This window comes from Nocardia sp. NPDC050175 (assembly GCF_044459885.1).
Taxonomy (GTDB): domain Bacteria; phylum Actinomycetota; class Actinomycetes; order Mycobacteriales; family Mycobacteriaceae; genus Nocardia.
The window spans coordinates 1-82,352 of sequence record NZ_JBITJI010000022.1 but is presented as its reverse complement, the minus strand read 5'-3'; the positions used below and the strand labels follow the sequence as shown (position 1 = coordinate 82,352).

Annotated in this window: 67 protein-coding genes, 3 pseudogenes and 1 riboswitch; of the genes and pseudogenes, 40 read left to right on the top strand and 30 right to left on the bottom strand. The window is 66.0% G+C overall.

The window, feature by feature from the left end; all coding sequences use genetic code 11:
- Positions 1–115: 115 nt before the first annotated feature.
- Complete coding sequence (locus tag ACIBK2_RS44095; protein WP_396976960.1) at positions 116–1,444, bottom strand: dicarboxylate/amino acid:cation symporter; 1,329 nt, start codon at positions 1,442–1,444, stop codon at positions 116–118.
- A 376-nt stretch (positions 1,445–1,820) separates the two neighbouring features.
- Between ACIBK2_RS44095 and ACIBK2_RS44090 the strand changes: the two genes are divergently transcribed.
- Together ACIBK2_RS44090 and ACIBK2_RS44085 are read left to right on the top strand one after the other, a co-directional pair.
- A complete protein-coding gene (locus ACIBK2_RS44090) occupies positions 1,821–2,732 on the top strand; it encodes a DUF1206 domain-containing protein (protein WP_396976958.1) in 912 nt (303 codons plus the stop codon).
- A 244-nt stretch (positions 2,733–2,976) separates the two neighbouring features.
- Positions 2,977–3,513 carry a hypothetical protein gene (locus ACIBK2_RS44085; RefSeq protein ID WP_396976957.1) on the top strand — a complete coding sequence of 179 codons (537 nt, stop codon included), beginning with the start codon at positions 2,977–2,979 and terminating at the stop codon, positions 3,511–3,513.
- Positions 3,514–3,590: 77 nt separating this feature from the next.
- Here ACIBK2_RS44085 and ACIBK2_RS44080 read toward each other — a convergent pair whose 3' ends face one another.
- Positions 3,591–4,424: an NAD(P)H-binding protein gene (locus ACIBK2_RS44080; RefSeq protein ID WP_396976955.1), complete on the bottom strand. Its 834-nt coding sequence runs from the start codon at positions 4,422–4,424 to the stop codon at positions 3,591–3,593.
- A 400-nt stretch (positions 4,425–4,824) separates the two neighbouring features.
- Between ACIBK2_RS44080 and ACIBK2_RS44075 the strand changes: the two genes are divergently transcribed.
- The 7 genes from ACIBK2_RS44075 to ACIBK2_RS44045 all read left to right on the top strand — a co-directional run bounded on the left by ACIBK2_RS44075 (position 4,825) and on the right by ACIBK2_RS44045 (position 10,397).
- A complete protein-coding gene (locus ACIBK2_RS44075; RefSeq protein WP_396976953.1) occupies positions 4,825–6,279 on the top strand; it encodes a M1 family metallopeptidase in 1,455 nt (484 codons plus the stop codon).
- Positions 6,280–6,364: 85 nt separating this feature from the next.
- Positions 6,365–7,288: a LysR family transcriptional regulator gene (locus ACIBK2_RS44070; protein ID WP_396976951.1), complete on the top strand. Its 924-nt coding sequence runs from the start codon at positions 6,365–6,367 to the stop codon at positions 7,286–7,288.
- A gap of 104 nt (positions 7,289–7,392) precedes the next feature.
- Entirely contained in the window at positions 7,393–8,106 is a 714-nt protein-coding gene (locus ACIBK2_RS44065) for an SDR family NAD(P)-dependent oxidoreductase (protein ID WP_396976950.1), read from the top strand.
- A 41-nt stretch (positions 8,107–8,147) separates the two neighbouring features.
- Positions 8,148–8,519 carry a YybH family protein gene (locus ACIBK2_RS44060; protein WP_396976948.1) on the top strand — a complete coding sequence of 124 codons (372 nt, stop codon included), beginning with the start codon at positions 8,148–8,150 and terminating at the stop codon, positions 8,517–8,519.
- Between the two features lie 21 nt (positions 8,520–8,540).
- Positions 8,541–8,972: a VOC family protein gene (locus tag ACIBK2_RS44055; protein WP_396976946.1), complete on the top strand. Its 432-nt coding sequence runs from the start codon at positions 8,541–8,543 to the stop codon at positions 8,970–8,972.
- A 109-nt stretch (positions 8,973–9,081) separates the two neighbouring features.
- The gene (locus ACIBK2_RS44050; RefSeq protein ID WP_396976944.1) at positions 9,082–9,393 is read left to right on the top strand and encodes a hypothetical protein; all 312 of its coding nucleotides are present in this window, start codon (positions 9,082–9,084) and stop codon (positions 9,391–9,393) included.
- A 152-nt stretch (positions 9,394–9,545) separates the two neighbouring features.
- Positions 9,546–10,397, top strand: coding sequence for a hypothetical protein (locus ACIBK2_RS44045; RefSeq protein ID WP_396976943.1), 852 nt, complete (start codon positions 9,546–9,548; stop codon positions 10,395–10,397).
- A 3-nt stretch (positions 10,398–10,400) separates the two neighbouring features.
- Here the strand turns inward: ACIBK2_RS44045 and ACIBK2_RS44040 are convergent, their stop codons facing one another.
- Positions 10,401–11,234 carry a S1/P1 nuclease gene (locus ACIBK2_RS44040; RefSeq protein ID WP_396976941.1) on the bottom strand — a complete coding sequence of 278 codons (834 nt, stop codon included), beginning with the start codon at positions 11,232–11,234 and terminating at the stop codon, positions 10,401–10,403.
- Between the two features lie 310 nt (positions 11,235–11,544).
- Here ACIBK2_RS44040 and ACIBK2_RS44035 point away from each other — a divergent pair, with 310 nt between their 5' ends.
- Complete coding sequence (locus ACIBK2_RS44035; RefSeq protein WP_396976940.1) at positions 11,545–12,432, top strand: helix-turn-helix domain-containing protein; 888 nt, start codon at positions 11,545–11,547, stop codon at positions 12,430–12,432.
- 67 nt (positions 12,433–12,499) lie between these two features.
- Here ACIBK2_RS44035 and ACIBK2_RS44030 read toward each other — a convergent pair whose 3' ends face one another.
- Positions 12,500–13,114, bottom strand: coding sequence for a TetR/AcrR family transcriptional regulator (locus ACIBK2_RS44030; RefSeq protein ID WP_396976938.1), 615 nt, complete (start codon positions 13,112–13,114; stop codon positions 12,500–12,502).
- Between the two features lie 78 nt (positions 13,115–13,192).
- On the opposite strand from ACIBK2_RS44030, the gene ACIBK2_RS44025 reads away from it, so the two are divergent.
- The 4 genes from ACIBK2_RS44025 to ACIBK2_RS44010 all read left to right on the top strand — a co-directional run bounded on the left by ACIBK2_RS44025 (position 13,193) and on the right by ACIBK2_RS44010 (position 16,772).
- Entirely contained in the window at positions 13,193–14,206 is a 1,014-nt protein-coding gene (locus ACIBK2_RS44025; protein WP_396976936.1) for a GlxA family transcriptional regulator, read from the top strand.
- Positions 14,207–14,299: 93 nt separating this feature from the next.
- Entirely contained in the window at positions 14,300–15,016 is a 717-nt protein-coding gene (locus ACIBK2_RS44020; RefSeq protein WP_396976934.1) for an alpha/beta fold hydrolase, read from the top strand.
- Positions 15,017–15,071: 55 nt separating this feature from the next.
- Positions 15,072–16,037, top strand: a complete 966-nt coding sequence (locus ACIBK2_RS44015) for an alpha/beta hydrolase (protein ID WP_396976932.1) — start codon at positions 15,072–15,074, stop codon at positions 16,035–16,037.
- Positions 16,038–16,061: 24 nt separating this feature from the next.
- Entirely contained in the window at positions 16,062–16,772 is a 711-nt protein-coding gene (locus tag ACIBK2_RS44010; protein ID WP_396976930.1) for an alpha/beta fold hydrolase, read from the top strand.
- 56 nt (positions 16,773–16,828) lie between these two features.
- Here the strand turns inward: ACIBK2_RS44010 and ACIBK2_RS44005 are convergent, their stop codons facing one another.
- The 3 genes from ACIBK2_RS44005 to ACIBK2_RS43995 form a co-directional block, all read right to left on the bottom strand.
- On the bottom strand, positions 16,829–18,667 hold the full coding sequence (locus ACIBK2_RS44005; RefSeq protein WP_396976929.1) for a Xaa-Pro dipeptidyl-peptidase: 1,839 nt from the start codon (positions 18,665–18,667) through the stop codon (positions 16,829–16,831).
- A gap of 196 nt (positions 18,668–18,863) precedes the next feature.
- Entirely contained in the window at positions 18,864–19,823 is a 960-nt protein-coding gene (locus ACIBK2_RS44000; RefSeq protein ID WP_396976927.1) for a M64 family metallopeptidase, read from the bottom strand.
- A gap of 267 nt (positions 19,824–20,090) precedes the next feature.
- Positions 20,091–20,786 carry an SDR family NAD(P)-dependent oxidoreductase gene (locus ACIBK2_RS43995; RefSeq protein ID WP_396976925.1) on the bottom strand — a complete coding sequence of 232 codons (696 nt, stop codon included), beginning with the start codon at positions 20,784–20,786 and terminating at the stop codon, positions 20,091–20,093.
- A 91-nt stretch (positions 20,787–20,877) separates the two neighbouring features.
- On the opposite strand from ACIBK2_RS43995, the gene ACIBK2_RS43990 reads away from it, so the two are divergent.
- Both ACIBK2_RS43990 and mgrA read left to right on the top strand, forming a co-directional pair.
- Positions 20,878–21,477, top strand: coding sequence for a TetR/AcrR family transcriptional regulator (locus ACIBK2_RS43990; protein ID WP_396976923.1), 600 nt, complete (start codon positions 20,878–20,880; stop codon positions 21,475–21,477).
- Between the two features lie 83 nt (positions 21,478–21,560).
- Positions 21,561–22,604: an L-glyceraldehyde 3-phosphate reductase gene (mgrA, locus tag ACIBK2_RS43985; protein WP_396976921.1), complete on the top strand. Its 1,044-nt coding sequence runs from the start codon at positions 21,561–21,563 to the stop codon at positions 22,602–22,604.
- A 4-nt stretch (positions 22,605–22,608) separates the two neighbouring features.
- Here mgrA and ACIBK2_RS43980 read toward each other — a convergent pair.
- A pseudogene (locus tag ACIBK2_RS43980) lies at positions 22,609–23,570 on the bottom strand (acyl-CoA dehydrogenase family protein).
- Between the two features lie 124 nt (positions 23,571–23,694).
- Here ACIBK2_RS43980 and ACIBK2_RS43975 point away from each other — a divergent pair.
- From ACIBK2_RS43975 to ACIBK2_RS43960, 4 genes are all read left to right on the top strand, one after another.
- A complete protein-coding gene (locus ACIBK2_RS43975) occupies positions 23,695–24,291 on the top strand; it encodes a hypothetical protein (protein WP_396977037.1) in 597 nt (198 codons plus the stop codon).
- A gap of 146 nt (positions 24,292–24,437) precedes the next feature.
- On the top strand, positions 24,438–26,009 hold the full coding sequence (locus ACIBK2_RS43970; protein WP_396976919.1) for a sugar porter family MFS transporter: 1,572 nt from the start codon (positions 24,438–24,440) through the stop codon (positions 26,007–26,009).
- 9 nt (positions 26,010–26,018) lie between these two features.
- Positions 26,019–26,447 carry an ASCH domain-containing protein gene (locus tag ACIBK2_RS43965; protein ID WP_396976917.1) on the top strand — a complete coding sequence of 143 codons (429 nt, stop codon included), beginning with the start codon at positions 26,019–26,021 and terminating at the stop codon, positions 26,445–26,447.
- A gap of 730 nt (positions 26,448–27,177) precedes the next feature.
- The gene (locus ACIBK2_RS43960; protein ID WP_396976915.1) at positions 27,178–27,489 is read left to right on the top strand and encodes a hypothetical protein; all 312 of its coding nucleotides are present in this window, start codon (positions 27,178–27,180) and stop codon (positions 27,487–27,489) included.
- Between the two features lie 44 nt (positions 27,490–27,533).
- Here the strand turns inward: ACIBK2_RS43960 and ACIBK2_RS43955 are convergent, their stop codons facing one another.
- Together ACIBK2_RS43955 and ACIBK2_RS43950 are read right to left on the bottom strand one after the other, a co-directional pair.
- Positions 27,534–28,682: a CaiB/BaiF CoA transferase family protein gene (locus ACIBK2_RS43955; RefSeq protein WP_396976913.1), complete on the bottom strand. Its 1,149-nt coding sequence runs from the start codon at positions 28,680–28,682 to the stop codon at positions 27,534–27,536.
- 42 nt (positions 28,683–28,724) lie between these two features.
- Positions 28,725–29,948, bottom strand: coding sequence for a cytochrome P450 (locus tag ACIBK2_RS43950; protein ID WP_396976912.1), 1,224 nt, complete (start codon positions 29,946–29,948; stop codon positions 28,725–28,727).
- A gap of 389 nt (positions 29,949–30,337) precedes the next feature.
- Between ACIBK2_RS43950 and ACIBK2_RS43945 the strand changes: the two genes are divergently transcribed.
- From ACIBK2_RS43945 to ACIBK2_RS43935, 3 genes and pseudogenes are all read left to right on the top strand, one after another.
- Positions 30,338–37,243, top strand: a complete 6,906-nt coding sequence (locus tag ACIBK2_RS43945) for an amino acid adenylation domain-containing protein (protein WP_396976910.1) — start codon at positions 30,338–30,340, stop codon at positions 37,241–37,243.
- A 10-nt stretch (positions 37,244–37,253) separates the two neighbouring features.
- Positions 37,254–38,165 (top strand): pyridoxal-phosphate dependent enzyme, encoded by a 912-nt coding sequence (locus ACIBK2_RS43940; RefSeq protein WP_396976909.1) that lies wholly within the window; start codon positions 37,254–37,256, stop codon positions 38,163–38,165.
- Positions 38,110–39,033, top strand: a pseudogene (locus tag ACIBK2_RS43935) (fatty acid desaturase family protein); the annotation flags it as partial. The gene ACIBK2_RS43940 and the pseudogene ACIBK2_RS43935, both read left to right, overlap by 56 nt.
- A 74-nt stretch (positions 39,034–39,107) precedes the next feature.
- On the opposite strand, the gene ACIBK2_RS43930 reads toward ACIBK2_RS43935, so the two are convergent.
- Positions 39,108–40,592 carry a cellulase family glycosylhydrolase gene (locus tag ACIBK2_RS43930; RefSeq protein WP_396976907.1) on the bottom strand — a complete coding sequence of 495 codons (1,485 nt, stop codon included), beginning with the start codon at positions 40,590–40,592 and terminating at the stop codon, positions 39,108–39,110.
- A gap of 639 nt (positions 40,593–41,231) precedes the next feature.
- Here ACIBK2_RS43930 and ACIBK2_RS43925 point away from each other — a divergent pair.
- Complete coding sequence (locus tag ACIBK2_RS43925; protein WP_396976905.1) at positions 41,232–42,218, top strand: monodechloroaminopyrrolnitrin synthase PrnB family protein; 987 nt, start codon at positions 41,232–41,234, stop codon at positions 42,216–42,218.
- 30 nt (positions 42,219–42,248) lie between these two features.
- Here ACIBK2_RS43925 and ACIBK2_RS43920 read toward each other — a convergent pair whose 3' ends face one another.
- From ACIBK2_RS43920 to ACIBK2_RS43910, 3 genes are all read right to left on the bottom strand, one after another.
- Positions 42,249–42,698, bottom strand: a complete 450-nt coding sequence (locus ACIBK2_RS43920) for a hypothetical protein (protein ID WP_396976903.1) — start codon at positions 42,696–42,698, stop codon at positions 42,249–42,251.
- 125 nt (positions 42,699–42,823) lie between these two features.
- Positions 42,824–43,450, bottom strand: a complete 627-nt coding sequence (locus ACIBK2_RS43915) for a cytochrome b/b6 domain-containing protein (protein ID WP_396976901.1) — start codon at positions 43,448–43,450, stop codon at positions 42,824–42,826.
- Positions 43,434–44,168: a molybdopterin-dependent oxidoreductase gene (locus tag ACIBK2_RS43910; RefSeq protein WP_396976899.1), complete on the bottom strand. Its 735-nt coding sequence runs from the start codon at positions 44,166–44,168 to the stop codon at positions 43,434–43,436. The genes ACIBK2_RS43915 and ACIBK2_RS43910 overlap by 17 nt, the downstream gene beginning before the upstream one ends.
- A gap of 95 nt (positions 44,169–44,263) precedes the next feature.
- Between ACIBK2_RS43910 and ACIBK2_RS43905 the strand changes: the two genes are divergently transcribed.
- From ACIBK2_RS43905 to ACIBK2_RS43895, 3 genes are all read left to right on the top strand, one after another.
- A complete protein-coding gene (locus ACIBK2_RS43905) occupies positions 44,264–44,458 on the top strand; it encodes a hypothetical protein (RefSeq protein ID WP_379281691.1) in 195 nt (64 codons plus the stop codon).
- Between the two features lie 110 nt (positions 44,459–44,568).
- A complete protein-coding gene (locus tag ACIBK2_RS43900) occupies positions 44,569–45,132 on the top strand; it encodes a TetR/AcrR family transcriptional regulator (RefSeq protein ID WP_396976898.1) in 564 nt (187 codons plus the stop codon).
- Between the two features lie 74 nt (positions 45,133–45,206).
- Positions 45,207–46,256, top strand: a complete 1,050-nt coding sequence (locus ACIBK2_RS43895; protein WP_396976896.1) for a medium chain dehydrogenase/reductase family protein — start codon at positions 45,207–45,209, stop codon at positions 46,254–46,256.
- 1,025 nt (positions 46,257–47,281) lie between these two features.
- Here ACIBK2_RS43895 and ACIBK2_RS43890 read toward each other — a convergent pair.
- From ACIBK2_RS43890 to ACIBK2_RS43845, 10 genes are all read right to left on the bottom strand, one after another.
- Positions 47,282–48,649: an L-serine ammonia-lyase gene (locus ACIBK2_RS43890; RefSeq protein ID WP_396976894.1), complete on the bottom strand. Its 1,368-nt coding sequence runs from the start codon at positions 48,647–48,649 to the stop codon at positions 47,282–47,284.
- Complete coding sequence (gene glyA, locus ACIBK2_RS43885; protein ID WP_396976892.1) at positions 48,646–49,938, bottom strand: serine hydroxymethyltransferase; 1,293 nt, start codon at positions 49,936–49,938, stop codon at positions 48,646–48,648. Before glyA ends, ACIBK2_RS43890 begins: the two co-directional genes overlap by 4 nt.
- A 40-nt stretch (positions 49,939–49,978) precedes the next feature.
- Positions 49,979–50,072: riboswitch (glycine riboswitch) on the bottom strand.
- Positions 50,073–50,282: 210 nt separating this feature from the next.
- Positions 50,283–51,068, bottom strand: coding sequence for an IclR family transcriptional regulator (locus tag ACIBK2_RS43880; RefSeq protein ID WP_396976890.1), 786 nt, complete (start codon positions 51,066–51,068; stop codon positions 50,283–50,285).
- A gap of 12 nt (positions 51,069–51,080) precedes the next feature.
- On the bottom strand, positions 51,081–52,943 hold the full coding sequence (locus tag ACIBK2_RS43875) for a putative nucleotidyltransferase substrate binding domain-containing protein (protein WP_396976888.1): 1,863 nt from the start codon (positions 52,941–52,943) through the stop codon (positions 51,081–51,083).
- Positions 52,944–52,950: 7 nt separating this feature from the next.
- Positions 52,951–54,507 (bottom strand): GMC family oxidoreductase, encoded by a 1,557-nt coding sequence (locus ACIBK2_RS43870; protein WP_396976886.1) that lies wholly within the window; start codon positions 54,505–54,507, stop codon positions 52,951–52,953.
- A complete protein-coding gene (locus ACIBK2_RS43865) occupies positions 54,500–56,029 on the bottom strand; it encodes an APC family permease (RefSeq protein ID WP_396976884.1) in 1,530 nt (509 codons plus the stop codon). Before ACIBK2_RS43865 ends, ACIBK2_RS43870 begins: the two co-directional genes overlap by 8 nt.
- A 63-nt stretch (positions 56,030–56,092) precedes the next feature.
- The gene (locus ACIBK2_RS43860; protein WP_396976882.1) at positions 56,093–57,574 is read right to left on the bottom strand and encodes an aldehyde dehydrogenase family protein; all 1,482 of its coding nucleotides are present in this window, start codon (positions 57,572–57,574) and stop codon (positions 56,093–56,095) included.
- 7 nt (positions 57,575–57,581) lie between these two features.
- Positions 57,582–58,736 (bottom strand): aromatic ring-hydroxylating dioxygenase subunit alpha, encoded by a 1,155-nt coding sequence (locus tag ACIBK2_RS43855; protein ID WP_396976880.1) that lies wholly within the window; start codon positions 58,734–58,736, stop codon positions 57,582–57,584.
- Complete coding sequence (gene solA, locus ACIBK2_RS43850; RefSeq protein ID WP_396976878.1) at positions 58,733–59,881, bottom strand: N-methyl-L-tryptophan oxidase; 1,149 nt, start codon at positions 59,879–59,881, stop codon at positions 58,733–58,735. Before solA ends, ACIBK2_RS43855 begins: the two co-directional genes overlap by 4 nt.
- Positions 59,882–59,885: 4 nt before the next feature.
- The gene (locus ACIBK2_RS43845) at positions 59,886–62,327 is read right to left on the bottom strand and encodes an FAD-dependent oxidoreductase (protein ID WP_396976876.1); all 2,442 of its coding nucleotides are present in this window, start codon (positions 62,325–62,327) and stop codon (positions 59,886–59,888) included.
- A 195-nt stretch (positions 62,328–62,522) separates the two neighbouring features.
- On the opposite strand from ACIBK2_RS43845, the gene ACIBK2_RS43840 reads away from it, so the two are divergent.
- The 3 genes from ACIBK2_RS43840 to ACIBK2_RS43830 all read left to right on the top strand — a co-directional run bounded on the left by ACIBK2_RS43840 (position 62,523) and on the right by ACIBK2_RS43830 (position 65,257).
- Positions 62,523–62,873 (top strand): bifunctional 3-phenylpropionate/cinnamic acid dioxygenase ferredoxin subunit, encoded by a 351-nt coding sequence (locus tag ACIBK2_RS43840; RefSeq protein WP_396976874.1) that lies wholly within the window; start codon positions 62,523–62,525, stop codon positions 62,871–62,873.
- Positions 62,874–63,002: 129 nt separating this feature from the next.
- Positions 63,003–64,163, top strand: a complete 1,161-nt coding sequence (locus ACIBK2_RS43835; RefSeq protein ID WP_396976872.1) for an NAD(P)/FAD-dependent oxidoreductase — start codon at positions 63,003–63,005, stop codon at positions 64,161–64,163.
- Between the two features lie 8 nt (positions 64,164–64,171).
- On the top strand, positions 64,172–65,257 hold the full coding sequence (locus tag ACIBK2_RS43830; protein ID WP_396976870.1) for an S-(hydroxymethyl)mycothiol dehydrogenase: 1,086 nt from the start codon (positions 64,172–64,174) through the stop codon (positions 65,255–65,257).
- A gap of 4 nt (positions 65,258–65,261) precedes the next feature.
- On the opposite strand, the gene ACIBK2_RS43825 is transcribed toward ACIBK2_RS43830, so the two are convergent.
- The gene (locus ACIBK2_RS43825) at positions 65,262–65,858 is read right to left on the bottom strand and encodes a TetR/AcrR family transcriptional regulator (RefSeq protein ID WP_396976868.1); all 597 of its coding nucleotides are present in this window, start codon (positions 65,856–65,858) and stop codon (positions 65,262–65,264) included.
- A 201-nt stretch (positions 65,859–66,059) separates the two neighbouring features.
- A complete protein-coding gene (locus ACIBK2_RS43820; RefSeq protein WP_396976866.1) occupies positions 66,060–66,650 on the bottom strand; it encodes a hypothetical protein in 591 nt (196 codons plus the stop codon).
- A gap of 380 nt (positions 66,651–67,030) precedes the next feature.
- Here ACIBK2_RS43820 and ACIBK2_RS43815 point away from each other — a divergent pair, with 380 nt between their 5' ends.
- From ACIBK2_RS43815 to ACIBK2_RS43805, 3 genes are read left to right on the top strand one after another with little or no spacing between them, the layout of a single operon-like run.
- Positions 67,031–69,253, top strand: a complete 2,223-nt coding sequence (locus ACIBK2_RS43815; protein ID WP_396976864.1) for an MMPL family transporter — start codon at positions 67,031–67,033, stop codon at positions 69,251–69,253.
- Positions 69,254–69,298: 45 nt separating this feature from the next.
- Positions 69,299–70,060: a polyprenyl diphosphate synthase gene (uppS, locus tag ACIBK2_RS43810; protein ID WP_396976862.1), complete on the top strand. Its 762-nt coding sequence runs from the start codon at positions 69,299–69,301 to the stop codon at positions 70,058–70,060.
- 25 nt (positions 70,061–70,085) lie between these two features.
- On the top strand, positions 70,086–71,054 hold the full coding sequence (locus tag ACIBK2_RS43805; protein WP_396976860.1) for a hypothetical protein: 969 nt from the start codon (positions 70,086–70,088) through the stop codon (positions 71,052–71,054).
- Between the two features lie 24 nt (positions 71,055–71,078).
- Here the strand turns inward: ACIBK2_RS43805 and ACIBK2_RS43800 are convergent, their stop codons facing one another.
- Positions 71,079–72,602 carry an MFS transporter gene (locus tag ACIBK2_RS43800; protein WP_396976858.1) on the bottom strand — a complete coding sequence of 508 codons (1,524 nt, stop codon included), beginning with the start codon at positions 72,600–72,602 and terminating at the stop codon, positions 71,079–71,081.
- Positions 72,603–72,677: 75 nt separating this feature from the next.
- Here ACIBK2_RS43800 and ACIBK2_RS43795 point away from each other — a divergent pair, with 75 nt between their 5' ends.
- Positions 72,678–73,571 (top strand): LysR family transcriptional regulator, encoded by an 894-nt coding sequence (locus ACIBK2_RS43795; RefSeq protein ID WP_396976856.1) that lies wholly within the window; start codon positions 72,678–72,680, stop codon positions 73,569–73,571.
- A gap of 3 nt (positions 73,572–73,574) precedes the next feature.
- Here the strand turns inward: ACIBK2_RS43795 and ACIBK2_RS43790 are convergent, their stop codons facing one another.
- Positions 73,575–74,465 (bottom strand): hypothetical protein, encoded by an 891-nt coding sequence (locus tag ACIBK2_RS43790; RefSeq protein ID WP_396976854.1) that lies wholly within the window; start codon positions 74,463–74,465, stop codon positions 73,575–73,577.
- A gap of 198 nt (positions 74,466–74,663) precedes the next feature.
- Here ACIBK2_RS43790 and ACIBK2_RS43785 point away from each other — a divergent pair, with 198 nt between their 5' ends.
- The 4 genes from ACIBK2_RS43785 to ACIBK2_RS43770 all read left to right on the top strand — a co-directional run bounded on the left by ACIBK2_RS43785 (position 74,664) and on the right by ACIBK2_RS43770 (position 79,718).
- The gene (locus tag ACIBK2_RS43785; RefSeq protein ID WP_396976852.1) at positions 74,664–75,842 is read left to right on the top strand and encodes an aminotransferase class V-fold PLP-dependent enzyme; all 1,179 of its coding nucleotides are present in this window, start codon (positions 74,664–74,666) and stop codon (positions 75,840–75,842) included.
- 142 nt (positions 75,843–75,984) lie between these two features.
- Positions 75,985–77,445 carry an FAD-dependent oxidoreductase gene (locus tag ACIBK2_RS43780; protein WP_396976850.1) on the top strand — a complete coding sequence of 487 codons (1,461 nt, stop codon included), beginning with the start codon at positions 75,985–75,987 and terminating at the stop codon, positions 77,443–77,445.
- 126 nt (positions 77,446–77,571) lie between these two features.
- On the top strand, positions 77,572–78,717 hold the full coding sequence (locus ACIBK2_RS43775) for a GGDEF domain-containing protein (protein WP_396976847.1): 1,146 nt from the start codon (positions 77,572–77,574) through the stop codon (positions 78,715–78,717).
- Between the two features lie 128 nt (positions 78,718–78,845).
- Positions 78,846–79,718, top strand: a complete 873-nt coding sequence (locus ACIBK2_RS43770; protein ID WP_396976845.1) for an alpha/beta fold hydrolase — start codon at positions 78,846–78,848, stop codon at positions 79,716–79,718.
- A gap of 58 nt (positions 79,719–79,776) precedes the next feature.
- Here ACIBK2_RS43770 and ACIBK2_RS43765 read toward each other — a convergent pair whose 3' ends face one another.
- Positions 79,777–80,592, bottom strand: a complete 816-nt coding sequence (locus ACIBK2_RS43765) for a class I SAM-dependent methyltransferase (RefSeq protein WP_396976843.1) — start codon at positions 80,590–80,592, stop codon at positions 79,777–79,779.
- Positions 80,593–80,723: 131 nt separating this feature from the next.
- On the opposite strand from ACIBK2_RS43765, the gene ACIBK2_RS43760 reads away from it, so the two are divergent.
- Complete coding sequence (locus tag ACIBK2_RS43760; RefSeq protein WP_396977035.1) at positions 80,724–81,323, top strand: class I SAM-dependent methyltransferase; 600 nt, start codon at positions 80,724–80,726, stop codon at positions 81,321–81,323.
- Here ACIBK2_RS43760 and ACIBK2_RS43755 read toward each other — a convergent pair.
- A complete protein-coding gene (locus tag ACIBK2_RS43755; protein ID WP_396977033.1) occupies positions 81,310–81,471 on the bottom strand; it encodes a helix-turn-helix domain-containing protein in 162 nt (53 codons plus the stop codon). The two genes, ACIBK2_RS43760 and ACIBK2_RS43755, sit on opposite strands and share 14 nt — an antisense overlap.
- On the opposite strand from ACIBK2_RS43755, the pseudogene ACIBK2_RS43750 reads away from it, so the two are divergent.
- Positions 81,462–81,677, top strand: a pseudogene (locus ACIBK2_RS43750) (hypothetical protein); the annotation flags it as partial. The gene ACIBK2_RS43755 and the pseudogene ACIBK2_RS43750 sit on opposite strands and share 10 nt — an antisense overlap.
- Positions 81,678–82,352: the final 675 nt, after the last annotated feature.

Genomic DNA, 82,352 nt, shown 5'->3' with positions numbered 1-82,352 from the left:
CCCGATCCTCACCCCCACCCCAGTCTCCCGCGGCCTAGGGCGTCCAGGTGTGTCGGGCTTCTGGTCGGCCGCGGGGGGGGGGGCCCCCCCCCCCCCCCCCCCCACCACTGCGTCGTCAGGCCGCCGCGGGCACCCGCTCCGGTTCTTCCACCGGCTCGGGCTCGGCTTCGGTCAAGGGGGCGGAGGGCTGGTCGAAGATCTCCTGGTCGAGGATGCCTTCCCGTTTCGCCACCAGGACCGGAACCACCATCTGCCCGGCGACGTTCGTCGCGGTGCGGATCATGTCCAGGATCGGGTCGATGGCCAGCAGGAGACCGGCCCCGGCCAGCGGCAGGCCGAGCGTGGACAGCGTCAGGGTGAGCATCACGATCGCACCGGTGAGACCGGCGGTTGCCGCGGAGCCGACCACGGAGACGAAGGCGATCAACAGGTAATCGCGAATGTCGAGGTGTGTTCCGGTGATCTGCGCGACGAAGATGGCGGCCAGCGCGGGATACACCGCCGCGCAACCGTCCATCTTGGTGGTCGCCCCGAACGGAACGGCGAACGACGCGTATTCCTTTGGCACACCGAGCCGTTCGGTGACCATCCGCTGCGTCAGCGGCATCGTGCCGATCGACGACCGGGACACGAACGCCAATTCGACTGCGGGCCAAGCTTTCGCGTAGAAGCGGATCGGGTTCACGCCGCCGACGGTACGCAGCAGGATCGGGTAGACGACAACCATGACGATGAGGCAGCCCACGTACACCGCGATAGTGAACGTCGCCAACGGCCGCAGCAGGTTCCAGCCGTAGCTGGCGATCGCCTTACCGATCAGCCCGGCAGTGCCGATCGGCGCGAGCCGGATCACCCACCACAGTGCCTTCTGCACCAGCTCCAGCACCGATTCCGCCAGTGTCAGAAAGGGTTTGGCGCGCTCACCGAGTTTCAACGCCGCCACGCCGAGCACCGCGCCGAGGAACACCAGCTGCAGCACATTGCCATTGGTGAAGGCGCCGACGACGTTGGTCGGGATGATGCCGGTGAGGAAGTCGGTCCAGCCGCCCTTCGAGTCGGGTGTCTTCGCACCGACCAGGGTCAGTTCGACGCCTCGACCGGGATTGGTGACCAGCCCGAGCACGATGCCGACCGCCACCGCGATCAGCGCGGTGCCGAGGAACCACAGCAGGGTGCGACCGGCCAGCCGGGCCGCATTGGTGACGTGCCGCAGTCCGGCGACGCTCACCAGCACCGCGGTGAACACCAGCGGCGGCACCGCGAGCTTCAGCAGCTGCACGAAAATGCCGCCGACCTGGGTCAATGTGCTGGTGAGCCAGGCGGATCCGGTGGCGCGGGCGATGAAGCCCGCGGCGATACCGACCGCGAGACCGAGCAGGATCTGGACGCCGAACGACCAGCGCGCCGGATTCAGGACACGGCTGCGCGAACTGGGTGAAGACAAGGGAACCATCCAAGACAATCAGAGGATCTGGTGAGCTGAGCGCGCGTCAGCAACACAGCTGCGCGGCCAACCGGCCGAGATCCACATGCAGCCTGGCGACCAGGTGCACGACTGTCGCGAAAAAGTTCATAACGCCCTAAACGGTAAGCGATTCGTCCGATCAATTACTCATCGGTTCGGCTCATCGCCGTATGGCCTGCGTCACAACCCCTTCCGATCAGCGCCGGTCGAGCGGTGACGGCCCTCCCCAGTTGCTCCCACTTCCCCACCCTCCCGAGTCACGACTCCGCGCGTCCCGCAGCGGATCTGGGCTCCCACAGCGCGCGTGTCAATCGCCGCGGAGTGGGCATTACGCGGGTGAGAGATGAGGAACACCATGAGCATTTTCCGAAATACGAACAGATATCGACGACGTGATCGGGTCGGCACCGTGCGGAGCGGCCGAGGACGATCCGGGTGGGGACGCCGCGCCGACGACTACCGCCGACGCCGGTCCACGAGCTCCGGCGGGCTGGAAGCGGCCGCACGATTCGGCTTCATCGCGCGCGGCATCGCCTACATCACCATCGGCATCATCGGCTTCATGCTGGCCATCGGCACCGCGGAGCACGAACCGGACGGCGGCGGCGCGCTGGCCGCGATCGCGACCAAACCCCTCGGCTACCTACTGCTGTGGATCCTGGTGTTCGGCTTCGCCGCCTTGGTCGTCTGGCGAGTCACCCAGGTCGCCAGCGCACGCCGGACAGTTTCCGGCGGGCACCGGTTCTACGCCGTGATCTCCGGAATCGTCTATGCCCTGGCCTTTTTGGGTACTTTCCGGTACGTGGTGCACGGCCGGACACCGAAGCCGAGCGACGCCATCGCCCGCGACCTGACCGGCCGCATCCTGAGCTGGGACGGCGGCCAGATCGTCGTCCTCCTGATCGGCCTCGCCATCATCGCCTTCGGCATCTGGCAGACCATGCTCGGCCTCAGCCTCGCATTCGTCGATGACCTGCGCATGGGCTGGATGACCCACGGCTCCCGCGAGGCCGTGATCTGGCTCGGCCGCATCGGCTACCTCGCCCGCGGCGCGATCGTGATCAGCATCGGACTCGCCGCCGTCTTCGCAGGCCTGAACTACGACCCCGCCGAGGCCAAGGGCATCGACGCGGTCCTGCGCGACTTCGTCACCAAGCCGTTCGGCCCCTGGCTGCTCATCCTGATCTCCGTCGGCCTCATGGCCTTCGGCGTCCTGTCCTTCCTCGAGGCCAAACACCGCCGCACATACGGCGGTGTCCCGGTCTAGATCCGGCCTCCCCCAAAGAACTCGGCGACGACCTCGGCCATGGTGCCGGGGTCGTCGTCGCGTGCCCGGATGGCCTCCCCAGTTGAGCGTTGGTGCACGTCACGCATTGGGGGGCAAGGCGTTTCGGTGTGATAACGCGAGGACTCGTATCGTGGGCTCGCCCTCGGCGGAGTGACCCTCCGCCGACGGGCGTGCTCGGCCCCTGAAACAGCGTGTGAACAGCACATTAGTAGGAGGTACGAAGATGGCACGGCGACTTCGAATTCTGACCATGATGGCCGCGGCGGCACCGCTCGCGGTGGCCCTTGCTGTCCTTCCGGCGGCACCGGCCCAGGCCGCCGACGGGGACCTGAGTTGCTCGGCGACGTTCAAGCTCACGCTCGATCCGCCGTTGCGGGCCGGGGGCGGCGCGAAGGTATCGGTGAGCGGGGATCTCAGCAACTGTGCTTCGCGGAATGGTCAGCATGCTGACCTGCGCTCCGGCAAGTTGACGGGTACCGGGTCGGCGACTGCGACTGCGGGTGGGTTCAATCCGTGCGGATTGTTGGTTACTGCGAAGGGGAACGGGACGATCGGCTGGGTGTCCGGCAGTGACAGCTCGTTCGGCTGGCGGATCGATCCCGATCCGTTCACCGGGTTGGCGTTCAGCGCGAACGTGACCGGCGGACAGTTGAAGGGTGACGCGATCACGGTGTCGGCGCGGGATGCGCAGCCCAACGCCGGTTGTCGCACCAATGGCCTGTCGACCCTGACTGTTACGGCACAGGTGACGTTCGCCTGATGACATAGCGAAGGCCAGGTCTGAAAAGCCAGACCTGGCCTTCTGTTTCGGAAAATCGGCCCGCGCACCCCGGTCGGCTACTGCCAGGCACCAGCCGCGACGGCGTCGCGCACGTAGTCGGCGAAGTCGATCGGCTCGCGGCCGAGCAAGCGGCGGACCGTCTCGGTCACGTTGGCGTTGCGTCCGTCCAGCAGGGTCGCGAAGATGTCGATCATCCCGGCCACCTCCTCGGCGGGCATGCCGAACTCCCCGGCGAGCACCGCGCCGAATTCCGCACCGCTGACCGGAATGTAGTGGACCTCGCGCCCGGTCTCCTTGGCGATCGCCTCGACCGCGTCGCCGAAGGTCAGCAGCCGGGGGCCGGTCAGTTCGTAGGTCTGGCCCGCGTGCCCGTCCTCGGTGAGTGCCAGCACCGCGACCTCGGCGAGGTCGGTGGAGTCGACGAAGGGCTCCAGCACCTGTCCCGCGGGGAAGGCGACGCCACCGGCGAGCACCATATCGGTGAAGACACCCTCGTCGAAGTTCTGGTTGAACCAAGCGGCCTGCAGCACAGTCCATTCGGCGCCGCTGTCACGCACCGCCGCCTCGGCAGCGGCGGCCTGGTCCTCGCCGCGAGCGGACAGCAGCACCAGTCGTGCAACGCCGTTGGCGACGGCCAGTTCGCTGAACGCCCGAATCGTCTCTGCGGCACGGGGATCCCCGATATCCGGGGTGTACATCACGAACGCCGACCGCACGCCGTCGAGCACGGGCGCCCAGGTGCTCCGGTCCGCCCAATCGAACGGACGTTCCGCCGAGCGGGAGCCGATCCGGACCGGGAATCCCTTGGCGGCCAACTGTTCTGCCACCCGGCGGCCCACCTTGCCGGTGCCTGCGGTGACGAGGATGGTCTGGTTTTTCGTTGTTGTCATGCTTCTTAGTCAAGCCGTCGACAGACCGCCGAACCATCGACGAAAAGCTCGGCTCCATACGTCAGCGTCTCAGACCTCGATGACCAGTTGAAAGCGCTTCCGCAACACCCCAACTAGACATTCTGCACAGAATCTCTTACCCCATTCCGCAAGGGAACTCTTCATGATCGAACTCCCCAGTTGATCTCCAGTGGAAACGGGGTACTCCACTGTGCTTCTCTGAGTATCGCAATGTCCCGGAGGAGGACGCGGACCTACACGGCACCTGCTTTGCTCGAAAACATCCACGTGTCCGACACATTGGAGTTTATTTAATATGAGACGCTTTCCCTTGTTGCATACTGCCTCGGCACGAGCTGTTCCACTACTGGTCGTCGCGGCATTGGCCTCGAATATGGGCATGGCTTCCGCAGCGCCATTGACCGGAATCGGCGACCCTAATTTCCCGAATATCGGCAGCGCCGCATACGATGTCTCCAATTACAGCATCGATCTGAAATTCGATCCGTCCTCGGGCCGACTGTCCGGCACCACCACGATCACCGCGAAAGCCAAGCAGGATCTGAAAGCCGGCACCGCGATCGGTTTCGACTTCCTCTTGCAGACGCAGTCGGTGCTGATCGACAACAAGCCCGCCAAATACACGCTGGGCAAGGACAAACTGGCGGTCACCGTCCCGGCGAACCTGACGACCGGCGCCGAGTTCACCACCGTCGTCGCCTACAACGACATCCCGTCCCGGGTGCAGAACGCGGCGGGCGCGCGCAACTGGATCGAAAACGCAGGCGGCGCAATAATTTCCAACGAGCCCTTCTCGGCCGAGTGGTGGTACCCGAGCAACGACCACCCCACCGACAAGGCGACCTACGCCGTGTCGGTGCTGGCGCCCGAGGACCGCGACGTCCTGTCCAACGGGGTCGAAACCAGTGTCACCCAGACGATTCCGGGCTGGAAGCGGCACAACTGGCTGAGCAAGTCGCCGCAGATGACCTACGCCACCTTCCTGGCGATCGGCAAATACGAACGCAGCGGCCAGAACAGCGGCACCCCGGCCAGGCCGAACCTCAACGCCTACGCGACGGACCTGGATCCGACCATCCGCGCCAACGCCAAGGCGAGCATCGAGCGGACCCCGGAGATCGTGGACTGGCTCGCCAGCACGCTCACGCCGTACCCGTACGAGGCCACCGGCGGCATCGTGGACGCCCGGATGGGCGGCTTCGCGCTGGAGACCCAGACCAGGCCCACCTACACCGACGGATTCTTCAAGCGCGGCAAGAATGATTCCGTCGTGGTGCACGAGAACGCGCACCAGTGGTTCGGCGACTCGACCTCCGTCGCCACCTGGAAGGACGGCTGGTTGAACGAAGGCTGGGCCAGCTACCTGGAATACCTGTGGTCGGAGAAGAACGACACCGGCACCGCGGCGGAAATCGCCGACTACGCCTACGCCACCTCCACCCGGATCAATTGGAATGTCGTACTGACCGATCCGGGACCGGCCGACGTGCTGCCCGCCGAGCTGTACACCAGAGGCGCACTGGCAATTCAGGCCCTGCGCAGCGCGATCAACGATGACGACGTCTTCTTCCGGCTCGTCCGCGAATGGCTCACCAAACACCAGTACGGCAACGCCAAGGTCGCCGATTTCATCGACCTGGCCAACGCCGTAACCGGCCGCAGCACCAACGCGCTGTTCAAGACCTGGCTCACCGACAAGGGCAAGCCGTCCTACAAGCCGACCGACGCGACCTTCGACGCAAACGCGAAGCGGGCTCCCCGATCGGCCACCCCGCCCCCGGCCAAGCCGAAGGTGTACGACGATCTCTACGCAGTGGTGACCGCAAAGCAGTAACCATCGGATAGCAGCCGGGCCCGTGCACACCGCGGGCCCGGCTTCTTGTGTTAGGCGCAGCCTCTGACCGACGTAGCATCGAGAGGTGGAACTACGCCAGCTGAGGTACTTCGTCGCGGTCGCCGAGGAGCTCAACTTCGGCCGGGCGGCCGCACGACTGCTGATCGCGGGTCCGTCGCTGTCCCAGCAGATCAAAGCGCTGGAGCGGGATCTGGGGGTCCGGCTGTTCGACCGTGACCGCCGGTCGGTGACGCTCACACCGGCCGGCGCGACCCTGCTGCCCGAGGTGCGTGCCCTGCTGACTCGCGCCGAGGACTTGCAGTTGAGCGCACGGCGGCTGTCCGGAGCCGAGAAGGTGCGCCTGGGATACGTCAGCTGGCTGCCACCGGATCTGACCGCGCGCACCACCGCGGTCGCGCGGATTCATCTCGACGCCTGGGTGGCGCCCTCACACACCCAGGCAGCGCGGGTCTCGGACGGCAGCCTCGATCTCGCGGTGTGCTGGGTACGGTCGAAAGACCTGGCGGGGTTGGGTTTACGCGCTCGACTGATCGGAGCCGACCGGCTGCACGCCGTCGCATCCGGCGTACAGACAGCCGCCGTGCCGGCAGCGGACACCATCGTGCTCCTCGACGACGACACCACATCCTGGTCATCCTGGAACGCCTACGCCGAGCAGCTCGCCCGCGATACCGGCGCGCGGACAGTGCGCATCAGCGACGGCGGCATCACCGGGTCCGCGTTCTTCGATCACGTCCGGCGCAGCGCGCGGCCCGTGGTGCGATCACCGAAGGATATGGCCGCACCCATTCCGGCGGATCTGGTCCAACGCGAGATCGACTCACCAGCGGTGTATTGGACGTGGTCGCTGGTGCACCGCGCGAATGAGAATCGGGCCGCCGTGCTGGCGGTGGTCGACGCCCTCTGCGACAGCGTCGGGGATCTCGGCATCCACCGTCCGGGTGTTTGGCTGCCCGACGACGACCCGCACCGCCGATCCCCGACCTGAGAGGATGCACCTACCACAGCGAAGGAATCCGGTCGTGGCGGCACCTCGCACGCGGACGCATCCTGAGTTCATCACAACCGATGCGTCCGAAAGAAAGGTTCGCGATGAACTCCTACGACCGGAAGGTCGCCGTTATCACCGGTGCATCGCAGGGCATCGGCGCGGGTCTCGTCGAGGCCTACCGCAAGCTCGGCTACAGCGTCGTCGCGACATCGCGCTCGATCAGCCAAGCAGATGAGCCGGACCTGCTCACTGTCCGTGGAGATATCGCCGAAGCCGCCACCGCCGACCGCGTCATCGGCGCCGCTCTGAAGCGGTTCGGCGGGGTCGACACCCTCGTCAACACCGCAGGCATCTTCGTCGCCAAGGCTTTCACCGATTACACCCCCACCGACTTCACCGACGTGACGGGTGTGAATCTGGCCGGGTTCTTCCACATCACGCAGCAGGCGATCGAGTCCATGCTGTCGCGGGGTGGCGGGCACATCGTGAACGTCACCTCCAGCCTGGTCGACAACGCAAACTCCAGCGTCCCTTCGGTATTGGCGTCACTGACCAAGGGCGGCCTGCAATCGGCCACCAAGTCGCTGGCCATCGAGTACGCCGGCCGGGGCATCCGCGTCAACGCTGTTTCTCCGGGCACCATCAAGACGCCCATGCACGATGAGTCGACGCACGAATTCCTGGCCGCGCTCCATCCGATGGGCCGCATGGGCGACATCCGCGACATCACCGATGCCGTCGTCTACCTGGAAAACGCCTCGTTCGTTACCGGTGAAATTCTGCACGTCGACGGCGGCATGAGCGCCGGACATTGACCCGATTCCATTACCCACCAATGCAATTCAGGAGGCGTGCCATGTCTGTGGCGCCGGAAACCGACTCGATTCTGCGCACCGTTCTCGACGAGTGGAAAGCTGCTGTCGACAATCACGACCCGGACCGAGTCGCGGCCACCTTCACCGAAGACGCCATCTTCCAAGGTTTGCACCCCTACACGGTCGGCCACGCCGGTATCGCCGCCTACTACGAATCCCAGCCCGAGGGCATGAAAGCCGACTACCGAGTCCTGGAATCCCGCCGCCAAGCCGGCAACGTGATCTACGCCTATCTCGCCGTCGTCTTCGCATTCACCGACCGCCCAGCCCTCGAAGTCAACCTCGGCGTCACCGTCGGACAGATCGCTAGCCGTTGGTACATAACCACGTACCAGGTATCCCAGCCGAATTGATCGGAAGACAAGGAGATCGACATGGTCGACATGCACCTCGAAGTCAACATCATCCCCGTGTCCGACGCCGAGCGATCCAAGCAGTTCTACCAGAGATTGGGTTGGCGGCTCGATGATGACGTGGCACCGGCGGATGGCGTTCGCCTGATCCAGTTCACACCCCCTGGCTCCGCCTGCTCGGTCACGTTCGGTGCCGGAATTACCACCACCGCGCCCGGCTCGGTCCAGGGCGGGCTGATCGTTTCCGATATCGAAGCGGCCCGTGCGGAACTCGTCCGCCGCGGCGTCGAACCGACTGAGATCTTTCACGGCGCTCCGTTCCCCAAGGAAGCACGACTCAGCGGTCCCGATCCCGAGCGTGCGAGCTACGGGTCCTTCGTCTCGTTCAACGATCCCGATGCCAATGAATGGCTGGTTCAGGAGATCACTACGCGGCTCCCTGGCCGAGACTGATACGCAACGGAGAGCAAGTAATAGCTATATCGGAGCCGGGCCCTGGATAATCAGGGTCCGGCTCTGATATGTTGTGCGGCAACGCATTCGACCAACGAGAATGAGCCACATGAGTGAGCAGCTAGCTGTCATGGGCCGTCTATGGCAGGAACACATGCGCGCGCCTTTCCCTGCGCGGCTGCACAGCGTGCAGTCGGCGGGTGTCGAGATGGCATTTCTGGACGCGGCCATCGCGGGTTGTGTGTCCGTCTGGCATGAAAACGGCGGGTCTCTCGATACCGAACGCATCGAGACACTGCGCAAGCGTCTTGCCGAGCTCGACCAGGTCCTGCCGCTGATCACCGAGGCGGAGGAACTCCGATACCTCGAACGCCTGCGCCAACTGGCCGTGCTCGCATCGGATACCGAGCGCCCCGCGTGAATTCGGTTGCCCCCTCGTGACGACACCGGGGCAGGTCGTGACCGCGGTGATGGTCCGGTGATGGCGAGATTATGTCAGCGAAGCGTGTTCGGTGGGCGCGCGTGCCACCCTGGCAAGGTCGGTTGTCGAGTGGCGAAGGAAGACCCAGCGTTGTGACCACATCAGGCGAAGTACAGCTCGAGGCGAAAGAACAGTTCCGGGAGATCATGGCTCGGCTACGCAACATAGGCGACGAGTACCTGGCCGCCGAGGCCAAACGCGTTGCCGCCGAAGCCGAAAAGATGCAGTTGACAAACGAGCTCGAAGCGGCCCTCGACGAAGCCGACCTGGAAGCCAGCGAGGACGTGCAGATGATGGCGGAGCTACAAGCCTTCACCGGCGCCTTTCGCGCCGCACGAGATCGGCATACCGGCGAGCAGCACCACCCCGACTGGACGGTCGAGATCCGGACCTTCGCCGAGGCATATCAGATGGCCGAGGCCAACGGCCTACCGGCACAGGATGTTTCACAAGCCGGTTGGCACCCCGGCGCACGCATCGGGGCGCACACCGCCGTCGCCCACTCGATCCTGCTGGCCTACAGCGACTCCGGCGGCGTCGCCATGCTCATCTTCGAGGAAGGACACCTCGATTCCTTCGCCTGCGGCGGGCTCGACAGCGACTTCACCGATCGCCCCTTCGCGGTCAAGACGGTGATCGAGTCGGGACTGTGCGGCGTGCTCGCGCCGGAGGCCGTGAAACTGGAAGTGATCAGCGAGAACGGCACCGTCTTCCCGGCAGACGTGGTGGCACACACCTTCGCGGTGACCATCGATCTGCCGAGCGAACGCAGGCTCAACCAGCTGCGCCGAGCCTACGCAGCCCCCGACGCCGAGGTGCCCTTCGTGTTCGAGAGCGACGACCGCGGCGAGAACTACGAGACGCTGGATCGCTTCAGCGCCCGGGTGTACGACCGCAACGACACCCTGCTGTATGCGGGTCCCGTTCTCCCTGACCAATTCTGAGGTCTACCCGTTGGCGGATCCGGTCGGCGCGGCGAGCACCGCGTTGAGCAGCTGCCCGAGCAACTCCCCCGCGAGCCGAAGCTGAGTCTCGGCTACCGGGAGGAACTTTCGGGTGTACTCGTCGCCGATGGTCGCCGAATCCGGGTAGACGCCGGGAGTTTCGACGATCCGGCAGCTGTCCTGCGCCCAGCGGACGGGATCGCTGTCCGGCTGCGCCGGCGGCAAGTTGGGCGCGGGCAGCGCGAGCAGTCGCTGCACCTCGTCGGCGTCGCCGGCGTGGCGGGTGTCGAGCATGCGGCTGTCCCACACCGAGTGCAGGTTGGTGTTGCGGCCCAGGTACTGGACCTTGATCTCGTTCCCGCCGCGGTCGCGCGCGTACCCGGCGTGCATCGGCTGATTGATGTCACCGACGAAGTGGACGATGAACTTCAGCGCCTGGCGGCGGTCGGCGTCCGCCCGGGACCGGTCGGCGAGGATCGCCGTCTGCCGCCGCAACGCTTCGATAACGTTCTGGCCGTCGTTGCCGTTCACCGCCGGGTCGTACACGCACCCGTTCTCGGCGATATTGACGTAATGCCACGGTGCCGAGATCTTCCCCAGGTCGGGGTCGTTGTTGCGCACCTCGTCGGCCCAGTTGGCCACGCCGGCGAGCGTGGGGTTGGGCTCACCCTGCAACAGCCGGGTGACCTCACCCCGCACCGGCGCACTCAGCCGCAGGTCGGCGATGGCACCGGTGGTGTTGTGGCCCTGCGGTCCCCACGCATTGGCGGTGGGTGGCACCGACAGCGCGATCGCGGCGAACGCACACACGCCCACCAGAACAGCTCTACCTCGCATCAAGAACAAATCCCTTCCGAATAGCTCCGCGCACCCGCCCTGCTGCACGCCATGGATCGAGTTATGTTTTCTCTCTTGCTGATTCAAGTATCGGTGACAAGTGGCATATGCCGAACAAACGCCGGGCTAAATCTTCGTGCGAGGCCGGGGACTTGTCCCGAGAAGTCGGACGAGAGCCGCATCTGCACACTCAGGTGCAAGTTCGCTTGTGGTAACGCCTACGGGGGATACCATCAGAATAGGCGCGGTGTGGTTCGTCACAGCGACGGACGCGATGCCGCCAGGGTCTTCGAGAAGCGGAGTAGAGGTCATGGTCACGGAACCGGTCCGGATCAGGGGTATCGACTCGCGGGTCGCGGAGCGCGGCCCGACAGCGCTGCGCATCGCGGTCGGTGGTCAGCTCCGCAAGCTGCGCGAGGCAAAACGCATCACGCCCGCGGCGGCGGGCGAGCACATCCGCGGCTCGCACGCCAAGATCAGCCGGCTCGAACTCGGCCGCACCGGATACAAGGACCGCGACATCCTGGATCTGCTGACCCTCTACGGCGTCACCGAGGCGGATCAGCGCGAAATGTTCCTCGACCTGGCCCGCAGGGCCAACCAGCCCGGTTGGTGGCATCGCTACAACGACCTGCTGCCACCCTGGTTCGAGACCTATCTCGGCCTCGAGGGCGCCGCGCAGACGATCAGAACATTTGAGGGCCAACTGGTTCCGGGGCTACTGCAGACCGAGGACTACACCCACGCGGTCATCGAGGTCAGCCACCAGAACGCCGAGGCAACCCGGCGGGTAGAGCTGCGCACCAAGCGCCAGGAAATTCTCGACATGCCGGACGGCCCCCGATTATGGGCTGTGCTCGACGAGGCGGTGCTGCATCGCCCGATCGGCGGCAAGAAGGTGCTGCGCGAACAAATCGAGCATCTGGTCGAGATCTCGCAGAAGACCGGCGTGACCATCCAGGTGCTCCCGTACGAGGCGGGCGGCCACGCGGCGGCAGGCAGCTCGTTCACCATGCTCCGCTTCGCCGAACGCGAACTGCCCGACATCGTCTACCTGGAACAACTGACCAGCGCGCTCTACCTGGACCGCAAGGAAGACCTCCAGCTCTACCGTGAGGTCATGGACAAGGTCGCGGTACAGGCCGAGACGCCGGAGCGGTCCCGCGACCTATTGGCCGCCGCCGCCAAGGAGCTGTAAACGCCTGACACCCTGGGCGATCCGGTCATGCCCGACGACCGGATCGCCCAGGGCTGTTCGGCCGTGATCAGCTGGCGACTCGATCGGCCCAATCCGATGGCAGCGCCCGGCTCGAGACGTCCGCGATTTCGCCCAACCGGTCCCGCCCAATTCCCAAGCGGCTCAATTGGATCAGCCCCTGCGCTACCACCACGATGTTCGCGCTGTGCGCCGACAGCGCGGCCTCGTCGACCGTGCCACCGCCGAGACGCGCTGCGGGATATAGCCGTTCGGCGACGCCCCGCTCCATGGCCGCCGTTGTCTTGGTGCCGATGCGAACCACTTCGGGCATCCGGGCACCCAGTTGCGCGATGCTGTTGATCATCAGGCAGCCACGCCGATTCGGTTGCGCGGCACAGTCATCGATGATCGCCTCGAAGAGCGTGCGCACTGCGGCCCGCGCCGATCCCGGCGCGGCGCCGACCACCTCGCGCACGAACCGCGCACGACGCTCGCAGTAGCGTTCGAATACGGCGAGGAACAACCCCTGTTTGTTGCCGTAGGCGGCGTAGACGCTGCCGTTGCCGACACCGGTTGCCCGCGAGATGTCCTCGACCGACGTGTCGTCGAAACCCTGCGACCAGAACAGCTCGGTAGCGGCGTCGAGCAGACCCGCTTCGTCGAACTGTCGTGGCCGTCCCATGGGCTCACCGTACCAATCGGTGTGCGACATCGCCCACACCGCTTGTTATGGAGGCATGCCTCCATAACAATGGTTGACATGGACCCTAACTCCACCGAGCCACCCCGCCGACGGATCGGCATGCTGGTCTTCGACGGCGTCAAGATGCTCGACTTCGTCGGCCCCGCCGAGGTTTTCGTGGAGGCGAACCAGACCGTGCCCGGCTACGAGGTGGTCCTGGTCTCGGCGGACGGCCGTGCCGTACAGACCTCGATCGGCGCCCGGATCGAGGTGGCCGCCGCGGCCGCCGATGCGGGCAGCTTCGACACCATCGTGATCCCGGGCAGCGAACTGCCGCCCTCGACATTCGTTACCCCCGCGCTGATCGCCGCCGCCAGGCACCTGTCCTGGCACACCCGCAGGCTGGCCTCGATCTGCAGCGGCGCCTTCGTCCTCGCCGAGCTCGGTCTCCTCGACGGCAGGCGCGCGACCACGCACTGGAAATGTGCCGCCGACCTCGCGCGGCGGTACCCGGCGGTCGTGGTCGAGCCGGACGCGATCTTCGTGCGCGACGCCAACCTGTACAGCTCGGCAGGCGTCGCGGCAGGCGTCGATCTCGCGCTGGCCCTGGTCGAGGAGGACTACGGCGCCGACGCCGCCCGCCGGGTAGCGCAGTTGCTCGTGGTGTACATGCAGCGCGCGGGCGGGCAATCACAGTTCTCGGCGTCGCTGAGCGGACCGGTCCCGCGCAGCCCGCTCGTGCGGAAGGTGGTCGACCTGATCTGTGCGGATCCGGCGTTCCCGCACACGGTTCAGACGCTGGCCGCGCATGCCATGGTCAGCGTCCGGCATCTGACGCGGCTCTTCCGCGCCGAGCTCGAACGCTCCCCCGCCGAATACGTCGCCTTCATCCGCTTCGGCGTCGCCAGGGATCTCCTGCACACCGGACACAGCGTCACCGAGGCCGCGATGACCGCCGGATACGGCAGCAGCGAGGCGTTGCGCCGCGCGTTCGTGGCCAGGCTCGGCATCTCACCGCGCAAGTACCAGCAGCGATTTCGTTCCACCGGATCGGTCGGCGCGTTCGAACCGATCGCGGCCGCCGTGTCCTGATCCGGGGCTTTTGCGGCCCGTGTGGAGGGGCGCCGGACCGGTCGCGCATCGGAAACTGAGTGCGGCACAACGCCATATCGAGAAAGGAGCTGCATGTCTTCCGAGACAACCATTGTTCTCGTGCACGGCGCGTTCGCCGACGCGTCCAGCTGGGGCCCGGTCACCGAGCGGCTGCTCGCCGCAGGGCATCGGGTCGTCGCACCGCCGGTGTTCAACCGGAGCCTGGCCGAGGACGCGGCGTACATCAAGTCCTTCGTCGAGCAGATCGACGGGCCGGTCCTGCTGGCAGGCCATTCCTACGGCGGCGCGGTCATCACCGTCGCCGGTGTGGCCGACAATGTCGTCGGTCTGGTCTACGTCTCGGGCTATGTCCTCGAGGTCGGCGAGAGCCTCGGCCAGTTGCAGGGCGGTTTCCCGGACTCCGAGCTGGCCGCCAACCTCGTCTACGCACCGTATCCGGTCGCCGACGGCGAGCCGGGCACCGACGTTTCGGTCGATGTCGCCGCCTTCCCTGAGGTCTTCGCGGCGGGCCTGGACACAACGCGGGCCCAGGTGCTCGCCGTCTCGCAGCGTCCGCTGTCGGCTATCGCCTTCGGCGAGGCCGCCACCGCCGCGGCCTGGCACACCAAGCCGGGTTGGGGGATCGTTTCCAGTGCGGACCGCACCATCAATCCCGAAGTCGAACGGTTCGGTTACCAGCGGGCCGCGCTGCGGTCGGTCGTCGAGATCGACGCACCGCACCTGGTGATGCAGACCCATCCTGATGAGGTCGTCACGGTTATCACCGAAGCACTCGCCGAGCTCGGTTGAACTTTCGAAAATAGAACTACCGCAGTATTTCTCCGCCCTATCGAAAGGAATGACGATGACCGGAAACCCGCACGGCGTCGCACTGGAGCCGGCCGCCCAGGAGTTCGTCGACGCGACCTCGACGCCCCCGTTCCTCTACCAGCTGGCACCGGACGAGGGCCGCAAGGCGGTCGATTCGGTACAGGACAGCCCGATCTACAAGCCCGAGATCGATGAAGAGTGGATCACCATCGAGGGCGGGCCGACCGGGTCGGTGCGCGCCAGGATCGTCAAGCCGCAGAACGTCACCGAGCCGCTGCCCGTGATCGTCTACACCCACGGTGCCGGTTGGGTTTTCGGCGACGCGCACACCCATGACCGGCTGGTCCGTGACCTCGCCGTCGGCGCGCACGCGGCCGTGGTGTTCCCCGAGTACGACCGCTCGCCGGACGTGCACTACCCGGTGGCCAACGAGCAGTCCTACCGGGTCGCCCAGTGGGTCAGCACCCAGGGCGCCGAGAAGAACCTCGACCCGTCGCGCATCGCGGTCGCGGGCGACTCGGTCGGCGGTAATATGGCCATCGCGCTCACCCTGATGGCCAAGGAACGCGGCGATGTCGCGTTCGTGCAGCAGGTGCTGTTCTATCCGGTGACCGACGCCAACTTCGACACCGAGTCCTACCACCGGTTCGCCGAGGGCTACTTCCTGGCGCGCGACGGGATGAAGTGGTTCTGGGATCAATACACCACCAGCGAAGCGGACCGCGCGCAGATCACCGCGTCGCCGCTGCGCGCCAGCATCGAGCAGCTGTCCGGCCTGCCGCCCGCGCTGGTCATCACGGCCGAGAACGACGTATTGCGCGACGAGGGTGAGGCTTTCGCGGCGAAGCTGCGGACCGCGGGCGTGCCCGTGATCCAGGCCCGCTACGGCGGCATCATCCACGACTTCGTGATGGTCAACTCGATGCACGACACCAACGCCGCCAAAGCCGCTGTCGCCCAGGCTGTCGCGGTGCTGCACGCCGCCCTGTACCCCGCGTAGTCCAACCCCGCGAAAGGAACATTCGTGAGTACCGCCCCAACCATCGTGCTGGTGCACGGCGCGTTCGCCGACTCCTCCAGCTGGAACGGTGTCGTCGAAACATTACGCGCACAAGGCTATTCGGTCGTTGCCGCGGCGAACCCGCTGCGCGGCCTTGACAGTGATGCCGCCTACATCGGCTCGGTCCTCGATGATGTCGACGGCCCGTGCGTGCTGGTCGGTCATTCCTATGGCGGTAGCGTCATCACCGTCGCCGCGGCCGGAAAACCGAACGTCAAGGCGCTGGTCTATATCGCCGCCTTCATCCCGGCCGAGGGCGAAAGCGCGCTGGAATTGACCGACAAGTTCCCCGGTTCGACCCTCGGGCCGACCACCCGTCCCGCGAGCTACCCGCTCGCGGACGGCAATACGGGCACGGAGCTCTACATCCGGCAGGACGAGTTCCCCGCACAGTTCGCAGCGGACGTCCCCACCCCCGCTGCCGAACTGATGGCCGCCACCCAGCGGCCCGTCGCGCTCGACGCCTTGCAGCAACCCGCCAAGGCGGCGGCATGGCAGACCATCCCGGTCTTCGCCTTGCTCACCACCGAGGACAAGAACATTCCGATTGCGGCACAACGGTTCATGGCCGAGCGCGCGTCCGCGCACAGCGTCGAGGTTCCCGCCTCGCACGCCGTGAGCGTCGCCATGCCCGGCGTGGTCAGCGATCTGATCGTCTTGGCCGCCGAGAAGTAGACGCCGGAAATCCGGTCACGCCCAACGGTTTCGGGCGTGACCGGATCTCGGGTCGATCAGCCGATCGCGGCGTTGAGTGCGGCCTGGCCGCCCACTACCGGGAACGTGACCTTGGTTTCGGCGAGGTTCACGCCGAAGCCCGGCCCTGGCTTGGGCCGCAGGGTGTACTCGTTGTCGCTGGACAACACCACCACGCCCAGTTTGTGTCCGCGTACCAGCACGTAGTCGTGCGGCATCATGGACACGTTGACCGCGTACTCCTTACCCGGGGTGATCGGGCTGGTCTTGCTGAGCGAGTCACGGTTCTGCGGGTCCACCCAGCCCCTGGTGACGATCCGCGAACTGCCGTCCGGGGATCGATCCACCAGCAGCGCAGTCACATTCGCCGCCGGGCGCTGGAAGGTCGCCTTCAACGCGACGTCGACCGCACCACTGATGCGCAGCGTGGTCGTGGTGGGCTTGGAGAAGTACTCCAGCCGGTTCGGTGAGCTCGGTGCGGCGACGAGGTCGGCGGCCAGTTTGGTCGCGTCGTCGTCGAGGGATTCGGTGACCTTACCCGCACCGCTGGTGGCGAGCCCGCCGATATTGCGGCCCCCGGGCTGGAACACCGCGGTCGCGCCCGCGGTGGCCGGGGCGGGCCAGTCCGCCTCGTCGACCCAGGACTTGTCCTCACGCTGGATGGTGGCCTTGGGCTCCCGATCGATGCCGTTGTTCTGGCCGAGCAGGTACTTGCTGAACCAACGGTTCACCGTGCGCAGCCACTCGTCCTTGCGCAGGCTGATCGGGTCGGTGTGGCCCGACTGGTGCAGCCAGATCTTGTGCGGCACACCGGCTTTCTTCAGCGCGTCATACCACTGCGCGACGTTCTTGGTCTTGACGTTGAAGTCGTTGAGACCGTGCACGGCCAGCACGGCGGCATGCACCTTGCTGACGTCGTTGACGTAGTTGCGCTCGTTCCAGAAGGCGGTGTAGTTACCGTCCACCCGGTCCTGATCCTGCTCCACCTTGTTGATCACCGGCGTGCAGATGTTCCGGTCGGCCCTGGTGTAAACGTACTTGGCCAGCACGTCGGTGTCCTCGCCCTGATAGGTGCCCGGCGCGACCACCGCTCCCCCGGCGCGGTAGTAGTCGTACCAGTTGCTGATCGCGGCGATCGGCACGATGGCTTCCAATCCGGGCACGCCGGTGGAGGCAACGGCATTGGGCAGGGTGCCGTTGTAGGAGACGCCCATCATGCCGACCTTGCCGCTGGCCCAGGTGGCAACGACGTTCTTGCCTTGTGCGTCACGGGCTTTCGCGCGACCGTTGAGCCAGTCGATCGGAGCCCGCGCGCCGATGGTCTCGTTGCGCCCGCCCGAGGTCGGGCAGCCGGTGGACGTGCCGGTACCGAGCGACTCGCCGTACATCACCGCGAAGCCGCGGGCGAGGAAGTAATCCTCGTACTGCCAAGTGATCTGGCCCTTGTCGAGGGTGATGCCTGCGGCCCGGAGGTCCTCGGCCACCCGAGCACGCAGCTCGCCGGGTGCCGGGGCCATCCGTGCGTCGGCGCCGTTCGGCACGTAAAGCTCAACGTCCACACCGTGATTGGTGACGTCGTTGCCGCCGGAGAAGTACGGACTCGCCTGGTACACGACCGGCAGCTTGCCGGTGGCCCCGGCCGGGCGCACGACCTGAACGTGCACCTCGTCGTCCTTGCCGTCCGCGTCGCTGTCCACCGGCGCGCGCACCCAAAGGTCTTGGCGGACAGGCGCTGCCGCGCTGAACGTCGGCTGGGCCTCGCCGCCGGAGAAGCTCGGCCCGGTCTGCGGCTCGGCCATCGCGGGTGCACCGGACAGCAACAGCGCGGCGGCCACGCCCAGCAGCGCCGAGCGCGGTAGCCACCGCAGCGTCGACATGGTCCACCTGACCGCCTGGACCACTCGGGTTCGCGGCCCCCGCCGATCGTGTCTGTGCTGATGCTGTCTGGATGCCATTGCCTTCTCCTTGTCACCGCTCATCACGAGGCACTCCCGTGCGAGACTCGAAATACCTACTGGCTCAGGGAATTACCTCGGATGCCCGACCAGAACTGGCCGGGCATCCGGTGACGGGTCAGGACTGACGCGGCGGGCTCTTCCGCTCGATCGCGGCCTTCATCGCGTCCAGCCCGATCAGGTTGAACTCACGACCCAGCGCCCGCATCAACGAGTTCTCGGTGGGCCGGTACACGCCGCGCTTGTAGTAGACAGCGCCCTCGTAGGTGCCGACCACGCCGCCGTCCGGGGACTGTTTGCCCAGGTACTGGTACCACTTGGTGCGGTTCTGCTGCATCTGCGCGCTGGTGTAGGTCGACGCGTTGGCCTCGCTCGGCTCACGACCGGTGTAGCGGTCGTTCGGGTAGTCGTACTCGTCGGCGAGACCACCCACCGAGTGCCCGAGTTCGTGCAGCACGATCTGGCCGGCCTGGGCGTTACCGCCGGACGACGTGGCAACCCCGCCGCCCGCGCCGCCGTACTTGGTGGTGTTGGCCAACGCGATCACCTGATCGGCCTCGGGCGCCAGCCGCGCGTACTGCAGCGCCTTGGTCTCGTTGACGCACAGCAGCCGTTCGGTGCCGCCGCACCAGAAAGTCATGTCCAGCGCGGTATTTCGATACGTGCCACGCGGATCGTTATCCACCCCGGACTGCTGGGAGACCACGTTGACCGCCCAGACATTGAACGAATTCTTATATGTCTTGAACGGCTCGACCTGAGTGATCTCGTTCCACCGATTGATCGCGTGCTGCTTGTAGGTGCCCAATTGACTAGAGGTGTATCCGTCACCGACGAACACGAGATCGAACCGCTGACTCGACGGCCCGGTCTGCTGGATCGTCACCACGTCGGCCTGCACCGCCGATCGCGGCGCCGGACTCGCATCGGGCACGGGCGTGACAACGCGGCTGATGGTGCCGTCCGGCGAAAAAACTTCCCGCTCTTCGGTCGGGCTCGCCGACCCGACCGCGACCGACATTCCGGCAATGATGAACGCGCCGAGCATGATTGCGAACATGCGTCGTAACAAGGGCATGGCAAGGCTCCTCGAGTGGTTCGCGAATTCGACGCGGACGGCGCATGCCGCGCTTCACGTCCGTCGAATTCCTAACCAAGGAACCACATTTGAGCGGCCATCTCGACTGAGGAGTAACTGGGGAAGGAACACTCCGCCCACTCAGATCAAGAGGCCACCGTCGGCAACGGCCGCGCACGTTTCCGCCCGCTGCGCACAGAATCGCTAGCAATTCCTTGCGCGGCTGCACAATTCATGCGCGGCATAGCCTGGGTCGCGCTCTTGTCGCTACCACGGGACGGTGTCGCCGTGCCGATCCAGGAACTGCAGGCCGGGCGCGCCCGCTTGTGCTTCGAGCACGTCGACGACGGCCGGGATGCTCTCTTTGGGGCTGAGCGGTGCGTCGGGTCCGCCGAGCTCGGTCTGGTTGTGGCCGGGGTCGATGAGCAGCTTGGTCTGCCCGTCGTCGGTGTAGCGGGTGGCGTAGCTGCGCATCAGCTGGTTGAGCGCGGCCTTGCTCGCCTTGTACAGCTCATAGCCGTCCTCGGTGTTCCGCGAGACGCTGCCCTGCTCGGAGGACATGACCGCGACGGTTCCGCCGGGCGCGACGAGTCCACGCAGCGCCTCCAGCGCACGTAGCGGGCTGAGCGCGTTGGTGATCATCACCTCGGTGAACATGTCGGTCGGGACCTCGCCGATCGGCAGGTTGCCGCGATCGATCGCGGCGTTGACGAAGAGCAGATCGAGTCGGGTGCCGGCCAGGCGTTCGCGCAGCGCGGCCAGCTGTTCGACGCTGGTCATTTCCAATGATTCGACCGTCAGCTGCCCGCTCGAAGCCTCAGCCGTCGCTTGCAACTCACCGCCGCCCTGGCGGGTTGTCGCGATGACCTGCCAGTCGCGGCGGGCGAGCTCGTCGGCGAGGACGAGCCCCAACCCGCGCGAGGCACCGATGACGAGGGCTCGGCGGTTGGTCGTTGCGGACACATTCACTCCTTGGTAGTGCGAAGATCTAATATAGACTAGACGTTGCGTCTAGAGTCAACCACACAATCCGCCGATAGGTAAGGTGTCCCGCATGCCCGCTACGAGCTCTCAGCCCCAGCGGCCGCGCTCCGGCCCACGGCGCGACGAGGCCGCCCGGCTCGCCGTGCTGCACGCCGCCGACGATCTGCTCGTCGAGCACGGCTTCGGCGGGCTGACCGTCGAGGCCATCGCCCGCCGAGCCGGCGTCGCCAAGCAGACGATCTACCGCTGGTGGCCGTCGAAGGTCGAGATCCTGCTCGACACGCTCATCGAGGACACCGGCAAGCGCCTCCCCTTCCCCACCGGCGGCCCCACTGCGGCGAGCATCAGCGGCTACCTGCGCGCCTTCGTGCGTTTTCTCACCCGCGACCCCGCGGGCAAGGTCCTGCTCGCGCTGATCGCCGAGGCGCAGCACAATCCGGCCACGGCCAAGAGCCTGCACGAGCGATATCTCGATCCACGCCGTGACCAAGAACGCGACATGCTCACGCGCGCAATCGAATCCGGCGAGATCTCGCCCAGGCTATCCGCCGACGAAGCGATCGACGCGCTGGTCGGCCCGCTCGTCTATCGCGCACTGACCGGGTCGACGATCCCCCGCGATCTGGTGGACACCCTGGTCGAGGACCTACTCAGGCCCCGCTCGACGTGAATGTCCGCGCGACGGGGTTCCGGCCTGCGCCGAACTCCGTTCAGGCAGTATGAACAGTCGGCACAGGCGACGAGGAGGTCCGCATGACATACGTTCCCGAACCGACCAGGTACGACAGCGCGATGAGCTATCGCCGGTCGGGCCGGTCCGGTCTCGATCTGCCGCTACTCTCGCTCGGCTTCTGGCACAACTTCGGCGACGATCGCCCGTATCTCGTACAGCGCGAAATCGCTTTGCGCGCCTTCGATCTCGGCATCAGTCACTTCGATCTGGCGAACAACTACGGCCCGCCGTACGGGTCGGCCGAGATCAATGCCGGACGCATCCTGCGCGAGGACCTCGCGGCGTATCGCGACGAACTCGTCATCTCCACCAAGGCAGGCTGGGACATGTGGCCCGGGCCGTACGGGCAGGGCGGTGGGTCGCGCAAGTATGTGCTCGCGTCCCTCGATCAGTCGCTGACCCGGCTCGGACTCGACTACGTCGACATCTTCTACTCGCATCGGTTCGATCCGACGACGCCGCTGGAGGAAACCGCAGCGGCACTGAATACCGCTGTCCGCCAGGGCAAAGCGCTGTACGTGGGGATTTCCTCTTACACCGCAGCGGATTCCATCACCATGGCGAAGCTGCTGCGTGAGCTCGGCACGCCACTGCTCATCCACCAGCCGTCGTACTCGATGCTCAACCGCTGGATCGAGACCGAGGGTCTGCTCGACGCCGCCACCGAGGAAGGGTTCGGCGTCATCGGGTTCACCGCGCTCGCGCAGGGCCTGCTCACCTCGAAGTACATCGACGGCATTCCGCCGGAATCGCGTGCCGCGCAAGACAAGTCGTTCCAGAAGGAACTGCTCACGCCCGAGATGATCGAGCGGTTGCGCAAGCTGAACGCGATCGCGGACAAGCGCGGCCAGACCCTGGCCCAGTTGGCCCTGGCCTGGGCGCTGCGCGACGAGCGGGTGACCTCGCTGGTGATCGGCGCGTCCACCACCGAGCAGCTCGAGCAGAACGTCGCGGCGCTCGACACACTCGACTTCAGCACCGACGAGCTCGCCGAGATCGACCGACTCCTCGACGACGCCGGCGAGGTCGATCTGTGGCGGTCGGCGCGCCAAGGCACGCTCTGACGGCTCAGATCGTCGGGTTCACCACGTCGAGGCCGAGGGCGAGTTTGCCCGCGTTCTCGTGCTGGATGTCGCGCAGATAGAGGTGCTGGGTGAGCACGGTGATGTCGCGCCAGATCCGCTGGATCGGGCTCGTCTCGTAAATCGCGCTCGCCCCGCCGATCGGAAGAGGTCGTCGACCGCGTCCCGGCAGGTCTCAGCCGCCCCTACCACCTGCTGATGCAGCTCGCACCGGTCGGCGACCGAAAGCTGGCTCATGTCCGCACCGCGCAACCGTCGGTCGACATACGTGTCGAATACCGCGCGCGTCGACTCGCGCGCGCCGCGGATCGCGGCCTGTGCCCGCCCGACGGTGCGCTGGATGACCGGATCTTCCGATGCCGGTTGGAATTTCGGCGGACCGATCCGATTCGGCAGCACAGCCCGGACCGAGATGAGTTCGGGCAGCCCACCGGCGCCGGGCATCGGTGCGCCGTCTTCGTCGAGCAGGACGGTGTTCGCCATGACCCAGCCCGCATAACCGATGCCGCTGGCGAACGGCCACCGTCCCGTCACCCGCAACCCGCCCTCGGCGGGCCGACTGCGCCCGTTCGGGCCGAAGACGAGCGACATGGGGCCGATCCCGTCGGCCAAGACCTCGGCGAGTCCGTCCGCGGGCAGTTTGGCCGCCAGGATGGCGGGCGTGGTCGCGCAGATGAACAGGCTCCACGCCGTGCTCGTGTCCGCGTAGGCGAGCGCCCGCACGATCTCGAACGCCTCGTCGAGACCGATCAGACCGCTGCCGCCGGCGCAAGCGGGCGTGAACACGCCCCACAGGCCCGCCGCCGCGATGGCGTCGACCACCTCGGCCGGGAGGTTGCGCGCATCCTCGGCTTGCCGACCGTACTGGCGGGCGATGGGTGCGAGCTCGGTGACCGCGCCGAGCGCATCGTCCAGCGTCTTGATGGCCGGTGAAATATGTTGTGGCACTGACGCTCCTCCGCATTGCACGCCCCATCGCGCCGGGCGGGTCGCAGGTAGATCCTCGCCCGCCACCGTCGAACGCGAAAGTGCTGTTTTCGCTCAGCGGACCGGGGATTCTGAATGCGTGAAGATGTACGCGGATCGGGCCACCGTCGCCGCCCGCCAATTGGTTACGGATCTGATCGTAGTGGCGTGGGTCTACACGTCGATCGTGGCCGCGCTATGGCTGCACGATCTGGTGCAGAAGCTGGCCGTTCCCGGGCAGAAACTGGAGGGTGCGGGCACCGGGATGGCCGACAGTCTCGGCGATGTCGGCCGCAAGGTCGGCCGCGTGCCGGTGGTGGGCGACGATCTGACGTCCCCGTTCAACCGGGCCGCCGGAGCCGCCCGGTCGATGGCCGATGCCGGGCGTGATCAACAGGCGATCATCAACGATCTGGCGATGGCCCTCGCGATCGGAATGCTCATCGTCCCACTGGGATTGGTGCTGTTCGTCTGGTTGCCGCTGCGGGTGCGGTGGATGCGCCGGGCTGCGGCCGCGACGCGCCTGCGTGCCGTCCCGGGCGGCCGAGAACTGCTCGCCCTGCGCGCACTCGCCAACCAACCGCTGCGCAAGTTGGACCGGATAGACACCGACGTGGTCGACGCCTGGCGGCGCGGCGACGACGATACGGTGCGCGAACTGGCCGCACTGGAATTGCGTGGCCTCGGCCTGCGCGGGAGCTGACAATTCCCGCCGAGGTGGGGACAACACATTCGGTAGAACTGCACAAAACCGAAGAACTACGCACTTCTTCAAACCGGAACGTAATTCTATTCACAAACAAGACCGCTTAGTTTGCGCAGCCTGTGCCAGCGCTATCCACTGGAACGATGCCCACCGAGAATACGACAATAGCCAGGCGGAGGAGTTTCATTCCGCGGCTGCGCCGTCGCAACCTCGATGGCTACGAGATGGTCGTCTCCGCACCCGAGAAACCGACGGACGACGAAAACCAGAGCGCCGACCGCAATGTCGTCATCGTGGCCTTGTTCGCCGCGCTGGGCGGCATGCTCTACGGCTACGACACCGGGATCATCTCCGGCGCGCTGCCCAAGATGTCGGCGCAGTGGGGCATCGACCACTCCCGCCAGGAGATCCTGACCGCCGCGATCCTCGCCGGTGCGGTGATCGGCGCGCTCATCGGCGGATCGCTGTCGAAGACATTGGGGCGCCGCAAGACCATCTTCATCATCGCCTGCGTCTTCGCCGTCGGTGTCGTGGCGTGTGCGCTCGCGGTCGACGCCTGGATGATGACGGCCTGCCGGCTCTTCCTCGGCCTCGCGGTCGGTGCCTGCTCGCAGATCGTGCCCACCTACATCGCCGAACTCGCGCCACCGCACCGCCGTGGCGCGATGGTCACCTTCTTCAACATCGCGATCGGCGTCGGCATCTTCCTCGCCAACCTGGTCAGCGTGTTCGCGGCCACCGACAACACCTTCCAGGCCAGCGAAAGCTGGCGCTGGATGATCGGCATCGCGGTGATCCCGGCGCTCGTGCTCGCCGCCGCGATGCTGCAGCTGCCCGAAACACCGCGCTGGCTCATCGACAACGGCACGGTCGGCAAGGCCAGGGTGGTGTTGCGCTGGATGCGCCCGAACCGCACGGCCGCCGTCGACGAAACGCTGAAGATCTGGGCCATCTCGCAACAGGAACAGAAGGAATCCCGCGGCGGCTGGACCAACCTGACCCAACGCTGGGCCCGCCCCGCCCTCGTCGCCGGCCTCGGCATCGCCGCCTTCACCCAGCTCTCCGGCCTGGAGATGATGATCTACTACTCGCACACCATCCTCGGCAGCGCAGCAGGTTTCAGCACCGGCCTGGTCGTCTGGTCCGGCCTCGGCATCGCCGCCGTCTACCTCATCTTCACCGCAGTAGGCGAACGCCTCGTCGACAAGGTCGGCCGCCGCCGACTAATGCTCATGCTCATCCCCGGCGCGACCTTTTTCTTATTCGGCTTCGGCCTACTCTTCATCCTCACCGCCCACCCCAACCGCTTCCTAACCCTCACCTTGATGCTCGCCTACATGGCCTGCAACGCCGCCGGCCTCCAAGCAGTCGGCTGGCTACTCGGCTCCGAGCTCTACCCCCTGAGCATCCGCGACCGCGCCACCAGCCTCCACGCAGTAGCCCTCTGGGGCTCCAACCTAATCCTCACCCTCACCGCCCTGACCACCATCGACGCCCTCGGCCTAGGCCCCGCCTTCGTGATGTACGCCGTCTTCAACCTGTTGTCCTTGGTCTTCGTCTACTTCTGCGTCCCCGAAACAAAGGGCCATTCCCTCGAAGACATCGAACAATCCCTCCGCAACGGAACTTTCATGCCCTTACGCGGAAACATCAGCAGCCAAGTCGACGTTTCCCCATCCGAGAACCCGGTCCATTCATGGCCCGCGCCCACATAGAGTCACCGAATGACGACCGACCCGACCACACTCCCGAAGGCCGAGTTCGCGTTCCCCGGCCCGATCCGCGACCAACTCGTCGCCGCAATCCTCAACGGTTCGAAAACCTCCACCACCGGCATACTCGCCGACTACGAGCACTGCGGCGACCCCCTACCGGAAGTCGGTTCCCTTGCCGCAGTGGTCGATTCAAACGACCGCCGAGTCGCAGTGATCGAAGTGACCGACGTCCGACTCACCCGACTCGCAGAAGTCGACCTCCCCCACGCCATCGACGAGGGCGAAGGTTTCACCACCCTCACCGACTGGCGAGCAGCCCACGAAACCTACTGGCACAGCCCAGAAATGCGCCATTCAATGGACGACGAAACCTTCACCGTCAACGACGAAACCATCGTCATCCTGCAACGCTTCCGCCTCATCACCGACCTACGGTGACCAGCCACCCCCGCTGTCTCGTCCCGCCCCTTAATGACGGCGCTTCAGTCCCCACAGCGGTTCAGCGCTACCGCCGCAACAGTTGTCGCGGTGTTCCGGGCACTCAGTCTGCCACCGGTCTGATGAGCCTCGACGAGATCGTCACCCTGCTCACCGCGGTTACCGCGCCTCCGTCACCCTCCCCGGCTCCGGGTAAGCGAAATAGCCGATAACATCGAAATCCAATTCGCCCTATTCTTATCGCAATGGTCTAATTACTCGGGATGTGCGGAGAATCCGATTACATACACATCGGAACCGATCGCAGATCATTCGGCGACTTGACGGCTAATACCAGGTGGGCAGCGGCTCGTAACCAAGCTGAGCGACGTCTCTCGCAGGCCTCTGACGGACGGACACGCCAGGTCGATGAGCTCCGAAGACGACCTGCAACCACCCAGAACGCCGACAGATTACGCATAACACCTGGTCGACCATGATCTGTGCGTGACCGGTCCGTGATCGGTCGTGACATGCCAGTTAACGGCACCTGAACTCGCTTTTAGAATGCGCCACAGGGCTCGTGTATTGCGTCGCCAGGTTCTACCTTGGGTCTGGGATCGACAATCTGTCGAGACCGACGAGATAGACCGAATAAGGCTGCTCGCCTCGAGCTTCCCGTCTGTCGACAGCGCGCGCGAAAGATGAATCAGCGCTGCGAATTCGACGATGCTGCCAAGAGGAGTTTGTCATGGCGCTCTACTTCACCGAGTGGTCGATCACCAGTGACGCCAGTCCGGAACGTGCCTCCCGCGTCGCCGACCGAGGCCGGGCGGTGTGGCGGTTGAGCTGGCTGCCCGATCGGGCCCTCACCCTCGAACAGGCCAGGGCCGGAATGGAACTCGACGAGCTCCTGAGCGATCCGGAGAACGTGCACGACTACATGGCCATGGCGCGGGCGGACACCTGCGCGGGCACGATCGGGATGCTGCGGGCCCACGTGGTGATCCTGTTGGCGCGGCGGATGGCGGCTCGTCTTCCGGTTGCCGTCAGCGCGAACTGAATTCCGGGGTCATCGCGGAACATCCACGGGCACTAAATGATCGTTCAGGCCTCATCCAGCCAGGCGAGGATTCGATCGGTACCCGACCCGAGTGTGGGCGGCGCGCTGGCATAGCGAACGGGGTTACGTGACAACGTGATCGGATTCGCGACCAGCGGCGGCAGACCGGTCTCCGACGGGATGCGGGGCTGCAACCCGAGCCGGTCGGCGAGCGCGAACGCGCCTGCCATGTCGTTGACGGGCCCGCAGGGAACGCCGAGCGGAGTGAGCAGCGTTTCCCACTCGGCCGCAGGCTTCGTCGTCAAGATGGCGCCGAGTTCCGCCGCCAGCACCTCGACATGCGCGACCCGTGCGGTGTTGTCGGTGAATCGCGGATCGTCGACCAGCTGCTCGGCACCGATGGCGCGGCACAGCGTGACGAACTGCCCATCGCTGCCCACCGCCACCGCCAGCGGCCGGTCCGCGGTAGGAAACACCTCATACGGCGCGATCGACGGATGCCGGTTGCCGAGCGCGGTCGGCACCACACCGGCCAACGCATAAGCCGTGCTCTGGTTCACCATGCCCGCCAGCAGACTCGACAGCAGATTCACCTCGACCAGCTGCCCTTCGCCGGTCACCTCCCGATGCCGCAGCGCCGCAAGCACTCCCACCGCCGCATGCAGTCCCGCGAGCACATCGACCACAGCGACGCCGGTCTTCGTCGGCTCCCCATCCCCCGTGATGCTCATCAACCCACCCGCTGCCTGAATCAGCAGATCGTAACCCGGCAATTCAGCACCCTTACCCGCGCCGAACGCAGACAACGAGCAGTAGATAACCCCTGGATTGAGCCCCCGAGCCTGCTCATAGGACAATCCGAACTTCGCCATCGTCCCAGGCCGGAAGTTCTCCACCACGATGTCGGCCCGCCGCACCAACTCCCGCGCGTACCGCTGCCCCTCCGCGCTCCGCAAATCCAACGCCACCGACGTCTTGTTCCGATTCACCGACTGAAAATAGGTAGCCTGCCCCGCCACGAACGGCGGCCCCCACCCCCGAGTGTCATCCCCGACACTCGCCCGCTCCACCTTGATGACCTCAGCCCCCAAATCAGCCAACAACATGGTCAAATACGGCGCAGCGAGAATCCGCCCGAAGTCCGCGACCACGATCCCGGACAGGGCACCTACCGTTCGTTTGTCGTCCGCCATACCCGACACTCCACCACGGGCGGATTCGGACGGAGTTGCCGCCTACCCGCGCAACCGGACAGGCAATGTGACGAGACCTCGAATGAGGAGGCTGGGGTGCCACTGCAAAGGCTCGGTCTGCGGGGCCAGTGACAGGTTCGGGAATCGTTGCAGGAGTGCGGTGAACGCTATTTCCGCTTCTACGCGGGCCAGCGGGGCGCCGACGCAGAAGTGGATGCCGTGGCCGAAGGCCAGGTGGCCGGAGGGGTCGCCGGTGAGGTCGAGGTTGTCTGGGTCGTGGTAGCGGGCGGGGTCGCGGTTCGCGGCGGCAAGGGCGACGTAGATGAACTCGCCAGCCGGGATTTCGGTGTCGCCGACCAGTACGGGCTCCGTGGTGTAGCGCACGGTGGCCCAGTCGACCGGGCTGCCGAAGCGGAGGAATTCCTCCACCGCGGCGGGCACGCCCGCCGGGTCCTCCCGCAGCGCACGGAACTGAGATTCGTTGCGCAGCAGCGCATACGTGCCACTGGCGATGAGATTCACGGTGGTTTCGTGTCCCGCGATCAGCAGCAGAAACGCCATCGCGATCAGTTCTTCCTCGGAGAGCTGGTCACCGTCTTCGCGCGCGTGCGTCAGACCGGACAGCAGATCATCGCCGGGCTCGCTCCGCTTCGTCTGCACCAATTCCGCCAAGTACTGCGACATCTCGGCGGTGCACCGCGTGCGCTCCTCCATCCCGCTGCCCACCCCGACCAGCACCTTCGTCCACCGCTGGAAGTCCTCCCGATCCTCGAACGGCACGCCGAGCAGTTCACAGATCACGGTGACCGGCAACGGAGTCGCGAAGGCCGCCACCAGGTCTACCTCGTCCTGCTCGGCCATCTGATCGAGCAATCCGGCGGTGATCTCTTCGATGCGCGGCCGCAGCGCCGCCACCCGGCGGGTGGTGAAGGCCTTGTTCACCATCTTGCGCAGCCGGGTGTGCTCGGGCGGATCGCTGTTGAGCATGTGGCCGCTGAGTGTCAGCGACTGCGAATCCTGTTTCAAGGTCGGATCTTTCCGACGAACCACCTCGAAGATCCCCGCCACGTTCTTGTGCATGCGCGGATCGGCGAGCACCGCCCGCCCCTCGGCATACCCGATGACCACCCACGCCGGCATGCCCTGCGAGAACTGAACCTGCAGCACCGGACCTCGCTCGCGCCACCGCCGGTAATACACCTGCGGGTCCTTGAAGAAGTCCGCGCCCGCCGTCTCGATCCGGTCCTGCGCCTCGATGTCTGCCATGCTGCCCTCCCTGCTTATCGCGACCGGGATCGACCGCGCCCACCCGTGGGCCGCCGACGGCAGGCCTCACCTCAACCACCGTACCGAAATGACCGCCCTATCCCGCTGGTCGCCAACGGATCAACCGGGCCGTCGGCGCGGTATCTTCGCGACCAGCCCGAACCCCTTTGCAGCACCATACTTTTCGCATACATCTGATGAACATCAAGCTCTGATCCATCATCGTTGAATCATCGGCGCCCTACCCGCCACCACCGAAAGTCCGGCTGGCCCGGTCATTCCGGTAATCGGGCATCATCGGAACATCATCGCGGCTTTCCGCCGTCGTCACGGCGTGTCGCCGGACCCATAACATCTGCCCCGGAGTTCGACCGAGGCGAGGAGATCCGGTGAGTGCTGCCGGTGAGGCATTCCGATCCGATGTGACAGACGGGATGTGGCAGTCCTTTGCTGGGCAGGTGAGTCGTCAGCCGGGAGCGGCGGCACTCATCGACGGCGACGGGAGTGTGACGTATGCCGAGCTCGCCGAGCTGATCGAGGACTTCGCGGAGCGCTTGCGCGCCAACGGGGTTCGGGTCGGCGATCTGGTGGGCATCCAGCTGCCGCGCGGCCGTGCGGCGATCGTCGCGATCCTGGCCGTGCTGCGGTCGGGGGCGGCGTATGTGCCGCTCGATCCGGCGTATCCGGCGGCCCGACTGGACGCGATGATCGACGACGCCCGGCCAGCAGCGCTGGTCACCGAGGACGGTGTCGTCGCGTTGGACGACGGTGTGCCGCAGCCCGATGCCGCCTATCTGATCTTCACTTCGGGAACCACCGGGCGGCCGAAAGGTGTGCTGGTTTCCCGGCGGGCGCTCGCGGCGTTCTGTGCGGCCGCCATCGATCGGTATGGGCTCGGGGTCGATGATCGGGTGCTGCAGTTCGCGTCGTTGAGTTTCGACGCCAGCATCGAGGAACTCTTTCCCGCGCTGAGTTGTGGTGCGGCAGTGGCGCTTCGGGACGAAGACATGATCAGTCGGCCCGATCTGTTCCTGGACCGCTGCGCGGCACTGGGGGTGTCGGTGCTCGACCTGCCGACGGCCTACTGGCATGAGCTGGTCACGGCGCTCGATCGAGGTGAGGCCACGCTGCCCGCGACGGTCCGGCTGACCATCATCGGCGGCGAGGCCGCGCGGCCAGATGCGGTGCGCCGCTGGCAGACCGCGGTCGGCGGTGCGACGCGACTGCTGAACACTTATGGGCCAACGGAAACCACGGTTGTCGCGACCGTCGCGGACCTCACCCGATGGGCGGGCGAGGTGGTGCCGATCGGCACTCCGCTGACCGGGGTGACCTGCCGCGTCGTCGACGCCGACGGCGATCTGGCGTCGATCGGTGAACTGCTGATCGGCGGGTCCACGATCGCCGAGGGCTATCTGAACCGGCCCGAGCTCACCGCCGAGCGATTCCGGCCGGGGCCCGACGGTATCGAGTACCGCACCGGTGACCGCGTCCGCTGGTGCGACGGGCAGCTCGAATTCCTCGGCAGGCTCGACGATCAGGTGAAGATTCGCGGCTTCCGGGTCGAGCCGGGCGATATCGAGGCGGCGCTGCGGGCGATCCCGGCGATCGATGATGCCGTGGTGCTGGTGGATCAGCGGACCGAGCGCTCGGTGTTGATCGGTCATGTCGTGACCGAGCCCGACACCGACCTGGCGGCGGTACGAGCGGCGCTGCGGGAGACCTTGCCCGCCTACCTCGTGCCCGCCGATCTCGTTCGGCACGTGCGGTTTCCGCTCACTCCGCAGGGCAAGATCGATCGTGCGGCGCTGGCATCGGCCACGGAACCCGCTCAGGCCCACAGCGTTTCGTGGTCAGGCAGCGCGGACGAGGCGAAGATCGCCGCCCTGTGGGAGTCGCTGCTCGGTGTGCCGGTCAGCGGGCCCGACGACGACTTCTTCACGCTCGGTGGTGATTCGCTCAGCGCCGTACGCCTCAGCGCCGCTCTCCGCCATGAGCACGGTGTCGATCTCACACTGCGCGAGTTGTATTCGGCATCCACCGTTGCCGCTGTCGCGGCTCGGCTGGGTCGGCACACACCCGCCGAGCCCCGGCGAATCACAGGCTTGCCGGAGAACGTGCCACTGCCGCTGAGTCCACTGCAGCGCGATTTCTGGGTGGCCGAGCAGGTGTGCGCCGGGCTGCCCGCGCACGCGCTCGGCATCCGGTATCGGTGGCACGGTCGCGTCGATGCGGACGCGTTGGCCCGTGGTCTCGTCGCGCTCGCTCGTCGTCATCCGTTGCTCAGGTCCCGCTTCGTGGACGACGGCGCGGAACCGAGCATGGTGATCGATCCGGACGCGACGATCCCGCTGATCGAATCCGCGCCGGAGACCGACGGCATCGATCTGCGACACGGTCCGATCGCGCGAGCGTTCCTGGTTCGCGGTGATGATTCGGACGAGGTCGTGCTCGTCGTGCACCACCTCGCGTTCGACGGGTGGTCGGCGGGCATCGTCGGCGATGAGCTCGCACAGCTGTATGAGGCCGCTCGCACCGGCGTCGAGAGTGAGCTGCCTGCGGCCGCGCGGCTGCCGGACCTGGCCGCCCTAGCTACCGCCGCGAAGGCCGACGCGTCGCTGACCGCGTATTGGCGCGACCGTTTCGCAAGCGCGGATCTCGACGTGGAACTGCCCGCCGATCGCCCGCGTCCGGCGGCCCGATCTTTCGCTGCGGCACGCGTTTCCACCCACATCGACCCCGAACTGCTCGATCGGCTGCGCACCTACGCGCAGAGCCGACGCGCCAGCTTGTTCATGGCGTTGCTGGCAAGTTTGCAGGCCGTGCTGTCCCGCTACACCGGCAGAACCGACATCACCGTGCTGGCACCGGTCGCCTGCCGGACCGCAAGTGGCCTGGAATCATTGGTCGGGCCGCTACTCAACATCTTGCCGATGCGCGGTGACATCTCCGGCGAGCCGTCGTTCGCCGAACTGCTCGACCGGGTCCGCGACGCGGTGCTGCTCGACCTGGATCATCAAGACCTGGCCTTGCCGAACTTGATCGACGCTCTCGCCCGGCCGGGCAGCGGGAACCGGAACCGGGTCAGTCCGGTCATGCTGACCGTGCACAACACGCCGCAGCCTGGCGACCGCACCGTTCGGTACGCGGGTGAAATCGCCCCTGCCGCAACGATGGTCGACCTGGCCGTCGGTCTAGATTTTCCGGCCGACGGTGCCGTGCTGAGCATCGATTACGCGACCGAGCTGTTCGACGCCGCACGGATCGAGGCCCTGCTCGGCCACCTGCTGACCGTACTGGCCGCAGCCGTCGCCGAGCCGGGCACGCCGGTGGCCCGGCTGCCCATCCTCACCGATGTCGAACGCCGTCGGATCGTGCACGAATGGAACGACAGCGCACTCCCCCAGCTCGACGCGACGGCACTGCATCAACTGTTCGAGCGTTGTGCCGCAACAACTCCGGATGCTCCGGCGTTGACCTTCCGTGGCGACACGATCAGCTATGCCGAGCTGAACCGGCGGGCCAACCGGCTCGCCCGGCGGCTGTGCGCCGAGGGTGTCGCGCCGCGCGAGCGGGTGGCGATCTGCCTCGATCGTGGTTTCGAGCTGTTCGTCGCGATGTGGGCGGTGCTCAAAGCCGGTGCGGCGTATGTGCCGCTCGACCCGGCGTATCCGCGGGAGCGGCTCGACTACATGCTCGCCGACTGCGGCGCGACGCTCGTCGTCGACGCCGAGTATCTGGTCGGCGAAACCCCGGACGACAGTAGCGATTTGCCGCTGCGCAACACCGCGGACGACCCCGCGTACCTCATCTACACCTCCGGATCCACCGGCAAACCCAAGGGCGTCGTGGTGAATCACGGCAACCTGGTGCACGCGGTCGGGATGTGGCGGCACGCCTACGAATTGCGCCCCGAATGGACGTATCAGCAGGCGGCCAGCTTCTCGTTCGACATGTTCGTCGGCGAGACGCTGCGCGCGCTGACGACCGGCGGCCGGCTGGTGATCGTGCCGAGGGAGACGCTGCTCGATCCCGCCGATCTGTATGCGCTGATGCGGGACGAAGTCGTGCAGTGCACCGAACTCGTGCCCGCCGTGTTGCGCACGCTGCTCACCCATGTCGAGCAGATCGGCGAGCGGCTGGATTTCGTCCGCCTGCTGATCGGCGGCGGTGAGGAGTGGCGGGTCCGGGAATACGAGTTGGCGCGGCGGCTGGTCGGACCGGACAACTCGGTGGTCAACGCGTACGGCATCACCGAGGTCAGCGTCGACAACGTGTGGTTCGCGGGAGCGGTGGATCACCTGCCCGGCAATGCCCCGTTGCCGATCGGCCGGCCGTTTCCGAACAACCAGGTCTACGTGCTGGACTCCTATCGCGAGCCGGTGCCCGCCGGCATCGTGGGCGAGCTGTACCTCGGCGGCGCGGGTGTCACACCGGGATATCACGACCGGCCCCAACTCACCGCCGAGCGATTCGTGCTCGATCCGTTCGCGGCCGAACCGGGCGCGCGGATGTATCGCACGGGTGATGCCGCGCGCTGGCGGCTCGACGGGCAGGTCGACTTTCTCGGCCGGCTCGACGGGCAGGTGAAGGTCAACGGCTACCGGGTCGAGATCGGTGAGATCGAGGCCGCGCTCGGCGCGTTGCCGGACGTGGTGGGCTGTGCGGTCACCATGCACACGCCGCAATCCGGGCTGGCCCGGTTGATCGGGTACGTCGTCACCCGCGACGGCACCGACGCCGACGAGGCCGCGATTCGCGAGGCGCTCGCGACCGAGTTGCCGACGCACATGGTGCCCGCGCGGGTGCTCACGCTCGCCGCGCTGCCGCTGACGCCGAACGCGAAACTCGATCGGCCTCGACTGCCCGCACCGCCCGACGACCTCGGATCGGTGACCGGGCCCGCACCACGGACCGCGACCGAGTTGCAGATCGCGGCGGTGTGGGGCGAGGTGCTCGGCGTTGCCGAATTCGGTATCGACGACACGTTTTTCGCGCTCGGCGGCGACTCTTTCGCCGCACTGAAGGTGATTCGACGTCTCGAGCCCGCGCCCGCACTGATCGAGCTCTATCAATATCCGACGGTCCGGCGGCTGGCCGCGTTGCTCGACGGCCGCTCCCCCGGTCGGCCCGCCGAACGCCGAATGTTGCACCGGCTCACCGATATCGACGCCACCACCGAGGGCATCACGGTGGTCGCGGTGCCATACTCCGGTGGCAGCGCCGTCGCCTATCAGCCACTCGCCGAAGCACTGCCCGCGAACTGGGCGCTGTACGCGGCAGAATTGCCCGGTCACGACCGCGCCAGGCCGGACGAGGAGTTGTTGCCCGGCACGGTAGTCGCCGAACTGATCCTGGCCGAGTTGCCCGCGATCGCCGGACCGATTCTGCTGTACGGCCACTGCCTCGGCGTCGCGCTGACCGTCGAGCTGGCCCGGCAGGCCGAGGCGGCGGGCATCGAGTTGGTCGGCGTCGCCCTCGGCGCCGGGTTCCCCACCGCACGGCTGCCCGGCCGGTTCTTCGACTGGTTCTACCGCCTGGTGCCGACCGACCGGCTCACCTCCGATCGTGAGTACCTGACCTATCTGCGTGGTCGCGGCGGGTTCGTCGACATCGAGGACGCGGAACAGCAGGCGTTCGTGCTACGCAACGTCCGCCACGACGCCCGCGATGCCGAGGAGTACTTCACCGCCGCGTACATCGACCCGCAAACCCCACTGCGGGCGCCGGTGCTCGCGGTGGTCGGTGCCAAGGACCGCGTCACCGAGCACTACACGGAACGCCATCACGAATGGCAGCACTTCACCGACGGCCCACTCGACCTCGCCGTACTACCGAGAGCCGGGCACTTCTTCGTGAAGAGCCACGCCGAGCCATTGGCCCAAGCGCTGGTCGACTTCGCCGAGCGTGACACCGAACCCGTTGCACCCGTGCCGATTCCGGCCGCAGGACCACCACCCAGCCTGTCCAAGTTCGCACTCGTCGCGCTCGGTCAGTTCATCTCCATGGTCGGCAGCGGGCTCAGTGCCCTCGTGCTCAGCATCTGGGTGTTCCAGCAGACCGGGTCGATCACCGACTTCGCCGTCGTCAACGCGATCGGACTGTTGCCTGGCATCCTGGTCAGCCCGATAGCGGGTGCCGCCGCGGACCGATGGGACCGCCGCCGGGTGATGCTGATCAGTGACGGCGCTGCCGCGGTGTCGATGAGTGTCCTTGCGGCGCTGGTCTTTACCGGCGGTCTGCAACTGTGGCAGATATTTCTGGCCGTCACGGTCACCTCGATCGCCGGGGCATTCCAGCGGCCCGCGTACCTGGCCGCCGTCGCCCAACTCGTGCCCAAGCGATATCTCGGGCACGCGAACGGCATCAGCCAACTCGGTGTCGGTGTGGGCCTGGTGTTCGCGCCGATGCTCGGGGCGGGACTGATCGGGCTGATCGGGATCGCGGGCGTAATCCTGCTCGACATGCTGACTTTCACCGTCGGCGTGCTGACCCTGCTGCTGGTCCGGTTCCCGAATCTGATGTTCCACCGCCGGGAGGAGACGTTCCGTAGCGAGATCGTCAACGGCTGGCGCTACATCACCCGGCGCCCCGGAATGCGGGCCGCACTGCGCTTTTTCGTCATCGACCACGCGTTCTACACCCTCGGCTTCGCCGTGATCACCCCGATGCTGCTGATCGAACAGTCACCGGCGGTGCTCGGAATCGCGTTGGGCGCGGGCGGATTCGGCGGCCTGGCCGGCAGCCTGGTGATGGGCCTGTGGGGCGGCACCGTGCGCCGGACCAACGGGTTGATCATCTTCATGGGCATCGGCAGCCTCGGCATGACCGTCGTCGGTTCGGGGAGCTCTCCGATCTTCGTCATCGCGGGTATGTTCCTGCTGACCTTCGGCGAATCGCTGGCCGAGGGGCACTGGATCGCCGTGGTGCAGACCAAGGTCGGCTTCGAACTGCAGGGCCGGGTGCTGTCCATCTTCATCACCGTGATGATGCTGACCATGCCGCTGGGCTACCTGCTGGTCGGCCCGATCGCGCAACGCTACGTGCGACCGCTGCTCGAACCCGGCGGCCCGCTCGCCGACACCGTCGGCCACCTCATCGGGGTCGGTCCCGGCCGCGGGCTGGCGCTGCTCGTCGTGCTCAGCGGCCTGCTGCAACTCGCCTGGGCGATGCGCGGCTGGCTCGACACCCGGCTGCGCCTGCTCGAAGACCACCTGCCCGACGCCCTGCCGCCCGCCGAGATCGACTCCCGGGACGACCTGCAACGCCTTGCCGACGCTCAACTTCTCCGCTGAAAGGCCGACCGTGCCCGCCTCACCCCTGACCACCGCGCCGACCGACGCGTATGCCACGCCACTCATCGATGCCGGTGCGCTCGTGCCAGGAACTCGGATCCTGATCAAGGACGAAACCCGTTACGCCTCAGGCAGTCACAAGGAACCGGCCGCCCGCGCGGTGGTCGCCCGCGCGCTGGCCGAGGGCTACCGCCGGGTCGTCATCGCGACGTGCGGCAACTACGGCCGGGCCATGGCCATGGCGTGTGCCGCGGCCGACCTCGCCTGCACCGTCGTGCTGCCCACCGGGTGGAGCGACGGCGGCGCGTTCATGCGAGAAGCTGGCGCCGACGTGCACCTGGTCCCCGGCACCTATGAGGACGCCGTCGACGAATCCCGGCTGCTCGCAAAGGAAGCGGGCTCGATCGACGGCAACGTCGACGGACCGTACGTGGACGCGGTGTTCGAAGGCCACGGCGTCGTCGTGCACGCACTGAACGCCGCGCTCACCGAACCGCCCGCCGCGCTGTGGATTCCGGTCGGCAACGGCACCACCATCATCGCGGTGCACCGGCAGCTGCGCGCCATCGGCTGGTCGGTGCCGATCAACGGCGTCGGTTCGGCCGCCAACAATCCGGTGGTGACCAGCTGGCCGGGTGAATATCAGATGCTGCCCGCGGACGGCGTCGTCACCACCGATCACAATCAGCCACTGGTCAATTGGCATGCGCTGCAAGGCCCCGAGGCGATGGCGGCGGTGGCCGAGACCGGCGGCGCGGTGTTCGGAGCCGACGACGCCGAACTGCTGGCCGCTCGGGATCTGCTGGCCGAGCACGGTGCCCAGCCCACGCCCTCCGGCGCGGTCGCGCTTGCCGGGCTGCTCGGTCATGCCCGAAATACCCCCCTCACCGGAACCCACGTCGTCCTGCTCAGCGGCCGCTGACCCGAGTCGAGAAGATCTCATGACCCACCCTGCTCCTGGCGTGCTGTTCGCCCGTGCCCGGACCACCGTCGCCGACGAGCGCGTCTTCCTCGCCAAACTGGCCTTGCTCGCGGTACTCACCGCGCTCGGCGTCGTGCTCGCGCTGCGGCCGGAACCGGTCGCGCTGATCGTCGGGGTGCTGCTGTTGGCGGCCATGTATACCCATGCCGTCGAGTTGCAGCATCAGGCGCTGCACCACTCCGCTTTTCGGACGGCGGGGCCGCACCGGCTGGTCGGAGTACCGCTGGGCATGCCGCTGTTCGTCGTGTACACCAACTACCGTGTGCGTCACTTGCAGCACCATCGTTATCTCGGAACGCCAAGCGACACCGAGTTCTTCGGCTTCGACACCCGTAAGCCGCTGACCGTCGGTCTGCTGCTGCGCGGCATGTTCGATTACGCGCGGCTGGTGGTCGTCGTCCGGGACGTGCTGCGCGCGGCGACCGGACGCTGGCAGTACGAACACGGTGACATCAGCGCCACGATGCGCCGCCGGGCCATCACCGAACACCTGATCCTCGGCGCGTTGATACTCGGTGCCGTAATCGTCGCTGTGGCCGGGCAGTACGAACTCGTTCTCCGACTCTGGTTGCTGCCCTTGCTGTTCGCGGTCCCGATGCACTTCTTGGTCGAACTACCCGAGCACATCCTCTGTGACCCTGACACCACCGATGTCCTCCGCAACACCCGTTCGATTCGCGGCAGCCGCCTGAGCACTTGGTTCACCAACGGCAACAACCTGCACATCGAACACCATGCCGCAATGTCGGTGCCGCTCAACCAATTACCCGCGCGCCACGACGAGGTCCGGCAACGTGCACTCCACGTCGAGCGCACTTACCTCGACTTCTACCGCACGCTGTGGCAGGCGATTCGGTCCGCCCGGGGGCCGGTCGATCCCGACTACGAACCGACCTTGGCCCCCGCCGAGCCGGGTCGGTTGATCCGCACGGTCACAGCGGCGGACCCGTTGCCTTCCACGGTGACTACCCGGGCCCCGGGAGCCGAGGTGACGGTGCCGCCGTCGACGCGGACCTCGTAGCCGTTCGGGTAGTGCAGATCGGAGACGTAGATTTCAGTCGGCGCGGAGAGGGATTTCGGCGTGTAGGTGTAGGCGAAATCGCCGGTGGCGGAATCGAAGACGAGTCGGCCCGGGGTCCCCGCGGTCGCTCGGGGGTAGGTTCGCACCAGGTCGCGGCCGATATCGCCGAGGAACGGGTCGGGTTCAGGCCCGCCCGGGCCGAAGCTGGACGCGTAGTGCCAGTACTGCCAGCCGATGAATCGCTCGTCGGCGCGCGTGAGGGTGTTGCGCAGCACGGTGGCGTCGCCATCACCGAATTCCGTTACCAGTGTGGGAATTCCGGTTCGCTTGGTGAAGGCGTCGATGTTGCCCCAGGTCTTTTCCTGCTGCACCGGGCACAGCCCGCGCAGTTGTTCGGGCAGGCCGAGGTAGATCGCGAGTTGACTAGGGATGCAGTAGTCGTGTGGGGCGAAGACGATGTCGGGTGAGGTGATCGGCGGGTTCTTGCCGAGGTTCGACGGCATGGTCTCGTTCCAGGTCACATTCGGTTCCCAGAAGACCGGGATGCCGGTGTTGCGGGCGCGCACCGCGTCGGTCAGTTTCTGCATGGCCGCTTGATATTTGGTGTCGAAGCCGGGACAACCGTTCGGGAAGCAAGTGTGGAATGCCGATCCGGGCCACGGCTCGTTCATCAGCTCGATGCCGAGCACCCCGGCGCGTCCGTTCGCCTTGGCGGCCAGGGCCGCCAGCGCCGTTCCGAGATAGTCGAGCACACCATTGCTGTTGTCCCACACCGCATCCCAGCCACGGTTCATGCTGGGCATCAGGTAGTACAGCGGGAAACCGGGATTCGGTTCCCAGGCCGCCGGTCGCGATCGCAGGGACCATTCCGGAAAGCCGTTGCCGCCCCATATCTTCGACAATCCGTCCTGATGGTTGTCGAGCAGGGTGTAGATGCCGTGTGCCGCAAGCGTATCGATCACCGTGTCGATGCGGTCGAGGTAGGCGGTGTCGACGACGCCGCGCGTCGGCATCAGTCCGTCGAAACTCACCCCGAGCCGGACGGTGTTGAAGCCGTGTCCGGCAAGCAGAGTCGCGTCCGCGTCGGTCAGTGTGAAGCCGTCGCCGGGTTCGATGTACGGCGCTTGCTTGTCGACGTTGTTGACGCCGTGCAGCAGCACCTTGCGCCCGAGCGCGTCGACGAGATAGTTCCCCTCGGCTTGAATCCGGCTGACCGAAGCCCCGGCTGGTGCGGATAGCGCCGGGCCAGGGAGTGCAACCAGCCCCGCGCACCCGATCACCGCTACCGCGGCTCCCACCGCCCATCGGCGCCCGCGCACCCGCACCCCGGCCATCGTCTTTCTCATGACACTGCGCATTGGCATCTCCGCTCGCGTGACCGACAGCAGAATTAATGGTCACACGTCCAGTTCGGCCGACCCTAGCCGCAGCAACTTCCCCAGTCGTCTGGGGACGACGCTGCGGCGAATGACCGGCAGCCGAGCTCGCACCGAAACTGCCGCACCGAGCACGGCTCCACGACCAGTTCACAAACGATGCGAATTGGTCACTGGTCCAATTCGACTGGCTCAATACATTACGTGCTGCGCCTGGAAAACCCGCGCGGTCCGCAGACCGAAATCACGGCGAACATGAGGTGAATACCGGTGATACACAGCCTATCAACGGTTTCCATCGATGAGATTTACCAAACATTTGCCCAATTCCGAATTGACAACTCATAGGATGTTTGTTTGCCTTGCAACACAATCGCTTCGGACCGCACGATGGTGACGGCATCCAGCACGACCACCTGCGAGGTATGTCGACTCGCAGAGCAAAGACAGGACCTGATGCCAGCCCTTCGAAAGCGGTCTCGACCGTCTGCACACGTCGCTCCAGGCAGTAGCGGAGTCCGCTCGATACGACTGGATGAATCGTCATGCCACCAGGTTGCGCGCCGGGATCCGCTGTCCGCCGACGCATTGTTGGCGAACTTGCCCGCCATGAATGCCGCCGCCGACGTGCGCGAACTCGCCAAGTCTTTTCGACAATTGATCTGGCGGGCCCGTGAGGTAGATCTACTGCGGGTTCCCGACCGGCTCGCGGCAATGCGCGATGCAGGCATGTTTCTCTCGTCGCTGCAGCGCCACGGCGTCGAGCCGCTCGAAGCCGTGCCCGAGGCCACCGACGCGCTGCTGGCCTGGGGGCTCTCGGTGGACATGGTGCCGCGCGATACCGTGCTGCACTACAGCGTCTGGAACCCGCCGGGCAAACGTCAGCGGATGTTCCTCGGCGACCGGCAGGAGAGCGTGCTGATCGACGCCGCGCGCGTCAGCACCCTACTGATCGACGAAATCGCGCCGACGCTCGCGGGATTGGCCGAACTGCGTCCGAGCGACACCGCGTTCGGCGAAATCTGCCACGCGGCAGCGGATCAACTGGAAACCCTGCCGGAGGTGATGAACGACGTCTACCGCAATGTCGACCCGGTCAAGTTCTACGCCGCCCGGCTGGGACCGTTCATGACCGACGTGGTCGTCGCCGACCGCCAGTTCTACGGGCCCGCACCCATGCACGTCCCCCTCTACTTGATCGACCGCCTCGTGTGGTCCTCCGACCACGCCGACGCCGACCTGAAGTACTTCCACCATGATCTCGTGAAATACGGCCTACCCCAATGGCGCCGATTGTTCGAGTACACCGCGGGTGCCTCATCCCTGGTCACCCGGCTCGCGCGCGAGTTCGAACGCCCCACCGGCCCACCCGCGACCCGGGTGGCCGACGCCATGGACGGTGTGATCCGAATCATGAACGCGCTGGTAACTTTTCGCACCAAACACAGCCTCCTGGCAGGCGGCGCCTACACCGACACATCCCTATACTCGACCGCGACCGCGGGAGTCAGCCCCGGACTCCTCGACCACATCCTCACCCTCACCCGCGAACGCGCCCGATACGCCCGCTCCCGCCGCACCGGCACCCGATCCTGAATTCCCGCAGGCGGCAACGAGTTCAGCCGATCACAGCGGCCAGGCCAAGCAAGAGCTGCCCGTGCTCACGCCATTTCCTCGGACGAAAACGGTGGTGTCCGCGCGAGATTCGCGCTGACCCGGCCGGGTCTGCACGGCCTCGATGGCCTGCCAGCCGTAATCCGTTGGGGTCCAAGTCGCGTAGACGCGGTTGTCGTCTGGATAAAATTCGACCGAGCCTGCCAGCGGAATCCCGTTGACGGTGATCGTCACCGCCGTGTCCGCCACCGGAGTCGTGAGTACCACGATCACCCGGTATGGGCACCCGACGGCGGGGCCGCGGACCCCGCCGAAGTCGACAGATACATATTCGACATCCGCGGCCGCGTGGGGTGCCAACACGGGCAGGGCGATCGCGGCGGCTATCGAAGCCGAGCAACCGAGTCGGGCGAGACGGACGTTCATGATGATGGTCTCCCTACCGGTAGTGGGGTACGTCATCCAGCTAGCGTCTTCGACAGATCCGAAGATTGCCGCTACTCATCAGCAAATTATACGGGCCGACAATTGACAAACCGAGATTGCCGAGCCGGGTTTGTGCAGTTTGTCGTTACCCTGCGTGGTGCCTATTCGACGGCGTCGTGCTCTTCCGCCCACCGCACGTGCTCCTGCTCAGCCCAGGTCTTCGTGACTTTCCCAGTCAGCATGCCGCGCATGGCTTCTGCGTCGCGCAGCGCGTACATGAGGTGGCCGACGACGAGGATGCCGAAGGCAAGGGCGAACCAGTCGTGCATCAGGGTCGCGCCGGTCCGCCAGGCCAGGCGGGTCCAGTCCGGGAAGAACATGATCACGCCGGTGCCCAGCAGTACGAAGATCGATCCGGCGCTCAAGGCCGCGTTGAGTTTCTGGCCCGCATTGAACTTGCCGACGTCTTCGCCGGATAGGCGGCGACCCTTGAATCGAAACCACAGCCAGTCGGAGTGGGTGAAACGGTTGAGTCGCGACAGGTCGGCGCGATAGGCGCGCGAGGCCAGGCCGAGGAGGATCGGCACCGGTAGCGCGAAACCACAATAGACATGGATGATTTCGACGATATGGCGGTTGCCGACCAGCACCGCGAGCGAGCCGTTGTAGAGGATCGCGGCGGTGACGATACAGATCAGGACGAGCACACCCGTGAGCCAATGCACCCAGCGCTCGGCGCGACTGAACCGGTGCAGGTCGCGCCCGGTCGGGTCAGCTGGGGGGGTCATCGTTACGCCCGTTCGATTGGCCGACCCATCCGTCGATCGAGTAGCCCCGATGCTCCCAATAGCCGGGCACGACATCCTTGGTCAGCTCGATTCCGGAGAGCCACTTGCAGCTCTTGTAGCCGTACATCGGTGCCACATACAGCCGGACCGGTCCCCCATGATCGTGCGTGACCGGGCCGTCGAGCATCTCCAGTGCGACGAGCACATCGGCACGCCGGGCCTGTTCGAGGGTGAGGCTCTCGGAATACGCGCCGTCGAACGACGTGAACCGCACTGCCTTCGCGGCACTGGTCACGCCGGCGTCGTCGAGGAGATCGGAGAGCCGGACACCGCGCCAGCGCACCTCCGGCACCCGCCAACCCGTGACGCATTGGAAGTCGCGCACCAGCTCCTGTTGCGGCATCGCCTGCAAATCGCTGAACGAGTGGCTGCGCGGTGCGTCGACCAAGCCGGTGATGTCGAGCCGGTAGTCGCTCGCGTCGCGCTTGGGCACACTGCTGGTGACGGAGTAGAAGCGAAAGGTGTTGCCCAGCGGGAAGAGTCCGACCAGCCCGGTCGGATCGCGGTTGCCGATCGGCCCGAGCACCGCCGACAGCCCCTTCTGAATATGCGTGCCGCCGAGCACGCCCGCGGCACCGGCGGCGAGCAGCCCGAGCACCACGCGCCTTCCGACCGGCGCACCAAGGCGCTGCGGATCGGGACTTTCGGCTACGGGCACCTCTCCACTATCCACCGACTTCCCTGGCAAGGGGCCGACCGGCGCTACTGTTGAATCGGAAACCGCCGTCACGCGGTGAAACGAAAGGCAGCCTTATGCGCAGCCCCATCTTTGTCGCGCTCGGCGTCATCATCGGACTCGCCGGACTTCTCTGGTCGTTGCAGGGCTTCGGTGTGGTCTCGGGCAGTCCGATGAGCGACACCGTCACCTGGTCGATCATCGGGCCGATCGTGCTGATCGCCGGGGTGCTGCTGGCCGTGTGGGGCTGGCGCGGACGGGCTTCCCGCTAGTCGGTCTCCGGCCGAATAATCCTGCGCTACCAGCATATTCGGCCGCTCGAAATACGAACTCGACCGCCAGCACTTGACGAGTTCTCGAGAGTGAGTGTACAGTCACTCACATGGCAAAGCGCGGAGCAACACTCTCCACCTCGGAGGTTCGACGGGACGCGGTTGTCGATGCGGCGATCACCGAGTTCGCCCGCACCGGCTACCACGGCACGCCGATCAACAACGTGGCCGCCAAGGCGACCATCTCTCCCGCCTACGTCTTCAAGCTGTTCCCCGGCAAGATCGCCTTGTTCGTCGCGGCGATCGACCGGTGCTTCGAACTCGTCGAGCAGGCACTTTCGGCAGGCGTCACCCACGCCGACGGTGCGAGCCCGGACGAGATCCTGCACGCGATGGGCGGCGCCTACGCGCAACTCATCGCGGACAAGAGCCTGCTGATGCTGCAGGTGCACGCCCAGTCGGCCTCGGACATCCCGGAGATCGCGGACGCGATGCGACGCGGACTCGCCCGAGTGACGAACTTCGCCAAGACACGATCCGGCGCCGAAGACAGCGCCGTCCAACGCTTCATCGCCTACGGCCAGCTCTGCCATCTCATCGTCACCCTCGAACTCGACGGACAGGATGGCGACTGGGCCGCGGTACTCACCGACGGCATGCGCCACCCCAACTAGATCCACCGAGCCCCGACGTCGGGGCGCTTTTTCAGCCCGTATAGTGATTGACCAGTCACACACCAGGAGTCCCCATGAGCACCACCACGCAACCCATCACCGCAGTCGAGATCGTCCTGCCCGGCCTGGTAGAACCGGAAGGTCTGCAGGTCACCGAGCGTCAGCTGCCACCGCTGGGCCCGGATCAGGTCGTGGTTCAGGTCGAAGCCTCCGGCGTCTCGTTCGCCGAGCAGCAGATGCGTCGCGGAAAGTACTACGACCAGCCCGCGTTTCCCTTCGTGCCCGGTTACGACCTCGTCGGGACGGTCGCCGCGATCGGCTCGTCGGTCGATCAGGCGCTGCTCGGCCGCCGCGTCGCCGCGTTGACCAAGGTCGGCGGCTGGAGCAGCCACATCGTGCTGGACGCCGCGGACCTCATCCCGGTGCCGTCGACGCTCGATCCGGCGGAGGCGGAAACCTTTGTGGTGAACGGGATTACGGCGTGGCAGATGCTGCACCGGATCGCGAAGGTCAAGCGCGGCCAGACCATTGTCGTGCACGGCGCGAACGGTGGCGTCGGCTCGACCCTCGTCCAGCTGGCCCGGGCCGCAGGCATCCGGGTGATCGGCACCGCCTCGGCCAAGAACGCGGCGATCGTCGAGGCACTGGGCGCGAGCCCCGTCGACTACCGAGGCGATGTGGCACAACAGGTTCGGGCACTGGCCCCGCAGGGTGTCGACGCGGTATTCGATCACGTCGGCGGCCCCGGCATCGTCGACTCCTTCGGCCTGCTCGCCGACCACGGCACGCTGGTCGCCTACGGCACCGCCTCGACCAAGAACGACGAAGGCAACTCCCGACTGCCCGTCCTGAAACTGTTCGGCCAACTGCTCCTGTGGAACACGCTCCCCAACAAGCGAAACGCGCACTTCTACAACATCTGGGCAGGCAAGCGCAACCTCACCCGATTCCGCAACCACCTCAACGAAGACCTCGGCAAGGTCCTCGCCCTAGCCGCCGACGGCACCCTCCGCCCCCAGGTCGCCGCCCGAATCCCACTGAGCCAGGCCGCCAAGGCCCTCGCCCTCGCCGAATCCGGCACCGTCACCGGCAAAGTCGTGATCGTCCCGGACGTCCAGCCCTGAACCCTCACCAACCAACAGCCCACGGCCCCCAAGCCGGGCGAGGATTCACCTCGCCCGGCACGGTCACGCCCACCCCCTTCCGTCAGCCGAACACCGTTTCTGTGAGCCGAACACCCGCTACAACGGATGTTCGGCTTACCCAAAGGGTGTACGGCCAGAACAGACAGTGCGCATCGGACACCCCGCGGCCCCCAAACGCCCGCACGACACGCTCACTTCTTCCAAAGCGCTCGAGAACAACACCACAGCCAGATGACCACGCTGGAACGCGACATCACGCACCTGACCGATAACTAAGGTCGGGGACCCCACCTCACGCGCCCAGCACTACTCCGGTCATCCGATGAACCAGTCGACAACCTCTGGGCCAGTACACCACCGGAGATCTCTCGGTACACCACCCCGGACCAGTACACAAAAGACCCCCGGAATAGTGGACCTATCCGGGCAAGTGCTTCTTAGGACTCCGCAGGTGGGGCAGTTCATAGAAGCTGAAGACCTATCCACATTTTCCCGTGAGTAGTGTGGTCGCGTCGCCTGCCGTACCCGGCTTTAGGTGCACGTCAGGTGCACGATGTCGCGTTCCCGAGGTGGTCATCTGGCTGTGGTGGCGTTTCGAGAGCCCAAAAATCAGCGAATCCCGGCTCCCGAGGTGGTGAAGCTACCGCCGTACACCCACTGTCTCAGCCCCACACCCAGTACAGGCGGTGTGAGGCTGACACGGAGGGTGTACGGATGGGTTCTCACGCCGCGATCGGGTTGTGGTTGCGTCCAACCGGCTTGGACAAGAGCGAAGTAGTCGGTGTCCGGCCCGTCGAGTGGTCCGGCGTTGGTCGCTGCGCATGAATTGTGCAGCCGCGGACGAAATTGCCAGCAATACCGTGCGCGGCTGCATAACTCGTGCGCGGGGAGGGCTTCCTTGCCGTTGGTGGCGCGGATCTGCACTTGGACTCGGGATCTGCGCTGGCTTTGGGTTCTAGAGCGAGTGCAGGTCCCGAGTTCGGGTGCGGGTTTTGGGGGTGGGGTCAGCATTCGACGACGGCTACGGCTAGGCCGCCTCGGGAGGTTTCTTTGTATTTGTCGAGCATGTCGGCGCCGGTTGCTCGCATGGTTTGGATTACCTGGTCTAGGGAGACGTGGTGGATGCCGTCGCCTCGGATTGCCATGCGGGCGGCGGTGATTGCTTTGACGGCGGCTATGCCGTTGCGTTCGATGCAGGGGATTTGGACTAGGCCGCCGATGGGGTCGCAGGTTAGGCCTAGGTTATGTTCCATGCCGATTTCGGCGGCGTTTTCGATCTGCTGGGGGGTACCGCCTAGTACGGCGGCCAGGCCGGCGGCGGCCATGGCGCAGGCGGAGCCTACCTCGCCCTGGCAGCCGACTTCGGCGCCGGAGATCGAGGCGTTTTCCTTCATCAGTTGGCCGATGGCGGCCGCGGTCAGCAGGAATTCGACGATGCTGTTCTCGTCGTCGGTGATGAAGCGCTGAATATAGTGCAGGACAGCGGGAATGATGCCTGCGGCGCCGTTGGTGGGGGCGGTGACGACTCGGCCGCCTGCGGCGTTTTCCTCGTTGACCGCCATCGCGTACAGCGTGACCCACTCCATCGCGCGCAACGGGTCGTTCTCCTCGGCTTCGGTACCGAGACGTTCGAACAGGGTCGCGGCGCGGCGGCGTACTCGCAGTGTGCCGGGCAGCACCCCGCCCGTCGACATTCCGCGTTCGACGCAGCGGCGCATGACATTCCAGATGTCGAGCAGGTCCGCTCGGACCTGATCCGCACTGCGCCAGGACATTTCGTTGGCCAGCACGACCGAGCTGATCGACTGACCGGTCGCGGCGGTGATCGCGAGCAGTTCATCCGCTGAGCCGAAGGGATGCGCGACCGCGACCGGCGCGTCGGCGGTCCGGCCGTCGATCTCCTCCTCGTCGAGGACGAAACCGCCACCCACCGAGAAGTATTGGCGCTCGAGGAGCACGCGCCCCACATCGTCGTGCGCGCCGAACAGCATCCCGTTGGTGTGGAATGCCAACCGCGTCAGCCCGAGCAGTTCGATGTCACTGTCGACATCGAACGAGATCGAATGCGCGCCACCGAGAAACAGCTGACCGGTGGCGCGCGCCGCGGCAACGGTGGCGACCATCGTGTCCGGGTCGATGCTGTCCGGCTGCGCACCCGACAGTCCGGCGACGACCGCCTCGACCGTGCCGTGCCCGCGTCCGGTAGCACCGAGCGATCCATACAGCTGAACCCGGATCGCGACCGTCTCGTGCAGCACGTCGGCGTCTTTCAGCCGTTCGACGAACGCGGCCGCAGCCCGCATCGGCCCGACCGTGTGCGAACTCGACGGCCCGATGCCGACCCGGAACAGGTCGAAGACGCTGATCGTCACGCCGGGTTCCGCAACCCGAGGTACAGCGGGAACCGCTCGGCCAGCGCGTCCACCCGCGCGGTGAGCGCCGCGGCGTCCCCACCGCACAACGCCGTCGCGATGATGTCCGCGACCTCGGCGAACGCCACAGTGTCGAAGCCGCGCGCGGCTAGCGCGGGAGTACCGATCCGCAGTCCGGAACTGATCATCGGCGGACGCGGATCGAACGGAATCGCATTGCGGTTCACCGTGATTCCCAATGTCTGCAGCAGATCCTCGGCCTGCTTACCGTCCAGTTCCGCATCCCGCAGATCGACCAACACGAGGTGCACATCGGTGCCGCCGCTGACCACGCCGATACCGGCAGCCTGGCAATCCTCGGCCAGCAGCCGATCGGCGAGCACGCGCGCACCGACGAGGGTCCGCTCCTGCCGCTCACGAAACGCCGGTTCCGCCGCCATCTTGAAGGCAACAGCTTTGGCGGCGATCACATGCTCGAGCGGTCCACCCTGCTGCCCGGGGAACACCGCCGAATCCAGCTTCTTACCCAAATCCGCTGTGGCGAGGATGAATCCACCACGCGGCCCACCCAGCGTCTTGTGCGTGGTCGACGTGACGACGTGCGCGTGCGGCACCGGCGACGGATGCAGCCCGGCACCGACGAGACCGGCGAAGTGCGCCATATCGACCATCAAGTACGCGCCGACCTCGTCGGCGATGCGCCGGAATTCGGCGAAGTCGAGGTGCCGAGGATAAGCCGACCAACCCGCGACGATCAGCTTCGGCCGATGCTCGTGCGCGAGCCGCTCCACCTCCGCCATATCGACCAACTGGTCTTCGGCCCGAACATGGTATGCCGCAACGTCATACAGCCGCCCGGAGAAGTTGGCCTTCATACCGTGGGTGAGGTGACCGCCGTGATCCAGCGCCAGCCCGAGGATGCCGTCACCAGGACGCAGCAGCGCGTGCATCACCGCCGCGTTCGCCTGCGCACCCGAATGCGGCTGCACGTTGACATATTCGGCGCCGAACAGCGCACGCAGCCGCTCGATGGCCAGCGTCTCGATCTGATCCACATACTCACAGCCGCCGTAATACCGGCGTCCCGGATAACCTTCGGCGTACTTGTTGGTGAGCACCGTCCCCTGGGCCTGCATCACCGCGAGCGGCGCGTAGTTCTCCGAGGCGATCATTTCCAGTCCGCGCTGCTGGCGGCTGGTCTCCTGGTCGACCAACGCGGCGATGACCGGGTCGAATTCGCGCAGCGAGACGTCGAGTTCAGTGCGGAGGGCAGAGCCAGGATCAGCCATGGGGAGCCTTTCGTCGACGCATACGCGCGTTGGGTGTGGCTCCTCCCGCTCTGTCCTAGGGCCTGAGAGATTCACGCGGATCGCGTTTGCCCCGTCGGCGAGTGCGTGATGCACTACTTTTCAGAGTTGCCTTAGGCGCGGCGGTACTGGGCCTGAGAGATTCCCGGGAGGTGTTGCTCCTTCGGCTCTCCATCGCCTGGACGGAGATCTCCCGCTGCGTGTGCGGCGTATTCAGTTGTCGGATACAGCTAGTTGTTGCGTATAGCGCAACAATGGCGCGACACGCGACTTAGTATTGTCGGCGGCCGCGCGCGTTGTCAATGACGAAACCGTACCCCAGTTCGTCAGCCGAAGTAGCCCAGCCGATGACTGATGTCCGCGGCACTCGCGATCGCCTGTCGAGCCGTCGACGCGAAGCGATCCGGACCGAGCCGATACGACGGCCCCGAAACACTCAGTGCCGCAACAATCACCCCGTTGCTATCGAAGACAGGGGCGGCGACGGCGTTCAGCCCGATCTCCAGTTCCTCACGCACACTTGCCCATCCGTGTTCCCGGACCGCCACCAACTGCGCCGCCAGATCAGCGACTTTGGTCAGGGTGTTGTCGGTGTACGCCTCCAACTTCGGTCCGACCTGCTTACGCAACACCGCCGGTTCCAGACCGGACAGCAGCACCTTGCCACTCGACGTGGCGTGCGCCGGACAGCTCTGCCCGACCCAGGACCGCAGCGCGATCGACCCGCTCCCCGCCGCCTCCACGATATTGATGATCCGATTACCGTCCAGCACAGCGATATTCGTGGTCTCCCCCGTTTCGGCGGCCAGCGCGTTACACGCGCCCTGGCTCTGCCCGACGAGATCGACCTGTGCACTGGTGGATCCGGCCAGCCGGACGATGGAGAAGCCGAGCCGGTACTTGCCGCGATCGGAGAGTTGCTCGACGTAACCGCGCGATTCCAGCACGGCGATCAGGCGGGAGACGGTAGATTTGTGCACACCGAGTTCGGCGGCGATCTCCGTGACACCGGCCTGGCCCAGCTTGGCGATGATCTCCATCACGAGCAACGCGCGGTCGACCGACTGCACCGCAGCGGTCCGGCCCGGGTCCTCACCATCCTGTTTCGCCATGACGCCGTCATTCTAAGCCGATGTCATCGCGATACCTCGAACGCGTCGCTGGACGGCGGCGATCTCCCGCAACGCGTCGTTGAGCAGGCTCCGATTCAAGGGGGACAACTCCGACATCAGCACGATATCGCCCGGCCGGTGGCCCGCGGACAGCTGCTCGACCTGATGCACCATCCGCATGCGCTGCAGCATGACGAATACCTCGGTGAGCACCCCGGCATCACGATCGGCGATCACACCGGCGGACGCCGCGGCAGCCAACCGCACCGGCGTCGTGGCGGCGGTCACCCCGGCCGCCAACCCACCCCACCGCGCGAGGTTGACGATCGGGACCAGCGCGTGACTCTTCAGGTCGAAGGTGCCGCCGCGCCGGGAAAGCACGTCCCGCAGCGACCGTGCCCGGACCCGCCCGGACAGCGCGTCGAGCAACTGCAGTCGCAAGGCATTCGGATAGTCGGCCCGCATCCTGCTGAACACGGCGGGCACCGCATGCAGCGCGGGATCACCCCACACCACCCGCCCGTCGATCAGCAGCGACGACATCACCAATCCGCGATCGATCAGCGGATCATCCAGCCATCGTGCGGCCGCTTTCGTCCAATCCGACCGGGAGCGAGCGAATTTCGGTCGCGAGGCGATCGCCCCGTTACTGTCCGCGGGCAGCCCGCACGCGTCGAGGATGGCATGGGTCCGCTCGGCGATCGCACGCAGTTGTTCACTGGCCGTGGATAATTCATCAGCCCAGGACAGCGCGCTGTCCACGTCCGAGGACGGCATCGCCTCACGCCGGGCGATGCTGCCGAGCGTCAGCCACGCGAACCCGACCGTCGGCGCGTCGGCCGATTCGGCGAGCGCCAGCTCGAGCGCCTTACGAATCACCGAATCGATCACGACGGAGAGAATGCCGCTCGTGGCGGACGCCTTCGTCCCGTTGCGGAACAGATCGACTGTCGTGCTCGGAATGTCGCGAGCCGCTCGGGCCAGCTGGCTCGCATCCGTAGCCGCACCGATCGCCCGACGCAGCACGAAGCTCTGCCGCGCCGACGCCGCGAGCAGCTCCGAGTCTTCGAGCACGCCGAGCACCTCACCCCGCCGCGACACCACCGGCATATGCCGCAAACCGGCTTCGAGCATCTCCATCAGCACGGTCTCGGCGGGCAGGTCGGCACTGACCCGCCGGGCCGGTGCACTCATCGCCCCGGCGATCGGCACATCGACCGACAGCCCCGCCGCCACCACCTTGGCGCGCAGGTCCTGATCGGTGAAAATGCCGAAGTCGCCGTCCGGCAACCGAATCAGCACCGACGACACGCGATGCTCGGTCATCCGGATCACCGCGTCCCGGACGCTGGTGTCGGGCGTCACGAAAACCGCTGCCGTCGTGAGGAGTTCAGCCGCCGGGCGGGTGCCGAGCACCTGCGCCATCGGAGTCCGGTTGCCGGACACGGTCTTCCACGCCGACGACGCCAGAAACGCCAGCCCATCCGGTTGCGCGAACTGCGCGCGGACGAGCGCGCCGGGCAACCGGATCAGCACGCTGGTTTCGGCTGCCAGCGCGACGAATTCGGCGCTACCGCCGGTCAGCAGCGGCACATAACCGAAGATCCCACCGGCCTCGATGGTATCGATCGTGCGCCCGTCGTCGGCCCGAGGCGAACTGGCGGCGTCGGGACCGCTGCGGCGCAGGATGACCCGGCCCGTCCGCAGCATCCAGATATCGTCGGGCACCTGCGTCGAGTAGTCGCTGATCACCGCGCCCGCCGCGAACTCGTGCAGTGACGAGGCCGCGGCGAGCCGGTCGAGTTCGGCGGTCGACATCGACTGGAACGGTGCGTGCCCGCCGAGGAACGCCGCTAGTTCGCCCTCCGCAGGCATCGCCGGCTCACGTGGTCCGGAGGAGATCCGCGCACTTCTCTGCCATGGCCATGACAGTAATGTTCGGGTTCACCGCGGGCAATTTCGGCATCGCGGACGCGTCGACCACCCGCAGCCGCGACACCCCCTTCACCCGTAACTCGGGATCGAGTACCGCCATCGGATCGTCGACCGCGCCCATCCGGGCCGTGGCGGCCGGGTGGTACACGGTGTTGTGGGTGGCGTGGATGTAGCTGATCAGCTCGTCGTCGGTGATGGCATCCGGTCCCGGGGCGAGTTCGGCTGCGACCCATTCCCGCAGCGGCGCTTGCTCGGCGATCTTGCGGGCCAGCCGGACACCGGCGAGCATCACCCGTTCGTCGTGGCCCTCTGGATCGGTGAAGTACCGAGGGTCGACCTTCGGCCGGTCCCGGAAGTCGCGGCTGCGCAACCGGATCGTGCCGCGTGAGCGGCCCTGCGTGACGTTGGGTGTCAGGCAGAAGCCGTTGTCGGTGGTCGGGTAACCACGACGCAGCGTGTTCATGTCGAACGGCACGCTGCCGTAGTGCATCATCACATCCGGTACCCGCAGTGACTCGTCGGTCGTGGCGAACAGCCCGATCTCCCACCATTGCGTCGAGGTCTCGACCATCGGCCGGGCGGCATCCCAGAACACCAGGCCTTCCACATGATCGTCCAAGTTGGCGCCGACGCCGGGAGAGTCGACCCGCACCGGGATGCCGATCTCGCGCAGGTGCTCGGCGGGCCCGATCCCGGACAGCATCAACAACTTCGGTGTGTCGATGGCACCGGCGGTGACGATGACCTCGCGCCGCGCCGAGGCCGTGTCGTAGCCGATGCCGTCGGGGCGTTGATACCGCACACCCGTCGCGCCGCGCGTGTCGTCGAAGAGGATTTCGCTGACCCAGCAGTCGGTGCGCACCTCGAGATTGGGTCGTTTATCCAGCACAGGGTGCAGGTACGCATGCGATGTCGACATGCGCGTACCGTCCTCTGCGGCGTTGATCTGGAACCAGCCCGCTCCGTTGCGCACGGTGGCACCCCGGTTGAACTGGACCGTCGGCAATCCGACCGCTGCGGCCGCCGCGAGCACCGCCACGCCGCACGGGTCGTCCGGCGGCACGTCGCGCAGCCGGACCGGGCCGCTGCGGCTGTGCTGATCGCCGGGCGCATCGTTGTTCTCCAGCCGGGTGACATACGGCAGCACGTCGGCCGCACCCCACCCCTTCGCGCCCAGCGCCGCCCACTCGTCCAAATTCTCGGCAGGCGGCCAGAACGCGATACACGAGTTGTGCGAGGAACATCCGCCGAGCACCTTCGCGCGAGCGTGGCGCAGATAGCTGTTCCCACGTTCCTGCGGTTCGACCGGGTAGTCCCAGTCGTAGCCGGAATCGAGCAGATGCATCCACTGCGTGAGTTCGAGGATGGCGCGATCGCCGACATCCGACGGGCCCGCCTCCAGCAGGCACACCGACACGTCCGGATCCTCGCTGAGCCGGGCGGCCAGCACGCACCCGGCCGTCCCGCCGCCCGCGATCACATAGTCGAACACCGTGTCAGACATTGCCGCGCACCTCCACTGCGTGTGAGGCCAAGGTGCCGATTCGCTTGCGGCCCTTGAGCCCGTACCAGGCGAGTCCGGCGCCGAGGATCGCGCCGATGTAGACGAAGGCACCCCAGGTGTTGTACCAGGGTGTGCCATAAACGGATTCGCGCGGCCACGCCAGGTTCGTTGCCATCCCGACGCCCCACACCACGGCGATGATGTTGACGACCATCCCCCAGCGACCCATCGTGAAATAGCCGCCCGCGGCAAGCTCTTTCGGCGGCCACTGCCCCTGGAGCCGCTTCTTCAGCATCGGCCCGGTCACCATCAGGTAAGCCAGGTAGATCATGATGATCGCGATCGAGGTGAGCACCGTGAAGATCTTCGGCTGGCCGATGTTCACCACCAGGATCAGCGCGGCCAGCACGCCGATCAGGATGGCGGGCACCACCGGCGTCTGCGTCTTGGGATGCACCCGGGCGAGCTTCTCGCCGAACGGCAGCGCGTTGTCCCGAGCCATGGCGAAGGTCAGCCGGATGGCGGCGGTGTGCACGGCGAGCGAACACACCGTCACCGCAATCACGATGCAGCACAGGAAGATCGTGCCGAGCGGACCCCACATCACCTGTTCGACAATGTATTGCAGGCCACCGCTCGAGCTGCCGATCTGCGGATCGTCGAGGTCGGGCGCCGCCATCACCGCGAAGGCCAGGATCGCGCCGCCGATGACGAAGGACGCGAGCACGGCCCGCAGGATGGCCTTGGGCGCGGTGCGCCGCGGCTCCACCGTCTCCTCGCCGAGCGAGCTGGCGGTGTCGAAGCCGTACATCACGTAGCCGGAGGCCAGCGAAGCCACCAGGAACGCGCCGAGGTAGCCGCCGGACTCCCCCGCGCCGTAACCGTGGGTGGAGAAGAACACCTGCGGGCCACGAGTCGCGTTGGCCGCCAAGATGATCGCGATCAGCACCGCCGCGATGAGCTCGATGAAAACGCCCGCGCTGTTGATCATCGCCATCAATCGCACGCCGAGCGCGTTGATGGTGGTGGTGAACACGATCATGATCGTGCCGAGCAGCACCGCGTTGGTGGCGTAGTCGTATTCGCCGGTGCCGTCCCCGATGATCTGGAAACCGCTCCACAACCGCGGCAGGTTCAGCTGGAGCGCGAGCACGACGGCGGCCAGCGTCACGATCGAGGCGGTCAGCATCAACCAGCCCGATGACCAGCCGACGATTCTGCTGCCGAGCGATTTGGACCAGTTGTATACCGACCCGGCGACCGGATAGCGCGCCGCGAGCTCCATGAAGCACAGTGCGACAGCCAGCTGCCCGACGAAAACGATCGGCCACGACCACAGATACGCGGGACCCGCGCTGCCGAAACCGAAATAGAACAGCTGGAACGTGCCGGTGAGGATCGAGATATAGCTGACCCCCGCCGCGAAGCTGGCGAATTTGCCGATACTTCGGTCGAGGGATTCCTTATAGCCGAAATCCTCCATTCCGCTGTCGTCGGACACACCGTGTTCTTTGACCACCATTGCTTACCGTGCCTTCCGCGGGCGGCCGTACGGGCTGTCCGGCCGAGATTGTGTAACTAACGATCAGACGCCCTTGAACCACTCCGCCGGCTTAGGTGCCGTGTTGTGCCAAATGTGTTTGATTTCTTGATATTCGGCCAGGCCGGTCGGGCCGAGTTCGCGTCCGTTGCCGGACTTCTTGAACCCGCCCCATTCCGCACCGGCGGTGTAATAGCCGAAGTCGTTGAGCCATACCGTGCCGTGCCGCAGCGCGCGCACCACCCGCTCGCCGCGGGCCGGATCCGAGGTGCGCACGCCGGCGGCGAGACCGTATTCGGTGTCGTTGCCGAGCCGGATCGCCTCGGCCTCGGTCTCGAATCGTTCGACCGTCAGGATCGGGCCGAAGGTCTCCTCCTGCACGATCCGCATCGATCGGTCGCACCGATCGAAGATCGTTGGCAGGTAGTAACTTCCGTCCTGCAACGCGGGATCACTGGGCCGAGCACCGCCGGTCACCAGCTTGGCGCCCTCCGAAATACCCAGCGCGACATAGGCTTCCACCTTCGCGCGGTGTTCCTCGGAGACCAGCGGACCGGTCTCGGTGGCCGGGTCGAGGCCCGGTCCGACCCGAATCCGCTCGGCCCGGCTGGCCAATTCGGCGACGAAGTCCTCGGCGATGGACTCCTCGACGATCAACCGGGTGCCCGCCGAACAGACCTGGCCGGAGTGCAGGAACACGCCGGTCAGCACATGGTCGACGGCGCTTTCCCAGTCGGCGTCGGCGAACACGATGTGCGGGTTCTTGCCACCCAGCTCTACCGCCACCTTGGTGACGTGCTCGGCGGCGACCTTGCTGATCGTCCGGCCGGTGGCGAGACCGCCGGTGAACGAGATGAAGTCGACCTCGGGGTTGTCGGTCAGCGCCGGGCCGAGCACCGCGCCGCTGCCCTGGAGCAGGTTGAGTACCCCGGCGGGTACGCCCGCCTCCTCGGCGAGCCGCGCGAACTCGATGGTGCTCAGCGGGGTGACCTCGCTCGGCTTGAGCACCATGGTGCAGCCCGCGGCCAGCGCGGGCGCGACCTTCCACGACATCTGCAGCAGCGGATAGTTCCACGGCGCGATGAGCACGCACACGCCGATCGGCTCGTGCACCACCCGACTGATCACCGCCGGATCGCCCACGTCGATCAGCCGGTCCGCCTGCACCGCGACCGTGCTCGCGTAGTAGCGGAACACCGAGATCACATCGTCGATGTCGATCTCGCTCTCCACCAACGTCTTTCCGGTGTCCGCCGTCTCCAGCCTGGCCAGCCGGTCCTTGTCGCGGGCCAGCAGGTCGGCGATGCGCAGCAGCAGCGCCGCTCGCTCGGCGACCGGCGTTGCCGCCCAACCGCCCTCGTCGAACGCCGCGCGGGCCGCGGCGACCGCGTCGCGCGCGTCCTGCGGCGTCGCCTCGTCCACCGTCGCGACGACGGCGCCGTTGGCCGGATCGATGATCTGGCGCACCCCACCGTCCGCGGCATGCGTCCATCGACCGCCGATGAGCAGATCCGGATCACCATTCATTCTCACGTCACCTCACGTCACCGATACGACAGGACAACCACTCGTGGAACTCCGCGATGTGATGCTCGGCGGGCACCAGCACCCCGCCCTTACGGTAGGCGCGCGAAGACATTGTGGGTTGCGTTCGCTCGCATGCCGCGAAATCCTGCTCGTTCACCCGGTGGAACAATTCGACAGAACGGGACACATCTCGTCCCGCGGTGACCACGTCCTTGGTATACAACCAATCACACTCGACGATAGTGCGGTCCGCGGACACGGGGAACATCCGGTGGAAAATAATGTGATCCGGGACCAGATTGACGAAAACCGCCGGCCGGATGGTGATGGCGAAGTAGCGACGGTCCTGTTCCGGAGTAACCCCCGGCAGCCGATCGAAACCCGGCGATCCGTCGACGGTGAATCCGGCGATATCGGCGCCGAATTCCGCGCCGTGACCGACGAACACCTGTGCCGCCAGGCCCTGCGCGAATTCGGGGAGCACCTCGGTGAGCTCGGGGTGGATGGTCGCGCAGTGGTAGCACTCCATGAAGTTCTCCACGATGAGCTTCCAGTTCGCGGCCACGTCATAGACGACTCGGCGGCCCACTTCGAGGGTGTCGATCTCGTAGGCGTCGATCGCGGCCGGGTCGCCGAGGCGTTCGGTGACCGCGCCCATCACCTCGTGCTCGAATACCGGCGGGTCGTCGGCGAGGCAGACCCAGGCGTAGCCGAGCCATTCGCGCAGGGCGACCGGGATCAGGCCGTAGGCGACGCGATCGATGTCGGCGCCGGTGGCGTCCTTCAGTGCGGCCATGTTCGGCGCGGCGAGCAGCTTGCCGTCGAGGCCGTAGGTCCAGGCGTGGTAGGGGCACTGCAGGTTGCGTCGGACCTGCCCCTGGTCCTCGGTGCACAGCATTGCGCCGCGGTGGCGGCAGATGTTCAGGAAGGCGCGTAACGCGCCGTCGCGGCCGCGCACGATCAGGACGCTTTCGCGGCCGACCTGTACTCGTTTGAACTGACCAGGCTGTGCGATATCGCCGGTTCTGATGGCGCAGAACCACATTCGTTCGAAGAGTTGTTCTTGTTCGGCGGCGAAGATGGCGTCGTCGACGTACCACTTGCCGCCGAGGGTCGGGATCAGGGCCGGTGTCGTCACCGGAGTCATGTCCGCCGTTGTCATGCGGTCACCAGCCTCTGCGGGTCGAAAAGTGCGATCGGGTGTTCGGTGGTCGCGTCGATGACCAGATCGGCGAGGATCTCCCCCACTACCGGGACGAATTTGAAGCCGTGACCGGAGAAGCCGCAAGCGATGGTGACGCGGGTGCCGCCTGGGTGGCGGGCGATGACGAAGTGCTCGTCGGGGGTGTTGGAGTACATGCAGGTGGCGGAGTGGACGCACGGGCCGGCCAGCGCCGGGAGCAGGGCGGCGACTCGGTCCCGCATCTCCTCGATCTCGTGCGGGTGGACGACGCGATCGATGGTGTCCGGTGTGCAGACGATGCCTTTGCGGAAGAACGCCATCTTGACCCCGCCCGCCGGTCCGTCGATGGCGGGGAAGCCGTATATCTGCGTGCCCGAGTCGTCTTCGGCGATGTAGATCGGCTGGTCTTCGAAAGCCGCGGTGCCGCCGACCGGATCGAGCCAGTACAGGACCTGGCGTTCGATGGTGATCGGAATTCCGAAGTCGGCCAGCAACTGTGGCGCCCACGCCCCGGGGCAGATAACGAGCTGATCCGCTTCGTAGGTGGCCCTGGCCGTCGTTACCGTTACGCCGGAATCGGTTTCGGCCCAGCTGAGCACCTCCTCACCGAACGACAAGGTGGCGCCTGCGCGCAGGGCCAGGTCGATGTGGGCCTGCACCGTCAGTTCCGGGCGGGCGAATCCGCCGTTCGACTCGTACACCGCGATGTCGTCGGCGGCCGGGGTGAAATTCGGGAAGCGCCGCCGGATCTCGGCGGCATCCAGGACCTCGTGCGGCAGTGACCATTCGCGGCTGGCCCGCAGGCTGCCCGCGACCGTCAGGCTGTCCGGCGGGCCGAGGTACAGACCGCCGGTGAGCCGGGCGACTTCACGGTCGGCATCCGCAGCCAGCTTCGCCCAGAGTTCGTAGGAGCGCAGCAGCAGCGGAACATAGGCGGGGTCTTCGAAATACGACTGCCGGATGATGCGGGAGCCGCCGTGGCTCGAGCCGCGGTTATGCGCGGGGGTGTACTTCTCCAGCCCGAGCACCCGGTGTCCGCGCGCCGCGAGGTGATAGGCGGCGGCACTGCCCATGCCGCCGACGCCGATCACGATGACGTCGTACCCCTTTGTCGCCGTGGCCATCTCGCTACCTCCTGATCCTGGACATCTCGGGATCCACCACCGGCTCGGCGTGCACCGTCGCGACGTAGCGCTTGCCGAGGTACTCGACCTCGACCGCGTCACCCACCACGACGGACGCGGGCAGCCACGCGTAGGCGATGCAGCGTTCGATGGTGGCCGAATAGCCCGCGCTGGTCACATATCCCCCGAGCAAGCCGTAGACGTAAACCGGCTCTTTACCGAGGACGATCGCCGATGGGCTCTCGAAGACGATGCTGCGCAGGATCTTTGCCGGCGGGTCCGCCTGCTCCAGTGCGCTCTTGCCGACGAAGTCGGGCTTGGTCATGCGGACCGCGAAGTCGAGTCCGGCGGCCGCGGGCAGGTGCTCCGCGGTCATGTCGGTTCCCCAACTGCGGTAGGCCTTTTCGATGCGCAGGCTGTTGAAGGCGATCCGGCCTGCCGCGATGACCTCGTAGGCGCCGCCCGCCTCCCACAGCAGATCCCACAGTGCGTTGCCGTATTCGGCGGTGGTGTAGATCTCCCAGCCGAGTTCGCCGACGTAGGACACGCGCAGCATGGTGACCGGAATCGCGCCGAGGTAGGTCTGCAGCGCACGGAAGTACTTGAACGACTGATGGGACAGATCGTCGGAACACAAGGGCTGCACCAGGTCTGGGGCGTTCGGGCCCCACACGCCGACGCAGCAGGTGCTGCCGGTGATGTCGCGCAGCGTCACCGACCCGTCGGCGGGCAGGTGGCGGGTGAACCAGTCGAAATCCATCGGGCCGTTGGCACCCACCTGGAAGCGCCGTGCAGCGAGTCGGGCGACGGTGAGATCGCTGCGGACACCGCCGGTTTCGTCGAGTAGCAGCGTGTAGGTGACCGAGCCGACGCTCTTGTCCACGTTGTTCGTGGTGAGCTGCTGCAGCAGGTCGACTGCACCCGGGCCCGCCACCTCGTATCGAGTCAGCGGGGTCATGTCGAACATCGCGACGCGTTCCCTGGTCCAGCGCGCCTCGGCGACGGCGATCGGCGACCAGAACTGGCTCGACCAATCGTCCCGCTCCGGGACCGGCATGCCTTCGTCGCGAAGTCGTTGCGTCAGTGCGGCATTCGCCTCGTACCAGGCGGGCCGTTCCCAGCCGCCGCCCTCGAAGAAGAACGCGCCCAATTCCTGTTGCCGGGCATAGAAGGGGCTGGTGCGTAGGCCGCGCAGTGCTTTTCGATATTGGTGCGGGTGGATGATGTCGTAGACCTCGACGAAGGCCTGCGAACTGGTCTCCATGATGAACTTTCCGCTGCGCGCGACGTCTTCGAAACGGTAGAGATCGCACTCGTGCACGTCGGTGCTCGGCGCACCGTCGATGATCCATTCCGCCGTCGCTTTGGCGACCCCGGCCGAATGGGTGACCCAAACAGCCTCGGCCACCCAGAAACCCGCGAGATCACGGTGCTCACCCATGATCGAGAAGCCATCGGGGGTGAAGGAGAAGATCCCGTTGAATCCCTCCTCGGGCTTCGAATCACCCAGTGCCGGGAGCAATTCCATGGATTCGCGCCAGGCGGGGACGAAGTCGGTGTCGGTGAACGGCAGCATCGATGGCATCGCTTCGCCCGCGGTGGCCGACGCCAGGGTGGACATGTCGACGGGCATCGGCCGGTGGCCGTAGTAGCCGATGCCGATTCTGTCGTCGTGTACGCGAAAGTAGAGGTCTTGGTCCTGATGACGCAGGATCGGCAGGCTCGCGCCCGCAGCGCCCGCCAGAGCCGCCAGCGGTCCGGTCTTGGCGTACTGATGCGCCATCGGCACCAGCGGCAGCACCAGGCCGACCTGTTTCGCCAGCTCAGCGCCCCAGAATCCGGCCGCGCAGACGACGATGTCGGCGGCGATCACGCCGTCGGCCGTCTGCACGCCGACCACTCGCCCGCCGCTCTCGGCGATGCCGAGCACTTCCTGATTGGGCAGGAACCGCGCACCGCGAGCGGTCGCCGACCGCGCCTGCGCCTCCACGGCCCGCACCGCATTCGCCAAACCATCTGCCGGAGTGTGGAATCCGCCGATAACATGGTCGATATCGAGCAGTGGGTACAGTGCGGCACATTCGGACGCATTCAGCAGGCGCCCCTCGATCCCCCACGACTGCGCCCAGCCGAATTTGCGGTGCAGATCCCGCCAGCGCTCCGGCGTGGTCGCCACCTCGAGTCCACCGACCGGATCGAACGCAGCCCCCGCCGGATGGCTGAGCGCGCCGAACTTCTCGGTGGTGTACCGGGCGAACTCCGTCATCGTCTTGGACGGGTTGGTCTGGAACACCAATCCTGGTGCGTGCGAGGTGGATCCGCCGGTCTGGAACAGCGGCCCCCGGTCGAGCACGGTGATGTCGGCCCAACCACGGGCGGTCATTTCGTCGGCCAGCGATGCCCCGACGATCCCGGCTCCGATGATGACGACTTTCGGGTGAGCCAAAGGGTGCCTCCGTTGTTGCTAGTAGCGCAACGAATTCGTATTACGCAACAAATAGTCCGCCTGTCACGGCACGCTGTCAACCGTTGGAAACCAGTTGTTTACCGGGGGATTCAGGGGTTGACGACGGCTCCACGCTGATTCACACTGTTGCGTATCGCGATACCTGTTGCGCTCTAAGCAACTCATGGAGGGTTTATGGAATCCCTTGCGAAGCCCGTGGCGCCCGCCGCGACGGAACTGTTCGTCGCCCGCCTCGAAGACCTGCCGGTCGGCGAGGTCGCCACCGTGCGGCCGGACGACGGAACGCCGATCTCGGTCTTCCATACCGACGAGGGCTTGTTCGCGATCGACGACACCTGCACACACCAGGATGCGTCACTCGCCGACGGGTGGGTGGAGAACTGCACCGTCGAATGTCCGCTGCACGAGTCATGTTTCGACCTGCGAACCGGTCGAGTCTCGGGCCCCCCGGCCAAGATCGCCGTGCGTACGTATGCGGTGCGGGTACTCGATGGCGACGTTGTGGTCAGCAGCGTGCCGTCATGAGTAGGCGGATCATGACGCAGCGCGATCCGCGCGTCAGCGAGGCGGAGTCGTGAGCGGGCGCCAGCGAGCGAGCCACCGACAGAGCGCACCGATGCGGACGATAGAGCTGTGCGTCAGCGAGGTGAAGTCGTGAGCATAGTTGTCGTCGGCGCATCATTGGCCGGGTTCTCGCTGGTGCACGATCTTCGCGAGCGCGGGTATGACGGCAGCATCACCGTCGTCGGCGACGAAATCCATCCGCCCTACGACCGGCCGCCGCTGTCGAAGGAATTCCTGCACGGCGACGTCGATATCGCGTTGGGCGAGACCGATGATCCCCGGACCCGCTGGCTACTCGGACACCGCGCGATCGGAATCGCCTCGACCGCAACGGGTCCCGGCGTCACCCTCGACAACGGGACAACGATCGCCGGGCGGTCGCTGGTGCTGGCTACCGGCGCTCGCGCCCGCACGCTGCCCGGCGCACAAGCACCGGCCGGCATCTACACGTTGCGCACGGTCGACGACGCGCGCGCGATCCGCGCCGCATTGCGCACCGCGCGCACCGTTGTGATCGTCGGCGCGGGCCTCATCGGTTCCGAACTCGCTTCGACCGCTGCAACTCTCGGTGTGCAGGCAACTATTGTCGAACTCGCGACCGATCCACTGTCCGGTGTCTTCGGACCGCTGCTCGGCGCGCTGTGCGCGGATCTGCACGCGGCCAACGGTGTCCGGTTACGCACCGGAGTGGCGGTAGCCGAATTCCTCGGCGACGAACACGTCAGCGCGGTGCGCCTCACCGACGGCACGCTACTCCCTGCCGACGCCGTGATCATCGGTATCGGCGCGGTGCCCAACACCGAGTGGGCGCAGGACTCCGCCTTGCACATCGACAACGGTTTCATCACCGATGCACAGTGCCGCACAACGGTTCCCGATATCTATGCCATCGGCGATTGCGCCCGCACGTATCAGGACGCCTTGGGCACCCACCATCGCTGCGAGCACTGGTCGAACGCCACCGCTCAGGCCCGCATCGCCGCGGCGTGCATTGTCGGTGCACCGCCCGCGAACATCCCGACCACCTATTTCTGGTCCCGGCAATACGGCCGCATGATCCAGTTCGCGGGCAACCGCCGACCGGACGACGAGGTTCGCTTCATCGACGGCGACCCGTCCACACCATCGTGCACCGCACTCTACGAACGCGCTGGCGAGCCGGTGGCCGTCTTCGCCATCGACAACGCCCGCCTGTTCACCCGCTACCGCAAGCAGATCGAGCGGCGGCCCGCGGCCATCGCAACCCCGTAGGAGGATTCGTGTCCGAAACCGTGCGCGGCGTCATTGCTCGCAGCAAAGGAACGCCGGTCGAGTTGGTCGACGTGGTCATCCCCGACCCCGGGCCACACGATGTGGTGGTGCGCGTGCAGGCATGCGGGGTGTGCCACACCGACCTGCATTACCGCGAGGGCGGCATCAACGACGAGTTCCCGTTCCTGCTCGGGCACGAGGCAGCCGGAATCGTGGAGACAGTCGGCACGGCGGTAACCCATGTGACCGTAGGAGATTTCGTCGTTCTCAACTGGCGAGCGGTCTGCGGCGAGTGCCGCGCGTGCCGCCGCGGCCGCCCCTGGTACTGCTTCGACACCAGCAACGCCTGCCAGAAGATGACCCTCACCGACGGCACCGAACTGACGCCCGCCTTGGGCATCGGCGCCTTCGCCGACAAGACCCTCGTCCACGAAAGGCAGTGCACCAAGGTCGATCCCGAAGCCGATCCCGCCATCGCCGGTCTGCTCGGCTGCGGCATCATGGCGGGCATCGGCGCGGCGATGAACACCGGCAACGTCTCCCGCGGCGACAGCGTGGCCGTGATCGGCTGCGGCGGCGTCGGCGATGCGGCCATCGCGGGCGCCCGCCTGGCCGGTGCCAAGACGATCATCGCCATCGACCGCGATACCCGAAAGTTGGCCTGGGCCGGTGAATTCGGCGCCACCCACCGCATCGACGCCAGTACCGAGGATGTGGTCGAGCGGATACAGGAACTCACCGACGGGTTCGGCGCCGACGTCGTGATCGATGCCGTCGGCCGCCCCGAGACCTGGAAGCAAGCGTTCTACGGTCGCGATCTAGCGGGCACCGTGGTGCTCGTCGGCGTCCCCACCCCGGACATGACCCTCGACCTGCCGCTGATCGACCTGTTCTCCCACGGCGGCGCCCTGAAGTCCTCCTGGTACGGCGATTGCCTACCCGAACGCGACTTCCCGATGCTGATCGACCTCTACCGGCAAGGCCGCCTTCCCCTGGAACGCTTTGTCACCGAACGCATCTCACTCGACGAGGTCGAAAAGGCGTTCACCGCCATGCATCACGGCGACGTCCTGCGCTCCGTCGTGGTGTGGTGATTGGTCATCGTTGCGGCAGCACGCCATTCACCAGGGCCGCCAGGCTCTTCCGATGAATATCGCGGGAGGTCAGATCGGCCCACCGGTCACCGATAGCCGCGACCGTGGGCAGCTCCGCCAGTTCTAGCTGAGCTATGCCCGGTTCGGTGACGGACGAGGCGGCCAGCCGTGCCTGCCGGCGCTCTCGGCTCGCCCGGACGATCAGATCACCGACGATGTAGTACCAGATGGTCCGGTAAACATCGACGGCTTCTTCGGTGGTGCAGCCGTATTCGACGGCCGCGGCGATGATCATCTCAACCATCCCCATCGCAGCGGGCACAACGACCGGGTCGGACGCCAGGACCTCAATGATCCAGAGTCGCTCGGCAAGGCCCTCATACAGGGTGAACGCAACCTCCAGCAGCCGCTCACGGGGATCGTCGGGAAACTCGCGCACCGGAATGTGTTGTGCGTGCGTCTCCAGCACGAGCAGCAACAACTCGTCCTTGTCACGCACATGGTGATACAGCGCCATCGGCGTGCTACCCAACTCCTTCGCCAGCCGCCGCATCGACAGACTGTCTGCCCCCTCGGTTCGCAACACCTGATCGGCCGCCACGACGATCGCCTCCCGCGAAAGCCGCGGTGGCCGACCAACCTTCCCTGTGCGATCCGTTTGCCTTGGCATCGAGCCATCTTCCCCCATGGGAGGACACGGGGATGGATCGCGTCGAGGGACTGAAGCGCCGCGCCATCGGCAATCGGCGCGGCGCAGCAATGTCGACGGCCTGCGTCTTCGAGATCGGCAGGCCGGCATCGCTTACTTCGGCGGGGTGAGGTCGATCTTGATGCCCGTCACGGTCAATGCGCCCTCCGGAATTCCGGTCGCGGAGCACGACTCGACCTTCAGGCCCTTCACGGTGCCGGTGGCCTCGAATTTATCTTTAGCGTTCTCCTCACTGTTCGGGTCGAACTTGCCACTGACCATCATCTTGGCCGCCCCATCCTTCGGGATGGTCAGGGTGAATTTCGAGTCGGTGGCCGATGCCGCGTCCTCGTCCTTTGCGTTGGCAGTGCCCGTGATTTCGCAGCCGCTGCTGGTTTCCTTGGCCTCGACCTTCTTCGTCGTGAACTCGAAGTCCGGGCCGTCTTCCTTCACCTTGCAGCGTTTATCCTGGTCAGCCGCCAACTTGATGTCCGAGGGAGCCGCCGTCACGGAGTAATTCTTGCCGTCCTCCGATTTAGCGACCGTCACCTTTCCCTGGTCGGCCTTGCAGGTGAACGGACCGCTGTTGTCCTGCGCTACCGACACCGGGGCCGCGAAGACTCCGTATCCCAGCGCGGAGGCGCCCAACAGCCCTGCTGCCATGAGCATTCCGGCGCGCGCGCCCTTGCCTTGTTTGATCTGCACTGCAATCCTTCCATCGTCCATATGGTCGAATGGCGAATGCGAAGTGGGACGTGCGCCCACAGCCATTGCCATGATCCAAACAAAACAGATGAATCCGATCGCGCCCGAACGCTACCATCCGGAATGACTGAAACGTCGGATTCCAGCGGGTCGCCCTCCCTCTGGTGGATCCGTTCCGGCCGAGCAGCAACCGATCCATAGCGTCTTCGTAACCGGCACCGGCAGGGATGGGTACGACTCTCGACGCCGGATTCGGCTGGCACAGCGATCTTGTCGCGAAGTCGACCGCAAATCCGAGCCATCCGTCGGCGCATCGGCAACGAATGCGGGATGTCGGAGAACCTTCCCGATGGCAGGAACTAGCGGAGGTCGGAGTCGGCATGCGGGTCGGGCAATCTCGTGGATCGGATCGCAAGGTCCGGCCAGGCGCGAGCGAGGATGTGCTGGCGCGTCTCGCGGTGACGATGGTTCGACACCGGCGCCGAGTGTTCGCGGGGTGGCTCATCGCGGTGACGGCGGGACTCCTCGGACTGCCGCATCTGCTCGGTTCACTGGTGGCCCCGCCGATCGAGATCTCGGGCTCCGAATCGCAACAGGTGAGCCGCGTGCTGGCGGACGGGCTGCCGTCGATCGGCAGCGAGCAGATGGTCGCCGTCGTACATTCGACACTGCATCGGACGACGGATCCGGAGTTTCGGCGCGCGATCAGCGCCAGCATGGCCGCACTCGGACGGCACAAGGGCGTCTCCGGGGTGCTGTTGTTACCCGTCGCGGGCGACCCCGACAACAGCTTCGTCTCGGCCGAGGTGCTCGAGCCGTTCCGCCCTGTCCTGCACGACGAACACGCGGCCTACCTGCTTGTCGGAGCATCCGGTGACGACCGGCAGCGTCAGCAACGTTCCCCCGAACTGCAGACCGCCGCCGATCGCGCGGCCCAAACCGCATCGAACGGCACTGTGCAGGCGGCCGTTCTCGGGATATCGGGTTTCGGCCACATCATCCAGCAGGTCGCGATCGCCGATCTGATGCGCATCGAGCTGATCGCCGTTCCGCTCGCCCTCGCGGTGCTCTGGTGGGGTCTGCGCACTCCGGTGGCGGCGCTGGTGCCCGTCGGCGTCGCCGGTGCGTCGATTGTCAGCACGATGGGGCTGTTCTCCCTGCTGACCGGAACCCTCACCATCGACGGCACGCTCCTGATCGGGGTCAACGCAGCAGGATTGGGCATCGGGATCGACTACGCGTTGTTCGTGATGAATCGATTCCGCGAGGAACTAGCAGCCGGAGCCGGACCCGAGCGGGCCATTGCCACCGCGATGGCCACCACGGGACGCACCGTGTTGTATTCGGGGCTGATACTGCTCATGGCGGTCGTCAGCCTGTTCATGGTCCGCTGGCAGGTCTTCGCGCAGATCGCGACGGGCACCGTGGTGGCGACCATCGTCGCGTCACTGGCATCGATCACTCTCCTTCCAGCCGTTCTGGTTTCGCTGACCGAATGGCTGCAGCGGCGAGGTCGGTGCGAACGGTGGATTCCGCGCATCGACGATCGTGTCGGGCAGGGTGGACGACTGTCCCGCTGGGCCGAGCACTTGATGCGCCATCCTTGGCCGTACGCCGTCGGCATCACGATCGGCCTGCTGTGCGCGGCGATCCCGGCTGTCCATATGTCGACGGGCATCGACATCGAACGGCGTGCCCTCGCCGGCACTCCGTACCTCGCCAGCCTGACTGTCGCGGAGCGCGAAGTGCCCGGTGTGTCGGGAATCGCGGCCGTGGTGGTGCAACAGCCCGCGGGCAGCGCAGTGGATATCCAACCGCTCGCGGCGGCGCTGCGCGCGGATCCCGACGTGGTTGTCATGACCCGGATCGATGACGACGAGGGACTCACCGCCTTTCTCCTCTTACCCAAATATCCGGTCTACGCACCGGAATTCGCGCAATTGATGGAGCGAATTCACGACCGGATCGTGCCCGCGACGGCACCCGCCGGCGTATCGGTGCGTGTCGGTGGCCCGAGCGGCGTCGCCTATGACGTTATGGTCGAGACCGCGACAAAGCTGTGGTTGGTCGTGGCCAGTGTGCTGATGCTGTTGTTCGTTGTGCTGGCCGGTGTACTGCGCAGCCTGCTGCTGCCGTTGAAGGCAATCATGATGAGCCTGCTCGCCACCGGCGCGTCCTATGGGTTGACGGTGCTGATGTTTCAGCCCGGCGGGAATGGTCCGTCGATCTGGCCGCAGGTGCCGCTTTCGGTGTTCGTGATGCTGTTCGCACTGTCCACCGACTACGAATTGTTCCTCGTACGCCGGATCCAGGAGGAGTACCTGATCACCGGAAACAACCGGCGCTCGGTCACGATCGGTCTGCAGAGCACAGCCCGTCCTATCTCGCTGGCCGCGGTGATCCTCGCGATCGCCTACGGCAGCCTGGTGGTGTCCCGGATCAACTGTGTCCAGCAGTTCGGTTTCGCGATCGCCGCCGGCTTGATCATCGATGCCACCCTGATTCGCCTCGCGTTGGTGCCCGCGCTGATGCAGATCATGGGCCGCTGGAACTGGTGGTTCCCGCGGCTCGGTCGAGCGCCCGTATATGCACCACCCGCTTGACATTTCGTTCCGCCTCGACGGCCGCCGCACAGACCAGGGAGCGCCATGAATCCGCTGTCGCAGCTCGACCCCGACCACCTGCCGAGACACATCGCGTGCATCCCCGATGGAAACGGACGGTGGGCCCGGCAGCACGGCGATGTCCGGATCAAAGGGCACAGCGCGGGTGAACAGGTGATCAGCGATGTCGCGTTAGGCGCGGATGACCTGGGAATCGAGTGGTTCACGTTGTACGTGTTCTCCACCGAGAACTGGCAACGGCCCGAAGCCGAGGTCGCCTACTTGATGAGCACCATCGAACGCGGAATATATCGGCGGCTGGACGAATATCAGCGCCGTAATATCCGGATACGGTGGATCGGGCGTCCCGACCCACGGATACCACGCAATGTGCGAGCAGCGATCGATCACGGAATCGCGATGACCGAGAACAACATCGGCATGACCCTGACCATCGCATTCAACTACGGCGGACGCACCGAAATCGCCGACGCCGTCCGCAGGATGATCGATGACGGCGTCACCGGCGCGGCGGTGGACAGCGCGCTGATCAGCCGATACCTGTATGCCCCCGACATGCCCGATCCGGACCTGGTCATCCGCACGTCCGGGGAGAACCGGATCTCGAACTTCTTGCTCTGGCAACTCGCCTACAGCGAGCTGGTATTCACCCCCGTGCTCTGGCCCGACTTCACCTTCGATCATCTCGTCGCCGCGATCCAGGAATACCAGCGGCGGACTCGTCGCTTCGGTCGTCTCGACGCCGAGGTAGCGCAGGCTCGCACACCATCGATCTCGTTCTCGTGAACATCGATAACCAGCGGAGGCACATGTGAGCGCGCCGGATGCGGCATTCATGATTCCGTCCCTTCCCTTCGAGGCGCGCTGTCATCCGCTGTGGGAGCTGGCCGAAGATCGGGTACGAACCTGGTTGGCGAAGATATATCCGCATGGCACAGCGGCGGACGCCGAACGCTTCGAAGAAGGTAGGGCCGCAAGGGTTGCCGGTTATTTCTTCCCGGACGCCGATCTGGAAGACCTCGTCACCCTGACAGCCATGATCGAAGCCATCTTCATGTATGACGACCGAATCGCGTACGACAGATCATCCTCGCCGGAGGACGCACACGCCCTCGCCTATCGATTACAGCTCGTCCTCCAGACCGGCCAAGTCGAGCCGTCGGACGATCCCGACCTCATCGCCCTCGGCGAAATACTGCAGCGGATCTACCCGAGACAGTCGGAAGACTGGCGGAGCCGGTTTCGCAGGCACATCTGGAATTTCCTCTTCGCCAACGCCGCCGAGCTCGAAAACCGACTCGAGGGCCACACCCCGGGGCTTCGCGAATACATGGCCATTCGCCGGGAAACCATCGGTGTGCTCCCCGCCCTCGACCTGGCGGAATTCGCCGGCCACTACGAGCTGCCCGACATACTGTACGACGATCCAGATCTGCACGAATTGCGCCAGTGCTACCTCGACATCGTCGCGTGGATGAACGATATCTACTCGTACCAACGAGAGGACGCCGCAGGGGAAGTCAACCTGGTGCATGTCCTCCGGGCGGAAAACAAGACCTCCCTCGCCGCCACATTCGACGACATCTGCGAAATGATCGAGGCACGGATATCGCACTTCATCGAATCGGAGCGTAGATTCCGCGACAGCGATACGCACCGCCGGATCACGGAGACCGAACGGGCCGCTGTCGACGCGTCGGTCGCCGCGATGAAGTACGCGATGGCGGGTAGCAGGCGGTGGCAGGCCGAGGTAAAGCGGTACACGACTGCGCAGCGCTGAGAAACGCTCCGCAGTCGTCCGTGTTCACGGCTGCGCCGGGTGTCCACGTCGCGACAACAGCGACTGCAGGACGACCAGCGCACCGAGCACCAGGACAGTCACGCCGATCATCTGCAAACCGGTGCCGGCACCCGAGATGAACGCTGTGACAACGTCGTTGGCGCGGTCGGGGTCGGTGGTGGCGAGGGCTTGGGCCACGGTGTGGGGGTCGTGGTCGGCGCGGATGTCCGCGGGTAGGGCGGCGACGAACCGTGCGGTGAGGATCGTGCTGATCACCGCGACGCCGAGGGCGCTGCCGAATTCGCGGGTGGTGGCTTGCAAGCCGGCGCCGACGCCGGCCTGGGCGTGCGGTAGTGAGCCCGCGATCGCGCCGGAGAGGGTCGGAAGGGCCAGTGTCACACCGATTCCGGTTACGACGAGCCAGACGGCATACACGTAGTACGGCGTTTGCGCGTTGGTCGTGGACAGGCCGAGCAGTCCACCGCCGACGAACGCGAAGGCCAGCGCGGTGGTGGCATCGATGCCGATGCGCTCCGACAGGCGGCCGACGTATCGTGCGGCGACGATGATCGGGATGGTCAGCGGGAGAATGCCGAGGCCGGTGCGCAACACGCTGAATCCCATGCCGTACTGGAGGAATGACGCGTTGACGTAGAACAGCGCGAACATGCCGAAGAAGACTGTCGTCATGCCGAGGCAGGCGCTGCGCAGGCCGGGGACACGGAACAACCGCGGATCAAGCAGTGGGTGTTCGACTTTCAGTTCGACGAACACCCACACCGCGAACAACACTGCGGCACCGGCGAACCCACCGACGACAACCACGCTGCCCCAGCCCGACTCCGGACCCTGGACGATGCCGAGCAGCAAAGCCACCGAGGCGGCAACGAACAACAGCGCGCCGGGTAGGTCGAGGCGGCGGTCATGACGCGGCGACACCGGCGCGATACGTCCGACGAGGGCGACGAGAACCAGCGAGATCGGCACGGCGACAATGAACAACCAGCGCCACGATCCACCCGAAAGCACCGCTCCGCCACCGACATTGCCGACGACTCCGCCGATGCCGGTCATCGAGGCCCACACCGCGATCGTCGGACCTTTGCGTTCGACGGGCACGGCATGCAGCAGGACGGCGAGCGTGTTGGGCAGCACGGCGGCGGCGCCGATGCCCGTGATCGCACGGCTGACGAGCAGCACGGCCACGTTCGGCGCGACCGCCGACAGCAGCGCGCCCACCGCGAACAGCAGCAGGCCGACCAGCAGGACACCCTTGCGGCCGAAGCGATCACCCGCGGCCCCGCCGGGAATCACCAGGCAGGCGAAGAAGATGACGTAGGTGTCGACGATCCAGACCAGCGTCGACGCTGAGGGATGCAGTGCGCTGGCGGCGAGCATCGGGACGGCGAGGTTGATCGCGGCGACCATGCCGACGACGAGCACGACGCAGGCACTCATGAGGGCGAGCAGCCCGCGCTGCGAGACCGGACGGGAGGAAGGTTCACGCGAGGTCGGTGGACGGTCGCGGACCAGGACGTTGAATGGCATGACCATGACGTTATGAAAGTCAGCGGTTTCCGTGCCACGCAACTTTCACAATAGAGACTTGCGTACGATGCAATCATGCCCGAACAGCTCGACCTGAACCTGCTGCGCGTGTTCGACGCGTTGCTCCAGGACGGCAGCGTCACGGCGGCGGCCGAACGCCTGCATCTGTCCATCCCGGCGACGAGCCGCGCGCTCGGCCGGTTGCGGCGCGCGATGCACGATCCGATCCTGGTGCGGGCTGGTCGCGGGATGGCGCCGACCCCGTTCGCGCTGCGCACCGCGCCGCGGGTGCGTTCCCTGCTCGACGAGGCGGCGGCCTTGATCAGCGCCGACCGCGAGGTGACGGTCGCGGAGCTGAAGCGTACCTTCACGATTCGCCTCAACGACGGTGTCGCCGCGACCTTGGCGGCGGTGGCGGCCGAGGCCGCCGCGGTCGCCCCCGGTGTGACGCTGCGCTTCATCACCGAGGGCAGCGAAAGTATCGAGGCCCTGCGCGACGGTTCGGTCGATCTCGATATCGGCGTCGGCGACGTCACGGCGCCCGACATCCAGACCGCGGTGCTGTATCAGGAGCGAATAGTAGGCATCGTCCGCGCCGACAGTCCGCTCGGCAAGCACCGCCGCCCCACATTGGCACAGCTGTGCCAGTTTCCGCACGTCTCGGCCTCCCGCCGGGGCCGGGCCCGCGGACCGCTCGACGATGTCCTCGAAGCCGAGGGCCTGCATCGCCGCGTCGCCGCCGTCGTCCCCACCTCCGCCATTGCCGCGCTCCTGGTCTCCGCCAGCAACTACGTCGGATTGGCGCCACAACGCCTCGCCGAGCAGTACGGCGAGGCGCTCGGCCTGCGCTGGTTTCCGATCCCCGCCGCCCTGCCCGAACTCGAGATACGACTGCTCTGGCACGCGCGGCTCGATGCCGACCCGGCCCAGCGGTGGCTGCGCGACACCCTTCGGGACGCGGTCAGCTAGGGCCTACGCGTCCGCGTGTTCCAGCTGGGACAGATTGCCGAACACCGCGACCGCTACCGCCCCGCCGATGGCAAGGACGAAGCCGAGCCCGGCCAGCCACCCGAGTCCTGGTCGCGAAGTATCGCCGAGCACAAGGACTCCGACGATTCCGGGAATGACCGTCTCGCCGACCACCAGCGCCGCGGTAGCGCCGTTCACCGAACCGAGTTGCAGCGCAACGGTATGCAGGTAGAAACCGCCGATACCGGCGATCGCGATCGTCCACGCGGCCGGGTCGGCGAGCAGTGTCGGCACGTTCAACGGATCGATCCCCTGCACGATGCGCACCGCGATCGCCAAGGCCCCGAACAACATTCCGGCGGCCAGACCCGCGGCCACCGCGCCACGGGACCCGAGCCGTCGCACCACGAGCTGACTGACACCGAACAACAGCACCGACGCGATCAGCACGCCCCAGTGCATGACCGGATTATCGCTGCCACCACCCTCATGCCCCGCCGCACCACCGAGCGCGGCCAGCGCGAGGATCACCGCACAGATCGCCACCCAGTCCCGCAGATGCAATCGGATGCCGAGCACGAAGACCCCGAGCACCGCGGTGATGATCAGATTCGCGCTCATGATCGTCTGCGACAAGAACAGCGGAATCAGTCGCGCCGACACCGCATTTCCCACGAACCCCAGCACGTCCAGCGCGCTGCCGACGATGAACCACACCGTCAACACCGCGGCGACCGTGGAAGCAACCGTGGGCGCACCGGTTTCGGTCACCTGCCCGTCAGCACCTCGCGCCTCCGCCGCCGCGGCGGACCGCCGCGCGGCATACGCCTGCAGCACCGACGCCACCCCATACCCCACGCACGCGAGCAGCGCGGCAATCAGACCAATCAGCACACGACCAACCCCATCGACACCACACCCACCGTTTCAGTCACAACCGACGATAACGTCCGTCAACCGCAGCGCGGTCGACCGGCACCGTCGCGACACCGTGAACTCATCCGAGAATAAGTGGACGCAGTGACCGCTTAAGTCGTAGTCTGCAGACAGCGAGAAGTGGACATAATGTCCGCTTGATTTGGAGGCGATGAGATGACCGCGACGATCGGGACGGCGGAGACCGGCACTACTCCCCTTGCCCGCGAACACTTTCCGGCCGCGCGCCGGTGGGCTTACCTCAACCATGCCGGGATCAGTCCCCTGCCGCAGCCATCGGTCGATGCGATGGTTCGGCGGGCTACCGAGGTTTCGCTGGACGGCGAGTTCACGTATGCGGCACACAGTGCCGAGATCGAGCGGGTGCGTTCGGCCGCCGCACGGCTGATGGGGGTGCCGTCGACCGATGTCGCGTTCGTCAAGAACACCACGACCGGGCTCGGGATGATCGCCAACGGTCTGGAGTGGGCACCCGGCGACCGGGTGATCGTGCCGGACCTGGAATTTCCGTCCACGCTGTATCCGTGGCTGGCATTGGCGGATCGGGGCGTGCTGGTGGACCGGGTTCGCCCCGAGGGACCGGGCGGGCGGCTCACCGTCGAGGCGTTCGTCGATCGGATTCAGGACGGGCCGCCGCCGAAGTTGGTCGTCACCAGCTGGGTGCAGTTCGGCCGCGGCTGGCGAGTCGACCTGGCGGAGCTGGGGCGGGCGTGCCGGGAGGCCGGAACACTGTTGTGCGCGGACGTGATCCAGGGACTCGGTGTGCTCCCGGCCGAATTGGCGCGCTGGGGTGTCGATTTCGCGATGGCCGACGGACACAAATGGCTGCTCGGTCCAGAAGGTTGCGGCGTGCTGTACGTGCGGGGGTCACGGCTGGATCTGCTGCGGCCACTGGAGCCCGGCTGGAATTCGGTCGCACACCGGGAGGATTGGGACAACCTGGAGCTGGTATTCGACGACACGGCAAGGCGTTTGGAGGGTGGGATGCCGAACGTGACCGGCATCGCCGCCCTCGGTTCATCGATCGATCTGCTGCACGAGGCGGGCATCCCGGCGATCTGGTCGCATGTCGATCGGTTGTGCGATCTGGCATGCGCGGGCCTCACCTCGATCGGCGCGACCGTATTGTCGGACCGCTCAGTCGAAGGACGATCCGGGATTGTCGCGGTACATCTCGATGGTCCGCCGATCCCATTGCTGGCCAAGCAATTACAGGCCGAGGGCATCGCGGTCTCCGCTCGCGCGGGCGGGCTGCGCATCTCGCCGCACGGCTACAACAACGACGAGGATATCGAGCGATTGGTCGATACCGTGGCCACGCTGATCCGCACCTGAAACCGCTCAGCCGAGCTTCGCCGGTGCCGCATACTCATGACTATCCCTTGCCTAGGACCCGTCATGAGCGCGTTTGCGTGCGAACCCCTCCCGCATTCCACTGCCTACGGCCCTGGCATTCGCACAACCCGTAGGAGTCCCCATGGATCTCGCGGCACCCATCTGCGTCGTCGGCGCCGGCCAGAGCGGCATCCTCGCCGCCGCGAAGCTGCGCGACCTCGGCTTCGAGAACATCGATATTCTCGAAGCCGGGGCGCACCTCGGCGGCTACTGCCAGACCGTCGAGGTGGACGGTGACATCTACGATTTCCAGTCCCATCTGGTCATTCAGCAGTCGTTCGGCGCGGACACGGCGGGCACCGCCATCGACGAGTTGCTGCGCAATCATCCGGTGCCGACGAAGACCGAGGCGCTGTACTTCGTCGGCCGATCCGATTCCGGCAAACCACAACTGGCCGTGCCACCGCATTTGCTGGCGCTGTTCCAGACCCTGACCGCGGAGCAGACGATCGACCAGCTGGTAGCAGCCTGGAACATCATCGAACGGGCGCTTCGGGACAGACACGGGCCCGGGGCGAGCGGATTGGCGTTCGATCGCGTTCCCGGCGAGACCTGGGAAACCTATCGGGCGCGCCACGCACCGCTGGTCGGTGAGGTGCTGCAGGGACTGGTGATCTACGCCAATATGCGCCGACCGCGCCAGCCCGCCGAAACCGTCATCAATATCAACGCCCATATCTCCGGGCATGTTTCGCAGTTGGCGAAGCTGGTGCTGTCACTGTATCCGGCCGAGAAGGACGCGCTGCTCGCGCGAATGCCGCAGTCGCTGGTCGCCCAGTTGACTTCCCATCGACCGGTGAGCCTGAGCTTCCGCGAGGGGTTCGTCAGCTTCCTGCGCCGGATCGCCGATGACCACCGGCTCACCGTCACGGTCAACAGTCAGGTGACCGGCATCGAACCCGTTCAGCCGGAAGGGGTTCGGGTCACCTACACCGTGGACGGCGAGCAGCGCAGTGCGATCTATTCGCGAGTCGTAGTGACCGCACGGCCCGCGCAGATTCGAGAAATGTTCCCCGAGAGGGAAATTCGCGAACTGTTCGCCGAGCGGAACTGCCCACGCAGGTGGACACGCAGCTACCTGATCCGAGTGCGTGAAGAGCTCATCAGTTTTCCGCGACGGCCGGATTCTGCTGAACCCCTGGGCTTCTGGGTGATCGATCCCTACGGCAGCTACACCGACACCGATCCCGAACAGGCCATGCATCGCATCACCGCGGCCAACAAGCAACATCCCGGACCGTATTGGGTCTGCTTCAGCAACTCCGACACCTCGATATCCGCCGCCGAAGCCTGGTCCCTCGCCAAGGACAGCCTGTTCCTGTTCCACGACCCGGAGCTGGTCGCCGAGACGATCGCCGAATGGCCCGCGTATCCGAGCGCGGCCGCGGTCCGCGACGGCTGGTTCGATCACGTCACAGACATCCAGGGGCGGGATGGTGTCTACTTCGTCGGCGAAATACTGTCGGGGCCGACCGCCGAATGCATCAGCTCATTCGTCCGTGACGTGATCCCGGCGTGGTTCGAGCCGAGCAATCCTGCGTGACCGTAGCTTTCTTCTCCAACGCAAATTCCCAGTTACCCGCAGTTACAGCTAAACTCTCCCCGAGACCCAGCGTTTGTCAGGCAGTACACAACAGACCGGAGATTGCCAGCCGAAGGCGGTGGATCGGTGACCAACAGTCGAACGATGGTTCGCACCTGGTGGCAATACCGGGTCGATTACCGCTGGCTGATCAAGACGCTCAAATCCCACTCCGCGCTCGGACCGTTGAAGTCCATGGTCGGTGCGGGCGGCATCGTCATGGGGTTGATCACCATCCTGGCGCTGATCTCGCACGCGGGTCAGCACGGGGCCGCCGGGCAGGCGCAGGCCGTCCTCGTGGTCGTGATGGCGGCGGTGTGGACGCTGCGCTGGTGGTTGTTGCCGTGGCCGGGCGAACTCGAATCGCTGCTCTGGATCGGCGGGGTCGATCTCGCGATCACCGCCAACAATGTGATGATCCAGGATCGCCTGCTCGGCGCGATGGGGTGCGTGCTGTTGGTGATCACCGGCGGATATATCACCATCTTCCACAGTCCGCAGGTCCTGGCCCTGCATATCGGCTGGTCAGTGCTGTCGATTCTGGCGTTGGCCTACATGATGGTGCACGGCGTGCCGACGACCAACGGACACGGCATCGGCGATCACGCGCTCGGCCTGGTCGTCATTCTGGTGGTCCTCGTCGTGACCGGCGTGCTGCTGCCGATCGTGCACTTCTACAACTGGCTGCTGCGGGTGGACGCGCTCTCGGATCCGCTGACCAAGCTGTTGAACCGGCGTGGCCTCGACTCGCACCTGCCACGATTCTTCGGACGGCGCTGCCACGAAGGCGTCTACGTGGTGACACTCGATCTGGATCGGTTCAAAACCGTCAACGACACCTTCGGTCATTCGTTCGGCGACGAGGTGCTGGTGCGGACGGCCGCGCGCCTGCGGGCGGCGGCGTCACCCGACGCCATCGTGGTGCGCACCGGCGGTGAGGAGTTCATGGTGGTCGGTCACCTGCATGGTGCGGACATCGGTGCTGTCGCGGAGCGACTACGGCACGCCGTCGCGACGACGCCCGGTCTGCCGAGCGCGATCACCGCCAGCGTCGGCGCCGCGGAATTCGAGCCCGGCCGCCATTGTGAACGGCAGCTCGCGTCGACGCCGCGTCATTTGTTCCGCAGCTCGGACTCGGCGATGTATCGGGCAAAGCAATTGGGCGGCAACACTGTTGTCATCGCCGATCCGCTGGACGGAACTGCGCCCTTGCGCGACTCCCGCACGGCCTAAGACTCCCGCCGGACTACGTGATCCTGGCGCACGGCGGCGGCCTTGCCCATGAACCGGCACCTCCGAACCGATGAGTTTCGGCCGCGCAAACAGTCTCCTCAACAGACGCAACCGCAGAGGAGTTCCCCTTGCCGCTTCATGTTCAACGATCGCCCGAGCACCTGGTCGCCGTCGGTGACGTAGACCTTTGCGTGACCACGTTCGGAGACCGCGGGCAGCCGCCGGTGGTGCTGCCGAGCACTTCGAGACTGTGCTGGGAAGACCAGTTCTGCGATCGGCTGGCCGGTGCCGGCCGGTTCGTCCTGCGCTATGACATCCGCGACACCGGCCGGTCGACGGCCTACGAGCCTGGCTCTCCCGGCTACCGCCTGCGCGACCTGGTTTCGGACCTCATCGGACTGCTCGATGTCTTCGAACTTCCGCGAGCCCATCTGGTGGGCTTCTCCGTGGCCGGCTGGATCTGTCAGCTCGCCGCCCTCGACTACCGCGATCGGGTGTCGGCCCTGACGCTGATCAACACCCGCCCAACGGCCCCCGGCCCGGCAGACCCGGATCTGCCCGAACACGCGGATCGGATCATCGAGTTCTTCACCAAGGCGCCCGCTCCGGACTGGTCCGACCGGGCGGCGGTGCTCGACTACCGCGTCGAACAGGCCCGAATACTCGCGGGCGCCAACGGATTCGACGAACAGCTGGCACGGCGGCAAGCGACCGTAATGCTCGACCGCACCACCAACGTGGCTGCCAGCGTGCTCAACCTGGCGTATGCCGATGCGGGCGACCGCTGGCGGGAGCGTCTCGGCGAGCTCACCGTGCCGACGTTGATTGCGCACGGTACCGATGACCCGTTCTTTCCGTACGGCAACGGACAAGCCATGGCTCGCGAGATCCCCGGTGCCGCCCTGCTCCCGCTGAACGGCATCGGGCACGAACTTCCCGCCACCACGTGGGATCAATTGCTCGCAGCCTTGCTGGCACTCCAGCCGGATTCCGTGCGCTAACCCGCCCTGACGGGGGTATCGAGATACTTCGCCAGCCGTGGCGACGGCAGATCAGCGATCAATCCTGGCCAACGGTGGTGAACAGGTTGAGTTTGTAGGTGGTTACCGGTGGCGTCCAGCCAAAAGCCTTGAGGCCGTGACGGTATCGGGCCGGCCAGGTGCGGGCGACCGAGGGTTGCGGGGTGGCGAAGGTGCGGGATTGGCGTAGCCGCAACCCATGCCGCTCCAACGTGGCGGGGTCTGCGCAGATCCATTTCATCCGGGCGGGAACGGCTTTGAAGACCGGGTTGCGATCCTGGTTCTTCATCATGATGGGGCCGCCGGTATCGAAGGCGAAGGGGCTGGCCGGGAAGGCCGCGGCGATCTGCCGCAAGGTCGCGTGGACCTGGTCGGCGGGGAAGTACAGCATGACCGCTTCGCTGAGCAGGAATATCGGGCCGGGCCGCTCGCGGACCTGCGCGTGCCAGTCGGTGTCGAAAAGCGATCCGGTGATCATGGTGTAGCGGTCGCTGTCGTCGAAGAACCTGCGGCGCAACGTCATTGTGTCCGCGACGTCCAGGTCGAACCAGCGCAGTCGACCGTTGTCCAGGCGATCGAATCGGGTCGATAGGCCGCAGCCCAGGTCGACAACGGTGCCGTCGGGATGCTCGCGCAGGAAGTCGCGCACGTACTCGTCGAAGATCGACGCCCGCAGCACCGACCCGGCCAGCGACGGGCCGCGGAACTTGGTGAAGTCGTAGTCGATCGCGACGACCAACTCGATCGCTTTGCGGTCACTCAGCACGCTCCGACGCTGTGCGGCGTCGCGTGCGCGCCCGTACAACGGGATCAGTAGCGTTTCCTGAACTTCGCCCAACAACACCGATTCGGCCATTGGCGCAGCCTAACTTAGGGTTACCTAACGTGTCTACGGGTTCAATCCATCGAGCTTGTAGCGCAACGGTATTCCGCGAAGTAAGGTAAGCCTTACTACGCTCCCTGGAGGTGTACATGACGACTACCTGGCTGGACACGCTGCTCCGACAAACGCGACGAGCCGGCGACTTCCCGTACCCGCATCAGGCCGCATTCCTGCTCGACAATCCGGTGCGACGACTCTTCACCAATCCGCGCGCCACGATCGACCAACTCGAACTCACCGGAACCGAACAGGTCCTGGAGCTCGGCCCTGGGCCAGGCTTCTACAGCCTCGAACTCGCACGCAAACTTACCGACGGCAGACTGGAACTGTTCGACATCCAGCCGCAAATGCTCGACAAGGCACGCCGGAAACTGGCGGGCGGCGGATGCGACAACGTCGGCTTCCACAGTGGCGATGCCGGTGCGGGCCTGCCGTTCCCGGACGACTCGTTCGACGTCGCGTTCCTTGCCGCGGTGATCGGCGAAGTCCCGGACAAGCCCGCGTGCGTCCGCGCGCTCGCCCGCGCCCTGAAGCCCGGCGGACGGCTCGCGTTCTTCGAGCACTTCCCGGATCCGGATCGCATGAGCGTGGCCGAACTACAGAAACTGGTTGAGCCGGAAGGGTTTTCCCTGCTCGATGCGCGCGGCGATCGGTGGCACGACACCGTGCGATTCACTCGTAATCCGAAACTTATCGAAGGCTAGCAGCCGTCTCTATCGCGAAGCCCGGCTCGGTGACGGTGAGCAGGGCCGCACGGAGGTCCATGCGATCGGCGAGGGCGGAAAGGTCACGGCCGGTGAGCTTTTCGATACGTTCGATGCGGTAGTGGACCGTGTTGACGGGGCACCAAATCCATGAGCGAAAGCCCCTTCAACCCGGTAGCCCCAGCCCTAGCCAACGCCCTCCGCGACGCCACCACCATCCGCTTCACCACCCTCCCCCTAACCCGAGACAAAATCTGGCAAGCCCTCCACCACAAACAACCCCACCCCACCAACCCTCTCCCCCGAATCCATCCAGGTGTAGTCGCCCACTTGACGTACAAACCACGCTCTTGACGCAAGCTGCAGCATCAGTCAAGAGCATGGACCCACGTCAAGTCGGGACCCCCCCGGAAAGGTCCACCTATCCGGGCAAGTGCTTCTTAGACCTCCGCACGTGAGCAGCTCATAGAAGCTGAAGACCTATCCGCGTTTTCCCGTGAGTAGTGCTGGGCACGTCGTGTGCCGTACCCGGCTTTAGGTGTGCGTCAGGCGCGCGATGTCGCGTTCCCGAGGTGGTCATCGAGTTGTGGTTACGTTCCAAGCGCTTTGGACAAGAGCGGGGTGGTCGGCGGCGGTTTCCGTGGCCGATCGGGCCCGCGGGGCGCTCCCCGAGCTGGTATCTCCAAGATCTGCACTCTGTCTCGGGATCGGCACTCGGAATAGGGCCCTATTCCGAGTGCCGATCCCGAGTTAGGGTGCGGATTTTGCTGGCGGGGGGGTCAGGGGCCGCTGGTGTTGGATGCGCACACCTTGTGCTGGCCGAACGCCGTTTCCGTGGGCCTCATACCTGCTATACCGGGGGCGGCCGACGGGTGTGCACACCCGTCAAGTCGGGCTCGGGCGTCTGGGTATGTGGTGGTGGGCCGGGTGGTTGTGAACCGACCCGACTTTCCGGCCGCTTCTTTCCCTGTGAAGGATGTGGGCCATGCCCAAGCGTTATCCGATCGAGCAGCGTGAGCGTGCGGTGAA

What these genes read in the sequence shown, in the direction of transcription:
- ACIBK2_RS44005 (WP_396976929.1), bottom strand. Translation starts at nt 18,667, where the DNA reads ATGTCGACGCTGCGGTGGCTACCGCGCTCGGCGCTGCTGGGCGTGGCC.
- ACIBK2_RS44065 (WP_396976950.1), top strand. Translation starts at nt 7,393, where the DNA reads ATGAACTCCTACGACCGGAAGGTCGCCGTTATCACCGGTGCATCGCAG.
- solA (WP_396976878.1), bottom strand. Translation starts at nt 59,881, where the DNA reads ATGGCCACGGCGACAAAGGGGTACGACGTCATCGTGATCGGCGTCGGC.
- ACIBK2_RS44035 (WP_396976940.1), top strand. Translation starts at nt 11,545, where the DNA reads ATGGTCACGGAACCGGTCCGGATCAGGGGTATCGACTCGCGGGTCGCG.
- ACIBK2_RS43990 (WP_396976923.1), top strand. Translation starts at nt 20,878, where the DNA reads ATGCCCGCTACGAGCTCTCAGCCCCAGCGGCCGCGCTCCGGCCCACGG.
- ACIBK2_RS44000 (WP_396976927.1), bottom strand. Translation starts at nt 19,823, where the DNA reads ATGCCCTTGTTACGACGCATGTTCGCAATCATGCTCGGCGCGTTCATC.
- mgrA (WP_396976921.1), top strand. Translation starts at nt 21,561, where the DNA reads ATGACATACGTTCCCGAACCGACCAGGTACGACAGCGCGATGAGCTAT.
- ACIBK2_RS43955 (WP_396976913.1), bottom strand. Translation starts at nt 28,682, where the DNA reads ATGGCGGACGACAAACGAACGGTAGGTGCCCTGTCCGGGATCGTGGTC.
- ACIBK2_RS43930 (WP_396976907.1), bottom strand. Translation starts at nt 40,592, where the DNA reads ATGAGAAAGACGATGGCCGGGGTGCGGGTGCGCGGGCGCCGATGGGCG.
- ACIBK2_RS44020 (WP_396976934.1), top strand. Translation starts at nt 14,300, where the DNA reads ATGTCTTCCGAGACAACCATTGTTCTCGTGCACGGCGCGTTCGCCGAC.
- ACIBK2_RS44025 (WP_396976936.1), top strand. Translation starts at nt 13,193, where the DNA reads ATGGACCCTAACTCCACCGAGCCACCCCGCCGACGGATCGGCATGCTG.
- ACIBK2_RS43970 (WP_396976919.1), top strand. Translation starts at nt 24,438, where the DNA reads ATGCCCACCGAGAATACGACAATAGCCAGGCGGAGGAGTTTCATTCCG.
- ACIBK2_RS43860 (WP_396976882.1), bottom strand. Translation starts at nt 57,574, where the DNA reads ATGAATGGTGATCCGGATCTGCTCATCGGCGGTCGATGGACGCATGCC.
- ACIBK2_RS43800 (WP_396976858.1), bottom strand. Translation starts at nt 72,602, where the DNA reads ATGCCATTCAACGTCCTGGTCCGCGACCGTCCACCGACCTCGCGTGAA.
- ACIBK2_RS43965 (WP_396976917.1), top strand. Translation starts at nt 26,019, where the DNA reads ATGACGACCGACCCGACCACACTCCCGAAGGCCGAGTTCGCGTTCCCC.
- ACIBK2_RS44085 (WP_396976957.1), top strand. Translation starts at nt 2,977, where the DNA reads ATGGCACGGCGACTTCGAATTCTGACCATGATGGCCGCGGCGGCACCG.
- ACIBK2_RS43855 (WP_396976880.1), bottom strand. Translation starts at nt 58,736, where the DNA reads ATGACAACGGCGGACATGACTCCGGTGACGACACCGGCCCTGATCCCG.
- ACIBK2_RS43905 (WP_379281691.1), top strand. Translation starts at nt 44,264, where the DNA reads ATGCGCAGCCCCATCTTTGTCGCGCTCGGCGTCATCATCGGACTCGCC.
- ACIBK2_RS43915 (WP_396976901.1), bottom strand. Translation starts at nt 43,450, where the DNA reads ATGACCCCCCCAGCTGACCCGACCGGGCGCGACCTGCACCGGTTCAGT.
- ACIBK2_RS44050 (WP_396976944.1), top strand. Translation starts at nt 9,082, where the DNA reads ATGAGTGAGCAGCTAGCTGTCATGGGCCGTCTATGGCAGGAACACATG.
- ACIBK2_RS43900 (WP_396976898.1), top strand. Translation starts at nt 44,569, where the DNA reads ATGGCAAAGCGCGGAGCAACACTCTCCACCTCGGAGGTTCGACGGGAC.
- glyA (WP_396976892.1), bottom strand. Translation starts at nt 49,938, where the DNA reads ATGGCTGATCCTGGCTCTGCCCTCCGCACTGAACTCGACGTCTCGCTG.
- ACIBK2_RS43975 (WP_396977037.1), top strand. Translation starts at nt 23,695, where the DNA reads ATGTACGCGGATCGGGCCACCGTCGCCGCCCGCCAATTGGTTACGGAT.
- ACIBK2_RS44055 (WP_396976946.1), top strand. Translation starts at nt 8,541, where the DNA reads ATGGTCGACATGCACCTCGAAGTCAACATCATCCCCGTGTCCGACGCC.
- ACIBK2_RS44015 (WP_396976932.1), top strand. Translation starts at nt 15,072, where the DNA reads ATGACCGGAAACCCGCACGGCGTCGCACTGGAGCCGGCCGCCCAGGAG.
- ACIBK2_RS43950 (WP_396976912.1), bottom strand. Translation starts at nt 29,948, where the DNA reads ATGGCAGACATCGAGGCGCAGGACCGGATCGAGACGGCGGGCGCGGAC.
- ACIBK2_RS43840 (WP_396976874.1), top strand. Translation starts at nt 62,523, where the DNA reads ATGGAATCCCTTGCGAAGCCCGTGGCGCCCGCCGCGACGGAACTGTTC.
- ACIBK2_RS43895 (WP_396976896.1), top strand. Translation starts at nt 45,207, where the DNA reads ATGAGCACCACCACGCAACCCATCACCGCAGTCGAGATCGTCCTGCCC.
- ACIBK2_RS44030 (WP_396976938.1), bottom strand. Translation starts at nt 13,114, where the DNA reads ATGGGACGGCCACGACAGTTCGACGAAGCGGGTCTGCTCGACGCCGCT.
- uppS (WP_396976862.1), top strand. Translation starts at nt 69,299, where the DNA reads ATGAATCCGCTGTCGCAGCTCGACCCCGACCACCTGCCGAGACACATC.
- ACIBK2_RS43960 (WP_396976915.1), top strand. Translation starts at nt 27,178, where the DNA reads ATGGCGCTCTACTTCACCGAGTGGTCGATCACCAGTGACGCCAGTCCG.
- ACIBK2_RS43870 (WP_396976886.1), bottom strand. Translation starts at nt 54,507, where the DNA reads ATGTCTGACACGGTGTTCGACTATGTGATCGCGGGCGGCGGGACGGCC.
- ACIBK2_RS43920 (WP_396976903.1), bottom strand. Translation starts at nt 42,698, where the DNA reads ATGACGTACCCCACTACCGGTAGGGAGACCATCATCATGAACGTCCGT.
- ACIBK2_RS43780 (WP_396976850.1), top strand. Translation starts at nt 75,985, where the DNA reads ATGGATCTCGCGGCACCCATCTGCGTCGTCGGCGCCGGCCAGAGCGGC.
- ACIBK2_RS44040 (WP_396976941.1), bottom strand. Translation starts at nt 11,234, where the DNA reads ATGCGAGGTAGAGCTGTTCTGGTGGGCGTGTGTGCGTTCGCCGCGATC.
- ACIBK2_RS43815 (WP_396976864.1), top strand. Translation starts at nt 67,031, where the DNA reads ATGCGGGTCGGGCAATCTCGTGGATCGGATCGCAAGGTCCGGCCAGGC.
- ACIBK2_RS44080 (WP_396976955.1), bottom strand. Translation starts at nt 4,424, where the DNA reads ATGACAACAACGAAAAACCAGACCATCCTCGTCACCGCAGGCACCGGC.
- ACIBK2_RS43865 (WP_396976884.1), bottom strand. Translation starts at nt 56,029, where the DNA reads ATGGTGGTCAAAGAACACGGTGTGTCCGACGACAGCGGAATGGAGGAT.
- ACIBK2_RS44060 (WP_396976948.1), top strand. Translation starts at nt 8,148, where the DNA reads ATGTCTGTGGCGCCGGAAACCGACTCGATTCTGCGCACCGTTCTCGAC.
- ACIBK2_RS43795 (WP_396976856.1), top strand. Translation starts at nt 72,678, where the DNA reads ATGCCCGAACAGCTCGACCTGAACCTGCTGCGCGTGTTCGACGCGTTG.
- ACIBK2_RS43880 (WP_396976890.1), bottom strand. Translation starts at nt 51,068, where the DNA reads ATGGCGAAACAGGATGGTGAGGACCCGGGCCGGACCGCTGCGGTGCAG.
- ACIBK2_RS44075 (WP_396976953.1), top strand. Translation starts at nt 4,825, where the DNA reads ATGGCTTCCGCAGCGCCATTGACCGGAATCGGCGACCCTAATTTCCCG.
- ACIBK2_RS44090 (WP_396976958.1), top strand. Translation starts at nt 1,821, where the DNA reads ATGAGCATTTTCCGAAATACGAACAGATATCGACGACGTGATCGGGTC.
- ACIBK2_RS43785 (WP_396976852.1), top strand. Translation starts at nt 74,664, where the DNA reads ATGACCGCGACGATCGGGACGGCGGAGACCGGCACTACTCCCCTTGCC.
- ACIBK2_RS43765 (WP_396976843.1), bottom strand. Translation starts at nt 80,592, where the DNA reads ATGGCCGAATCGGTGTTGTTGGGCGAAGTTCAGGAAACGCTACTGATC.
- ACIBK2_RS43925 (WP_396976905.1), top strand. Translation starts at nt 41,232, where the DNA reads ATGAATGCCGCCGCCGACGTGCGCGAACTCGCCAAGTCTTTTCGACAA.
- ACIBK2_RS43875 (WP_396976888.1), bottom strand. Translation starts at nt 52,943, where the DNA reads ATGCCTGCGGAGGGCGAACTAGCGGCGTTCCTCGGCGGGCACGCACCG.